Genomic DNA, 107,132 nt, shown 5'->3' with positions numbered 1-107,132 from the left:
TCGAGCTGCGCTCCCGGGGGGAGTCGCTGGCTCGATGGAATTGCGATTGCTCCGCAATTCGACGTTACTGGCTTGCTATTCAGTTTTCAGAGACCAACCGGTTCTGCTCACCCGCCGTCCGGCCATGCCGTCCGTCGAGGTGGGCGCGGCTTCTACAACCGCGCACCAGTCGGCGTCAAGAGGATTCTCACCCTCTTGCGCATCCACTGGAACGACAGAAGACAACGACGCCATTCCCGACCGTCGCAGGACGCGCGACTGCCAACCAGCGGTTGGAAGCCGGCGAACCCTAGCGACGCGGGATCGCGTCGTCAAGGGCGGTGGCCCAGAAAAGCCAGCAGCGACCGAACGGTCGAGCAGACTGGGGTCACCGCGATGTCGGCGGGTTCGACACCCGTCGCGCGAGGGGCCTTCCGCTCGGAAGACCGCTCGAACCACGGGTCGAAATGCCAGGTGCGCTCCCTTCCGGGAGCTGCGGTGACTGGGGCCGTCTCGCCTGGGCGAGACTCGAGGAGCCGAAGCTCCATTCCAGTAGATGCGATTCGATTGGCAAAGATCGGAAGGACGCGCCTTCCAGTTTTCCCCAACGAGCCGGGCCGCCCGTTTCTTCCGTGCTGCCCGCCGCCGAAGTGAGATGGGGTTTACGGGATCGTCGTTCGGTTGTCAACACGGAGATTTCTGCAACCGATCCGATTCTCTGCAACCCCCGGGAATCAGGAGGTTCGTGCGCCGCTCTTCCAGCGCTGCGTCGCCTCTTCCCGCCGCAACGATGCCGCCACCGCGCCGTCACGGGAGCCGCCCAGACCGCGGAGATGGCGGACCAGCGCCGCGAGGTCGGCAGAGGCCCGCTCGAGGCTGTCGTTGACGATCACGTAATCGTAGGACGAGAGGCCCGCGTCGATCTCCGCCCGGGCCGCATCGAGCCGACGGCGGACGATGCCATCCTCGTCGGTGCCACGTGCCCGGAGGCGTCGCTCCAGCTCCTCGAGCGACGGGGGCAGGACGAAGACGGTGGCAGCCTCGGGGTGACGGTGCTTGATCTGCGCCCCGCCCTGCACGTCGATGTCGAAGACGACGATCCGCCCGCCCTCGTTCGCCTCGGCGGCGAAGCGGCGCGGCGTTCCGTAGCGGTTGCCGTGGACCTCGGCCCACTCCAGCAACTCGTCCCGGTCGATCATCCCCTGGAACGCCGCAGGCGTGAGGAAGGAATAATCGATCCCGTCCAGCTCCGCGCCACGGGGCTGCCGGGTCGTCACCGAGACCGAGAAGATCGCGTCCGGCGCGTTGGCGACGAGCCTGCGGGCGAGCGTGGTCTTGCCCGTCCCCGAGGGCGCCGAGAGCACCAGCATGAGTCCATTCGCGTGGGCCAAAGCGTGCACCTATTCGACGTTCTGCACCTGCTCGCGGATGCGCTCGATCTCGGCCTTGAGATCCACGGCGAGCGCTGCGAGCGATGCCCACTGGGATTTCGAGGCGATGGTATTCACCTCGCGATTGAGCTCCTGGACGAGGAAGTCCATCCGCCTGCCCACCGGCTCGGTCGCGTCGAGGAGGAGATGGAACTGCGCCAGGTGGCTGTCGAGGCGGGTGAGTTCCTCCGCGATGTCGGAGCGTTCTGCGAGGAGCGCCACCTCCTGCGCGAGGCGCTGCGGATCGATCTGCAGGCCGCCGGTGAGCTCGGCGACGCGCTGCTGGATCCGCTCGTGCTGCTGGCGGACGGCGAGCGGCGCCTCCGCCGCCACCCGCGCGACGAGGCCGGCGATGGTTTGCAGCCGCGCGGCGAGGTCCTCGCGAAGCGCCCTCCCCTCCTGCTCGCGCATGGCGACGAGGCGATCGAGCGCGTCGTCGAGTGCCTTCGCCAGCGCTTCGCCGGCAGCCTCGAGATCGGGGGTCCGCTCCTCGAGCGAGAGCACACCCTCCGCGCCGATCACGTCGGCGATGGTCACGTCGCCAGCCAGGCCGAGGCGATCGCGCAGCGAGCGGAAGCTCTCCACGTAGCGCGCAGCGAGGGCCTCGTCGATCCGCGGCGCGAGGTCGCCACCGCCGCCCCCGCCGCCGCGTCGCACGGTGAGGTCGACGCCGCCGCGGGCGAGGCGATCCTTCACCCGGCGCACCGCGGCGCTCTCGAGAGCGAGGAGCTCCCGGGGGAGCCGGGACTTCACTTCGCAGAATTTCCCGTTCACCGAGCGAAGCTCGACGGCGAGGTCCTCGTGGCCGGCAGAAGCACGGCCCGATCCGAAACCGGTCATGGAGCGCAGCACGCGGTGGACGCTAGCCGCCGCTCGGCAGGCCGTCAACCGACGAGTGCCGAACAGTTGCCGCCATCGAGGAGCCGGCAGGCGGCGGCCTCGATCTCGGCGAGGAGCGCCTCGTCGGCGGGACGCTGCCCCACCGGCACCGCGGCGAAGTGTGGCAGCTCGTGCCCCCAGCGCTGGTGGTCGCCGACGAGGAAGATGGCGACGGTGGGCGTGCCCGCTGCGACGGCGAGGTGCATCGGGCCGGTGTCGTTGGTGAGGACGAGGGTCCCCTGCCGCAGGAGCGCAGCGAGCTGCCGCAGATCGGTGGGCGGCGCCGCGCAGGCCTCTCCCCCGAGGCGCTCCACCACCTCGGCAGCGAGCCCCTCCTCGCCGGGGCCCCAGAAGACCACCGGCACCAGGTCGAAGCGCGCCGCGAGCCGGGCCGCAGCTGCAGCGTAGGCGGCAGGCGGCCAGCGCCGATCGAGTTTGCGCGCCCCCGGGTTCACGAGGAGGAGCCGCCGCCCCGCGAGGCCCATCGTCTCCACCAGGGCGGCGGCCTCTGCGCGGGAGCCCGGGTCGGCGCCGAGGGGCGTCTCGAGCTGGCGGTCGGTCGCGGCGACGCCGAGGGGCGCGGCGAGGGTGAGCTTCACCGCCACGTCCTGCACCATGCCTGCAGGCTGCGGCACCGCGTGGTCGAAGAAGGCGCGGGCGTCGCCGCGGTCGTGGCCGATGACCACGCGGGCCCCGATCGCCCGGCAGACCAGCGCCGCAGTGAGGCTGAAGGCGTGGTAGTGCCCCGCCTCGATCGCCACGTCGAAGCGCTCGCGGCGCAGGCGCCAGAGCTGCGCCGCGAGGCGCCAGGGCTTCTGGAAGAATTGCTTGCGGGCGAAGGGCTCGAAGCGATCCGCCCAGGGCAGGCCCCGCACCAGCGCCGCCTTGGAGGCAGCGTGCAGGAAGACGATCTCCGCCTCCGGCAGCCCCTGCTTCAGCGCGCGGAGGAGCGGGATGGTGAGCAGCACGTTGCCGACGCGCTCGTCGGTGCGGACCACCAGCACCTTGCGGATGGGGCCGACAGGCCCGCCGCGGGGCTTGCCGAAGACGAGCCGCGCCAGCGCGACCACGAGGGCGCGGCCGAGAACGCGCAGGCTCATCGCGCCTCGGGCAGCGGGCGAGCTTCCTCGACCAGCATCACCGGAAGGTCCTCGCGGATCGGGAAGACCAGCTTGCACGTGTGGCAGACGATCTCGTCGCTGGGCTCGCGGAAGTCGAGCTCGCCCTTGCAGCGGGGACAGGCGAGGATCTGCTTGAGCTCGGGGTGGAGCGTTGCCATGTCGTTCGACTCCTGCGCGCCGGAACGCGCACGTGTTGCCTACGCCTGGTGGGAGGGGCGCACGGGGCCGCTCTCCCAGGCGCGCTCGTACAGTCCGAGAAGGGAGGCGGCTCTGCCGGCGGGAGTATACCGCGCCAGCACGCGGCTGCGCCCTGCAGCGCCGAGGGCTGCGGCGCGGCGCCTGTCGGCGAGGAGCCAGGCGAGCGCCCTGCCCGTATCTTCCGCGTCCCGCGGATCGCAGAGGCGGCCGGTCTCGCCGTCGACCACCGACTCGGCGACCGCACCGAAATCGCCGCCCAGGACGGCACAGCCCGAGGCCATCGCCTCGAGGACCGCGCGGCAGGTGCCGTCGTTGCCCGGCGCGAGCCAGGCCTTCACGTCGAAGGCGCGGTAGGCATCCGCCAGCGCCGCGCCGGTGCGGTAGCCCGCGAAGCGCGTCCGCGCCGCCAGGCCCATCGCGTCGGCGAGGGCCCGCACCTCCGGCTCGCCCTCGCCGCGGCCGACCACGACCAGCCAGGCGTCCGGCACCTCGCGCCGCGCCCTGGCGAAGGCCCGGAGCAGATCGGCATGGAGCCGGTCCGGCTTGATCCGCGAGACGATCCCGACCACGGGCGCACCTTCGGGGATCCCCAGCTCCGCCCGGAGGCCCGACGGCCCCGGCGCGAAGCGCGCCGCGTCGACGCGGCCGGGGAGCTTGTCGATCCGCGCGGGATCGACGCCGTGGTTCCGGACCAGCGCGGCGCCGTGGGCCTCCGACGGCACGGCGAAGCGATCCGTGCCAGCGTAGGCCAGGCTGCGCGCAGCGCCCCGCGCCGCGTTGTGCAGGAGCTCCACCGAGCGGAGGAGGCGGAAGCGGCGCCGATCGAGGCCTGCGGTGGCGAGCAGGGCCACGTGGTGATCGTGGGAGAAGCGCGCGTGGATGGTCTCCCAACGTCCCGCGCGAAGCAGCCCCCGCAGCCGGCGCACGTCGCCTGCGAAGGCGGCGGGCGAGGCGAGCCGACAGAGGTCGAGCGATTCCTCGATCGGCAGGCCGAGGGCCTCGACCCGCCCGCGGAGCGAGCCCGCGCGCCGGCTATCGAAGGCGACCGTCACCTCGTGGCCCGCAGCGCGCAGGGTCGCAGCGTCCTCGAGCATCAGCTCGGCGGGGCCGGTGAATTCTGGCGTCGCGCAGAGGAGGAGCAGGCGCACGGGCTTCTAGGCGCTGCGCTCGAGCTTGCGCAGCGTGTCGGTGGTGGAGTGGTTCTTCGGATCGCCGGCGACGGCGACGCGGCCGCCCCAGGACTCGACCTCCGCCCGCTCCGGGATGGAGTCCGGGGTGTAGTCGGTGCCCTTCACCTGCAGGTGGGGCCGCAGCGTGCGGATCACGCCGAGCGGGCTCTTCTCGTCGAAGAGCACCACGTGATCGACGCAGCCGAGCGCCGCCACCATCTCGGCCCGCTCGGCCTCGGGAACGACGGGCCGGGTCGGGCCCTTGTTGGCGCGGGTGGAGGCGTCGCTGTTCACCGCGACCACCAGCACGTCCGCCATCCCGCGCGCAGCCTCGAGGTAGCGCACGTGGCCCACGTGGAGGAGGTCGAAGACGCCGTTGGCCAGGGCCACGACACGGCCCGCGGCCCGGTGGGCCTCCACCGCCGAACGAATCGTCTCGAGGTCCCCGATCTTCTTCGCCGACGGCGCGCGCTCGGAGGTGTTCATGCCTGCAGCTCCGCGAGGATCTCGTCGGCGTCGATGGTGGCGGTACCCGGCTTGCGCACCACCAGGGCGCCGGCGACGTTGGCGAGGCGGGCCGCCTGGGCGAGGGTCGCGTCTGCAGCGAGGGCCATGGCCAGGGTGGCGATGACCGTATCGCCGGCGCCGGTGACGTCGACCGCCTCCTCCTGCCCGTGCACCGGGATCAGGTCCGGCTCGCGCCCCTGCTCGATCAGGGCCATGCCGCTGCGGCCGCGGGTGGCCAGCACCGCGTGGCAGCCGAGGGCATCCTGCAGCGTCCGGGCAGCGGCGACGCTGCTCGCGGTCTCGCCCACCGGCATCCCGGTGGCTGCCGCCAGCTCGGGCTCGTTGGGCTTGGCCACGTGGACGCCGCGGAACGCCCGGAGGTTGTAACGGCTGTCGACGCAGATCCGTACGCCGTCGGCGGCGAGACGGCGGACCTCCTCGACGACGCCGGGGCAGAGCACGCCGCCGCCGTAATCGGAGACGATGAGCACGTCCGCCTCCCGGGCCGCTGCCCGGAGGGTCTCGACGAGTCCGGCCACCGACGCGGCAGGCAGATCGCCGCCGCGGCTCCGGTCCACGCGGAGCATCTGCTGCCGGGTGGTGTTGATGCCACCGGCGAGGATGCGCGTCTTGGTCTCGGTGGGGCTGCCCGGCACCACGGTGAAGCGGCCGTCGATGCCCGCCTCGGAACAGAGCCGGGCGAGCCCGCCCCCGGCCTCGTCGTCGCCGATGACGCCCAGGGCGATGGTCGTTCCGCCGAGCCTGGCGAGGTTCGCCGCGGCGTTGGCTGCGCCGCCGAGCTTCCGCTCGGTCGACTCGTGCCGCACGATCAGGACCGGCGCCTCGCGCGAGATCCGATCGGTCTGTCCGTAGATGTACTCGTCGACGACCACGTCGCCGACCACCGCGACCCGCCGCCGCGGAAAGCGCCGGACGATGGCCGCGAGATCCTGGATGTCCACCTGGCGCCGCATCGCGCGGACTTGTACGACGCGCTCTGCCCACCGTCAAACAGAAGGGCTGCGAGCACCTGCCTGCCCGCCAGGTCCGCGAGATGCGAAGGCCCGGTCACGCCGGAGGGGCGTGCCGGGCCTTCCGCGATGCGATCCGCGGCGCGTCAGAACTCGGTCGCGCCGATGTTGACCATGAAGCCCCACCGGTCGGAGTCGGTGGTGTTCTCCTGCACGAGCAGCTCGTTGTCGAAGTAGATGTCCCACTGGGCGCGGGCGCCGATCTTCAGCGCATCGGTGATCGGGTAGTCCGCACCTGCAGCCAGCGGCACCGAGCCCATGGTGTCGGACTGGATCTGCGCGTTGAGATCGGGGTTCTTGGCCACCGAGACGCGGGTCAGGCCGATGCCGCCCGAGACGTAGGGCTCGACGTCACCGACCGTCCACGGCGCCACCTGCGCAGCGGTCTGGAACTGGTTCGTGTAGAGATTGAACTCGCTCAGCGGGTCGGGAATGACCGAGTTGACCGCGCCCATGTACTGCACTTCGAGCTCGACCGGCTGCGTGACGTCGAGGTCGAGGCGCAGATCCCAGCCGGGGCCCGGAGCGATGTCCGGTGCAATCTCACCGGTGTAATTCGAGTAGCCGATACCGGCGCTCAGCGACTCCACCGGGATGCCGAGCAGCTCGGGGGCCCCCTCGCTCGCCCGCTCGGACTTCGAAATCTTCACCGCACTCGCAGCAGTGGGCAGCGCCACCAGCGCCGCGGCCACCACGAGAAGGTACTTCCGCATAGCTCCTCCCTTCCTCCGTTGTGGGCCGCTGCCGAGCGACCCCCCTGAGCGATTGGCCCCGCAAAGGACCTACGAGCCTGTCGCCTTCACAACGTTAGGGACGGCTCCGGAAGGGGGAAGGGGTGGGAGTACGGGCGCATCTCCCGTCATTCCCGTCGCTTGCAGCAACGGGAAAAGACGTTCAGCGCGGCAAGCGTGGGAGGGCAACTCGAGGGCTACTCGAGGGCGGCGACCGGGCCGGGGGCCGCCGTCTCCTCGGGCGGGCGGGTCTTCCAGCGCCGGTGGACCCAATACCAGGAGGCCGGCTCCGCCCGCACGTGGCGCTCCAGCTCCCGGTTGAGCTTCGCGGTGAAGGCCGCCACGTCGGCGTCCCGGTCGCCGGTGTGTTCGAAGGGGATCGGCCCCTCCACGGTGACCCGATGCCTCCCGCCGGGGAGGCGGTGCATCAGCGCGAGGAAGACCGGGGCGCCGGTGCGGTGGGCGAAGATCGCCGGCGCCGGGGTGGTGGCGGCGAGCTTGCCGAAGAAGGGGGCGAAGATCGCCCGGCGGGGGATCATGTTCTGGTCGATCATCACCGCGAGGATCTCGCCGGCGCGCAGCACCTTGAGGATGTCGCGGATCGAGCCCGAATCGGCGACCTCGCGCAGGCCGGCGCGGCGGCGCTGGTCGAGCCAGAAGGCGTTGGCGAAGTTCCGCGAGAGCCGCTTGGTGATCGCGGTGACCGGCATGCCCCTCGTGGCGAAGAAGGAGCCGAGGAGCTCGAAATTGCCGAAGTGGGCGGTGGCCACGATGGCGCCCTGCCCCTTCGCGAACTCGGGGGCGAAGCGCTCGAAGCCCTCGACCTCCACCAGCTCGTCGAGGCGCTCGGGGCGCAGATAGGGGGCGCGGAGGAACTCGGCGACGAGCAGGCCGAGGTGGTCGTAGAAGATCCGCAGGGTCCGGGCGCGCCAGCCCGCATCGCGCTCGGGGAAGGCCTGCGCGAGGTTGGCGAGGGCGATGCGACGGCGCACGCCGACGGCGGCGAGGAGCGCGCCGAGCGCCTTGCCCAGCGCGAGGAGCAGCGGGTGCGGCAGCCGCGCCACCAGCCAGCCGAGCAGCCGACCCTGGGAGGCGACCACGCCGAGGACGAAGAGCACCACGGCGAAGAGGGCCCCGACGACGATCCAGCTAGCCACGCCTGCCTCCGACGACACGGTCGAGCGCTGCGGCGAGAAGCGCGCCGCCAGCGACGATCTCGGTCTCCACCTGCACCACCACCAGCCGATCGCCACCGTGCAGGTCGCGCGGCAGCCGCACCGCGTCCTTCTCGGTGCAGCAGACCCGCTCCGCGCCGAGGGCGCGGGCGCTGGCGAGCACCCGCTCCACCTCGGCTCTGGTGAAGGCGTGGTGGTCGGGGAAAAGGGCCTCCTCGATCACGCGGGCGCCCGCGTGCTCGAGGGTGCGGCGGAAGGAATGGGGCCGCGCCACGCCGGCGAGGAGCACGACCGGCTGGCCCTCGAGGAGGGAGAGCGACAGTTCGGTGCGCAGATCCGCCGAGAGCAGGCGGCTCGCGCGGTAGCGGGAGCGAACGGGCGCGCTGCCGACGTGGCGCTCGACGATGCGCGCCGCCGCCTCCACCGTCGCCGGATCGCCCTCGTCGCATTTCGCGATCCAGCCGAGATGGGCGCGGCGGAGCGCCTCCGGCCCCTCGCGCAGCGGGCCCCTGGGGAGGAGCTTGCCGTTGCCGAAAGGCGACGCGCCGTCGAGGACGACGATGTCGAGATCCCGCTGGAGCGCCAGATGCTGGAAGCCGTCGTCGAGGATCGCCACGTCGGCGCGCAGATGCGTGCCCGCGATCGCTGCGAGCTCCGCGCGGTTGGTACCGACCAGGACCTGCGCGCCGGGGCAGCGCCGGGCCACGAGGACGGGCTCGTCACCTGCGTCCTTCGCGTCGAGAAGAAGCCCCTCGCCCCGCGACACGACCCGGGCGCCACGGCCCGTGCCGCCGTAGCCGCGGCTGAGGACCGCCACTTTGAGGCCCCGCTGCTGGAACTCGCGGACCAGGTGGATGGTGACCGGCGTCTTGCCGGCGCCGCCGACCGCGAGGTTGCCCACCGAGATCACCGGGATCGGCGCCTTCGCGCTGCGCAGGACCCCGCGCCGGTAGAGGCCGCGGCGCGTGGCCGCCGCCGCGCCGAAGAGGCCCGCCGCAGGTGCGAGCGGGGCGAGGAGCAGGCGCTGCCAGGCGGGCTCGTCCTGCTCGTGGAGGAGGCGGACGAGGTTCACGGCCGCAGCTCCCTGGCGCCGCGGGCGGCCCGGGCGGCGAGGGGGACGAGCTCGCGGCGCGCAGCGGCAGCGGCCGCATCGCCACCTGCTTCCCTGTCGGCACGCAGGGCGGCGAGGGCCACGGCGGCGACGGGATCGGCCGGGAGATCGACGAGGCAGGCGTGGTGGCCCAGCGGGCAACCGCGCTTGCCGTGGTTGCTGCACGGCGAGCAGGCGAGCGGCAGCGAGAGCGCGGTGCCGGCACCTGCGAGCGGGCCCCAGCGCCTGGCGGAGGTCGGCCCGAAAACCGCCACCACCGGCGTGCCCACCGCCTGCGCGAGATGGCTCGGGGCGGAGTCGCCGGTGACGAGAACGGCGGACCGGGCGAGCACCGCAGCGAGGCCCGCCACGTCGAGGCCCGCGGTATCGCCGATGGGCATCGTCCGCAGCGCGGCGCGCACGCCCTCGAGTTCCCGCAGATCGCCGGGGCCGCCGGCGAGGACGAGGCGCGCGCCCTTCGCCGCCAGCGCGTCACCCACCTCGGCGAAGCGCTCCGGCGCCCAGCGCTTCAAGGCCCAGCGGGCGCCAGGGGCGAGGGCGGCGATCGGCGCGCCGTCGGCACCTGCGAGGAGACGATCCGCCGCAGCGGCGGCTGCAGGCGGCACGACGATCGACGGGCGCAGATCGACGGCGGGCAGCTCGAGGGGCGCGAGGGCCTCGAGATAGAGCGCCGCAGCGGGCCCCCGGTCGAGGACCGGATCGTCGCCGGCGAGGGAGCGCGCCACCTCGACGAGGCCGCTGCGCTTCACGAAGGCGAGCCGGCGGGCGGGCCGCACCAGCGAGAGGAAGGCGGAGGTCCGGGCCTTGTTCTGCAGGTCGATGCCGAACGCGAACGGTCCCGCGGCGCGGACCTCGGCGGCGAAGCGCGAGAGGCCACGCAGGCCCGCGTGCCGTTCCTTCGGCTCCCAGCGCCAGACCCGGTGCAGGTCGGGCAGCCCCTCGAAGAGGGGAGCGAAGGCGCCGCTGGTGACGAAGTGGATCTCCGCTTCGGGCCAGCGGGCCCGCAGCGCCCGGAAGACGGGCGTGGCGAGGACGGTGTCGCCCAGGGCGCTGGTGCGGACCACGAGGATGCGCATCAGGTCCCCACCGCAGCAGCTGGCGCGGTCGAAGAGGCGAGGATCCGGGCCATCTGGTCCACGTTGCGGACGGAGGCGCCGCGGATCGCGCCGACGGCGGAGCGCGCCAGAGCGCCGAGCTCCTCGAGCTTCTCCGGCCTGGCGAGCAGATCGCGGGAGACGCGCAGCAGCTGCTCCGGATCGGCCACCTGGATCCCGCCCCGGCCCACCAGCACCTGCACGCTGTCCTTGAAATTGTCCATGTTGGGCCCGAAGAGGACGGGCCTGCCCTGCCCCGCGGGCTCGAGGATGTTCTGGCCGCCGCGGTTGGTAAAGGAGCCGCCGACGAAGACGAGGGTGCCGAGGCGGTAGGCGGCGCTGAGCTCGCCGATGGTGTCGAGGATCACCACGTCCGCGTCGGGAGCGCCTTTGGAGCGCAGCCCGCAGCTGAAACCCTCGCCCTCCGCCAGCGAGACGATCTTCGCCGCCCGATCGACGTAGCGCGGAGCGATCGCGAGGCGCAGACGCGGGAACTCTTCCCGGAGCTTGCGGAAGACGGGGAGGAGCAGCGCCTCCTCGCCCTCGTGGGTGGAGCCCGCGATGAAGAAGGGCCCGGCCCCGAGCGCGGCGCGCAGCTTCGCCTCGTCGGCCCCGCTGGGGCCCACCAGCCCGTCGAATTTCGTGTTGCCGGTGACGCGGACCCGCTCCGGCGCGGCGCCCAGGGTGAGGGCGCGCTCCGCCTCGTCCTCGTCGCGCATGAGGAAGAGATCGATCTTCGCCAGGGGATCACCGGCGATCCGGAAGAAGCGGCGGTAGCTCTCGAGCTTCGCCGGGGAGAAGCGGCCGTTGGTGATCGCCACCTTCACCCCGCGGCGCCGCGCCGCGTGGATCAGGTTGGGCCAGATCTCGGTGTATTCGAGGACGAGCAGATCCGGATCGATCGAGGCCAGCGCCCGGGCGGTGCTGCCCGGCAGATCCCAGGGGACGTAGGTCACCTCGTCCGCCTCGGGGATCCGCTCCTTCGCCATCTGCCAGCCGGAGTTGGTGAAGGCGCTCATCACCACCACGCAGCCGGGGAAGCGCTTCTTCATCTCGGCGACCATCGGCTTCAGGGCGAGGAGGTCGCCGGCGGAGGAGCCGTGCATCCAGATCCGCGGCCTGCCCCCGGGCGCGGGCCAGCCCGGCGGGTAGAAGCCGAGACGGCGCAGCTGTCCCTGCCGGGTCTTCTTGTGGACCAGGAGGAAAGGCCAGAGGAGGAGGAAGGCGAGCCAGGTCGCCACCACGTAGATCAGCTGCACGGGCCGGTACTTACGTTCGGAATCGTCCAGCCGTCAACGACGGGCGTACGACCAGGCTCTCTCACCCGTCGTATGCGGGGACGCGCATCGCGGAGGAGGCGATCCAGAGGGCACCGTCGCGGAAGGGGAAGCCCGGCTCGTCCACCAGCACCTCCGCCCGCCAGACCCCGGTGCCTGCAGGCAGGCGCAGCTCCGGCCCCCTGCCACGGGCCACCTCCCTGCCGTCCCGGAAGAGCACGAGGGTGATCCCGGGCGCGTCCATCCGCGCGACGACCGATGGCGCGGCGCCTGCCGCCTCGTCCTCGTCGGCTGCAGCCGCCTCGAGGCCGAAGTGGAAGGAGCCCGCCTCGCCGAGGGTCGGCACCGAGCAGAAGTTCCGCCCCGCCCGGATCGCCTCCCGCACCGCGGCCCCGTCCGCCAGCGGGTCCCGGCCCCAGGCGGCCCGGGCCTCCGGCGGGAGGACGAGGTGGAGGCGAAGGGCGCCGAAGGAGGCCTCGTAGGGCGGCAGGCCGTGGGCGTCGACGCCGCAGAGGAGCGCGACCGGGCGGCGCGCGGCGATCTCGTCGTAGCGGGCGAAGGCGTCGGCGGGCCGCTCGATCAGGATCGCGCCGGTCTTCTCGCGGTCGCCCACCAGCGCTGCCAGCGCCAGCGCGAGGCGCCACGGAGCATGGGCCTTCGCCTCGCGGAAGGCCGAGTCGAGGGTGAGCCCCTCGAAGCCGGTGAAACCGTCGGGCGAGGGGTCGCTCCACGGCCGCCGCAGGTTCACCGGGTGGGCGAGGACCGCCTCGCCGCCCCGCGCCGCGATCGCCTCGAGGATCCCTTCCCCCCGCTCCGGCTTCGGCGGCACCTCGGTCGGCCCGATGGCGATGACGTGGCCCGCCTTCGCGGAGATCTCCACCGCCGGCACCACGAGGACCCCGTCGATCACCAGGGGCCGATCCGGCCGGAGCACGTTGTGCTCGGTGAGGACGAGGAAGCGGGCGCCCGCCTCGCGGGCCGCAGCGGCAGCCTCCTCGAGGGTCCCGTGGCCATCGTGGGAGGCCTCGGCGTGGACGTGGAAGAGGCCGGGAATCGCATCGCCTGCCGGCGCCTCCACCGCGCGCTCCGGGGCGATCGCGATCGCAAGCGCCAGCAGCGCGAGGAGGAGGAAGGGAACGCCGACGATCGCCGCGAGGCCCCGCAGGAACCACTTCATGCCGCTGCGCTCCCCGGTGCGATCCCCTGTAGATCGGAGAGCCGCTTGTAGGCGCCGTCTCTGGCGAGGAGCGCCTCGTGCCGCCCCTCCTCCACGATCCGCCCCGCCTCGATCACGCAGATCCGGTCGGCGGTGCGCACCGTGGAGAGCCGGTGGGCGATGACGAGGGCGGTGCGGCCGCGGAGCAGCGTCTCGAGCGCCGCCTGCACCTCCCGCTCGCTCTCGCTGTCCAGGGCGGAGGTGGCCTCGTCGAGGACGAGGATCGGCGCATCGCGCAGGAGCGCCCTGGCGATGGCGAGGCGCTGGCGCTGGCCGCCGGAGAGGGAGCTGCCCCGCTCCCCGATCACCGTGTCGAGGCCGTCCGGCAGCGCCTCGACGAAGTCGAGGGCGTGGGCCGCCCGGAGCGCGGCCCGGAGCCGCGCCTCGTCCACGTCGAGGCCGTAGGCCACGTTGTGGCGCACGGTGTCGTCGAAGAGGAGGACCTCCTGCGGTACCACCGCCACCTGCTCCCGCAGCGAGGCGAGGGTGCCCTCCCGCAGATCCCTGCCGTCGAGGGTGATCCGGCCCGCCTGCGGCTCCGCCACCCTGGCGAGGAGGTTGGCGACGGTGGTCTTGCCGGCGCCCGAGGGACCGACCAGCGCCACCACCTCGCCGCGGCGCAGCTCGAGGTCGAGGCCGTCGAGGATGGTGCGCGCGCCGTGGCGGAAAGTGACCGCCTCGAAGCGGAGCGCCGTCCCGATCGGCCGCAGCGGCGTGGCGCCGGGGGCGTCGGTGATGGCGGGCTCCCGGTCGAGGAGCTCGAAGACCCGCTCCGCCGAGGCGATCCCCTGGAGCAGCGCGCCGCCCACCTTGCCGAGGTTCTTGGCGGGCTGGAGGAGCAGCGCCACGGTGGCGAGGAAGGAGAGGAGCTGCGAGCTGAGGAGCGCGCCCTCCCCCACCTGCCGCAGCGCGAAGGCGAGCGCGATCGCGATGCCGGCGACGGCGAGGAGCTCCATCACCGGGCTGGCGAGGCCGCGGGAGCGCAGGCTCCTGCGCTGCAGGCCGAGCCAGCGACGGTTCTCCTCGTCGAAGCGGCGCAGGGCGTGCGCCTCCATGCCGTAGGCCTGCACCACGCGGATCCCCGCCGCGGTCTCGTGGACCAGCTCGGCGAGGCGGCCCACGCTGCGCTGCCCCTGCCGCGCCACCGTCTTCAGCTTCTTGCCGAGGCGGGCCAGCGGCACCACCGCCAGCGGCAGCACGCCGAAGGCGAGGACGGAGAGGCGCCAATCGAGGGCGAAGCAGAGGGCGAGGAGCGCCGCCACCTGGACGCCGTCGCGCAGGTAGGCGGGGATCGCGGTGTGGAGGCCGTGCTCCACCGCGGTGAGGTCGGCGCCGAAGCGCGAGAGCAGATCGCCGGTGCGCTCGTCCGCCAGATCCTGCGGCGCGAGGCCGACCAGCCTGGCGAAGAGCGCCTCGCGCAGGTCGCGCACCACGTATTGGGCGACCATCCCCATCCACGTGAACTGGAGGAAGTAGGCGATCCCCTTGATCACGCCGAGGCCGATCATCACCGCCGGCACGAGCAGGAGCGCCTCGCCCCTGTCGATGGTGGCGGGATCGAAGCCGGGGACCAGCGCCGCCAGCGGGCCGAGGTTCTCCGCGCTGCCGCTGGTGAGGAAGTGGAGCAGCGGCCCGGTCATCCACGCGTAGCCCGCCGTCGCCGCGGCGAGGACGAGCATGCAGACGAACGCACCGAGGACGTGGAGGCCGTAGCGTCCCGCGTAGGGCGCGAGGAGTCGCGCGGCGCTGGAGCGGCGCCGGGTCATCCCGCCCCTTCTACAGGGGCGACGAGCGCCGCCTCGTTGCCGCCGTCGAAGATCTCGGGGAAGGCGTCGCGCACGCCGCCGAGGACGAATTGCACCGCGATCGCGGCGAGGAGCAGGCCCATCACGCGCTCGAGGATCGCACGGCCGCTGATCCCGAGCCAGCGGTCGACCAGATCGGCGGCGCGGAGGAGCAGGTAGGTGGCCACCGCGGTGACCAGCACGCTGAGGAGCACCGGCACCAGGTAGACCGGCGACTCGGCCCGGGCCGCCAGCACCATCACCGTCGCGATCGCGCCAGGGCCTGCGAGCAGCGGCATCGCCAGGGGGACCACGGCGACGTCCTCCTTGCTCTTCGCCTCGCCGATCTCCTCGCCGGAGGTCCGGGTATCCGACTGCTTGCTCTGCAGCATGTCGAGGGCGGTGAGGAGGAGGAGGATGCCGCCGGCGATCTTGAACGCCGCGAGCGTGACGCCGAGGAGCTGGAAGATGAGGCCGCCGGCGATGGCGAAGGCGCCGACCACGCCGACGAAGATCAGGCAGGCCTTCTTCGCGGTAGCGCGCTTCTTCGCCGGCGAATCCCCCGCCGTCATCGTCACGAAGATGGGCACCAGCCCGATCGGATCGACCACGAAGAAGAGCGCCGAGATGGCAACCACCGTGAAGGAGAGCATCTGGCCGATTGCAACCGCATCCATCGGGCGCCCTCTACACCTCTGCGGCGGCTCGCAGCAAGTGCGGCCTCGCCAGCTCGATCACCTCGTCGGCGGCACGGACGCTGGCGCCGCCGCCGCCGAGTTCGCTCCGCAGGGCGGCGAAGTCCGCGCGCATCGCCGCCTGTGCAGCGGGATCGTCGAGGAGGCGGAGGAGCTGCGCTTCGAGGGCCTCGGCGGTGAAGGCGTCCTGGAGGAACTCCGGGACCACCTCCCTCCCGGCGAGGATGTTGACGATCGAAGCGTGGTCGAGGTCGACCAGCCAATTGACCAGGAACCACGAGCTGGCGGTGGTGCGGTAGACCACCACCATCGGCGTGCCGAGGAGCGCGGTCTCCAGGGTCGCGGTGCCGGAGCAGACCGCCGCGGCGTCGGCTGCGCCCACCGCCACGATGGAGGAATCGCAGAGCTCGATCCGCGCCCGGTGGCCGGCGAGGTGCCCCTCGACGAAGCTGCGCTCGAGGGAAGGCGCCACCGGCAGCACGAAGCGCAGGGCGGGCCGCGCGAGCGCGAGGCGATCGGCGGCGTCGAGGAGCGTGGGCAGCACCCGGTCGATCTCCCCGTGCCGCGATCCGGGCAGGAGCGCCACCACCTGCTCGCCCGCCCCGAGGCCGAGCTGCGCCCTGCACGCGGCGCGATCGGGCGCGCCGGCCAGGATGGGATCCTCGAGGAGCGGGTTGCCGACGAAGGTGGCGGGAACCGCCCGGTTGCGGAACCACGGCTCCTCGAAGGGGTAGATGCAGAGGAGCTTGTCCACCCGCTGCCGCAGCGTGCGGGTGCGCCCCTCGCGCCACGCCCAGGCCATCGGCGCGACGTAGTAGGCCACGGGGATCCCGCGCTCCCGGAGTTTGTCGGCGAGGCGGAGGTTGAAGTCGGGGATGTCGATGAGGATCGCCGCAGCGGGGCGGTTCTCCACCGCCCAGCCGGCGATGCCGCCGAGGACCTCGAGGATGCGCCGCACCTTGGGCAGCACCTCGACGAAGCCCATCACGTTCACCTCGGAGGCGTCGTAGAGGGGCTCGAGCCCGGCGGCCCGCATCTTCGGGCCGCCCATCCCGACGAAGCGGGCGCCGGGGATCCGGCTGGCGAGCTCCGCGATCAGGCGGGCGCCGATCTGATCGCCGGAGGCTTCGCCGGCGACGAGGAGGAAGGTGGGTGCTGCGCGCAAGGTCTCGACTCCTGCCCGGACCGAAGGGCCGCCGGGCGCCGGCGCACCCTACCAGAAATGGCGCCGCGCCCTGCCCGCTCGGCTGCAGGCGGGCCCGGCGGGCGGAACGTGCGTCAGACGAACTTCTTGCCGAGCGCCCCGCGCCTGCCGCCCTCGCCCACGTAGGGATTGCTCGCCCTCTCCTCGCCCAGGGTGGAGGCGAGGCCGTGGCCGGACCAGAAGGTGACGTCGTCGCCGAGGGGAAAGAGCCTGCCCTTGATCGACGCCTCGAGCTGCTCCCACGAGCCGCCGGGGAAGTCGGTGCGCCCCACGCTCCCGGCAAAGAGCGTGTCGCCGGTGAGCAGGATCCTGTCGTCCCGGAGGAAGAGGCAGCAGCCGCCGGGCGTGTGCCCCGGCGTGTGGATCACCTCGATCCGCCGCTTGCCCAGCGGATAGCTCTCGCCGTGCGCGATCCAGCGGTCGACCTTCGGCACCGGCGAGGCCGCCACCCCGAACATCCGCGCCTGCAGGGGCAGCCCCTCGAGCCACTCGCGATCCCCGGGGTGCAGGTAGAAGGGCAGCCCGAGCTTCTGCTGGAAGTGGAAGACCGCCCCCACGTGATCCAGGTGGGCGTGGGTGTTGAGGATGTATTTCGGCGTGAGACCGTGCCGGGCGACGAGGGCCTCGATCGCCTCGGGCTCGTCCCCCGGATCGACGAGCACCGCCTCCTTCGTCTCCGGATCGCCGAGGATGTAGGAGTTCTGGCGGAAGGGCCCCACGGTCACGTGGGCGACGACGAGATCGTTCAATCGCTGCTCCTGCTGGTGCTCGCATCCAGGCGCCCTTCGGCGGGCGCTTCGGGGCGCGAAACGAAGGAAAGCCGCCCCCGCGAGGAAGCGGCCTTCGAGCCGCGAGCGTACCGCGTGGCGGAGGTGGGGCGCTACCTCGAGGGCGCGCCGGAACGCCGCCGACCCACAGCGCCGTGCGGACTCTCGGCCGCGACCACGCGACGCACGAGGGCACGGAACGCGGCAGCTGCCGGGTCGAGGTGTGTGCGCTCGTGCCAGCACATCGTCATCTGCGCCGCGATGACGGGCGCGGGTCCGGCCGCCAGCCGGAGGTCGAGGCGGCGGGCGTGCTTCGCGAGCATCGACGCCGGGAGCGTCGCCACCAGGTCGCTCACGGCAACCACCTCCGCCGCGGCCGCGAAGGAGGGGACCGTGACCACCACCTCACGCGGGATGCCCTCCCTTTCGTAGGCCGCGGCGACGGTGTCGCGGAAGTTCCGCCCGGGTGCCAGTTCCACCCGCACGTGCCGGAGCTCGCCGAGCGCGCGCATCGACAGGCGCCTGCCGATCGCGGGATGCGCTCTGCGGGCGACGAGGACCAGGTGCTCCTCGAGGAGCCCCTCTGCGTGGATCCCCGGGCCACGCGCCCGCATGCCGAGATGCAGGTCAACCTCGGCGGAGGCGAGATCCCCCAGCGACACGAGGGAATCGATCCCCACCACGCGGAGCCTTGCCGCCGGCATCTCCCGCACGAGCGCGCCCGCGATCGCCGGCGCCAAGGCGAGCTGCCCCGCGTCCGCCACCGCGAGCGTAAAAGTGCGACCGCAGGAGGCGGGATCGAAAGGCGCATCGAGGAGCGCGCGCTCCAGATCACGCACGACGCTGGCGAGCACCGGCGCGAGCTCCTGCGCTCTCGGCGAGGGGACGATGCTGCGTCCCTTGCGCGTGACCAGCGGATCGGAGAGCTCGCTGCGCAGGCGGGCGAGGGCGTTGCTTACCGCCGAGGGCGTGACGTGGAGCCTCTGCGCAGCACGGGCCACGCTCCGTTCCTCGAGGACGGTATGGAGCACCAGCAGGCGGTTGAGATCGAGAGACGCTAAGCTCACCAACCGTGATCTTACCCCTCACGGAAGATCACTTCTACGCTGGAACGCGCGGCGGCAGAGTCCGGCTCATGAAAGTGACCGACATCTGGTCGGCGGCGGCTCTGCTGCTCGCCTGCCACAACCCTACCCTCCCAACCCCGGGTGCCCCCGTGTCCAGTGTGCAGAACGAAGTTTCCATCCACAGGACGGAAGTCCTCGACACCTTCCTCGTCCATCGCGAGTACCGTGCAGGCGCGCCGATCGTGTTCCTGCACGGAAACCCAGTGTCCTCTCACGTTTGGCGGAAGGTGATCCCGACGATCGAGACGCCGGCGCGCCTCCTCGCCCCCGACCTCGTCGGGATGGGCGAGTCGGGCAAGCCCGAGAGCGCCTACCGCTTCCAGGATCACGCACGCTATCTCGACGCCTGGTTCGCGGCTCACGATCTACGCGACGTGATTCTGGTCGGCTACGACTGGGGCGCGGTGCTGGCGCTCGATTGGGCAGCACGCAATCCCGACCGGGTGAGGGGCGTGGTCTTCTTCGAGACGTTCCTGCGGCCGCTACGCTGGAGCGAATACCCGCCGAAGGGCGCCGAGCTCTTCCGCGCGCTACGCACCCCGGGGGTCGGCGAGGTGCTCGTGCTGGAGCAGAACGGCTTCCTCGCCCCGTCGCTCCAACACGGCGTGCAGACGCACCTCGCCGAATCCGATCGCGAGCGGTACTACGCCCCGTATCCCGATCCGCCCTCGCGGCGCCCCCTACTGCAGTGGACGCGCGAGCTCCCGATCGACGGGGAGCCCGCCGACGTGGTCGCTGTTCTGGATCGCAACGCGGCCTGGCTCGCGGGATCGCCAGCGATTCCGAAGCTCTTGCTCACCTTCGACGGCGGGCGGCTGAGCAACGCGCCGGACGTGGTCGAGTGGGCGCGAACGACGGTCCCGGCGCTCGACGTGGTCCACCTGGGCGCCGCGGGCCACCATGCGCCGGAGGACGCCCCCGAGGCGATCGCCCGCGCGATCGACGCCTGGCTCGCCCGACGGGTGCGCTGAGCAGGTCTACGGGATCACGGTCGAGGACCCCGCGGCGCTGGCCATCGGGGTCCTCGAAAATGGCGCCGGGCTCAGGCCGAGAAGGACGAACCGCAACCGCAGGTCGACTTGGCCTTGGGGTTGCTGAACTTGAAGCCCGCGCCCTGCAGCGACTCGACGAAGTCGATCACGGTGCCGTCGAGGAAGCGCGCGCTCATCTTGTCGACCGCCACCTTGATGCCGCCCAGGTCGTAGGTCAGGTCTTCGGGCTTGGCCTCGCGGACCAGGTCGAGGTCGTAGTTGAAGCCGGAGCAACCACCGCCGACCACGGCGACGCGCAGGCAATGGCCGTCCAGCTTCTGCTGCTCGATCGCCTCGCGCACCTTGCCGACCGCGCGGTCAGTGAGGGCCACGGGCGTCTCGGGCGTGAACTCGAAGCCGGCAACCGGCGTGGGGGCGCTCTGGGTCTGGGTGTCCATGGATTTCTCCTTGCTCGAGCCCTGCTCGTTGCGTGGCGGGGTGTATAGCCGTGTAGCCGGCGGATTTCCACTCGGGTGACGCAACGTGAGGTACGCCGGCCGCGTACCCACCCGAACAGCCGCAATCCGCTCCCTGTTCCGGCCCGGAATCAGCGTTTGCCCGCCGCCCTGGCAGGGGGCTCCTCGCCCCGCACCGCTGCGAGCACCTCGTCCGCGTGACCCGCCACCTTCACCGGCGACCAGGTCCTCTCGATCACACCCTTCTCGTCGATGAGGAAGGTCGAGCGGATCGTCCCCATCACCTTCTTCCCGTACATCGTCTTCTCGCCGAAGGCGCCGTAGGCCGTGGCCACCGCGCTCTCCTTGTCGGTGAGCAGCGGGAAGGGGAGCTCGTATTTCGCGCGGAACTTCTCGTGGGAGGCGAGGGAGTCCTTCGAGGCCCCGAGGACGACGGCGCCGGCCTTCTGCAGCTCGGCGTCGCGATCGCGGAAATCGCACGACTCCTGGGTGCAGCCGGGGGTCGAGTCCTTCGGGTAGAAATAGAGAACCACCTTGCGGCCGCGGAGATCCTCGAGAGCGATCTCCTTGCCCTCGGTGGAGGGAAGGCGGAAGGAAGGTGCCTTGGTGCCGGGCTGCAGGGCCATGCGCGTGCTCCTCGTCGTTTCGTACAAACGAAGGGCGGCAGGGCCGAGAAGCCGTGCCGCCCTTTCATCCAGCGATCGGCAGGCCGATCAGACGGTCTTCATGCCGGGCTTCCACTCCGCCGGGCAACGCTCGCCGGTCTGGGCGGCCTGGAGGGTGCGGATCACCTCGGCGACCGAGCGACCGACGTTGGGGCTGTTGTACGAGGCGTAGTGGATCGTGCCCTCGGGGTCGATGAGGAAGGTGGCGCGGGTCGAGAAGCCCTTGTCCTCGAGGAGGGCGCCGTACTTCCGGGAGATCTCCTTGGAGAAGTCCGAGATCAGCGGGTAGTTGAGCTGGCCGAGGCCGTTGTTGATCCAGGCCTTGTGCGAGTGCTCGCTGTCCACCGAGGCGCCGAGAACCACCGCGTTGAGGTTCTTGAACTCCTCTTGGCGCTTCGAGAACTCCTGGATCTCCGTCGGGCAGACGAAGGTGAAGTCGAGGGGGTAGAAGAAGAGGACCACCCACTTGCCGCGGTAGTCGCTGAGCGAGACCTTGGTGAAGTCACCGTTGCCGACGACGGCAGTTGCGGAAAAGTCCGGAGCCTTCTGCAGGACCTGAATCATTTCATCCTCCGTGGGTGTGAATCGTCCGTGGCGCTTTCGATCCGAGAGCCCGTCCGTTCGCGACCGGATGCGGCTCGCCCCGAAACGTTTCGGCTCGAAGCACGCAAAAAAATCGCCCATCCCCGCGCGTCTGCCCTTAGGTTGTCGCGGCGCTTCGGCGCAGGGAAGGCGGGTTTTCTAATGGGCGCTAAGAGGGGTGTCAAGGCAAGCAGGAGCGCTGCGGGCGCCAAAAAAGCCCGGAACAGGACAGCCCCCGCCGGCGCCGCCACGGCAGCTTCCGAGCGCACCCGGCCGCTGCGCGAGGACCTGGTCCGCGCCCTGGCCCTCGAGGCCTACGCCGCAATCCGCAACGAGGGGCGCGTGGCCGATCGGGCCCTCGATTTCCTCCTCCGCCGGGAGCGGCGCCTCTACGCGCAGGAGCGCCGCGCCGTCGCCGAGTCGGTCTACGGCATGCTCCGCGCCGAGGGTCGTCTCGACTTCCTGCTCGAGCGCGGCCTGGGCCCGGAGCTCCTCGGCACCCTGGGGCGCTCGGCCCGGCAGGCCCTCTACTACGAGGCGTGGCGGGTGCTCGAGCGCCGGATCCCGCCGGAGCGCGCGCTGGCGGAGGGCGGCCTCTCGCCGGTGCTGCTACCCGGGCTCCTCGCCTGCGCCAACCCCGCGCCCCACCTCGAGACGCTCGCCGCCGATCCGGTGCACCGCCTCGCGGTGGAGGCGGCGCTGCCGCCCTGGATGGCGAAGCTCTTCGTCGACGAGCTCGGCGAGGCGGGGGCGTTCGCCCTCGCCCGTTCGATGAACGAGCGGGCGCCGCTCACCCTGCGGGTCAACCGGCTCAAGACCGATCGCGAGGGGCTCCTGGCTGCCCTCGCCGCCGAGGGCGTGGTGGCACGCCCCACCCGCTTCTCGCCGGACGGCGTGGTGGTCGATTCCCGGCAGAACCTCTTCCAGCTCCAGGCATTCCGGGAGGGGCTCTTCGAGATCCAGGACGAGGGCTCGCAGCTCCTCGCGCAGCTCCTCGATCCGCACCCGGGCTGGACCGTGGTGGATGCCTGCGCCGGCGCCGGCGGCAAGAGCCTCGCCCTCGCCGCGACGATGAAGAACCGAGGCAGGCTGGTGGCCCTCGACACCGAGCCGCAGCGGCTGGAGAAGCTCGCGCCCAGGGCCCGGCGTGCAGGCGTCCACAATTGGGAGGCCCACGTGGTGGAGGCGGCGGCGCTGCAGCCGGCGCTCGCCGAGCGCCTCGGCGGCAGCGCCGACGCGGTGCTGATCGACGCCCCCTGCAGCGGACTCGGCGTCCTGCGGCGCAACCCCGACGCCCGGTTCCGCCTCGACGAGGGTTCGGTGCACCGGTTCGCGGGGATCCAGCGCGATCTGCTCGCCCGTTACGCCGCCCTGGCGAAGCCCGGTGGCAGGATCGTCTATGCCACCTGCAGCGTCGCCCGCGAGGAGGACCAGGAGGTGGTGGAGGCGATTCTCGCCACCCATCCGGAGCTGGAGCTGGTGCCGCCCTCCGAGACCCTGGGCGCCGAGCTCGCCGAGCGGCTCGGCGCCACCCGCTACCTGCGGCTCCTGCCCCACGAGCACGGCACCGACGGCTTCTTCGCCGCCCTGCTTCGCCGCAAGGCTTCCGCCTGAGCGCGTCGCGCCCGGGGTCAGAAGAGCCCGGCGAAGCGCGCGCCGACCAGCGCGAAGAGGACCGCCTCGAGGAGGAGGAGCGGCAGCGCCACCCGCTCCAGGGTCGCCACCCGCTCCTCTCCCCGGACGATCGCCGCCGTCGTCGCATCGAGCGCGTCCGGCCGGTGCCGGGCGAGCTCGCCGAGTAGCGCGCGGTAGCCCGCCAGCTCCGCGGGGAGCATCATCCGGGGCCGTCCCCGCGCGTGCACCTGGGTGACGTGCACGCGCCGCAATGGCGCCCGGCTGGTGACCACCGCGCGGATCTCCTGCCACCGGAACCGGCCGGCGGGGAGACCGAAGAGGGTGAGCGAAACCCCTTTGCCATCACACGAGGCGAAGCTCGGCAAGAGCAGGGGCACCGCTCCGACCACTGCCGCTGCCAGCGCGACCTGGCGCTGGGATTCGTCGGAGAGCGGCAGGAGCAGCAGCAGCGCTGCCGATCCCAGAAAGAAGCCTCCGACGAAGAGGCGGGTTTTTGTCCCAAGCGGGTACCGCACCCGGGGAAGCTGCGCACCACACGCCTGCCCCACAAGCCCCTGCCCCAGGAACGGGACGGGGCCCCGCGGGGCCCCGTCCGATCACCGGCGATGCGGTCGATGCCGGATCAGATCCGGTATTTGTGGAGCTGGTTGGTGTCCTGGTCGGCGATCCAGAGGAAGCCCTCGGAATCGATGGCCACGCCGCCGGGCAGGAAGCCCAGGTCGGTGGAGCGGAGGTGGTCGCCGTTGTCGTTGAACTTCTGGATGCGACCGCCGTTGGCCTCGTCGATCACCCAGATCGCGTCCGAGCTGTCGAGGGCCACGCCACGGGGGAAGGTGAACTCGCCGTTGGCGGTGCCGGCGCAGGTCCCCTGCGCCAGGCAGTCCACCGCGCCGGTGACGAACGCGTTGTGGCCCTTGCCGATCCAGCCGCGGGGGCTGAGGTCGAGGAACTTCTGGACGCGGTGGTTCACCGGGTCGGTGATGTAGAGGATGCCGCGGCCCGCGTCGGCAGCCATCGCGGGCACGTGGCCGTCGCCGACGCCGAAGGCGAAGGCGCCGGCGCTGGTGCCCGGTCCGAAGAGCGCCGGATCCGAGAAGCCCGTGGTCGGCACGCGGTAGATCTTGTCGTCGCCGTTGGCCACCCAGACCCGATCGTCGAGGAAGCCGAGGACCACCGGGCTGCTCCAGGTGGTGCCGCCGCTCAGGTTGGTGCCCAGGGCACCGCTGGCGGCGAAGCGGAAGACCCGGTTGTTGCCGGTGTCGGCGACGAAGAGCTCGCCGTTGCCCGCCACCGCCACCGCGCCGCGGGGGAAGCGGAAGGCGTTGGCGTTGGTGGAGCCGGTGCTCGGGCAGCCGAGGCCCGAGGCGGTGTCCGAGGTGTGGAGGCCCATGGTGGCGCCATCGTTGCCGAGGAAGCCGCCGAAGCTGCCGCTCTCGTCGACGATCTGCACCTGCTGGCCGGTGTACTCGGTGGCGTAGAGCTTGCCGTTCGCCGCGGTGAGGCCGAAGGGGGTGGAGAGGCCCTGGGCGCCGCAGCCGTCGGCGCCGTAGGAGGCGACGAGCTCGGGATCCGAACCGAAGGCGCGGAAGCTGGTCTGCGTCTGCTCGATCGCGCCGCCCTGGCTCGACTGCACCTGGTCGCTCACCGTGACCGTGTAGTTGTAGTTCGGCGTCTGGTTCGAGGTGGTGAGGTGGATCACCCGGTTGTTCGACTGGCTCCGCTCCGCCTTGGTGACACTCAAGGTGCTCGCGCCGGAGGCCACCCGCCAGGCGCGGCGATCGGTGGCGACGCCGCCAGCAACCGGCTGGTCGAAGGTGACCGCGACCTTGTTCACCGCGTAGGCCACCGCGCCGACGAGGTTGATCGGCGCCACCACCTTGAAGGTCGCCGCGTTGGAGGAGCCGCCACCCGGCGGGTCGTTCACCACCTGGAAGCTGATGGTGCGAACGGTCGCGAAGGCGGTGGCGGGGACGTTCACCTGCATCGAGGTGGGCGAGGTGTAGTTGGAGTTCACCTCCTCGCCGTCCATCACCACCCGCGAGTCGAGGAAGAAGCCGGTGCCGGAGAGGGTGAGCAAGGTCGAGCCCGCGCCGCGGGTCACGTGGTCGGGGGCGACGCTGTTAAGCGTGGGAACCGGCTTGGAATCGCTGATGGTGAAGGTGGGGCCGTCGGTGCGGACGTAGCCCGAGCCGTAATCGGAGAACACGAAGATCGGGCCGGTGGTGGCGCCGGCAGGGACGGAGGTGTCGAGACGGGTGCCGTCCGCGGAGACGCCGAAGGCGGTGGAGGCGGTGCCGTTGAACTGCACCTTGTTCTTCGCAGCGGTCGGCGCGAAGCAGCGCCCGTAGACCTTCACGTTGGTGCCGACGTTGCCGGTCGCCGGCTCGAGCCGCTCGATCACCGGCTGCGTGCATTCCTCGGTGCCGCCGGTGCCGCCGGCACCGCCCGCGCCACCCGTGCCGCCGACGCCGCCGGTAGCACCGGATCCGCCGCTGCCACCGGTGCCCCCGGGCTCATCGGTGGAACCGCCACAGGCGGCGAGGGAGATTGCGAGCCCGAGAGCGAGCACGCGAGAAGAGAGCAGAGAGCTTCGCTGCATGGACGTCCCCACGTCCCGCTTCGAGGAACGGGACGCTCGTTGGGCCGGTGGCCGTTTCGGGACCTCGTTTGTACTAGGCCGCGTGAACCGTGGTCAATGGCGGGCGGACCCGTGGTACGTGGATTGGCGCCATGATCCAGCGCTACCTCGACCACGTCCCCCTCGTCCCCGACTCGGCATTCGTCCACCCCAACGCCACGCTCATCGGCGACGTCACCCTCGGTGAACAGGCCTCGGTCTGGCCGGGGGCGAGCCTCCGCGGCGACCACGGGGCGATCCGCATCGGGCCCCGCACCAGCATCCAGGACGGCGCCGTGGCCCACGGCACCGAGCGCCTCTCGGAGGTCCAGGTCGGGGCCCATTGCACCGTCGGCCACAACGCCATCCTCCACGGCTGCAGGGTGGCCGACCACGTGCTGGTGGGGATGGGGGCGATCCTCCTCGACAACTGCGAGATCGGCGAGTGGAGCCTGATCGGCGCCGGGACGCTGGTCACCGCCCGGAAGAAGATTCCCGCAGGGGTGCTCGTCCTCGGCAACCCGGGCAAGGTGATCCGCGACCTCACCGAGGAGGAGCGGCGCTGGATCGACTACTCCTGGCGGACCTACGTCGACTCGATCGAGCGCTACCGGGCGACGCCGCAGGCTTGACCCGCGGCGCCGCCGGAGAATGGAGACGGCGCGAAGGGCTCGAACCTTCCTCCGCCGCGGGGAGCGGCCGGACCTCTGGGCGTTTCGCGGCCCACGGGGACCCCGGTGTCCATCGCCGTCATCCTGGCAAGGTGGCGGCGTGCAGGTGGGTGGGCAAGCGCGCAGGCCCCACCGGGCGGGGCGTCACGGGCGTCACGCGACGCCGACGAGGGCGATGCCGGCCTTCTCGGCCCGGCGCACCGTCTCCTCCTCGTCGAGGAGCAGGGTCCGGCCCGCCTCCACGGCAATCACCACCGCGCCGATCTCCCGGGCCACGTCGATGGTGCCCGGACCGATGCAGGGGACGTCGAAGCGCATGTCCTGCTGGGGCTTGGCGGTCTTCACCACCACGACCCCCTTGCCGGCGAGCTCCCCCGCCCGGCGGAGACAGCGGTCGGTCCCCTCCACCGCCTCGACCGCCACCACCGAGCCCCCCTTCACGCAGACCATCTGGCCCACGTCGAGGGCGCCGAGGGCCCGGGCCACCTGGAGGCCGAGCGCCACGTCCGCGCGCTGCGCCTCGTCGGGGCGCCGCCTGGTGTAGGGGCCCTTCCTGGCGAAGATGTCCGGGCAGAAGCGGGTCGAGTCGATGATCCGGATCCCCTCCGACTCGAACATCCCGGCGACGAAGCGGAGCAGGCCGTCGTCGTTCCAGGAGGTGACCTTTGCCGCGTATTTGAGCGCGAGCAGGTCGGGTCGGAGGCCGCCGAAGACCCGGACCTTGGTGATGCCGCCCGCCATCGCCGCCTCGGCGACGCCGGCGGCGCGGAAGGCCTTCACCATCTTGCCGAACTGGCCGACGTGCACCCAGGTCACCTCGTCGGCGAAGCCCACGATCGCACGTTCGGTCTCGCCCACGTGGGCGCAGGCGATCACGCGGTGGCCAGCGGCCCTCGCGCTCTCGGCGAAGCGGAGCGGAAAGGAACCCGACCCCGCGATCAACCCCACGGGCTGCATCGTCTTCAGCGCGTGACCCCGCGCTCCGATCCCTCGATGAAGCGCAGCATGTGCTCCACGTTCGCGTCGCCGGCGAATTCGGCGCGCACCCGGGTGATCGCCTCGCGGAGCTGGAGCTTCTCGCGGAAGAGGATCCGGTAGGCGTGCTTCACGTTCCGGATCTGCTCCTCGGTGAACCGGTGCCTGCCGAGGCCCACCGTGTTGAGGCCGGCGAGCTCGGCGCGGTGCCCGGCCGCGGTGCAATAGGGCGGCACGTCCATCCCCACGCCGGTCATCCCGGAGATGAAGGCATGCCTGCCGATCCGCACGAATTGGTGCACGCCCGCCTTGCCGCCGAAGATGACGAAATCCTCGACGACGACGTGGCCGGCGAGCATCGAACCGGCGCCGAGGATCACGCCGTTGCCGAGGAGGCAATCGTGGGCCACGTGCGAGTAGACCTGGAGCAGGCAGCGGTTGCCGACCCGGGTCACCCCACCGCCCTCCTCGGTCCCGATGTGGACCGTGGCGAACTCGCGGATCAGGTTCTCGTCGCCGATCTCCAGCGTGGTCGGCTGGCCCCGGTACTTGAGGTCCTGCGGCACCGCACCCAGCGCGGCGAACTGGAAGATCCGGTTCCGCTTGCCGATGGTCGTGTGCCCCTCGATCACGGCGTGGGGGCCCACGGACGTTCCCTCGCCGATCCGCACGTGCGGTCCGATGACGGCGAAGGGACCGATCTCCACGGTCTCGTGGAGCTCGGCGGTATCGGCGACGACGGCGGTGGGATGGATGCGTGCCATGTGTTCTGCGACCTATTTGTTTGCGAGGGTCGCCATCAGCTCCGCCTCGGCGACCTTCTTGCCGTCGACGGTGGCGATGCCCTGGAGCTTCCAGAGCGGCCCCTTGCGCTTGATCACGGTCCCCTCGAGATCGAGGCGATCGCCCGGCTTCACCGGCTGGCGGAAACGCGCGTTGTCGACGCCTGCGAGGTAGATCACCCTGCCGCGCATGTCCACGTCGGAGCTGCCTGCAGCCAGCAGCGCCACGGCCTGCGCGAGCGCCTCGACGATGAGGACGCCGGGCATCACCGGGTGGCCGGGGAAGTGGCCGTTGAAGAACTGCTCGTTCACGGTGACGTTCTTGAACGCCTTGATCCGAACGCCCGGCTCCATCTCGACCACGCGGTCGACCAGCAGGAACGGGTAGCGATGGGGGAGGATCTCCTGGATCTGCTCGATGTTCACGTGCCCCTCCTCTAAGGTCCTGCGCGGCCTCGCGCAGCGGTGGCGCGCCTTCTAGCGGGAAAGCGAGGGCCTGTCGCTACGCAACGCGCCGAAAAACGGCTAGCGCTCGCCCTTCTCCAGCGCCTCGAGCCGCTTCCGCAGCGAGCGGACGTCCTTGAGCAGGTTCGGGAGCTGGCGCACCGCCGCCGATTCCCGAAGCCACGCCTTCGCGTCGGTGGAGGGGCTGCCGCCGATGGCGCTGCCCCCCTCCACGTCGCTGAGCACGAGGGTCCGCGCCGCCATGCGGACGCCGTCGCCGATCTCGATGTGGCCGACCATCCCCGACTGGCCACCGGTCATCACGCCCATGCCGATCTTCGTGGAGCCGGCGATGCCCGTCTGGCCAGCGAAGAGGCACAGGGGCCCGACTTCAGCGTTGTGACCGATCATCACCAGGTCGTCGATCTTGGCGCCCTGCCCCACCGTCGTATCGCCGATGGTGCCGCGGTCGACGCAGGTGTTGGCGCCGATCTCGACGTCGTCGGCGATACGGACCCTTCCGATCTGCGGCACCTTGAAATGCCGGAAATGCTCGGGGTCGAAGGCGAAGCCGAAGCCGTCCGCGCCGATCACCGCGCCGGGCTGCACGATGGTCCGCGCGCCGATCTCGCAGAACTCGCGGACCGTCACGCCCGGGTAGAGGGTGCAGTCGTCGCCGATCACCGCGCCGTCGAGGATGGCGCAGTGGGCGTGGACCGTGGCGCGCGCGCCGATGCGCACGCCCCGGCCGACGTAGGCGAAGGGGAGGATCGTGGCGGTCGGATCGACGGTGGCGCTCGGATCCACCGCGGCGCGCGGATCGATCCCCGCCTCGTAGCGCAAGGGCTGGTGGAAGCGGGTCGAAGCCTTCGCGAAGGCGAGGTAGGCCGGATCCACCACCAGCAGCGCCACGCCTTCGGGCCTCTCGCCCCCGGCATCTTCGCGCCCGACGATGACGGCCGCCGCCTTCGTGGCGAGGTACTTCGACCGGTACTTCTTGTTGGCGAAGAAGCTGACCTGGCCGGGCCCTGCTGCCTCGAGGGTGGCGACGGCGGAGACCTTGCGGTCGCCATCGCCCACCAACGTGGCGCCGAGCTCGGACGCGAGCTGCGCGAGGGAGATCTCCATCGCCTACTTCTTCGAGCTGCTGACCTTGTAGGTCGCGTTGTACTTGCGGACCAGGTCGTTGGTCAGGTCGAGGGACGGCGGCGCGTAGACGATGCCCGACTCGTTGGCCTCGAGCACGTAGGTGAAGCCTTCCTGCTCGGCGATCTGGCTCACCACCTGCTGCATCTTCGCGAAGATCTGCTTGGTGGCCTGCGCCTCCGCCTCGGAGAGCTCCTTCTGGAGCTTGGCGTAGAGCCCCGAGACCCGGACCAGTTCCTTGTCGAGCTCGCCCATCTTCTGGCGCAGGGTCGCCTCGTCCATGGCGAGCCGCTTCTTGTCGAGCTCGTCCTTCTTGGCCTTGAGCGCCTTCTGCTCCTGGTCGAGCTGCTTCTGGCTCTGCTCGAACTGCGACTTGAGCTTCGCCTTGGCGGCCTGGCCCTCGGTGACCTCGTTCAGGGCCCGCTGCAGGTTCACGTAGCCGATCTTGCCATCGGCGGCGAAGGCGGCGCCGGGCAGGAGAAGCGCGAAAGCGGTGAGAAGCGGAACGAAAAGACGGCGCATCGAATCACTCCAGATGTGGGCGGCCGTGGGTTCGGGTGGCCTGCACGTCGATTCGGCGGCGGCCAGCGGACACGTCCCGAAGCCAACCGCCTGCCCTCAGAAGCTGTTCCCGATGGTGAACTCGAAGAGGATCCCCTCGTCCTCGGGCCTGGGCGTGAGGGGAATGCCCCACTCGAAGCGGAGGGGGCCGATGGGCGAGAACCAGCGGAAACCGAAGCCCACCGAGTGGAAGAGGCCGAGGGGCAGATTCCGCTCCACGCCGGCGTCACCGAAGATCGGTTCGTCCACCGGCCAGGTATTGCCCACGTCGTAGAAGAGCACGCCGCGGATGCCGACCGCGTCGAGGAGCGGGACCTCGAGCTCGTTGTTGACGATGAGCTGCTTGGTGCCGCCGGTGTTGAAGCCGATGAGGCTCGACGAGGGATCGGTGACCACGCCGGGCACGTCGAGGGTCGGCGAGATCGAGCGCAGGGTGTAGCCGCGGACCGAGTTGATGCCGCCGAGGAAGTAGCGCTCGGAGATCGGCACGTTGCCAGCGGGGCTGGTGATGTAGCCGACCGTGCCCTGGGTCTTGAAGACGAGGCGCAGCGGCAGCTCGAAATACCAGCGGGAGATACCGGTCCAGCGGGTGAACTCGATCTGCGATCCGAGCCACGAGGGCGCCAGCTCCACCGAGCCCGACTGCATGAAGCCGCGGGAGGGGAAGAGTCGGTTGTTGCGGGTGTCCCAGTTGAGCGAGAGGCGCACCGACGAGGTGACGCCGTCCTCGAAGAGCTGCAGCCCCTGCACCTGCCGCTGGCTCGCCTGCGAGGAGCCGAAGGTCACCCCCACGTCCTCGAGGGTGTAGGTGGCGAAGCCGCGGATCTGGTCGTCCTCGATGAAGGGCAGCGGATGGCCGAAGGTGAGGCTGCCGCCGGTCGAGTCGCGGATGAAGGTGCCGTAGTCGGCTTCGGTGCGGAAGAAGTCGAAGGCGAAGGTCCAGAGCGTGTCGAGGAAGTAGGGCTCGACGAATTGCAGCTGGAGGAGCTGCCGGAGGCTGGAGAGCTGCGCCGAGAGCGAGGCGGACTGGCCCCAGCCGAAGAAATTGCTCTGGCTCACCTGGGCGGTGGCGATGAAATTCTCCACCGAGGAGAAGCCGGCGCCGACCTGGAAGGTCCCGGTGGGCCGTTCCTTCACCTCGACCACACCGACGATGAGGTCGTCGGCGCTGCCGCGGCGGGTGCTGATCTGCACGAGGCCGGTGCGCGGATCCGCCTCGAAGAAGCCGAGGGCCGTGACCCGCTGCTTGGAGCGTTGCAGGGCGGTCCCGCTGAAGAGATCGCCCTCGTAGATCCGCAGCTCCCGGCGGATCACCTTGTCGCGGGTCTTCTCGTTGCCGACGATCTCGATCCGCTCCCAGCGCACCTTCTTGCCCTGCTCGATCTCGAAGGTGAGGTCGACGGTGCGGTCCTCGGCGTTGACCGAGGTGAGGGGCGTGATGTTGACGTAGGCGTAGGCCTCGTCCTGGTAGAGGTTGGTGAGGGCCTGGATGTCCTGCTGGAGCTTGGTGCGGGAGAAGATCTCCCCGGGCTCGGTCCGCATCAGCAGGTCGAGGGCTTCGCGGTCCGCGATCAGGTCGCCGGCGAAGTCGAGGGTGCCGATGGAGAATTGCTCGCCCTCCTCCACCGGGATCGTGATGTAGATGAACTGCTTGTCCGGGGTGAGCGCGACGACCGGCTTGCCGAAGCGGACGTTGATGTAGCCGTTGTCGTAGTAGACGGCCTGCGCCGCCTGCATGTCGCGCTGGAAGATCTCCTCGCGGTAGATCCCCGTGCCGGTGAGGAAGGAGAGGAAGTCGCCTTCCTTGGTGATCATCACCGCCTTGAGCTCGTCGGCGGTGATCTTCTCGTTGCCGAGAAACTGGATCCGCTTGACGACGACCTTGGCGTTCTCGTCGACGACGAAGACGACGTCGACCTCGTTCTCCGGCAGCTCGACGATCCGGTAGTCGACGGTGGCGAGGTAGAAGCCCTTCTCGACGTATTGCTCGAGGAGCTTGCCGACGTTCCGCCGGACGGAAGCGATGTCGAGGATCTGGAAGGGCCGGACGTCGAGCGCCTCCCGGAGGTCGTCGGTGGAGATCTCGTCGTTCCCCTCGATCCGCACCTGGCGGATCGCGGGCCGCTCCTCGACCACGACGGTGAGGACCGTACCTGCCGCGGTCTCGTCGGCGTTGATCTGCACGTCCTCGAAGAAGCCGAGGCCGAAGATGGTGCGGAGGTCCTCGCGGATCTGCGCCCGGTCGATGGTCGCTCCGACCTTGGTCCGCATCGCGTTGCGGACGGCGTCGGGCTCCACGCGGCGGGTGCCCTCGACCCGGATCTCGGCGACCCTGCCGCCTTCCACGTCGGCGGTGCCGGGGAGCTGCGCCGTGGGCGCACCCGTGGCCTGCGCCGCGGCGGCGAGGGGAAGCAGCAACAAGGCCCAGAGGGCGATGGCAAAGGCGCTCAACCGCATGCGAATCCGGGTAAAACGGGCCCGGACCATAGGCGTTCGGGGCTTGCCGTACAAGCGGAATTGATGGAGTTTCCCGCGCCGATGGGCCTTCTCGACTTCCTCCGCTCACGCGTCGCGCAGCGCCGCCCGCGCGCTGCCGGGCTCCTCGCCGGGCTCCGTGCCCGCGTGCCCGGCGGCAGCGCTGCGGGTCTCCTTCCGCCCCCGTCGGAGGCTGCCGCCGAGGCGGAGCGGCGCCTGGGCGATCGCTTCGCCGCCGAGCTCCACGCCTACGGCGCCAGGGAACCTGCAGGCCTCGGTCGCCGGATCGCGGCGCTGCTGGCGGCAGCTGCCCGCAAGCGGCCCGACGAGCTGGAGGAAGCGCTGGGTGGTCTGCAGCCCTGGGAGCTGCCCGCGCTCCTCGAGAGCCTCGAGGCCCGGGGGGATCTCCCCCGCTCCGCCCTCGTTGCCACCGCCCGGCTCCTGGCGGAACGCACCGGCAGCTGGGAGGTGCTCGCCGCTGCCATCGGGCTCGTCGGCCTGGCGCCGGCGCCGGAGGATCTGCCGCTCTTCGAGACGGCGGCCCGCTCCACCGCCCTCGCCGGCGTCTGCGCGATGAGCGCCGAGCCCCTCGGCCCGGAGGTCCTGCTCCGGCTCGCCCGCCGCGCCGAGGGGATCGGGCGGGCGATGGCCCTCGAGCGGCTCGGCCTCGCCACCGCGGACGATCCGCAGGCGTTGGCGCCCCTCGCAGCGGAAGCGCTCCGGCTCGCCGGCACCATCGAGGATCCGGCGGCGCGGGCCTACGCCGCGGTGCCGCTCCTCGAGCTGGCGGACGCTGCGGCGCTGCTCGCCGACGACCCGGCGCTCGCCGATCCCATCGCCGCCTGCCTCGAGGCCGCGGCCCGCGGCGGCTGGAACGGCGGTCCGGGCCCCGGCCTGGGAAGGCTGCCGGGGGCGACGAAGGCGGCGGAGCTGATCCTCGCCGGCGACCTGCCCGAGGAGGTCCGCAGGCGCTGCGCCCGGGCCGTCCTCGCTGCCCATCCGATGCCGGCGGGGCCGGTGCGCAAGGCCGCCCAGACGTTGCTCGACGCTTCGGCCTGAACGCCGGCCTGTCACCGAAATGACATTGTCATGGGACTGACAGTGTGGCCCACGGCTTGCTACCCACACCGGGGGAATTGTCCCACCGGAGAAGCGATGGCCCTGCCTGCAGCCCCCACCCCCGCCGCCAAGCCGCTCCTCGTCCACGGCGCCGATTCGCCGATCGCCGAGCTGGCCCGCGTCTCGCGGCGGATCGCACGCAGCGACGCGACCGTCCTCCTGACCGGCGAGACGGGAACCGGCAAGGAGGTCTTCGCCCGGCTGCTCCACGCGGCGAGCCCGCGGGCCGAAAGGCTGCTCGTGCCGGTCAATTGCGGTGCAATTCCGGAGGCGTTGCTGGAGAGCGAGCTCTTCGGCTACGTGCGGGGCGCCTTCACCGGTGCCTCCTCCCCCCGGCGGGGCAGGATCGCAGCGGCCGAAGGGGGCACGCTCTTTCTCGACGAGATTGGCGAGCTGCCGCTCTCGCTTCAGGTGAAGTTGCTCCGGGTCCTCCAGGAGCGAAGCTACGAGCCGGTGGGAAGCACCGAGCCGGTGGCAGCCGACTTTCGCCTGGTTGCCGCCACCAACCGCGACCTCGCCGCCGAGGTGGAAGCAGGTCGCTTCCGGCAGGACCTCTACTTCCGCCTCCTCGTCTGCCCGATCGAGCTGCCGCCACTCCGTGAGCGCCCGGGCGACGTCGTTCCCCTCTTTTGCCACTTCTGGGGAAAGCGCGGCGAGACACGGCAGGTCGAGGCTTCGGTCTTCACCGCCCTCGAGGGCCACCGGTGGCCCGGCAACATCCGCGAGTTGGAGAACCTCGTGGAACGTCTCTCGGTCTGCGCCGAGGGCGAGACCGTGTGCCTGCACGATCTGCCCGCGTCCCTCCGCGGCGGCGCCATCGAAGTGACGCCGCGCGAGCCCCCCGTCCTGCACGCCGATCCGATTCCCCCGCCTGCTGCCGAGTCCGTCATGCCGCTGGCGCCGCCGGTCGACGATGTGCCCTTCGCGCCAGAGGCCGAGGCGAACGCTCCCTGCGCGAACCAGGACCGCGAGGCGCTCGAAGAGCGCACGCCGGCGCTCTCCCTTCCCACCCTTCCCGTGAACCTGCCCCAGCTCCTCCGGGAGATGGAGGACCGCCTCATCGTGGCGGCCCTGGCGCAGTCCGGCGGAAACAAACGAGCCGCGGCGGATCTACTCGGATTGCAGCGGACCACGCTGGTGGAGAAGCTCCGCCGCAGGCAGGTTTCACCGTCAGCACCTTGACGCCCCAGAGGGCCGCTGCCGCCTTCTCGACCCGGTCTGGACGGCACGTCGGCTGCAGGACAGAGGGGCGTGTCCACCCGCCCGCTCCTCCTCCACCTCCTCATCGCGCTCGCTCTTCCCGCGAACGTCGCGGTTGCCGCGCCCGCGCCCCCCGGGCTGCTCGCTGCCGCAGGCGTGGAGTACGTGGCGTTGCCCGCCGGCCGTGCCCCAACCCTCGAGGTCGACGCGCTCGGCGCCCGCCTCGTCCTCCGGGGCGCCCGCGGCCTGCGCGCCGACGCGCTCGGTCCCACCTGCCCGAGGCTCGAGGAGCGGGCGGATGCGATCGTCCTCCACTGCGTGAGCCGCCGCATCGCGGCGAACCTGCGCCCCGGCGCCCTCGAGATCCACAGGCTGCGCGGCCTCCCCTGGCGCGCGGGCCCGGACGGCCCGCCGCTCCTCGCGCCGGAGGCAGGCGCGGCCGAAGCACGGGCGGCGGCAGTGCGGCGCGGCGACCTCGCGCTCGCCGACGGGGACTGGGCCACCGCCCTCGCGGCCTGGAAGGAGGCTGCCGGCACCGGAAACTGGGGACGGCTGGCTACCGCCCGGATCTGCGAGGTCACCGGGAGCTGCTTCGGGACGACGCAGGAAAGGGCGATCTTCGACGGCGTCGGCCTCCCCCGGCTGCTGCGGATCGACCTGGACCTCCGCGCCGCAAGGGCGCGGGCCTTCCACGGTGACCTCGGTGGTGCACTCCAGCGTCTCGGGCCGGGCAGCGGCGCCGCGTGCGCCCATGCACCTCTTCTCTGCAGGCGCATCGTGCTCGAGGGGCTGCGCAGCGACGATCCGGTGGTTCGAGCCGACGCCCTCGCCGCCTTCGCCGACCTCGACGACGAGGCCGGAAAGCCGCTCGCAGCAGCCCTCGCGCGCGCTGCCGCGGAGGTGGCAGCGGAGACGGGCGCGCCCGCCTTCGGCGCCAGGTCCCTGTCGGCCACGGTGGAAGAGGCGGAGGCCGACGAACTGCCAGCGCACCTCCTCCGTGCCGCCGAGCTATTCCTCGAGGCGGACGACCTGGTGCGCGCCGAAGTCATCCTCGCCTTCGCCAGGCGGCGGCTGCCACCTGCCCTGCTCGCGTCCGCGTCCTGGCGCGCCGTCGAACGGGGCCTGGAGCCGGCGGCAGCAGCGCCGCCGCTGCCGCCGGCTCCCTCTGCGCCGACGGAACGATCCTCGGCGATCGCCGACGATCTCGACGCGGCGCGGACGGCGGCGTCACGAGCACGCGGCGAGGCACGCGCTTCGCAAGGCGAAGGCTCCCCGGAAACGATGACGTCGCGGGAGACCGCCGCAGGGCGACAGCAGGAGGGAGCACCGTGAAACTCTTCGACCCGACGCTCGCACAGCTCGAGAGCGCCCTCGACGTACGCATGATCCGGCACAACGTGCTGGCGGGAAACCTCGCCAACGCCGACACGCCCGGCTACGTGGCGCAGGACCTCGACTTCGCCCGGGCGATGGCAGCGGCAGTGGCGTCTCCCGCGTCCGCACCGCTGCCATCGGAGGGCCACATCCCGCTGGCAACCGCGGGAGGCGGTACGGTCGAGAGCGCTGCCGTGCTGGCGGCCGGCGGATCTCCTGGCCACGACGGCAATTCCGTCGACACCGACCGCACCCTCGCCGCCCTCGCGGAGAATGGCCTGCAGTACGGGGCAGCAGCCAAGACCGCAGCCCGCAAGCTGGCCATCCTCCGCTACGTCGCCTCGGACGGCGCAGCCTGATCGGACGAACGATGAACTTCTTCACTGCCCTGCAGATCAGCGCTTCCGGCCTTTCGGCGCAGCGCACCCGCGTCGACCTCGCCACCTCCAACCTGGCGAACGCCCAGTCCACCCGCGGCCCCGACGGCACGCCCTACCGCAGGCTGGATCCCGTCCTCGAGGCGGTCCCCTTCGAGAGCCAGCTCGATGCGGCAGGCGCCGGCGCAGCCGGCGTGCAGGTGGCGTCGGTGGTGGCGGATCCCGGTCCCGGCAGGAAGGTCTTCCAGCCGGGCCACCCCGACGCGAATGCCGACGGTTTCGTGACGCTTCCCGACGTCGACCCCATTCACGAGGTCGTCAATCTCATGTCGGCATCGCGTTCCTACGAAGCGAACGCCACGGCGGTCGAGACGCTCAAGACGATGGCGCAGCGCGCGCTGGAGATCGTGAGGTAGCCATGGGACCGATCGGACCAATCGAACCGGGAAGCGCCGTCGCGGTCGCCCGGCCCACGGAGGGGGGCGCCGGTTTCGGCAACGAGCTGGCGCAGGCCCTCTCGTCGCTCGATGCATCGCAGCGGCAGGCGGACACCGCAGCCGCGGCCCTCGCCGCCGGGGGTGGCAACCTCCACGAGACCGCACTCGCCCTCGAGAAGGCGGACATCGCCATGCGCGTCGCCGTCAAGGCGCGCAACAAGGTGGTCGAGGCGTACCAGGAAGTCATGCGGATGAGCCTGTAACGAAAGCATGGAAGCCCTCCTTCGCCAGCTGCGGGCGCTGCCCGCCCGCCTCCGGACGCTCCCCGGTCCCACCCGTCTCCTGCTCCTCGGCGCCCTCGGCCTCGCCGCAGCAGTGGCGATCGGCGTTGCCGTCGCGCAGAGCGGCGGCGACGACTTCCGCTATGCCTTCACCAACCTCGCGCCGGAGGACGGCGCCGAGGTGACGGCGCAGCTCCAGGCAGCGGGGATCCCGTTTCGACTGGAGGCAGACGGCACCGCCCTCTCGGTTCCCGCGGCAAAGGTCTACGACGTCCGGCTGCTCCTCGCCGCAGCGGGGCTTCCCCGGGGCGGCGGCGTCGGCTTCGAGCTCTTCGACCGGGGCGACCTCGGGATCTCCGAGTTCACCCAGCGGGTGAACTTGCGCCGGGCGATCGAGGGGGAGCTGGCGCGCACCATCGGAAGCCTCGCCGCCGTGCGTTCGGCCCGCGTGCACCTGACCCTCGCCGAGCGCGGCCTCTACCGCGACGAGGATCGGGCCGCGACGGCGTCGGTGGTCCTCAACCTCCGCGCCGGGCGCATCCTCGGGGAGCGGGAGATCGCCGGCGTGCAGCATCTGGTCGCCGCCGCGGTCCCCGGACTACTCGCCGCCAACGTCACGGTCGTCGACGGGACGGGACTGGTGCTCTCCGCGGCGGACGACGCCGCAGCGGTGGTCTCGAGCGGCCAGCGCCGCCTCGAGCAGGAGCTCGAGAGCCGCGTGGTCGGGCTCCTCGAGCCTGCCGTCGGCGCCGGCGCAGTGGTCGCCCGGGTCAACGTGACGATGGACAGCAGCGAGGTGAACACCCGCCGCGTCGTCTACGACCCCGACACCGCGACCCTGCGCAGCGAGCGCCGGACGGTGCAGCGCCGTGACGCAGGGAGCAGGGACGGGGGCGGCGTAGCCGGCGCCGCGGCGAACGATCCCCTGGCAGCGGCGGCGACGGTCGCGAGCGGCCAGCGGAGCAGCTCCGACTCGGAAGACGAAATCCGGAACTTCGAGATCAGCCAGACGACCACCCAGACCGTCGCGAAGGGCCCGCGGCTCGAGCGGCTCTCCCTGGCGATCCTCGTCGACGGCGCCGACGGCGCCCCCCGCTCCGACGCCGAGCTGGCGCGCCTGGGCGAGCTGGCGAAGCGGGCGGTGGGTTTCGACGCGGCCCGGGGCGACGACTTCGAGATCAGCAGCGTGGTCTTCGGCAGGTCGGCGGATGCGGTCGACGAGGCGGCGCCTGCAGTGGCGGCGGCCTCGCCGCTTCCGCCCTGGGCCTGGGGGGCTGGAGCTGCGGCGCTGCTCGCCCTGCCCATGCTCACCGTTCTCGCCCTGCGCGGACGCCGCCAGGCCCAGCCGGCGCAGCCGGTGCTCCGCACGGGCGCGACCGTCGCGGAGATCGAAGGGGAGCAGGCGCAGGGCCTCGAAGCCCCGCGACGCCCCGCCCTCGCCGACCCCGAGGCTGCGGTGCGGGAGCGGGCCCGCGAACTCGCCAGCCGCGACCCGGCGCGCGCCGCGTATCTGATCCGGGCCTGGCTCGCCGCCGATGCAGCGCCAGAGGGAGAGAAGAATGGCTGATCCCCTTGCAGCAGGCGCCGGCGCGCGCCGCGCCGCTTCGGTCCTCCTCGGTCTCGGCCCCGAGGTGGCGAGCGAGGTCTTCCAGCTCCTCGGCGAAGCCGACGTCCGCGAGCTGGCCCGGGGGGCGCGCGATCTCCGGCGTGCGCCGAACGGCGAGCAGAGCGGCGCGCTGCGCACCTTCGTCGAGTTGATGGAGGGCCCGAGCGGCGAGGCGCTGGCAGGCGACGAGCTGCTTCGGGACTTCGCCGCCCGGGCGCTTGGGCCGGAGCGCGCCCGCCGTGCCTTCGAGCCGGGGGCCGTGCCCCGGGAGCCGGAGGAGGTGCTGGGCCCCATCGTCCACGCCGACCCCGAGGCGCTGGCCATGGTCCTCGCCCGTGAGCAGCCGCAGACCGTCGCGCTCGTGCTATCCGCGATCGATGCGGAGCGCGCCGTGGCCGTGATGGAGCACGTGCCGCAGGAGCGCCGCGGCGAGATCGTGCGGCGCATGGCGGTGGTGGAATCGGTGGCGCCCGAACTGCTGCGCGAGGTGGGACGCGCTCTCGCCTCCGAGCTGCAGGCGATCGTCGCCGGCGGGATGCGCAAGGTGGATGGCAAGGCCGCAGCGCTCGAGATCCTGCGCCGCACCTCCGCCGATCGGCAGGCCGAGGTGGTCGCGGCAATCGAGGAGAGCGATCCGGCGCTTGCAGCGGATCTTCGAACCCGCCTCTTTACCTTCGAGGATCTCTCCAGCCTGGGCGATCGCGACATCCAGCAGCTGCTCAAGGAGATCGACGCGGGCAGGCTCGCCGTCGCGCTCAAGGGGGCCACCACGGAGCTTCGGGAGAAGGTGCTGCGGAATATGTCGAGTCGGGCCGCGGAGGCGGTCCGGGAGGACCTCGAGGCGATGGGGCCGGTTCGCGTCGCGCTGGTCGAGGCGGCCCAGGCCGAGCTGGTCGCAGCGGCCCTCGAGCTCGCCGGCACCGGCCGCATCACCCTCGTTTCCCCAGCGGACAAGCTGATCTAGGAGCCGCGTCGTGTCGCATGCCGCCGTTCGAAACCAGCTCCGCCCTCCCGGCTTCCTCCGCGGCGTCTCGCCTCGTTCCGCGCAGACCCCGCCCTTCCTCGCCGAGGAGGAGGAGGCGGAGGCGGAGGCAGCGCTCTCGGTGCCCGCACCAGCTCCTGCGCCGCCAGCGGAGCCCGTGGCTCCGCCTCCTGCGCCCCCGGCGCCCCCGGATCCGCCGGCAGAGCTGATCGCCCGCTACGAGGCGGCGATCGCCGCGCTTCGCCAGCAGGGCGATTGGCTTGCGGCGCAGGCACGGTCCGACGCCCTGGAGATCGGCTTCCAGGTAGCGCGCCGCGTGCTCGAGCGCGAGCTCGCCACCAGTCCCGAGCCTCTCTTCGCCCTGATCCGTTCCGCCATCCGGCGCGCTGGTGAGAGCCGCTCCCTGACCCTGCGCCTCCACCCCACGGATCTCGCGGCGGTCGAAGCAGCCGGCACGCAGGCGGGCCTGTCGGTGGCGCAGCTGCGCCTCGAGCCAGACTCGTCGCTGCAGCGAGGCGATTGCGTCGTCGACACCGGCGTCGCCCAGGTCGACGGCAGGCTCTCCACCCGCCTCGCGGAGTTGCGGCGCAGCGCGGAGCAGGCCCTCCTCGAGGAGGAGGGATGAGCCTCCTGGATCTCGGACGGCTCGCGCAGGCCCTCGCGGAGACGGAGCCCCTTCCCGTCGAGGGCAAGGTACGCCGCGCCACGGGGCTCCTCATCGAGGCCTCGCTGCCCCGGGTCGCGGTGGGAACCGCCTGCGAGATCCGGACGGAGGGGAGAACGGTGGCTGCAGAGGTGGTCGGCTTCGCCGGCGGCACGGCGCTGCTCATGCCCCTGGGGGCCATGCAGGGGATCTGCGAGGGCTGCGCCGTGGTGCCGCGCAGCAGGGCCGCCGACCTCCCGGTGGGCGATGGGCTGCTGGGGCGGGTCGTCGATGCGGCGATGCGGCCGCTGGACGGGGGCCCGGTGCCGCTTCTCCGCGCGCGCGTCCCGATCCACGCGGCGCCTCCAGCGGCGATGGAGCGCCGGCGCATCGCAGCCCCGCTGCCCACCGGCGTCCGCGCCATCGACGGGCTCCTCACCCTCGGCGAGGGACAGCGGATGGGGATCCTCGCCGGAGCCGGCGTAGGCAAGAGCGTGCTCCTCGGCATGCTCGCCCGCAGCAGCGCCGCCGACGTGATCGTGGTGGGTCTGGTCGGCGAGCGCGGGCGCGAGGTGCGCGAGTTCGTGGAGCGCGATCTCGGCGCCGAGGGCCTCGCCCGGGCGGTGGTCGTGGTGGCCACCAGCGACGAGGCGCCCCTCGTCCGCGTCCGCGCCGCCATGTCCGCCACTGCGGTGGCGGAGCATTTCCGCAGCAGGGGCAGGAAGGTGCTGCTCCTCCTGGACTCCCTCACCCGCGTGGCGATGGCGCAGCGGGAGATCGGCCTTGCGGCAGGTGAGCCACCCACCACGAAGGGCTATCCGCCCTCGGTCTTCGCGCTGCTGCCGGCAATCCTCGAGCGCGCCGGGAACGACCGCGGCACGGGTAGCATCACCGGTCTCTACACCGTCCTCGCGGAGGGTGACGATCTCGCCGACCCCGTGGTCGATGCTGCGCGTTCCATCCTCGACGGGCACCTGGCGCTCTCCCGCAAGCTCGCGGGCGCAGGCCATTTCCCCGCGATCGATCCGCTGGCCAGCGTGAGCCGGGTGATGAGCGACGTGGTCCCCGCGCCCCACCTCGCTGCGGCGGCTGCGGCCCGGCGGATCCTCGCAAACCATGCGGAAGCCGCCGACCTGATCGACGTGGGGGCATACGTGGCGGGCTCCAATGCAGCGGTGGACCGGGCGATCGAGCGGATCGGGCCGTTGCGGGCCTTTCTGCGCCAGGCGCCCGACGAGGCGACACCGCCTGCGCAGGCGCTGGCGCAACTCGCTCGCGTGGTGGAGGGCGATCGTGCTTGAGGCGATCCTCCTGGCGTCGGTTCTGCTGCAGCCTGTCGTTGGCCTGGCGGCCCCCCCCGCTTCGCCGGTGGCACCCAGCCCGCCCACCGCCCCCGTGACGCCCGAGCCAGCGGTTGCGCCGCCAGGGCCCGGGGCTGCGTCGCCGAGGTCCGAGGTGCAGGCACCGCCGGCGACGCCAGCAGGCGAGCCGAGCCTGCGCGACGAGCTGCGCGCCGCGACGCGCCGGCAAGATGAGGCGCGGAAGGCGCTGCAGCGGGAGCGGGCCGCCCTTGCCTCGGAGCGGGTGCGCCTCCAGAAGCTCGCAACGGAGATCGAAACCGCTCGCAAGGCACTTCGCGAGGAGACCGCCCGTCTCGAGGCGCGCCTGCAGGCGGGCCAGCAGGAAACGCGCCCGGCAACCGCGCCAGCCAGCAGCGGCGAGCCGCCCCCGGAGGAGCGGATCGAGCTTCTGGCCCGAGCGGTCCGGGGCATGCGCGCCGAGCAGGCGGCGCTGGTGCTGGCACGCCTGGAGAGCGCGCTTGCGGTGCGGGTCCTCGCCAGGATGCGACCGGCGGACGCCGGTGGCGTGCTCGGACGGATGGAACCTGCGCAGGCGGCACAACTGCTCGCCGCGCTGGCGCAGCTGCCGGTGCCGGTGCCGGCGGCGGAGGTTTCGAAGTGAAGATCGTGCAGGCCAGGTTGCCGTGCCTCGCCGCGTTGGTGGCCGATCGCCCGGGATGCGCGCCCTTCGCCGTCGAGGAGGCCGCCACGCCGGCACGCCTCGAGACCGCCGGCGTAGCGCCCGCCGCGTCGCGTCCCCGCAGCGGCGCTCGGGAATGCGAGGCGCCCGAGGCGCCCGCCTTCCCCCCGTTCGCCATGGCGGCAGGCGCCGTGGTGCAGGTCGTGCCCGCGGCCATCGAGGCCATCGTTGCAGGCTCGCCCCAGCCGGCGCAGGTGCGCGCCCCGCAGCCTCCAGCAGCGCCGCTTCCCGCAACCGTCCAGCGCCACGTCGGCGCGCGACTCGAGAGGATGGCCCGGGCGCTCGACGTGCCGCCCCCACGACAGTCCCACGAGTCCGTCGTCGCCCCGCCACCACCAGAGGAACCGGCCCCCCCGGCCGTGGAGGAGCGGGCGCCGGCGCTCGATCTCCGTCTCGCCGCCGCCCCCACCGCTTCCGAGCCCGCAGCCCCGCAGCAGGTGCGCTTCACCGCACCTCTCCCGCCGCCGCAGCAGCCCGAAGGATCCGGCCTCCTCGTCCTGGGCGAAGCCGGCACCCGTCTCCACCTCGATACCGGTGAGAGCGGCGCGCTCTCGGTGCGGATCGAGGTGCGCGACGGCGCCGCCGATCTCCGCGCAGCCGGTCCCGCGGCGCACCTCCTCGCCACCCACAGCGGCGACCTCCGCGTGGCCCTCGCCGCCGAAGGCCTCCGGCTCGGTACCCTCGAGACGGGGAGCGATCCCCGATCCGGATCGGGCTCCGGCGGTGGCGCCGCCCCGCAGCACGAGCGCGACCCGCCGTCGAGCGGCGAGGGTCCCCTCCACCGCGAGCCACCCGCTCCTCCGCCACCATCCTCCTCCCCAGCGCGGCACGGCCGCCTCCACGTGAAGGCCTGAAACGATGAACGCCAGCGCGATCGGCGCCAGCTCCACCGGCGGCGCCGCCGAGTCGAAGAACAGCCTGGGCAAGGACGAGTTCGTGAAGCTGCTGGTGACGCAGCTGAGCAACCAGGATCCGACCGCCCCGATGGACAGCAAGGATTTCGTGGCCCAGCTGGCGCAGTTCGCCAACGTCGAGCTCCTCCAGGGGGTAGAGGGACGCCTCGACGCACTCCTCGTCGCGCAGGCCGCCAACAACCAGACCGCGGCGGCAGGCCTCGTCGGCAGGGAGGTGCTCTACCGCACAGACGAGATCCAGCTCGGCGAGAGCGGCGCCACCGTGGTGGCGAACCTCGACGCACCAGCTGCCAGCGTCACCGTAACGATCCAGGACGAAGCAGGAAACACCGTGCGTACCCTGCGCCTCGGCGCAGCAGCCGAAGGTCCGCTCGACGTCGCCTGGGACGGCAGGGACGACGGCGGCACGCTTCTGCCGCCCGGGTCCTACGGGGTGAAGATCGTCGCCGCCGACACGGATGGCGCCAGCGTCCCCGTGGAGCAGCACGCCAGGGGTGTCGCCCACGGCGTCTCCTTCGAGAACGGCTTCCCCGAACTGCTGATCGGAACGACCCGCATCAAGCTCTCCGAAATCGTCGAATTGCACACCGCCTGATCTGGAAGGATTCGCAGATGATCTCCTCGCTCTACACCGGCGTCACCGGCCTGGCCGCGAACAGTCTCGAGCTCGGCGTGATCGGCGACAACATCGCCAACGCCAACACCATCGGTTTCAAGGGAGGCCGCGTCGCATTCGAGGAGGCCCTCGCCCAGAGCATGATCGGGGGCGTCGGCACCGGCCTCGGCGTCAAGCTCCAGGCGGTACAGCGCATCCTCAGCCAGGGCGCGCTTCTCACCACCGGCCTGGCCACCGACCTCGCCCTCCAGGGCCCGGGCTTCTTCGTGGTGAGCGGCAGCCACGCGGGCCGCGAGGGCTCGTTCTTCACCCGCGCCGGCCAGTTCACCATCGACGCCGACGGCTACCTCGTGAACCTCGAAGGGCTGCGGGTGCAGGGCTACGCCGCCGACGGCGCCGGCACGGTGGGCGGCGGCCTCGGCGACCTGGCGGTCGGCGACGTCTCCTCCCCGCCGCGCGCCACCGAATCGATCACCCTGCGGGCCAACCTGCACGCGGACGCGGAGCTGGTCGGTCCCTGGGACGTGGCACAGGCAGGCGCCACCTCCAACTTCAGCACCAGCGTGACCGCCTACGACTCTCTCGGCCGCGCCCACCAGCTCGAAGTCTACTTCCGCAAGAACGGCGCCGGCGACTGGGAGTGGCATGCGGTGACCGACGGCGGCGGGCTGGATGGCGGCACCGCCGGCACGCCCACCGAGGTCGCCTCGGGCACCCTCACCTTCGACAGCGACGGCGCCCTCACCGCCTCCACCCAGCAGTCCAGCTTCTCGCCGTTGGGTGCGAGCGGCCCGCAGGCGCTCCAATTCGACTTCGGCAGCCCCGGCTCCACCGAGGGCGTCACCCAGTTCGCTGGCGCCTCCGCGGTGAGCTTCCTCAGCCAGGACGGTTACGCTGCCGGCGAGCTCACCGGCGTGAGCATCGACCGCGAGGGCCGGGTGGTCGGCGCCTTCACCAACGGCCAGAGCCGCGTTCTCGGCCAGGTGGCGGTGGCCAACTTCGAAGCGCCCGACCAGCTCGAGCGCCTCGGGGGCAACCTCCTCGGCCTCCTACCGCTGGCGGGCCAGCCCACCATCGGCGCGCCCGGCTCCGGCGGCAGGGCAACCATCGCCGCCGGCGCGCTGGAGCAGTCGAACGTCGACCTCGCCACCGAGTTCGTGCGGATGATCACCGCCCAGCGCGGCTTCCAGGCCAATTCGAAGACGATCACCACGGCCGATCAGCTCCTCTCGGACCTGATCCAGCTCAAGCGGTGAGGCGGCCCCTTAAGACTTCGACGCTCCGTGCCGAGGAGTGGCGGAGATGATCCTCGTCACCAGGCTGGACGGCCGCGAGATCGCCGTGAACAGCGATCTCGTCGCCACGGTCGAGCGGACCCCCGACACGATGCTGACGCTCTCGAACGGCGGGCGCATCCTGGTGCGCGAGGCCCTCGAAGAAGTGGTCGAGCGGGTGGTGGCGTTTCGGCGGCGGATCGCTGCAGCGCAGCGGGAAGGGTAGGCGACGATGGACATCACCACGGTGGCAGGCCTCGTGATCGCGGTCGTGGCGATCCTCGCGGGTCAGGCGCTCGAAGGCGGCCACGTCGGTTCGATCCTCCAGATCACCGCGGCGATCATCGTCTTCGGCGGCACGCTGGGCGCCGTGATGGTCGCCACCCCGAAGGCCGACTTCGTCCGCGGCATGAAGATGGCGAAGCTCGCCTTCACCGAACCGAAGCAGGACGTCGGCAGGCTCCTCCAGGAGCTGGTGGAGCTCGCAGGCGTCGCCCGCCGGGACGGCGTCCTCGCCCTGGAGGCGAAGCTCGGCGGGATCTCCGACTCGTTCCTGCGCAAGGCGGTCCAATTCCTCGTGGACGGCGTCGACCCCGAGGTGGCGCGCGACGCGCTCGAATCGGAGATCGACGCGGGCTACGAGGAGGGCGTCGCCGGCGCCAAGGTCTACGAATCGGCGGGCGGTTACGCGCCCACGGTGGGCATCCTCGGCGCGGTGCTCGGCCTCATCCACGTCATGGAGAACCTCTCCGATCCCTCCAAGCTCGGAGGCGGCATCGCGGTGGCCTTCGTGGCGACGGTCTATGGCGTGGGCGCCTCGAACCTTCTCTTCCTGCCCATGGCCAACAAGCTCAAGCGCAAGCTCGCGCTGGAGCGGGACCGGAAGCTGCTCGTCACCGAGGGCGTGCTCGCGATCCAGGACGGCCTCAACCCCCGCGTCCTCGAGGAGCGGCTCCGGGCACAGGCGGGCTCCCACGCGCCAGCGCCTTCCCCAGCAGCCGCAGCGTAGCGGGCGATCGGAGATCCCTTGGGCCGCAGGAAGAAGCACCACCACGAGGAGCACGAGAACCACGAGCGCTGGCTCGTCTCCTACGCCGACTTCATCACCCTGCTCTTCGCCTTCTTCGTCGTCATGTACGCGGTGAGCAGCGTCGACAACCAGCGCCTGGTGCAGGTCTCGAACGCAATCCGCTTCGCCATGCATTTCGAAGGCACCGGCGGCATCGACAAGCTGCCCATCTTCCAGGGACCACCCACCGGCGGCTCGATGGGCGTCACCGGCACCGGCAGCGGCGGTCTCACCGGTGTCGAGAAGGCCCGGGCCCAGAAGCTCCGGGCGAAGCTCGAGAAGGAGCTGCGACCCGTGCTCCGGGACCAGGACGGCGCCGCCGTCCTCCTCGACGCCGAGGGCCGGCGCCTGACGGTGCGCCTCTCCGCCGCGCGCTTCTTCGAGTCGGGCGAGGCCCTGCTCCATCCCGCAGCGATGGCGGTCCTCGACGCGCTCGCCGCGGAGCTGGCGCCCACCGGCCTGCCGATCCGGGTGGAGGGCCATACCGACGATCGCCCCACCGGCGGCGGCAGGTTCCGCAACAACTGGGATCTCTCCGCAGCGCGGGCATCGACGGTGGTGACCTATCTCGAGGCGGCCCACGGGGTCCCGGGGGCGCGCCTCGCCGCCGTGGGCCATGGGGCGAGCCGGCCGGTCGCCACCAACGAGAGCGAGGGCGGCCGGGATGCCAACCGTCGCGTCGACCTCGTGCTCGAGCTCACACCCGGAAGCGCCCTCGAGGCCCTCGCCCCCTGAGAGTTTGTGAAACAAACTCTCAGGGGGCGAGGGCGAAGCGATCGCAAGAAGGAGCGTTTCTCGCGCGAAGCGCGAGGGAAGAAAGCGGGCCGGCGCTTGCCGGACCGATTTCTTCACAGGCTCTGAGCCGTCGTCAGACCCCTGACGAACCTGCCAGCGGCCTGACGATCCCGGTCTGCTTCTGCCGGGGCAGCGGGCAGGCACGTCCCTTGCTCACGGACGCGACCAACACGGGAGCGTCACGTGAACAAGCTCGTCCCCCTTCTTCTCGGCCTCAACACCCTGCTCCTCGCCGGCGTGCTCGCGACGTTGTTCCTCCGCCAGGGCGGAGTCGGCAGCGACGTGGCGGAGAAGGCGCCGCAGGAGTCCGCCGACGCGGCGGCGCAGGCCCCTGTCGCTCCGGCGCTGGGTCCCATCGTCCGTCTGCCGGATTTCGTGGTGCACCTGCGCAACCCCGAGGTGGATCGCTACGCCCGCCTCACCCTCGAGCTGGAGCTCGCCGGCGAGAAGGAGCGCGAGACCGTCACCACCTACATGCCGAAGCTGCGGGACGCGCTCCTCGCCTGGCTCGCCGATCGCACGCTCGAGGAGATGCGCGGCAGCGAGGGCATGGAGCGGATGAAGGAAGCGATGCTTCGCGAGTTGGAGACGGTGCTCCCCGGCAGGCCCGTCCGCGCCGTCTACATCGCCGACTTCGTGGTGCAGTAGCCATGGCGGTGCTCGAGGCCGAGGAGCTCGATGCGCTGATGAGCGCGATCAGCGACGGAAGGGTCGCGCCGCAGCCCCCGGTTCCCCAGCAGGCGCGGGTCTCTCCGTGGGATCTCACCAGCCGCGACCGGATCATCCGTGGGCAGATGCCCACCCTCGACTCGATCGACGAGCGCGTCGCCTCCCTCTTCGGCGCCGGGCTCTCGGGGCGGACCCGCCTCGACCTCACGGTGACGAGCGCCCCGGCCTCGATGCTCAAGCTCGGCGACGTACAGATCCTCCTCGCCCCACCGGCGATCACCGCCGTCTTCTCGCTGCAGGGTGGCCAGGGCAAGGCCCTCGCCGTCCTCGAGGCGGGGCTCGCCGACGCCCTGCTCGCTGCGGCGCTGGGCGATCGCAAGCCGCGGCAGCAGCCGCAGGCAGCGAGTCGCGAGCTGACGCCGGTGGATCGCGTGGTCCTGCAGCGGCTCCTCGGCCTCCTCGCAGAAGCGATGAACCAGGCGTGGGCTGCGGTCCTGCCCCTGCAGGTGGAGGTGGTCCGGGTGGACAGCGATCCGCGCCTCTCCCTCCCCGGCCCCGCCAACGAGGTGGCGATCCTCGCCCCCTTCGAGATCGCCGGCCCGATCTCCGGCAGAATCCAGTTGGTGATCCCCTGGGCAGCGGTGGAGCCGGCGAAGAAGCTCCTCGCCGCCCCGCCGGGCCTCGGTCCGGGAACGAACCTGCGTTTCGCCGGCGCCCTCGCCGAGGAACTGCAGGCGGTGCGGGTCCAGCTCAGCGCCCGCCTCGGCGCCACGGAGGTGACGTTGGCGCGGCTCCTCGAGCTCCAGGTCGGCGATGTCCTCGTACTCTCCGGCGAGGAGAACCGCCCCTTGCCGGTGCTGGTGGAGGGCCGGGAAAAGCTGGTGGGCATGCCGCTCGTGAGCGGCGGAAATCTGGCGGTTCGGCTGGCGCAAGGCGTGCAGGCGATGCCCGGCGATCGCATCGCGCCGAGCGAAGCTGCGACGGAGAGAGCATGAACGAGAACGAGCGGCGAGATCTCCCACCGATGAGCCAGAAGCTCGATCTCCTCCTCGATGTGCCGCTGCAGATCGCAGTGGAGCTCGGCCGCTCGCGGATGACGATCCAGGATCTGCTCGGCCTGGGCCCCGGCGCCGTGATCGAGCTCGACAAGGTCGCCGGGGAGCCCCTCGACATCCTCGTCAACGATCGGCTCGTCGCCAGAGGCGAAGCGGTGGTCGTCGGCGAGAAGTTCGGCGTGCGGATCACGGACATCGCCAGCCCCGCCGAGCGGCTGGCCCGGCTGCGCTGAAGATGGGAACCCTCCTCACCAACGTGCTCGTCGCCGGCGCACCCCCGCCCATCGGAGAAGAGGCGGCGCTTGCCACCGCGGCCTTCCCCGAATTCGGCGCCGTCGCGCTGCCGGCGATCGTCCTTCTCGTGCTCGCCGGCGTGGCACTGCTCCTCGCGAGGCGCCGCGGCGCGCCGGGCCGTCTCGTCCAGGTGGTCGAAACGGCTTCCCTCGGTCCGAAGCGCAGCGTCGTGGTCTGCAGGATCGGCGAGGAGCTCCTCGTGCTCGGGAGCAGCGAAGCGGGGATCCAGCTCCTCGCCACGAGGCCGGCGCCGCCACGGCAGGAGGCGGCGCCGGAACTGGAGCAGAGCCAGGCGGGGGCCCTCGCCAGGCTGGGACTCGCCCGCAAGCCCGGGTTCGACGAGCTCCTCGCAACGAGCGCGGAGGACGAGGAGCTGCGCCGCAAGGTCGCCGCCGGCAGGGCCAGGAGCCCGCGATGAGCGCGGCGCTCCTCGCTGCAGCCGCGGAACCGGCGCTGCAGCTCACGGTGGACGGCGGCGGCTCCACCGCCGTCAAGCTCTTCCTCCTCCTCACGCTTCTCTCCTTCGCCGCGGCGATCCTCGTCTCTCTCACCTCCTTCACCCGGATCGTAATCGTCCTCTCCTTCCTCCGGCAGGCACTCGGCACGCCGCAGCTCCCGCCGAACCAGGTCCTGATCGGACTCGCCCTCGCCCTGTCCGCGTTCGTGATGGCGCCCACCGCCACCCGTGTCTACGAGGCCGGGCTCGGGCCCTACCTCGCCGACGCGATGGACGCCGGCACCGCCTTCGAACGCGCCTCGGTTCCGCTGCGCGAATTCCTCCTGCGCCACACCCGCGAGAACGACCTGCGGCTCTTCTACGAGATTGCGGGAGCCGAGCGTCCGGCCCGCGGGGAGGAGATCCCCCTCACGGTGGCGGTTCCCGCCTTCATGGTCTCGGAGCTCACGACGGCCTTTCGCATGGGCCTCCTCGTCTACGTGCCCCTGCTCCTCGTCGACCTGATCGTCGCGGCCATCCTCATGTCGCTCGGGATGATGATGGTGCCGCCCAACCTGATCTCCCTTCCGGTGAAGCTCGGCATCTTCCTCCTCGCGGACGGCTGGCACCTCGTCGTCTCGTCGCTCGTCCGGAGTTTCACGTGACGCCCGAGCTCGCCGGCGGGCTGCTCCGCGAGGGGCTGCAGATCGCACTTCTGGTCGGCGGCCCGATCTTCGCCGCGCTCCTGGTGGCTGGCCTCCTCGTCGGTGTCTTCCAGGCAGCGACGCAGATCAACGATCCCGCCGTCGGCTTTCTCCCGCGCCTCGCTGCTGGAGCAGGGATCTGCTGGTTCCTGGGGAGCTGGATGGCGGAGCGGCTCGCCGCCCACTTCGCCGAGGCGGTCGCGCGGATGGCGGGGCCCTTCTGATGCAGGACGTGCTGGGAGCGCCCCTTCTCTACGGCTTCGGCCTCGTGCTCTTCCGGAGCGCGGGGCTGATCGCCGCGGTGCCGGTCCTCGGTGCGGGGACCATCCCCGTCACCGTCCGGATGGCCCTCGCGCTAGTCGCTGCAGCTGCGGCTTTCGCCGGCGCGGGGATGCCGGCGGTCGCACTCCCGGATCATCTGGTTGCCATCGCCGGCGCCGCGATCGCCGAGACCGTGGTTGGCCTCGCTGCGGGCCTCGCCGCGCGGCTGGTGCTCGAGGCCGCGCAGGCTGCGGGACAGGTGGCGGGGCTCTCGGTGGGTCTGGGCTACGGCGCCCTCGTCGACCCGGTGGGCGGCGCCTCCACCACCGCCCTCGGCCAGCTCTTCGCCATGGGCGCGCTCGCCTTCGCCGTCGCGCTGGGTCTCCACCGCGAGGCCTTCGCCTGGCTCACCCGCTCTGCAATCGCCTTTCCGCCGGGCAGCAGCATCGACGTCCGATCCCTCGCTGGCGCGGTGGTGGTGCACGGTCTCGCCGGCACCGCACTGGCCGTGCGCCTCGCCTTCCCCATACTCGCCGCGGTGACCTGTGGCCACCTGGCCCTGGGGCTCCTCGGCAGGATCGCGCCGCAGCTCAACCTGGCGAGCATCGGCTTCTCCATCGCCATCTTCGCCGGCGGCGCCGCGCTCTACCTCGTCCTGCCCGCAGCTGCCGATGCGGCGGCGCGGGCCGCGCTCGTGGCGATCCGGAGCGGCTGAACGATGGCCGACGAAGAGAAGGACGACAAGACCGAGCAGGCCTCGCAACGCAGGCTCGAGCAAGCGGCAGAGAAGGGGCAGATCCCGATCGGCAGGGATGCCTCCGCCGTCGCCGCTCTGGCGGCTGGATGCGGCGCCCTGCTCCTCTTCGCCCCGGCGCTGCTCGACGAGTTGGGTGCGCTGGTGGCCGCCGGTGCCACCGGGCTCGCCGGGACATCCCCGTCGGCGCTGTTGCCTCTCGTCGTGGCGCCCGTCACCACCGCCGCCTCGATCTGCGCCACGGTGGCGCTCGCTGCCGTCGGTGCCGGCGCGCTGCAGACCCGCGGCAGGTTCTGGCTCCACCTCGCCCTCCCCGATCCGGAACGGCTCTGGCAGGGCTCCAGGCTCACCCGCCTCGTCTCGCGCGAGGTGCTCGCCGACCTCGGCCTCGCCGGCGTCAAGGTGCTGGCGGTAGGAGGAGCTGCCTGGTTCGCGCTGCGCGACGATTTCCTGACGCTGCCACGGCTGCTGCATCTGGCGCCACGGGAGCTGCTCGGCGCGACCTTCGCGCCGCTGGTGCGCGCGCTTCCCTGGCTGGCGGTGGCGTTGGTCGCAGCAGCGGGCCTGGACCTTGCAGTGGCACGGCAACGCTTCGCAGCCAGGATGCGTATGACCCGGGACGAGCTCAAGCGAGAGCACAAGGAAGACGAGGGCGATCCGCTCCTCCGCTCGCAGCGCCGGCGCCGCCACCGCGAGATGGCGAAGGCGCGCGTCGTGGTGGAGGTACCGCAGGCGGACGCGCTGCTCGTCAATCCGACCCACGTGGCGGTGGCGATCCGCTACCGGCGTGGCAGCGATCGCGCGCCGCGGGTGGTGGCAAAGGGCAAGGGGCAACTGGCGGAGATCATGCGAGACATCGCCCGCGCCAACGGGGTGGCGATCGTGGAGGACGTGCCGCTCGCCCGGCTCCTCTACCGCCGGGTCAAGGTCGGCAAGGAGATCCCCGAGGAGACCTACAAGGCCGTCGCCGCGATTCTCGCCTTCGTCTACCGACTGCGCAGGGGAGCAGCCTGATGGCCGCCACGGCGCAGGGCGCCAGGGGGACGGGCGAGACGCTCGCGGCCATGGCCGTGCTGGCGGTGCTGGCCATCCTGATCCTGCCGGTACCGGCGGCGGCCCTCGACGGCCTGCTCGCCTTCAACGTGGGCATCTCGGTGATGATGCTGCTCGTGGCCCTGGGGATCCGGCAGCCCCTGGACTTCTCCGTCTTCCCGTCGCTGCTGCTGATCAGCACCCTCTTCCGCCTCGGGCTCAACGTCGCCACGACCCGGCTGATCCTGCTCGATGGAGGCAAGGGCGCAGGGGCCGCCGGCGGGGTGATCGAGGCCTTCGGCAGGTTCGTCGTGGGCGGCAGCCTGGTGGTGGGGCTGGTGATCTTCCTGATCCTCCTCGTGGTCAACTTCGTGGTGATCACCAAGGGGTCGGGACGCGTCTCGGAAGTGGCGGCCCGCTTCACCCTCGACGCCATGCCCGGCAAGCAGATGGCGATCGACGCCGATCTGGCAGCCGGGATCATCGACGACCGCGAGGCACGGACCCGCCGCACCAGGCTCGAACAGGAGTCCGAGTTCTTCGGCGCCATGGATGGTGCCAGCAAATTCGTCCGCGGCGACGCCATCGCCGGCCTCTTCATCACGGTGATCAACGTGATCGGCGGCCTGCTCACCGGTCTCTTCCGCGACGGCCTCTCCCTGGCCAGCGCGGTAGAGACCTACACCCTGCTCACGGTGGGCGACGGGCTCGTCTCCCAGATGCCGGCGCTCCTCGTCTCCACCGCTGCCGGCATCGTGGTCACCAGAGCCGACGGCGACGACCTCGGCACCCAGGTCGGCAGCCAGGTCCTCGGCAACCCGCGCGTCCTCCACTCCACCGCCGCGGTGCTCGGCGCGCTGGCGCTGCTGCCGGGCCTGCCCTTCCTCGCCTTCGGCTCGCTGGCTGCCGGCGCCCTCGTCCTCGCCCGCCGCGCCAGGGCGCGAGCCGATGCGGGGCAGGCGCGCCCCTCGAAGCAGGAGGGGCCGCCGCCGGGCGATCGGATCCAGGACCTCCTGGCGGTCGACGCCCTCGAGCTGCAGGTGGGCTACGGCCTCCTCGCGTCGATCGACGTGGAGAAGGGCGGCGAGCTTCCGGGCAGGATCACCGCCCTGCGGCGCAAGCTCGCCGAGGAGCTCGGGGTGGTCTTCCCTTCGATCCACCTCCGGGACGATCTGCGCCTCGACGCCAACGAGTACCGCGTGCTGCTCCGGGGCCTGGAGATCGGCGCGGGCAAGGCGTGGCCCGACCGGCTCATGGCCCTCGACCCGCGGGGCGGCACCCCATCGATCGAGGGGATCGCCGGTCGGGAACCTGCCTTCGGCCTGCCCGCGATCTGGATCCGCGCCGGCGATCGCCCCCGGGCGGAGACGATGGGCCTGACCCTCGTCGACGTCCCCTCGGTGGTGACGACCCACCTCGGCGAGCTCCTCCGCCGCCATGCCCACGAGCTCGTGGGAAGGCAGGAGGTGCAGGAGATGCTCGGCGCCTGCGCCAGGGAGGCACCGAAGCTGGTGGAGGACGTCGTGCCCGGCACCGTCACCCTCGGAGAGGTGGTGCGGGTGATCCGCTCGCTGGTGCGCGAGGGTCTGTCGGTCCGGGACATGCGCACGATCCTCGAGGCGATCGCCGACGCTGCACCCCGCAGCAAGGACAACGCCTGGATGGTCGAACAGGTGCGGCGCAGGCTCGCGCGCCAGATCACCAGCAGGCTCCGCGACGAGGCAGGGAAGGTGCGCGCCCTCACCCTCGACCGCACCACCGAGGATCTCCTCCGGGCATCCCTCGGCAACGCCGACGGCGAGGCGGCCCTCGCACCCGACGTCGCCACCGCGCGCAAGCTCATCGAGGCCCTGGAATCCAACGCGGCGACTCTCGCCGCCGCAGGCAGGACGCCGGTGCTCCTCGCGCCACCCGATCTCCGCCGGCCCCTCTTCGACTTCGTTTCCCGCTTCGTCCCCGACATGCAGGTGATCAGCGCCCGTGAGCTGCTCGCGGGCACCGCGGTCGAGCCTGCAGGGCAGATCCAGCTACCCGGCAGGAGCGCCGCTTGAGGACCGACATGGCTCCCTCTCCAACCCTTCGCACCTTCCGTGCGGCGGATACCCGCGCCGCTCTCGCAGCGGTGAAGGCGGCCCTCGGGCCGGATGCCGTCATCGTCTCCACCCGCTCGATTCCGCGCACGCTGCTCCGCGGTCCCGAGATCGAGGTGACCGCCGCCCTCGAGGCCCCGCCGGCGCCGCCGCCAGCGGCGACGGGCACTGCGCGCGAACCGGAGCCGCGGGCGGCGCTCCTCGCCCCGTCCTTCGCCGGCGAGATGGCAGCGATGCGCGAGGCCCTCGCCGAGGCGCGGCGGGAGCTGCGACGGGTGAGCCGGGAGAGCCGCATCCAGCAGGCGCTGCGCTTCGACGCCGCCGCAGCCGCCGTGCACGAGTCGCTGCTCGATGCAGGTGTCGAGGAGGCGCTGGCGGAGGAGCTCGTCCGCCAGTCGCTCGCCGCCGGGCATGCTGGTGCAGAGGAGTTGCGGACGGCGGTCCGCGAGCTGCTCCGGCGCCGCATCTCCGCCACCAGGGCCCCCTGGCTGCGTCACGGCGCGAAGGTCCTGGCCTTCGTCGGCCCGACCGGCGTCGGCAAGACCACCAGCCTGGCCAAGATCGCGGCAAGGGCGGTCCTCGAGTCCCGGCTGCGGGTGGCGCTGATCACCGTCGACACCTACCGCGTCGGCGCCAGCGACCAGCTCGCGCGTTACGGGGAGATCCTCGGGGCGCCGACCTGGATCGCCCGCGACCGCGAGGAGCTCGTCCACGCGGTGGCCCGAGCGGCCGGCGCCGATCTCGTCCTCGTCGACACCGCGGGTCGTTCGACCCACGAGGCGGTGGCGCAGCAGGCGGAGTCGATTCGCAGCGTCCCCGGCGTGCAGATGCATCTGGTGGTCAGCGCCGCTGCGGGGGCGCGGGAGCTGGCTGCGGTTGCCGAGCGGTACCGCAGGCTGGAGCCCGAGCGGATCATCGTCTCGAAGGTGGACGAGGCCGCGGCGCCCGGCGGCGTGCTCTCGGCGCTGGTGCGGATCGATCGCCCGGTCTCTTGCGTCGCCAACGGCCAGCGCGTGCCGGAGGATCTGCGCGCGGTGGACGAGCTCGATCTGGTCGACCTGGTGATGGGAAGCGCGGAGCGCGAACGCGTTCGGGCAGGTGCGAGGTGAGTGAAATGGATCCGAGAGAAGAGATACAGAGCCTGCTGGGCGGCGAGCCGCTGCGGGTCATCGCCGTCACCTCCGGCAAGGGGGGCGTGGGCAAGAGCACCATCTCGACCAACCTCGCGGTGCTGGTGGCCAGGGCCGGCTCGCGGGTGCTCCTCGTCGACGCGGACCTCGGCCTCGCCAACGCCGACATCCTCCTCGGGATCCGGCCGCGCCACCACCTGGGGGACGTACTGCGCCTCGAGGTGCCGGTTCGCGACGTCCTCGCCGAGGGCCCGCACGGGATCCGCGTGCTCTCCGCAGGATCCGGCCTGCAGCACCTCACCCAGCTCGCCGAATTGGAGAAGCTCCGTCTCCTCGGGGCCCTCGACGAGCTCGAGGAGGAGTTCGATTTCGTGATCGTCGACTCCCCGGCAGGCATCGGCGACAATGTGCTCTTCTTCGTGGGTGCCGCGCAGGAGGCACTGCTGGTGGTGAGCCCCGAGCCCACTTCGCTCACCGACGCCTACGCCGCGGTGAAGGCGCTCTCGCAATCGGCGGGCGTCCGCCACTTCGACGTGCTGGTCAATCCGGCGGCGAGCGAGGCGCAGGCCCGGGAGGTCTTCGGCAAGCTCGAAGGAATCACCCGGCGCTTCCTCGAGGCGCAGCTCTCCTACGCCGGCCATCTCCCCCGGGACGAGAACGTCCACCGCGCGGTGATGAGCCAGCGGCCCGTGGTCGACGCCTACCCGCTCTCCCCGGTGAGCCGCGCGCTGGAAGGGGTCGTCGCGAACCTCCTGCGCAGGCCGCCTCCGACGCGGCTGGACGGCGGGCTGAAGTTCCTCTGGCACAGGCTGATGCTCGAGTCGGCGGCACGGGCGCGGGCATGACGCCGCTCGGGGGATTCGCGCGCAGGGGCCACGCGCTCTACGCGCAGGCGAGCCGTCTCGATGAGGCGCAGCTCGTCGAGCGCCATGCTGCGCTCCTCGACCGGATGGCGCGGCGCCTCTGCTTCCGCGCCGCGATGCACCATGCCTTCGACGATCTCTGGTCGGCTGGCGCGCTGGGCCTCCTCGATGCAGCGCGCCGCTTCGACGCTGCACGGGACGTCCGCTTCGAAACCTTCGCCGAGCACCGAGTCCGGGGCGCGATGCTCGACGAACTGCGCCGGCTCGACCACCTGCCCCGCAGGCTGCGGGCCGATCTCGACCGGCTGCAGGCGGCGCGCAGGGAGTTGGCGGAAAAGCTGGGCAGAGAGCCCGACGAGGCGGAGCTCGCAGCGGCGCTCGACCTGCCGGTGGAGGAGGTCGGCGAGCTCGCCGCGCTGCTCCAGCCGGTGGTGCCGATCGACGAGGCGACGGTGCCGCCGAGCCCTGCGCCGCTGCAGGAGGAGCTCCTCGATCGGGCGCGGCTGCAGGGCCGCCTCGCCCAGGCGATCGCCGCGCTACCGGAGCGGCAGCAGCTCGTCGTCTCGCTCCGCTACGTAGAGGGTCTCTCCAACAAGGAGGTCGCGCAGGTCCTCGGGGTGAGCGAGCCACGGGTCTGCCAGATCCACGGCGAAGCGACGAAGCGCCTCCGGGCGGCGCTCGCGGAGGATCGGTGACGCGATCCGGCGCGCGCGTGAGCCCACTGCATTCGAGCGCCGCAGCATCTCAGCGGCGCAGGAAGGAGAAGCGGAGCGCGGCGAGCTCGTCCTGCGCCTTGCGCTCCCGGCGCGCGGCCTCCATGAGCGCAGCCGCGTGCCGGCTCTCCACCGCACGCCGCAGACTTTCCGCTGCGCGATGGGCGGCGGCGAGGGTTGCCCGCGCCCCCTCGACCCGTGCTTCGGCAGCTGCGAGCTCCACCTCGAGCCGCTCCAGGGTGGCGCGGTGGCGCAGCCGCTCGGCGCCGTGCAGCTCCCAGAACGCTGCTGCCGCGTCGCCGGGAGGTCGCGCCTCCGCCTCCAGGAACGCAGCGATCCGGGCTCGTACCGCCTCCGCGCCACGCAGTTCCGACGCCACGGCCAGCTTCGCCTCCTCCTCCGTCCGCTCCCGCAGCCGCAGCAGCGGATCGAATCGCGTTCGCATCGTCGCCTCCTCCCGCCAGACGATGCATGGGACGGGCCTGCGCGGGCGCCACGAATCTGGCGCTTTCGCGCTGGCAAGCCGCTTGCTGTCCGAATCACGAGGAGGATGACGGATGGGTGACGGGATCTACGTAGGTATGAGCGGCGCGGCGGCGCAGGCCCGCGCCCTCGACGCCATCGCCGACAATCTCGCCAACGTGGAGACGCCCGGATTCAAGGCGACACGCCCGGCGTTTGCCTCCTTCCTGCCCGCTGGCGGCGACGGCACCCGGGTTTCCGCTGCTGCAGTCGCCGCCGGCGTCGACCGCGCCCCCGGCGCCGTGACACGAACGGGCGCTCCGCTCGATCTCCTCCCGGAGAGCGACGCATTTCTGGCGGTGCGCCTGCCCGACGGCGCCACCGGCTACACCCGGGATGGCAGGGTCTCCGTCGATGCGCTGGGACGGCTCCAGGCTGCGGGACATCCGCTGCTCTCGAGCGAGGGGGAGCCGATCACGGTTCCGGCAGGCGAGGTGCCGCGCGTCGAGGAGAGCGGCAGGGTCCTCGCCGGCGCCGTCGAGGTGGCCCGGCTCGGCCTCTTCCACCTCGACGGGCCGGCGGGTCGGCGCGGGCCGGCGCTCTTCACCGCGGGCCCCGGGGCGACCACGCGGGCCAGCGAGGCGGGGGTCCGAGTCGGCGAGCTGGAGCTCGGCAACGCCAGTGCCATGGAGAGCGCGGTGGCCCTCATCGAGGCCCACCGCTCGTTCGATCACGCGATGCAGGCGATCCAGACCTACCGGAAGCTCGACGAACGTGCCGTCGAGATCGGCCGGGTCCGCTGAAGGAGGACGAAATGCTGCGCTCGCTCTACACCGCCGCAACCGGCATGGAGGCGCAGGAGCTCAAGATGGACGTGGTGTCCAACAACCTGGCCAACGCGAGCACCACGGGCTTCAAGCGCGTCCGCGCCGAGTTCGAAGATCTCCTGTCGGAGACGCTCCGGGCGCCACAGGCACCAGCCCCCGAGGGCGGAAGCGCGCCGGCGCCGCTGCAGGTCGGCCTCGGCGTGCGGACCGGCGCCACCACCCGCGACTTCGGACAGGGTGACCTCATCGCCACCGGCAACTCCCTCGATGTGGCCATCGAGGGCGCCGGTTTCTTCCGCGTGGTCCGCCCCGACGGTGAGCTGGCCTATTCCCGCGCTGGCAACTTTCGCGTCGATGCGGCGGGCCGCCTCGTCACCCAGCGCGGCGAGTTGGTGGAGCCGGGGATCGATTTCCCGCCCGACGTGGTGGAGATCACCATCCAGGCCGACGGCGCGATCCTCGCCCGCTCGGCTTCCGCAACAGCTGCCGCAGAGGTCGGGACGCTGGAGCTCTCCACCTTCGTCAACCCCGGTGGCCTCCTCGCCCTGGGGGGCAACCTCTTCGCAGCGAGCGAGGCGAGCGGCGAGGCGATCCACCTGCGTCCCGGGGAGCAGGGCGCGGGGATGCTGGCACAGGGCCACCTGGAGGGCGCGAACGTGAAGGCGGTGGAGGAGATGATCGACCTCATCGCCACGCAGCGCGCCTACGAGCTCAACTCCAAGGTGATCCAGACCGCGGATCAGATGCTGCAGCGGCTTACCTCGCTGCGATGATCATGCCCTTCCTCGCCCCACTCCTCCTCGCCGCGGCAGCGGCCGTTCCGGCGCCGGTCGCGCGTGCCCTCGAGGCGGCGCTCGCCGTGCCGCGGGCACGCGTGGTGGTGGAGCGCTACGCCCCCGGTTCGCCTGGCGGATGCACCGCCACGCGGGCGGAGGCTGGCGCGGCGATCCGCGGTTCGGGCCGTGTCGCGGTACGGCTCTTCGGTGCCGGATGCAGCGGCTGGGCGTGGGCGAACGTCCGCGTCTTCGCCGCCGCGTGGGTGGTGGACGAGCCCCTCTCCGCCGGCGAGCGGCTCGCGGGGAAGGTGCGCCGGGAGGAGCGGGAGGTCCGCGCGGGAAACGAGCCTCTCGCCTCGTTCCCCGCGAATGCGGTCGCGGCACGGTCGCTCCCGACGGGCCGCGTCCTCGAAGCGCGCCACGTCCGCTCCCGCGGTAGCCTCCCCGGGACCAGCGTGCGGGTGGTGCTGCGCACCGGCGCGATCGAGGTCGAGAGCCCGGCGCGGATCGTCCCCTGCCCCGGCACCGCCCCCTGCGCGCTCCTGCCCGGCGGGAAGCGGGTCACGGGGCGCATCGACGGCGATCGGCTCGTCGTGGAGGATCGATGAGGCGGCTGCTCGTGCTCCCGTGGCTCCTCGCCGGATGCGGCGCCGGCCACATCGCACCCTACGAACCGAAGCAGCGCACCTACGCGCTCCCCGTGGCGGAGGTGCGCGCGGAACGGGATGCCACGCCGGGCAGCCTCTGGCGCGAGAACCGGCCGGTGTCGAACCTCTTCGCCGATCCCCGGGCGCTGCGCGTCAACGACCTGGTGGTGATCCGGATCGAGGAGATCGCCGACGCCCAGCGCAGCGCCGAAACCGACCTCGTCCGCTCGTCCGAGGCGCAGGCGAACATCGCCTCCTTCCTCGGAGCCCTCGAGAAGTTGCAGCAGGGCTCCGACTTCCGGGCGGCACTGGCGGGCAGCTCCGCCGCCACCTTCCGCGGCAACGGATCCACCGGGAGGAGCGAGCGGCTCACCGCCACCGTCCCGGCGATCGTGCGGACCGTTCTGCCCAACGGAAACCTGTTCGTCGAGGGGCACCGCGTCGTCCTCGTCAACAACGAGGAACAGCACTTCTACATCTCCGGCGTGATCCGCCCCATCGACATCGATCAGGAGAACGGCATCAAGAGCACCATGGTCGCCGACGCCGAGATCGAGTTCACCGGCAGGGGCGTCCTCACCGACAACCAGCGCCAGGGGTGGTTCTCCCGCTGGCTCGGCTGGATCTGGCCCTTCTGATGAAACACGTCCTTCCCCTCCTCGCCTTGCTCGCGATGCTGCTCGGCGCCTTCGACGCCGGCGCGGCGACCGCCCGGATCAAGGACCTCACCTCGCTGCAGGGCGTCCGCGGGAACGAGCTCTTCGGGTACGGCCTCGTGGTCGGCCTCGCCGGATCCGGCGACACCGAGCGGGTCTTCTTCACGTCGCAATCGGTGAGCAGCATGCTCGGGCGCCTCGGCATCCGCATCGATCCCGCCGACGTGCGATCCCGCAACGTGGCGGCGGTGATGGTCACCGCGCGCCTTCCTCCCTTCGCGAGGCCCGGCACCCGGATCGACGTGACCGTGAGCTCCATCGGAAACGCGCGCTCCCTCGCTGGCGGGGTGTTGCTGGTGACGCCGCTCACCGGCCCCGACGGCCAGACCTACGGCCTGGCACAGGGGCCCGTGCAGGTGGGCGGCTACGAGGCGTCGGCGGCGGGGTCGAGCCTGCGCAAGAACCACCCGACCGCGGGCCGCGTCCCATCCGGTGGCACGGTGGAGCGGGCGGTGGTCCACGACCTCGCGGACGGTCCCCTCGTCTTCCAGCTCGCCGATCCGGATTTCGCCACCGCGAGCCGCATCGCGGGCGCCATCGGCGGCGTGGTCGGTCCCGAGGCGGCACGGGCGCTCGACCCGGCTGCGGTCGAGGTCGTGGTTCCCGATGCCAGGCGAGGGGATCTGGTGGCCCTCGTCGCCGAGCTCGAAGCACTCGAGGTGGTGGCGGACGAGCGCGCGCGCGTGGCGATCAGCGAGCGAACCGGCACCGTGGTTGCCGGGCGGAACGTGCGGATCCGGCCGGTGGTGATCTCCCACGGCGGGCTGCGGGTCTCCATCGGGTCGACCCCCGTCATCTCCCAGCCCGCGCCCTTCTCCGACGGCGGCCGCACGGTGCGCGACCGGATGGCCGCCATCGAGGCGGAGGAATTGGGGATCGGCGTGCAGGCGCTCCCGGCAGCGAGCAACGTGGACGAGCTGGTGCAGGCGCTCGGCCTCCTCGGCGTCGGGCCTCGGGACCTCATCGCCATCCTCCAGGCGATGAAGGCGGCTGGCGCCCTCGACGCCGAGATCGAGGTGCTCTGATGCTGCTCGGCGCACCCACCATCCGCGACGGCGACGACGCGGCCCGGGCCTTCGAGGCGCTGCTCCTGCGGCAGATGCTCCAGTCCAGCGGCGCCTTCCGGCCCGCTGGTGCCGGTGCCGGAGCCTCGCTCCACACCGATCTCTTCGTCGACGCCCTGGCGCAGGCGCTGGCGGAAGCCGGCGGGATGGGCCTCGCGCCCGACCTGAACGAAAAGCCGGCAAGGCCACCGGCGCCGGAACCGGTCGTGCTCCTCGATGGCGCAGGCGTACTGACCAGCGGCTTCGGCGCCCGCCGCGATCCGATCCACGGCGGCGCCGGCGACCACCGCGGGATCGACCTCGCCGCTGCGCCGGGCACGCCGGTCCTCGCTGCGGCTGGTGGCGTGGTGCGCCGGGCGGGGGAGCGCGGCGGCTACGGGCTCGCAGTGGAGATCGATCATGGAGCCGGTCTCACAACCCTCTACGCCCATGCCTCCGAGCTCCTCGTGGTGGAGGGGGCGGTGGTGGAGCGCGGGCAGGCCATCGCCCGGGTGGGCGAGACGGGCCGGGCCACCGGCGCCCACCTCCACTTCGAGGTCCGCGAAGGGGATCGCCCGGTCGATCCGGCGCGAGCCCTTAAGGCTTACGGGATCCGTGCCGATAGCGACGCGAGAGGGGAAGAATGAGCGATACCAGGGAAATCGGCGGCCCCGCCGCGGTGGCCTCCACCGGGTCGATCCGCCGCGCGACCGATCGGGCGGCCGCGCAGGGTACCCGCCGAGCCGAGCGGGCTGCCGAGACGGACCGTGTCACCACCGAGGCGAGCGCCGAGCTCGAGGCGGCGGTGGCGCGGGCCCGCGACGAGGCCGCAGGGGCGCGGGCGGCGCAGCTGGCCGAGATCGAAGCGGCGGTGCGCAAGGGAACCTACCGTCCCGACCCGGCCCGCATCGCCGAGCGAATCCTCGAGGATGCCGAGCTGATCGCCAGGCTCCACGCGATGCTCGACAGATGAACGCCCCGGCGATTGCAGGCGAGCTCCTCGGGCTCCTGCAGCGGGCGGCGGAGGATGCGGCGCGTCTCACGCCCGCCCTGCGGCGCCTCGAGGCGCCGGCGCTCCTCGACTGGGTAGCCGAGCGGGAAGCGGTCCGCGAACGCGCCCGCGTTCTGGAGCGGCAGCTCCGGGCCACGCTCGACGACGGCCCGCGTCCGGAGGCGATCGCGGCGCAGCTCGCCGCCATTCGCAGGGAGGCGGCGCGGCTCCGCTTCGTCGACGCGGAGAACGCCGCCCTCGCAGCCCGCACCTTGCGGTGCGTGCGCGGCTACGCGCATGCCCTCGCGCCCACACCGGAAGCCTACGACCGGCGCGGCCTCGCCCGCGGAGCCCCCTGACCATGTCCAATCTCCTGGCGCTCCTCTCCCAGGCGAGCAGCAGCCTCGGCGCCCACCAGACCGCCGTGGCCACCGCCGGCCACAACCTCCAGAACGCCGGCGTCGCCGGCTACACGAGGCAGCGCGCGACGCTCGCCGCGGTGGTACCGGCGCAGCTCCTCGGAAACCACTGGGTCGGCAGGGGCGTGCTCGTGCAGGCCATCGGCAGGGTGCGCGACTCGTTCCTCGAATCGCAGATCCCGCAGGCCCTCGCCGGCGAGGCCCACGCCAGGGCCGAGACGGAGGCGCTGCAGGCGGTCCGTGCCCTCGACCCCGCCCTGCCCGGCGGCCTCTCGGACGCCCTGTCCGGCTTCTACGGCGCCCTTCGCGGCCTCGCCGATCGCCCCTCCGATCCGATCCTCCGGCGCGTGGCGGTCGACGCTGCCGACTCCCTCGCTGCGAGCTTCCGCACCGCAGCCGCGTCGCTCGAGGCGGCGCGCGCCGGCCTCGACGCGAGGCTCGCCGCCGGGCTCGCCCCCATCGAGGCCGCAGCAGCGCAGCTCGCCGATCTGAACCGGCAGATCCGCCAGGCGAACGCTGCCGGTGGCACGCCCAACGACCTCCTGGACGCGCGACAGCGGCTGCAGGACGAGCTCGTCGCCGCCACCGGGGCCACCCCCATCCTCGACGCCGGCGGCGACGTCCACCTCGTCCTTCCCGGCGGCAAGGCGCTGGTGAGCGGCGCCACCGCGGCACGGCTCTCCGTGGAGCCGGATCCGGCCAACGGTGGCCTGCTTCGGGTACTGGTCCATCCGCACGGCGGCGGCACACCGGTCGTTGCAGGTGCGCTCGGTGGCACCCTCGGCGGGAGCCTGGCAGCGCGGGACGGCGCCCTGGCCCAGGCAGGCGCGGCGATCGATCGCCTCGCCTTCGACCTGGCCGGTGCCCTCAACGCGGTCCATGCGGGCGGCAGCGGCACCGACGGCTCCACCGGCAGGGAGCTCTTCGTGGTGGGGACCGACGTGGACGGGGCCGCGGCCCGGCTCACCCTCGACCCGGCGATCGCCACGAACCCGGCGCTTCTCGCCACCGCAGCCGTCGGGGGCGCTGCCGGCGACGGCGCCAACCTGCTCGCCCTGATCGCCACCGAGCGCAGCGCCGATCCGGTGGGAACACTGGGCTCGATCACCGCGGCCTTCGGCGCCGCCACCGCGCGGGCGGCGTCCGCTGCGGCCCACGAGGCGGCGCTGCTCGACCACCTCGGGACGATGCGCGAATCGGTGTCGGGGGTCTCGGTGGACGAGGAGCTGATCGAGCTCTCGCGGGCGCAGCGAGCCTACGAGGCTGTCGGCAAGGTCATCCAGACCACGGACGAGATGCTCGATACCCTGATGCAGCTCAAGTAGGAGATGGCGTGCGGATCACCGATCGCATGATCTATGACGGCGCGCAGCGCTCGACCCTCCAGGCGCGCGCGCGCGCCGACCGGGCGGCGCTGGTTGCGGGCACGGGCCTGCAGGTGGTGCATCCCGGCGACGCGCCGACTGCGATGGGGGCGGTGGTCGCCGGCCGTGCGGCGCAGGCGCGCTTCGAGTCGATCCGGGGCTCGGTCGAGTCGACCCGGGCGCAGCTCGAGCAGGCGGACGCTGCGCTGGGCAGCGTCGCCACGATGGTGCGCCGAGCCGAGCAGCTCGCGGTGCAGCTCGCCAACGGAACCTGGGGCGCCACGGAGCGCGCCGCCGCGGCTGCGGAGGTGGACTCCCTCGCGCGCGGCATCACCGCAGCGCTCAACGCGGAGCACGCCGGGCGCTTCCTCTTCGGCGGCACCGCCGACACGCAGCCCCCCTGGGCCGCTGACGGCACCTGGCACGGCACCGCCGGCAGCCGCCAGGTGGAGGTGGCCCCCGGCGTCTTCGAGGACGTGACCCTGCGGCCGGACGTGGCGATCGGCGGCGCCGGCGGCGGGTCCGATCTCTTCGCCTCCCTCCGGGCGCTGGCGGCCGCGCTCGCAGCCGACGATCCGGCAGCGGTGGCGCAGCAGATCGACGTTCTCGGCGCCGCGCAGGATCAGATCGCGGCGGAGCGTGCCCGGATCGGCGGCTCGGCCGGCGTCCTGGAGGCCGCTGCAGCCGCGTCGCTGGAGGCCCGGGACGCTGCGCAGGCCGAGGTGGCGCGGCTCACGGAGGCGGACGTCGTCGCCGCCGCCAGCGAGCTCGCCCTCTCCCAGCGCGCCCTGGAGGCAGCCCTCGCCGCTGCGTCCGAGAGCTTCCGGCTCACCCTCCTCGACAGGCTCTGATGCTGGCGTCGAGCCCCACTGCGCGGTCCGACCGCCGATGGATCGCGCTCCTGCGTGCCCGGACCCGCCGGGTGCTTCACGCACTGGGGTCGCGCGACCGGCACGCCCTGCGGCTCCTGCCGCCGCTGCTTCACTGCAGCTTCCGCCACCCGGGCCTCTCCGATCCCGCTCCGGGCATCGCCGGCCTCCGCTCGGGCAGGCGCTGGGGCGAAGCCGCACGGCGTTTCGGCCTGCCCTCGCCCCACACCGCCCAGCTCGGCAAGCGGCTGGTGCAGGCGGTATGGCTGGTTCCCGCCTCGGACGGACTCGAAGTGCGGGTCGTCCACTCTCCCAACGCGATCGCCAGCGAGCGCCGCCATCTCGAGCGCCGGCTCGCCGTGGCGGCAGGTCTGCTCGCGCACCAGCGGCTCCGGTTGCGGCTCTGCGACGGCATCGACGGAGCGGTGCTGCTCTTCGGTGGCCTCCTCGCCGGCGAGGCGGTCCAGCCGGACGGGCCGGCGATCGCCCCGGCGATGCTGGCCGAGCGGGCACCGACCTCCCTCGCAGCGTTCCTCCTCTCGCTGGTGCGCAGGGCCGACCCCTTGCGCGTGTTCCTCGCCTGGACCGCGGCGCTCCCGGCATTCTGGCTCGCGGATGCCGAGCTCTTCGCGGCGCTCTGGGCTCGCTTCGACGACGTCGCGGCGGAGTTGCCACTCGAGGCCGCTGCCGTCGGAGGAAGCTCTTCTTCGACCCGCCGCTTCGCCACCAGGCTCCTCCCCGCGAAGCCGCGGGGGGCGGTCGAGGTGGGCCGCGCGCTTTGTTTCGCCGTCGCCCGGCAACGCCACCGGCTCATCCCGGCGCTCGTCGGCGAGCTGCGAAACGACATGCTCGTAACCGGCATGCCGGCGGCGCTGCTGCCGGCCCTGCAGCGGGAGATCGCCGCCGCGGGCGCAGGTGTGCTCGGTGCCCGGCGCCCGGGCGGCGGCCGCGCGATGCTTCGCCACCTGGCGCTCTGTGCGCGCGTGGGCCTGATTCCAGAGCAGGATCCATTCTGGTTGCAGGTGGCGCGCAGGCTGGGGCACGCAGGGAGCGACGCGGCGATCGCCACGATCGGCAGTATCGAAGAGGCGGGGCCGCCCTTCGATCCCCTCAACCGCGGCCCTGGCGCGAAGCTCTGCCTCGCGCCAGGGCGAGTGGTGCGGATGGAGCGCGGGCGCTCGGGCACCCCGCGGCATCTCCCGGCGCCGGAGCTCCTCGCGGCGCTGCTCCGCGCCGCAGCTGCCGGAACGCCCTGCGATCTGCTCGGCGACGGCCCTGCCGCTGCCCCACTGGTGGGCCGGCTCGATCGCCTCCTCAGGCGCTGCCGGGAGGCGCGCCATCCCCTCGCGCTGGAGGCGGGTGGCGCGGTGCTCCTCCTGCGGGAGGGCGCGCTGCGACGCTTCTCCCGGGAGCGCTTCTTGTCGCGTCCCAGGGCGTGCGCCGTGGACGACGAGGCGCCGCTCCTCGCCGCGGTTTCCGCCGCGAGCGCACACCATGCCGTCGAATGCACCGTCGTCGCGGCACAGGGTGGGGAAACGGCCTGGGTCATCTACGGGAGCGAGGGCAGGCGCTTCGGCGAGAAGGTACGCGTCGCCCGCCTCGAAGCGCACCTGCAGGAGAGCCGAGCGCTCCTCGAGGGCGCTGCGGCGCTGCTGGTGCGCCACGCCGGCGCAAGGCTGCCCCTGCTGCCGGCGGACGCCGCAACGGCCACGGTACCGCTGGCGCTCGGCGGCGATTTGCGGGACGGACTCTGGCTCGAGATCCTCGGCGAGCGCTTCGGCGCAGGTGCCCGCTGGCGCTGGGAGGCGGCGGCGAGCGCCATCGCCGCCGCCTGGCCGGTGGGCACGACGGCGCCGCTCCGCTTCCTGCGGGTGGCCGTGCGGGTCGGCGGAAGGCAGGCGGCTCCCCTCGAGCGCCTCTACGCGCGCTCGGTCGCCTCGAGGCGCCTCTGGATCCACCTGCACCGGATCCTCGGGCCTTAACGCCAGCGGCCGACGTGCCGAAGAACGGAGGAGCGGCAACGCTTCCACCGCTTCAGGAGACCACCATGACGATGTCCATCCGCACCAACGTCGGTTCGCTCAATGCGCAGCGGAACCTCTTCGGCACGCAGAACGAGCTGAGTAGCACCCTCTCCAAGCTCTCCTCCGGTTACCGCATCACCAAGGCCGGCGACGACGCCGCGGGCCTCGCCATCTCCGAGACGCTGCGCTCGCAGATCAGCGGTCTCAACCAGGCCGCCCGCAACGCCAACGATGCCATTTCGATGATCCAGACCGCGGAAGGAGCGATGCAGGAGGTCCACACGATGTTGCAGCGGATGAGCCAGCTCTCCGTGCAGGCGGCGAACGGCACGCTCTCCAACTCCAACCGCCAGAACATCGACACCGAGCTGACGGAGCTGACCGCCGAGATCAACGCGATCGCCCAGCGCTCGACCTTCAACGGCATCGAGCTGCTGAACGGCGAGGATCGCACTTTCCAGATCGGCGCGACGTCGACCGACACGCTCACCGTGGAGTTCGCCGAGCTCGACATCGGCGCAGCGGCCGAGTTCGCCGATTTGAACACGGCCCTCACGGGATTCACTACCGCCGCCGCGGCGACGGACGAGGCGGCGGCGATCACGGCAGCCGGTACGCTGCTCGACGAGGTCAACAACGCGATCGACCTCATCAGCGCCCACCGCGCCAAGCTCGGCGCGAGCCAGAACCGCCTCGAGCACACCATCGCCAACCTCAACGTCACCGCCGAGAACCTCTCGGCCTCCGAGTCGCGGATCCGTGACGCCGACGTCGCCGAGGAGACCGCCGCCATGAGCCGCGCGCAGATCCTCATGCAGGCCGGCGTCTCCGTGCTCGCCCAGGCCAACCAGATGCCGCAGGTCGCCCTGAAGCTCCTCGGCTGATCCCTCCCGATCGCCCGCGCGGCGCCCTCCTCCGGACGGCGCCGCGCCCCCTACGAAAGAACGCACGCATGGCCATCTTCACCGGCGGGCTCGCCTCCGGCATCGACTCCGGGCTGATCATCGACCAGCTCGTCGCCCTCCGCTCGAAGTCGATCACGCAGATCAAGCAGCGCCAGGCTGCGTTCTCGGCCCGTGTCTCCGCTTTCGGCACCCTCGCATCGAAGCTCTCCGGACTGGGCGACGCCGCCGCGGCCCTGGCGAACGAGGGCGTCGGCGCCGTGAAGACAGCGGGCACCCATGCGGCATTCTCCGTGGAGGCCTCGGCCGGGGCCGAAGCAGGCCGCTACGCCGTTGTGGTCGAGCAACTCGCCACCGCAGCCCGCCTCCGCTCCGCCGCCCACGGCTCAGCGGCGGCTCCCATCACGGCGGGCACGCTGCAGCTGCAGGTGCGCGGCGAATCCTTCGACGTCGAGATCGTGGAGGGCGCCACCCTCGCCGACGTCGCCCGCGCCATCACGGCCAGCGGCGCGCCGGTCGGCGCCGTCATCCTGAACGACGGCACGCGCTCCCATCTCTCCCTGACCAACCGCGAGACCGGCCATCCGATCGGCACCGCGCCGGACGACGCGCTGGTGATCACCCAGACGCTCACCGGCAGCACCGGGTCGCCGCTCTTCGCCATCGATCCCGCCAATCCCTCGGCTCCTGCCGTCTTCCGGGCCAGCGCAGCGAATGCGCGCCTGCAGATCGACGGTCTGGCCATCGAGCGCACCAGCAACACCATCGACGACGTGATCCCCGGCGCCACCCTCGCGCTGCTTCGCCCGAGCGCGCAGGAAGCGGGCGTCGCCCTGTCGGAGGATCTCGTGCTCGTCGCGGATCTGGAGGGGTCCCGCAGCCGGATCGACACCTTCGTCGACGCCTACAACGCCCTGGTGCAGAGCCTGCGGAAGCTCAATGCGCCGGCGGACGGCTCGGTGGGACTGCTCACCGGGGACGGCACCGCCCGCGGCCTGCAGTCCGAGCTGGAAGCGATGCTCTCCCAGGTGGCGGGCAGCGGCGCCCTCCGGACCCTGGCCGACCTCGGGATCGAGCTGCAGCGGGACGGCACCCTGCAGCTCGACGCCGCCACCTTCGAGCAGGCGCTCGCATCCCATTCGCATGGTGCCGACACCCTCTTCTCCTCCTCGGGACCCGGGATCGGCGGGGCCGTCGAAGCCCTCGTCGATCGTTACACCGACCCCGAGGTCGGCATCCTCACCACGCGCCAGGATGGTCTGGACGAGACGGTGAAGCGCCTGGCCGAGGACATCGAGCGCCAGAACGATTCCCTCGAGATCTTCCGCCAGACCCTCATCCGCCAGTTCACCGCCCTGGAGCGGACCGTCTCCAGGTTCAACGCCATCGGCGCCTTCCTCGACCAGCAGGAAGCGGCGCGGGAGCAGAAGTAGAATGAACGCCGTCCGCCGCTACACCCAGACCCAGGCCGAGACCGCCTCGCCCGAGCGCACCATGGTTCTGCTCTTCGAGGCGGCCCTCCGCGACATCCGGCTCGGAAGTGTATCGCTCGAAGCGGGCAAGCGGAGCGAGGCCGCCGCCCTCTTCGGAAAGGCCTCCGAGATCGTGATGGCCCTCCACGGGGCTCTCGATCACCCGCAGGCACCGGAGCTCTGCGGCCAGCTCGCCGGCCTCTACGTATTCGTCGCGACCAGGCTGGTCCGCGCCAGCGCCGCAGCCGACCTCCTCGCAGCCCGGGATGCGGAGCGGACCCTCACGCCCATCGTCGAAGCCTTCCGAACCGCGGTGGCGGCGCAGCAGGCCGCCCCTTGATCGATCGTGCGCTCGCAGCGATCGAGAGGTCCCTGGCGGAAGGGGCCATCGAAGAGGCCGAGGTGCTGGCCGCCGCCCTGGCGGACCGCTGCGCCGCCCTGGCGGCCGAGGGGGCCCGCCTCGACGACGCCACCCGCGCCGCAGCCCGTGCCGCCCTGGGGCGCTGCGCGGCAGCAGCGCTGGCGCAGCGCGACGCGATCGGCCCCGCGCTCGCCGAGGTGGCGAGCACCCGACGTGCGCTCGGCGCCTACGCGCGCTGACAGCCGTGACGAGGTGAGGTCAGAGCCCCTCGACCACCCTGCCGTCCGCCATGTGGACGCAGCGCGGGAGCTCGCGGGCGAGGACCTCGTTGTGGGTCACCACCAGGGCGCTGATCCCCAGCTCGCGATTGAGCTCGAGGAGGAGCTCGTGGATCGCGTGGCCGGTCTTGGGATCGAGGTTGCCGGTGGGCTCGTCCGCCAGCAGCACCCGCGGCATGGTGGAGAGCGCCCGGGCGAGGGCGACGCGCTGCTGCTCGCCGCCGGAGAGCTCGCTCGGCTTGTGGTCGAGCCGGTGGGAGAGCCCCACCCGCTCCAGCACCCAGAGCGCCGCGTCGCGGGCCTCGGACCTCGGCACCCGCCGCACCAGCAGCGGCATCATCACGTTCTCCAGGGCGGAGAACTCCGGCAGCAGGTAATGCGACTGGAAGACGAAGCCCAGGGTGCTGTTGCGGAAGTCCGCGAGGTGGAGCTCGCTGCGGGCGAAGAGATCCTCGCCCCGGTAGAGCACCGTTCCTTCGGAGGGGACGTCGAGGGTGCCGAGGACGTGGAGCAGCGTGCTCTTGCCGGCGCCCGACTTGCCCACGAGCCCCACCACCTCGCCCTCGTGGAGGGTGAAGTCGACGCCGCGGAGGACGTGGATCGTTCCCTTGCCCTCGAGCCAGTAGTCCTTGGCGATCCCCTTCGCCTCGAGGAGGGGCCTGCCTTCAGTCATTGCGCAGACCCTCCACCGGCGGGAGCCGGGACGCGAAGAGCGCCGGGAAGATGGTGGCCAGGTAGGCGAGCACCACCGCCGCCACGGCGACGAGCGCGAACTGCGTCGCGTCGAGGCGCACCGGCAGGTTGGGGATGTAGTAGACCTCGGGGTCGAGCGGGATCGGGAAGATGGCGATGGCGCCGCAGAGGAGCAGCCCCAGCGCCAGCCCCAGCACCGTCCCGATCGAGCCGATGGCCAGCCCCTCGAGCACGAAGATCTTCATCACCGACGAGTCGCGGGCGCCCATCGACTTGAGGATCGAGATCTCCTTGCCCTTCTCCAGCACCAGCATCACCAGGGTGGAGAGGATGTTGAAGCAGGCGACGAGGATGATGAAGGCGAGGATCACCGCCATCACGATCTTCTCCAGCTTGAGGGCGGAGAAGAGGTTCTTGTTCATCTCGCCCCAATCCTTCACGCGGAAGGGATAGCCCTCGAGCTTCGAGAGCACGGTGCGGGAGATCCGGCGGGCGTCGTCGATGTCGGCGACCTTCATCTCGAGGCCCGTGATCCCCTTCCCCATCTTGAAGAAGGACTGCGCCCGGTCGAGGGCGATGTAGACGAACTTCGAGTCGTACTCGTACATCCCCGAGTAGAAGACGCCCGCCACCCGGAACTGCATGCTCTTGGGCTGCGGCCCCATCGGCCCGAGCTCGCCGGCGATGGGCGAGACCACGGTGACGGTGTCGCCGACGAAGACGCGCAGCTGCCGCGCCAGCTCCCGCCCGATCACGATGCCGGGGAGCTGGTTGGCCTCCCGGCCCTGCTCCTGCGCCAGCTCCTGCTGCTTGCCGGAGGCTGCGAGCCGCTCGAGTTCCTGCTGGAGATCGTCGGCGGTCGCCCCTGCCTCCCCGGCTGCTGCGGGGGCCTTGAACTGCGGCGTGGTCGGGATCTTCTCCGGGGTGGCGAGCCACTGGAGCTCGCCCTCGCGAATCTCGTTGGGCAGCTCGGTGACCTCGCCCACGGTGGCGGGGTCGATCCCCTTGATCAGCGCGCCGGCGAGGTTGGACTCGGTGGAGACCATCACCTCGTTGAGCACGAAGGGGGTGACGCCCTTGACGCCCTCGGTCTCCCGGACGGTCTTCGCGGTGCGCTGCCACTCGTCGAAGGCGCCGTATTTGAGGACGATGGCGTGGGCGTTGGTGCCGAGGATCTTGGCCTTCAAGTCCTGCTCGAAGCCGCTCATCACGCTCATCACCACACAGAGCGCCATCACACCCACCGCCACGCCGCCGATGGAGAGCACGGTCATGATCAGCGTGGGCGAGCGCTTCTGCCTGCGGAGGAGCAGGTAGATCGCGACGACGCCCGGGAAGATCCCCAGGGTGAGGAGCGAGAGGCCGACGAGGAGGGAGCGGGAGAGGCGCAGGTGGCTCTTCGCCACGAAGGCCTCGTACCCGAAGGAGAGGTCGAGGGCGGTGCCCGCCCCCAGCATGTAGCCGACGGTGGCGGCGATGCCGGAGACGAGGAGGATCCCGCCGGCGACGAAGAGGGGCGCGAACCAGATCGCCCCCTCGGGGATGACGGCGAAGACCGTGGCGCCTGCAGCAGGCGAGGCGAGGAGGCCGTAGCCCACGCCCAGCGCCACCAGGGCGCCGGCGAAGAGCTCCCAGAAGCCGACCCGCTTCGAGAGGGCCGCAGCGGCCCAGCCTGCTGCACCGGCGGCGAGCACGCCGGAGACCACCGCGAGGATCTCCGCGGTCTCCATGCGCATGCCGAGGCGGTTGCCGAGCAGGGCGCGGACGACGCCCAGGGCGAAGAGGGCGACGAGATCGAGGACGATCGCTGCAGCGAGCGCCTTCCAGGAGAACGCCTGAGCGTTGCGGGGCGCACGGCCTGCCGCTGCGAGGGCAACGCTTAGCGACGGCTTGCCCGGCGCTGCGCCGGGTGTCTCGCTGGAACCTGTGGTGGGCTGCAAGCTGCGTACTCCCTGGGCGATGCCCCGTTTACGTGCGGGGCTTGAGCAGCGGGAAGAGGATCACGTCGCGGATCGAGGCCGCGTCGGTGAGGAGCATGGCGAGGCGATCGATGCCGATGCCCTCCCCTGCGGTCGGGGGCATGCCGTGCTCGAGGGCGGCGATGTAGTCGGCGTCGAAGTCCATCGTCTCCTGGGCGCCCCGGCTCTTCGCCTCCAGCTGCTTCTCGAATCGCTCCTGCTGGTCGATCGGGTCGTTCAACTCCGAGAAGGCGTTCGCGATTTCCCTGCCTGCACAGTAGAGCTCGAAGCGGTCGGTATAGGCCGGATTCTGCTCGTTCTTGCGGGCGAGCGGGCTGATCACGGTGGGGAATTGGGTGATGAAGGTGGGATGAACGAGCTTGTGCTCGGCATGCTCCTCGAAGAGCGCGCCGACGAGCGAGCCCACGTCCATCAGGTCGATCTCCTTGCGCTCGGCGTCGGTGCCCTTGAAGGTCTCGAGGAGCACGCGCTTGAGCTTCTCCGGATCGTGGAGATCGGCCTCCTGCAGCCTGCCCTCGGTGGACTCGAGCACCGCGTCGGCCATCGAGATCCGCCGCCAGCCCTTGCCGAAGTCGATCTCGTGGCCCTGGTAGGTGATCTTCGTGGTGCCGCAGATCTCCTCGGCGGCGCCGGCGATCATCTCCTCGGTCATGTCCATCAGCTCGTCGTACGTGGCGTGCGCCATGTAGAACTCGAGCATGGTGAACTCGGGGTTGTGCCTGGTCGAGAGCCCCTCGTTCCGGAAGTTCCGGTTGATCTCGTAGACCCGCTCGAAGCCGCCGACCACCAGCCGCTTGAGATAGAGCTCCGGCGCGATGCGCATGTAGAGGTCGATGTCGAGGGCGTTGTGGTGGGTGGTGAAGGGCTTCGCCGCTGCACCCGAGACGAGCGGGTGCATCATCGGCGTCTCGACCTCCATGAAGTCCCTGCCGTCGAGGAAGCGGCGGATGTACTGCACCAGCTTCGAGCGCTTGCGGAAGACCTCGCGGGTCTGCGGGTCGGTGGCGAGATCGAGGTAGCGCTGGCGGTAGCGGGCCTCCACGTCCTCGAGGCCGTGCCACTTCTCGGGAAGCGGGCGGAGCGACTTGGTGAGGATGGTCCACTCGCCGGCGACGATGGTGATCTCACCGGTCCTGGTCCTCGTCGCGGTGCCGGAAGCGGCGGCGATGTCGCCCATGTCGAGGAGCTTGAGCAGCCCGTAGCCGTCGTCGCCGAGCTTGTCCTTGCGGAGCTGGACCTGGATGTCGCCGGTGCGATCGCGCAGGACGACGAAGGCCATCTTGCCGAAGGTCCGGACCATCATCACCCGGCCGGCCACCGACCAGGTGGTGGTGTCCTGCTCGATGGTCTCGGTGGGCTGGTCGCCGAAATGGGCCTTCACCCCACCTGCGGTGTGGGGCACCTCGCGGCCGTTGCCCCAGGGGTTGATCCCGCGCTCGCGCAGCTCGTCCGCCTTCTTGAGGCGGAGGGCGCGCTGTGCATCAAGGGACGACGAGCCTGCGGGGGTCTCGTTCTCTGCCATCCGATCTTCTCCTTCGCGGCAGCGGCACAGAGCAGCGAAAGCCCCGTCACCTCGCGGACTTGGAACGAAAGAAGCGGCGCACACTAGTGGGCGGCACAGGTGCCGTCAAGGCGACTGAGGGTGGTGCTTGCCCGGGTGGAACGCGGTTGCTAAGCGGTGGGACTCCACCAGGCCCGGAGGCCATCGTGCGTCGCTTCGCCCCGCTCCTCCTACTCGCCCTCGCCGCCTGCCCGAGGCCCACGCCGCAGGCGCCGGAGCTGGTGGATTGCGCCCTCGCCGGCAGGCCGGAGCTGGGGAAGATCGAACCGCTCGATTGCGCCGCGGTGCTGGACCGGCGCTTCCCCGCGCCCGCCGCTGCGGCTGCGGGGAGCGATCGGCCGGCGAACTTCGACCCGCTCCTCGAGCTGGCACGGACCGAGCTGGTGGAGATCACCCAGGGCGCAGCCGACCGGTGCGAGCGGCGCAACCGCTGCGAGCTCGACGACGCCTCCTTCCGCGCAGCGCTGGCGGACCTGGAGGCGCAGGCTGCGGAGCGCCGCGGGCTGGTGGAGGCGATCGGTGCCGGCGGCCCGGCGCGGGAAGGAGCGCGGCGGCGCCTCGCCAGGGTGCTGGGCGCTGCCTGGATGCAGCCGGAGCGCATGGTGCCGTCCTGTCCCGCGGATCTGCCGCAGGCCTGCCCCGACGGCACCTGCGCACCGGAGGCGGCGAGCTGCTGCGGGGACGGCACCCATTGCGCTGGCGGCGTCTGCTGCGGGACGGGCTGCTGCGGCGAGGGCGAGATCTGCAACGCGGACGGCGTCTGCGAGGCATCTCCTGCGTGTGGCGGGTCGTATCCCCAGGCCTGTCCCGACGGGAGCTGCGCGCCGGCGGGCGCCGACTGCTGCGGCGAGGGGCGCTTCTGCAGGACCGGCACCTGCTGCGGCGACGGAAATTGCTGCACCGCCTTCGAGGCCTGCGTCGCCGGGCGCTGCGTGCCCGGCGCCCAGGCGGCGTGCAGCGATCCCGGCAGGCCGATCCCCTGCCCCGACGGCGCCTGCGCGCCGATCGGCGGCAGCTGCTGCGGCGGCGGCAGGATCTGCGAGAGCGGCACCTGCTGTGGCGAGAGCGCCTGCTGCGTCTCCGGCGAGGTCTGCGAGGAGGGGCGCTGCGTCGGGCCTTCTCGGGCCAACCCCGACTGCGGCGGCGCCTGGCCGGTGACCTGCGCGGACGGCAGCTGCGCCCCTGCAGGCGCCGCCTGCTGCGGCGAGGGGCGCTTCTGCGCCCCGCGCTCCTCGTGCTGCGGCGATGGCTGCTGCCTGCAGGGCGAGATCTGCGTCGAGGGCGCCTGCGTCGGGGCTTAGATCGAGAGGAAGAGGAGCACGACCAGGGCGGCGAGGGCCGCCACGAGCACCAACGGCACCGCGACGCCTGCGGGGAAGACCGGCAGGACCAGCTCCCGGATCCGGGAGAGGCGGCGGCGCCGCTCCGTCCTGGTGCGCGCGAGGACCCTGCGGCCGAAGGCGGCGGGGAGCCGGTGGCGCGGCAGCTCCCGGACCAGCGCGACCGCCTCCGCGAAGCCCGCGTACTCGGCGCGGCAGGGGCCGCATTGCGCGAGGTGGGCCTCGAAGGCAGCCTCCTGCGCTGCGGGCAGCGACGCGTCGACGTAGGGCGAGAAGAGCTCGATCACTTCCTGGTGCGTGTTCACGGTGCCTTTTCCTCCGCCGGTGCAGCGAGGCTCCGCGCCAGCGCGAGGCGGGCGCGGTGCAAGCGCGACTTCACGGTTCCCTCGGGCTGCTCGAGGACCTCGGCGATCTCCTCGTAGCTCAGCCCCTCGATCTCCCGGAGCACCACCACCAGCCGCTGCTCCTCCGGGAGCGCGGCGATCGCGGCCTGGACCCGCTCGTCGGTCCGCCGCCGCTCGAGGGTGCGGTCGGGCCGCTCGGGCCCCTCCGCCGCCGCAGGATCGTCGGCGTCCTCGAGGGGCACCTGCCGGGACGCCCCCCGGCGGCCGAGGTATTTGATCCGGTTGAGGCAGTGGTTCTTCGCGATCCGGAAGAGCCAGGTGGAGACGCGGCTCTCGCCGCGGAACCGCGGCAGCGCCCGGTGGAAGGCGAGGAAGACCTCCTGGGTCACGTCCTCCGCCTCCGCCTTGTCGCCGAGCATGCGCACCAGCAGATCGTAGACCCGGTCCTGGTGGAGCCGGAGCAGCGCCGCGAAGGCGCGCTCGTCGCCGCGCCGCGCCCGGGCGAGCAAGACGTCCGCCCCCTCCCCTGCGGTGGCGCCGGGTGGGGCCGCGATCGGCATCACCACCGCTCCGTCGGATTCCGCCATCGGTCCTCCTCGGCTGCAGGGCCTTCACCCTATCGGACAACGGGCGGGCGCCGAAGGTTCCGCCTCGATCGGCCCCCCGGCGAGACGAAACCTGTTAGCTTGCGCGCCGCCATGACTCCCCAGACCGAACAGCAGCAGCCCCGCAAGTACAAATGGCCCGAGATCACCGGCGGCATGGTCGTCGGCTTCGTCGTCGGCCTCGCCCTCGCCTCGATGATCGCCGGCTTCGTCGCCTGGGTGGCGCTCAACCTCCGCCAGAAGGAATTGGCGGCGGAGTACGGCCTCGCCCAGGCGGTGATCGTCACCGAGCCGATCGCCGCCGGCGAGCCGCTCTCGCCGGAGAAGCTCGCGCAGCGCCCGCTGCCGCAGCTGGTGGTCACCCCGAACGCCGTCGATCCGCAGGAGGTCGATTCGCTCTTCGGCAAGGGCCCCACCATCCGCTTCGAGAAGGGCGACGTGCTCCTCCGCTCCGCCTTCGGTCTGGCGCCCCGCGCCACCGCGCCGCCTGAGCCCGCCAAGGAGTAGCCGCGGCGAATCTCCCACAGCACGCGTCATCCGCTTGCACCCATCGCCCCTTGACCTCCGGGGCCGACTCGCAAGAGGGTGCGCGCGTCCATTCCACGGGAGTCCGGATGTCCTCGATTCTGCCGCCTGCACGTGCGACGCGCGTGCTCCTCTCCACCGCTCTGCTCTTCACCGCCTGCGCAGGCGAAATGGGCGACACCGGCAACACCGGTGACGCCGGCCCCGCGGGCCCCGCCGGTTCCATCGGCCCCGTGGGTCCCGCCGGCGTGAACGGCCGCAACGCCCTCACCCGCACGGCGGAGGAGCCCGCCGGCGCCAACTGCCCCGCCGGTGGGACGCTGCTCGTCTCCGGCCTCGACGGGGACGGCGACGGCTTCCTCGCCGACGGCGAGATCGACGGATCCACGCGCCGCTACGTCTGCAACGGCGTCGAGGGCCCGCAGGGCGCCACCGGCGCCGCAGGGCTCCACGCCCTCTTCCGCAACACGCCGGAGGCGCCGGGCGAGGGCTGCCCCACCGGCGGCGTGCGAATCGAGGCGGGCCTCGACCTCGACGCCAGCGGCCTCCTCGACGACGTGGAGATCGACGAGAGCCTCACCCGCCTCGTCTGCAACGGCGCCGTCGGCCCCCAGGGGATCCAGGGCCCGGTCGGCCCGCAGGGCGAGGCCGGTCCGCAGGGCGCCCAGGGCCCCCGCGGCGACATCGGCCCGCAGGGGCCGCAGGGCGAGCAGGGCCTCACCGGCCCGATCGGACCGCAGGGCCTCCAGGGTGACACCGGCCCGCAGGGGCCGCAGGGCGTGCAGGGCGCCATCGGTCCGCAGGGCGACGTCGGCCCGGTGGGGCCGCAGGGCCCGCAGGGCGAGGCCGGCTCCCCGGGCCTGTCCGGCTCCCAGCGCATCTATGGCGACGGCTCCGCGGGCTCCCTCTCCCTCGCCCTCGGCCAGACGCTCGACCTCACCACCACCGCCGCCTACGCCTCCCTCCCCGCCGGCGCGAATCTGCAGTTCACCTCCATCACCATCGCGGGCAACCTGATCGTCCCCTCCGGCACCGTGATCCGCGCCACCGGCGAAATCACCGTGACGGGCACCATCACCGTTGCGCCAGGCGCCGTCGCCACGCCCGGCGGCTCCGCACCGCAGGGCGTCGCCAGGGGCGGCGCCGGCCTCCACCACGGCGGCATCGGCCTCGCTGCCCCCCCGGCAGCGACCCTCCCCGTCGGACAGCTCCCCGGCGCCGGCGCCGGCGCACGCCCCACCAACGGCGCTGGCGGCGAGGGCGGCGGCACCGTCGCCCTCCTCGCCGGCGGCGACCTGCGGATCATGGCCGGCGCCATCGTCAACGCGAACGGCGCCAATGGCACCGGCGCCGTGGACGTCATCGGCACCGGCGGCGGCGCCGGCGGCGTGATCACCCTCCTCGGCAAGACCGGCCTCACCATCGGCGGCACCGTCCGCGCCAACGGCGGCAACGGCGCCAGCCCCTCCACCAGCGGCGGCAACGGCGAGGGCGCCGGCGGCGGCGGTGGCGGCGGTATCGTCCAGCTCCTCTCGTCGCTCTCCCCCACGGTCACCGGCACCGTGCAGGCCCTCGGCGGCGCTGCGGGAGCGAACGCCGTCGGGGGCACCTTCACCAACGTGGGCAACGGCGGCGGCGCCTGCGGCGGCAACGGCGGGCTCGGCGGCGGCCAGGTCACCTTCGGCGGCCCCCTCGTCGCCCCCACCGCCGGCGGCGCCGGCCACGTCATCACCCGGGTGGCGCCGGAGCCCGAGCTCCTGCTCCTCCCCTGATCGCTCCGCCGAACGGCAGAAGCAGAAAAGGCCCGCCCCGGCAGCAGCCGGTGGCGGGCCTTCTCGTTCCGGCGCGAGGCGCCGAGCTACTCCGGCAGCGCCTTGCTCGGGTTCTTCTTCCCGAGCAGATAGGCCTCGAGGAAGGCCTGCAGCTCGCCGTCGAGGACCTTGTCCACCTGCCCCGTCTCCTCGCCGGTGCGGATGTCCTTCACCAGCCGGTAGGGAGCGAGCACGTACGAGCGGATCTGGTTGCCCCAGCCGATGTCGCTCTTGGTCTCCTCGAGCGCCTGCTTCTCGGCGTTGCGCTTCTTCTCCTCGAGCTCGTAGAGACGCGCCCGGAGGATCTTCCAGGCGATGTCCTTGTTCTTGTGCTGGGAGCGCTCGTTCTGCACCGCCACCACGATGCCGGTGGGCTCGTGGGTGAGGCGCACCGCCGACGAGGTCTTGTTCACCTTCTGCCCGCCGGCGCCGGAGGCCCGGTAGTAGTCGGTGCGGACGTCGGCAGGGTTGATGTCGATCTCGATGTCCTCCTCGATGTCCGGGTAGACGAAGACCGAGGTGAACGAGGTCTGCCGCCTTGCCGCCGCGTCGAAGGGCGAGATCCGAACGAGGCGATGCACACCCGCCTCCGCCTTGAGGAAGCCGTAGGCGTATTCGCCGCGCACGAGGATCGAGCAGGACTTGAGCCCCGCCTCTTCGCCCTCGGTGTAGTCGGCGATCTCCACCTCCCAGCCCCGGCGCTCGCAATAGCGCGTGTACATGCGCAGGAGCATCGAGGCCCAGTCCATCGACTCGGTGCCGCCGGCGCCGGAGTTGATCTCGATGATGGCGTCCGCGCGATCGTTCTGCCCGGAGAGCATGCGGCGGAACTCGAGGCCGCGGACCCCTTCTTCGAGGGCGTCCAAGGAGGCTGCCGCCTCGGTCCTCGTCTCCTCGTCGTCCGCCTCCTCGGCGAGCTCGAGGAGCGCCTGCGCATCCTCCAGCCCGTTCCACTCCTTGTCCCACGCCTTCACCACGTCCTCGCAGCGGGACTTCTCCTTGGTGAGGGCCTGCGCCTGCTTCTGGTCGTTCCAGAAGTCGGGCTGCACGGACAACTGCTCGATCTCGTCGACGCGGCGGCGCTGGGGCTCTACGTCAAAGCCCCCTCCGGAGCGATTCGAGCCGCGTCTTCAGGTCTTCGATTCGCCCGCGGATATCGTCAGCCATCTCGAAACTTCTCCTGGGGTCGGTTGGATGTAGAGGAACACGAAGCGCCCCGCCCTTCCTGCCCGCTGCAGGAAAGGAGCGGAGCGCCCCTCATACCGAGAATCGCCTCAACGCGCGAGCAGGCTCTTCTCCATCTCCGGGTCGTCGAGGGCCACGTGCTCCTCCACCACCGGAAAATCCTCGCCGGCGGGCCTTGCCTCTGCGGCCTGCGCGGAGAGGTAGTAGGCGAGGGCCTCGCGGATGAGCGCGCTCACCGGTCGCCCCGCGTCGTCGGCAGCCTGCTCCACCGCCTCGGCGAGCTCCGGGGCCACCCGGGCCGCCACCACCCGCGCCTGCGCCATCGCCGACTCGAGCCGTTCCAACGCTGCGGACGGACGGGCGAGCCGGTAGTCGCCGCCCTCGATCATCGACTTGATCCTGCCGGCGAGCTCGTCGCGGGTGAACCACTTCTCGTCGAGCCAAACGGCCTCTGCGTCGTAATCGATCTCGAACTGGCTGCTCATGGCTTCCTCCGACGGGGCGGCCGCCCCTCCCCTTCTACCCGGCTCTTCTTCTCGCGAGAAGGCCCGACGCCGCTGGCGTCGTCGAGCATGCCGGGGACCCCCAGCAGCTCCGCCTCCCTGCGGGCCATCACCCGCGCCGCCCGCTCCGACTTCTCGTGGTCGTAGCCGAGCAGATGCAGCAGACCGTGGGCGAGATACCGCGACAGTTCGAAGGCGAGGCTCCTGCCGTCCTCGACGGCGCGGCGCCTGGCGGTGTCGAGGGAGATGGCGACATCCCCGACGAAGAGCGGCACGCCGGGGATCGAGGGGAGATCCCCTGCAGGGAAGGAGAGCACGTCGGTGGCCTTGTCCTTCCCCCGGAACTGCCTGTTGAGCTTGCGGATCCGCGGATCCGTGGTGAGCAGGATCGAGACCTCGGCGCCCTGCATCCCGAGCTTGTCGAGATACTCGTGGGCCCTGGCGCGGACCACGCGGGCGGCGTAGCCGCCTTCGGGGTGCTCGAGGTTGAGGTGGACGGTGGCCAAGGGGCGCTATCCCTTCTTCTGCAGATCGGCGAAGAGGTCGGTGGAGAAATACCGCTCCATCCGATCGCAGAGCACGGTGGCTACGTTGTGCCCCGGTCCGAGCTCGAGCGCCAACTTCCTGGCCGCGGCGTAGTTCAACCCGCTCGAGGGCCCCACCGGGAAACCGCGCTTGCAGAGCTCCCGGGCAGCGGAGACCGCCTCCCAATCGCTCACCCGGATCGGCTCCTCGAGGCCGATCTTCTCCGCGTCGAGGATCGCCGAGAGGCCGTCGACCACCCCGGGGATGCCGCCGCAGATCTCGGGCTGCCCCTCGAAGCAGACGCCTTTCTCCGGCTTCGCGGCGGCGATCCGCGTGGGGTGGCCCGCCTCGCGCAGGGCGGAGGCGATCCCCATCAGCGTGCCGCCGGTGCCGACGCCGGCGACGAAACCGTGGATGGTGCCGTCCACCTGCGCGAGGAGCTCGGGGCCGGTGGCGCGCTGGTGGGCGATGGCGTTCAAGGGGTTCTCGAACTGCCGGGGCAGGTAGATGTGCGGATCCTTCGCCGCCATCGCCCGGGTCTCCTCGATCGAGCCGAGGACCCCGCGCTCGGGATCGGTGAGGATCACCTCGCCGCCGTAGCGCCGGATGATGAGGAGTCGCTCGCCGCTGACGCCCCGGGGCATCACGGCCACGAACTTCACGCCGACCATGGCGCAGGCCGCAGCGAAGGCGATCGAGGTGGAGCCGCTCGAGGCCTCGACCACCACCGAATCCGGCCCCAGCGCGCCGCTCGCCACGGCGTGGGAGAGGACGAAGGTCGCCACGCGGTCCTTGGTCGAGCCCGAGGGACACAGGTATTCGAGCTTGAGCCAGATCGTGCAGCCGCTGTCGGCGTCGGCGATCGGCACGGTGGGGGTGTTGGAGGCGATGCGGGAGAGCCAGGGCTTGAGGTTTCGCTGCGACATGGGGCGCAACTCTGCCCTCTCGCACGCGCCCGGGCAACCGACCGGAAGTACGCCTACCGCGCGACCTTGTTCGCCGAGGTGCCGGCGCCAGCTTCGAGCTGCGCCTGCGGCCCCTTCGCCGCGGCCGGGTAGTCGGGCCGCGAGTGGTAGATGCCGCCCAGCGTCCTGCAGAAGCTCCGGGCGATGGCCGAGAGATCCTTGAGCGTGAGGTCGCATTCGTCGAGCTGGCCGTCGGAGAAGATCCCGTTGATCAGCTTCTGGACCAGGGCCTCGAGCTTCTCCGGCGAGGGATCCGGCATCGCCCGCGACGCCGCCTCCACCGCGTCGGCCATCATGATCAGCGCCGTCTCCCGCGACTGCGGCTTGGGGCCCGCGTAGCGGAAAAGGTCGGGGTCCACCTGCGGGCCGCCGGCCTCCCGGGCCTTGAGCGCCTTGTGGAAGAAGTAGCCGACGAGGCGGGTGCCGTGGTGCTCGGGGATCCCGTCGGCCACCTGCTTCGGCAGGTTGTACTTCCGGGCGATCTCGAGCCCCCGCTGCACGTGCTCGATGATCAGCCGCGCCGACTCCTCCGGCGGCAGATCGTCGTGCCGGTTGCTGCCCTTCTGGTTCTCGCCGAAATAGAGCGGGTTCCGGCCCTTTCCGAGGTCGTGGTAGTAGGCGCAGACCTTGGCCAGGAGCGGATTGGCGCCGATCGCTTCGGCGGCCCCCTCCACCAGCGTCCCGACGATGATCGAGTGGTGGTAGGTCCCGGGCGCCTGGACGATCAGCTCCTTGAGCGCCGGATGGTTGAGGTTGGCGAGCTCGAGCAGCCGCAGGTCGGTGGTGTAGCGGAAGAGCCCCTCCACCAGCGGCAGGAGCGACATCACCAGCACCGGCGCGAAGATGGCGCCGCCGATCAGCGCCGCCACCGCGTCGATCACCACGTCCCAGGAGGCGATCCTGCCGCTGAAGAGCGCGAAGCAGAGCACCGCGCAGGCCTGGGCGAGGCCGGCGAAGAGGCCTGCCCGGAAGACGCCGGCACGATCCCGCGCCCGGGGGATCCGCGCGGCGCCGGCGATGCAGCCCACGAGCGTGAAGGACGCCGCGGGGAGCGAGTTGCCGGCGAGGACGCCTGCCAGCGCCGAGAGCCCCACCGCGAAGAGCAACGTCGCCTCGGCGCCCACTACGAAGCGCACCAGCATCGCCGCTGCGGCGAAGGGCATCACGTAGGTCCACGCCTCCACCGGGATCTCGGGCGTGCGCTCGCGGAGCACGTCCGCCACGGCGATCCAGAGATCGGCGAGGAAGAGCGTGGCCACCAGCACCGAGGCGAGGAGGAGCAGATCCTTCCTGCCGAGGCGCAGGCGCGAGAGCCCCGCGCCGAAGGCGGCGAGCACCACCACGACCAGGGAAGCGAAGAGCGCGCCGCCGATGCGGATCTGGGCGACGTCGCCGCTCTGCGCCTGGGCGCGCATCCCCCGGAAGATCACGAGGTGGCGCTCCTCGATCCGCTCGCCGTCGCCGATGACCTTCTCGCCCTTCTTCAGCTGGATCACCACCGGCTTCACCGCAGCGGCGGCATCCTCGCGCCGCTCCCTGGTGAGGTCGGGGTCGTGCTTCAAGTTCACCCGGATCTCGCGCCGGGCGAGGTTGGCCACGGCGCGCCGCACCTCCGGCGAGATGCCGGCGAGCTCCTTCGCCTCGGCGTCGATGCCGTCGCGGACCCGGGAGAGATCCCGGATCCCGGAGACGTCGGAGAGGACCTCCTCCGCGATCCGGCCCCCGCCGCTGCGGCGGAGGATGGCGATGCCACGGTCGCGGTGCTGGGAGAGCTCCTCGCGATCCCCCACCACCATCTCGCGCATCGCGCCGGCGACCAGCTCGGTCACCGCCTCCTGCGTCTCGGCGGAGAAGCCGGCCTTCGCCAGCACCTCGAATTCGGCGTCCTCGAGCCGGGCCCCCAGGGCCCGCTCGATCTCGCCGCGGGCGCCTGCCAGGGCAGCGGGGTCCGCGGCCAGCTGCCGGGCCAGGGAGAAGCCGGCGCCGATCCGCTCCAGCGCGCCAGCGAGCCCGGCTGCGTCGTGTTCGTAGACCGCCCGCACCGCGGCGACCGCCTCCTCGCGCTTGCGCCGGGTGGTCTCCTCGTCGGGGATGTCGTAGTCGCGGTTGGCCTTCAGGGTGCCGCTGGCTACGCTGCCGAGGTCGGCGTCCTCGTAGGGCACGCGCTGCGCGAAGAGCCCCGGCGCCAGGGCGACGGAGGCTGCTGCTGCAAGGGCGAGGAGGAGGAGCACCCCGACCACGCGATCGGTGAGCTGCCCGAGGCGGTCGCGCAGGGCGCCGGCTGGCTTGGGAGCCTGGGTCATGGTGGGTGGCGTTCCATCGGGGCCGGATCGTCGCAGGGACGACCGGCCCCGTCAACGCAGTGCATCGTTCACGGGATGTGAATCACTCGGCGGCTGACGCCGCCTCCTCGCCGTCGCGAGCGCGCTCCCGCTCCTTGCGGGCCCAGGCGTCGGCCGCCTTCCGTGCCGCCTTGCGGGCGTCGGAGGCCTCGTAGGCGAGGACCACCTGCTGCACCAGCGGGTGGCGGACGACGTCCACCTCGGTGAAGCGGCAGAAGGCGATCCCCTCCACGTCGGTGAGGACCTCCGAGGCGTCTGCCAGCCCGGAGGTGCGGCCCGAGGGAAGATCGACCTGGGTGATGTCGCCGGTGATCACCGCCTTCGAGCCGAAGCCGAGGCGGGTGAGGAACATCTTCATCTGCTCCGGCGTGGTGTTCTGCGCCTCGTCGAGGATGACGAAGGAGTCGTTCAGGGTGCGGCCGCGCATGAAGGCGAGCGGCGCGACCTCGACGGTCCCCTTCTCGATCAGGCCGGCGGCCTTCTCGAGATCCATCATGTCGTTGAGCGCGTCGTAGAGCGGACGCAGGTAGGGGTTCACCTTCTCGGCGATGTCGCCGGGAAGGAAGCCCAGCCGCTCGCCCGCCTCCACCGCGGGACGGCAGAGCACGATGCGCTTCACCTTGCGCTCGGCGAGGGCCGCCACCGCCATCGCCATCGCCAGGTAGGTCTTGCCGGTGCCGGCGGGACCGATGCCGAAGGTGATGTCGTGGCTGCGGATCGCATCGATGTAGCGCTTCTGGCCGAGCCCCTTGGGTGCGACCACGCGGTTGCGGCTCGAGATGTAGACCGTGTCGAGGAAGATCTCCTTGAGGGAGACGTCCTTGCGGGCGGAGAGGACCTTGGCGGCCTGCTCCACGTCCTCGGGGTAGAGGGGGTAGCCCGCGCGCAGGAGCCCGTAGAGCTCACGCAGCACCCGCTCGGCGAGCTGGGCCTGGGGCTCGTCGCCGACCACGGTGAAGGTGGTCCCGCGGTTGCTGATGCGGGCGCCGGTGCGGCGCTCGAGCAGTTTCAGATGCTCGTTGTGGGCGCCGGCAAGGGTCTGGACCAGGGCGGTGTCGTCGAGTTCGACGCGATAGGTGGCTTCGGCCAAGAGACTCCTCGGTGCAAACAGGAAAAGCGAGAACCTGGATCCGGCAGGTTCCCTTCCCCACCGCGGCCCGCTTCACCCCGCAAGCTTCCGACTCGCCCACCGCCGGCGCAAGGCCGTTTTCTGCGCGCTACTCGAAAGGCGGCAGCAGGACGAAGGCATCGTCCGCCGTGCGCCGGTAGTGGTAGCGCTCGTGCCACGGGTAGCGGAGGTCGCGCTCGGCGAGGAGCTCGGCCTCGAGCAGCTCGTCGAGCGCCTCGGGGTAGTGGCCCGCCTCGAGGCGGTAGACCTCGAGCGCCCCGCTGATCCGCGCGAGCTGCGCGTGGCCGACGAGGCGCTGGGCCGCCGTCTCCTCCACCCGGATCCCGCCGGGCCCCCCTGCGGCCTCGTCGGCGCGGACCAGGTGCACGATGCCGGTGAGGAGGCCGAGCATCGCCACCGAGACCGCCACGCGGAGCGCGAAGCTCGCGCCCTGCTCCGCCAGGGCCCGCACCATGCCGGCGCCGGGCTGCTCGTCCCCTTCGTCCCGCGGCGGCGCGATCGCGCGCAGGTAGCCGGCGCCCACCAGGTTGAAGAGCGCCTTGCAGGTCTCGAATTCGCCGAGCCGCGAGAGCTCGACCAGGCGCTCGACCGTGCGGCCGGTCTGCACCAGCTCGAAGACCCGCCGCTCGTTGGGACCGAGCTCCACCGCGGCGCCGGGGGCCGCCGGCGCGTCGCCGCCGAAGCTCGCCTCGAAGGCAGCGTCGAAGCCCTCGTCGTCCGCGGGCTGCTCCGCTTCTGCCTGCGACCAGTCCTTGAGGCGCTCGAAGGTCATCCGGCGGGAGCCGATCTTCTTCCGGATCAGCGGCCACTCGTCGACCATGCGGAAGCCTTCCATGAGGATGGCCTCCCCGCGGATCGGGTGGATCGTGCCGCGCTCCCAGGCGACCTCGCCCGCCTCGAATTCGTAGGTGCCGCTCTTCCAGGTGAAGAGCCGGTAGAGGGTCTCGGTGGCCTGCAGCTGGGCCATCTCCCGGAGTTCGTCGCGGCCCACGGTCCCCCTGGCGACGAGCACGTCGCCCAGCCGCTTCAGGGTCCGGCGCTGTTCCTCGAGGGCGTCCTCGAGCTCGCGCTCGGTGATCAGGCCCGCGCGCACCAGGCGGAAGCCGAGGAGGTGGGTCTCCTTGCCCGCGACCTGCTCGGCGCGGATCACGTTGCCCTGGTCGAAGCAGACGTGGACCTCCTCCTCCTTGTTCTGGAGACGGAGGACGCCGGTCTTGGTCTGCTGCGCGATGAGCTGGAGGATCTCCGCGACGCCGAAATCCTTGAGCGTGCCCTTGAGCGCCATCAGCGGCCTCCGCGCGCGTCGCGCCAGGCGAGGAGGAAGATCGAGCCGATCGGCGGGAGGAGCAGCGCCACCTTCCAGACGGCGGGCCAGCCCTCGTAGACCGGCTGCACCACGCCGGCGGGGAAGGCAGCGAGGAAGACGAGGAACCAGCCGAGGAGCAGGAAGACCATGCCGCGGCCGATCCTGCCGGAGAGGAAGGGACCTGCGAGGACGAGGGCCCCCGCCCGGAACCAGAGGCTGCGGCGGGATTGGTGCGCCTTCGCCGCGCGCTCCTTCGCCTCGCGGGCTGCGGCCTCGACCGCGGCCCGCTTGCCGAAGACGTGGACGCACTGGCCGCAGAGGTTTCCGCCTGCGGACTCCGGATCGCAGGAGGAGCAGACCGCCCTGCCGCAGCGGGAGCAGCCGCTCGCCGGTCGGATCCGCTGGGCGAGGAAGCCGGTCCAGACGACGAGCAGGAGCGCGAAGCCCCCGCCGGAGAAGGGCGCCGCAGCGCCGGGGATCGGCCCGAGGATCGCGGCGGTGAGCTGCCGCTCGAGCCGACGTGGCTCCTCGCTGCGCGCCGCCACCTTCGCCAGGTCCTCGTCGGGCAGGGGCACGTCGACCACGTACTGGTTCGCCGGCGCGCTGCCGTTCTCGGAGACCGCGTATTTCTCCACCAGGCGCCGATCGAGCTCGATCGCCCGGGTCCGGGCCGCCTGGCCGAGGGTGAAGTCGACGCGGTCGTAGTGGACCCGGGAGAGGCTGAAGTAGGCGGCGGCGATGCCGGGGTCGAGGTCGATCGCCCGGGTGTAGAGCTCCTCCGCTCCTTCCGCGTCGCCTCGGAGGAAGCGGATGTTGCCGAGGTTGATCAGCGCCGCAGGCCAGCGGGGCCTGCTCTCCAGCGCCCGCTCGTAGAGCGCCTGCGCCTCCTCGAGCTGGCCGAGGCGCTTGAGGCTCCGGGCCACCACGAAGATCGTCTCGGGATCGGCTCCGGGCTCGCGGGCGACGGCGGCCAGGCCGCGGAGCGAGCTGAAGTCGCCGGCGCGTTCCACCGCGTAGAGCGACGCGGCGCGGGTGTCGTCCCAGGCGAGGCGCGCTGCCAGGAAGCCGGCACCGGCGGGCAGGAGCGCGGCGAGGGCGAGCCAGAGGCCGAGGGCGATGCGCTCGGCGCGATCGAGGTAGAGCCAGATCGCAGCGAGCACCAGGGCCGCCACCACCAGCGGGCCGAACCCCAGGGCGATCGGCAGCGCGAGCGCGAGCAGAGCGAGGAGGCCGGTCTGCAGCCGCGAGATCCGCCGCGGGAAGAGGTGGTGGAAGTCGTGGAGGAAGCTGCGGCAGTGGGCCACCGCGAGGAAGAGGAGCGCGATGGCGCCGGCGAGGAGCAGCGCTGCGCCGAGGGCAGCGAGCAGGTCAACCACGAGGAGGCGCACGTGCCGCGGATCGCCCAGGCCCGCGGCCACGCAATCCGCGGCGATCCCGAGGATCGTGCCGAAGGCCGTCGGGTCCGCGGCGAGCTGGGTGCGGAGGAGCTGCAGATGGGTCAGAGGCAGCGAGGGGGCGAGGGCCACCGCGAGGCGCGCGCGATCGAGGGCTGCAGCAGGCGCGGAGGCCTCCAGCTTGCGGCTCTCGCGCACCGTGGCTGCGGCGAAGGCGTGGACCTCGCGGACGTCGAGCTCGACGAGGAGCCGGCGCAGCTTCGCCTCCGCCTCCGCCGCGGTGGCGGCGTCCTGCCGGAGGATCGCCTCACGGCGCGTGCGCCAGACCGCCTGCAGATCGGCGGGACCGTGCAGCGGGGGCACGATCGCACGCTCCGGTGCAGGGGCCTGTGCCGCGGGACGCTCTTCGTCGGCAGCGGGGGCCGGCGCGCCGACAGCCCCGCCAGCCTCCTCCACCAGCTGCTGCTCGAAGGCCTTCGCCCGCTCCTTCGCCGCGGAGTCGAACCACTCGTCGCCCCAGGCCTCCTCGCTCGGCTCCGCGACACCGGTAGCCTCCGCCGCCACGGGAAGGGCGGGCGTCTCCGCCACCGCCGCAGCCGCGAACAGGACCAACCAGGCTGCTGCCAGATGCGCGATGGGGCGCATGCTTCGCAAGACGACCTCTCCCCCGACTGCAGCAAGGGCTGCGATCCGGCGCATCGTAGCACGCCCGTGCGGGTTGCAAGTTCCGGGCGGTGACGCCGCGCCGGGAAGCTGCTATGGCCGCCGGCGATTCGGACCGGAGGTGTGTGGTGGAGAAGGAACTCGAGCAGACCCGGCGGCGCAGCGCCGAGGAGATCACGCGCCTCGTCGGGATCATGGCCAGGCTCCGGGCCCCCGGCGGCTGTCCGTGGGACCGGGAGCAGACCTTCGATTCGCTCAAGCCCTACCTGGTGGAGGAGGCCTACGAGGTCCTCGACGCGATGGAGGGCGACTCCAGCCGCGACCACTGCGAGGAGCTGGGCGACCTGCTCTTCCAGGTGATCTTCCACGCGGAGATCGCCAGGGAGAACGGCGACTGGGACTTCGCCGACGTGACCAGGGCCATCTCCGACAAGATCGAATACCGCCACCCCCACGTCTTCGGTGACGTCACGATCACCGACGCCGACGAGGTGAGCCGCAACTGGGTGAAGCTCAAGGCCGCGGAGAAGGCACGGAAGAAGGGCCAGCGGGTCTCGGTGATCGAGGGGGTCCCGCGCCACGCGCCGGGCCTCCTGCGCGCCGAGCGGATCACCGAGAAGGCCTCGCGGATCGGCTTCGACTGGCCGGAATTGGCTGGCGTCCGGGCCAAGGTGGACGAGGAGCTGGCGGAGCTGGACGAGGCCCTCGCCTCCGGCGATCCGAAGGCGATCGAGCACGAGCTCGGCGACGTGCTCTTCGCCCTGGCGAACCTGGCGCGCCACGCCCGCACCCCGGCGGAGGACGCGCTCCGGCTGGCGGTCGGCCGTTTCGAGCGGCGTTTCCTCTGGGTCGAGGAACGCCTCCACGAGCAGGGCTTCGGCGCGGGGCAGGTGGCGCCGCTGGAGCTGATGGACCGGCTCTGGGAGGAGGCCAAGGCCCTCGAGAAGCAGGGGGAGCTCGGCTGATTGACTGATCCATCGGTTGCCCACAGAAGCTGTGGATTGGCGGTGGGCAGGGGGACGTTTGCGCCCGGTCTTTCGGGCATTTTTCGCGCAGGCCCCCACCCTGCTGCATCTTGCAGCAGGGCGGAAGATCGGAAGATCGCGGGGGTTTCTGCTTTCGCTGGCGCCTTTTCCCACAACAGCCCCGCAGTGAATCCCCGAAACGAGGGAGGAGGCGGGCGCCCGGTGGAGAAGGTGTGCCGTACCGGCGACGTTCGGGCATTGACACCGACGTCCCGCGCCTGCTACAAGGCGCCGCTTTCCAAGGGGAAATGAGACGTGGCCAATACCAAGTCTGCAGTGAAGCGCATGCGCCAGTCGGCCGAGCGCAACGTTCGCAACAACGCGATCCGCTCGACCGTGAAGACGGCGATGAAGAAGGTCCGCGAGGCCGCCGCCAGCGGCGACTCCGCCACCGCGACCGCGCTCCTCGCCAAGGCGACCAAGACCATCGACCAGGCTGCCGCCAAGGGCATCATCAAGGGCCGTGGCGCGAGCCGGAAGGTCAGCCGTCTGGCCAAGGCCGTCAACGCCTCCAGCGCCCAGGCGTAATTTCCGACGCCTCCCGGCGTCGAACGCGAAATAGCGGGACGGCCTTGCGGCTGTACCCGCTATTCGTGTTCCTGCCCGGCCCGGCCAGGCGCCTCCCCTACTCTGCCGCCACCACCGCGCAGAGCTCGACGCTCGCGCTCTCCATCAGCCGCCCGGCGAGCCGGCGGAGCGCCTGCCTGCGCGAGGCCTCGATGCCGAGCAGATCGGCGGCGGGCAGGTAGTCCTCCCCCCCGGCGATCTCGCGAACGCAGAGGAGCTGCCCCTGCCGCAGCAGCTCCACGCGCAGCCTCGCTTCGAGGCGGTAGAGCCCCGTGTCGCGCCCGTCGGGCCCGGTGGCAGCGGGACGGGAGGCGGTGGAGAGGACGGTCCCCTCGAGGCGCGCAGGCGCCGAGGGACCGCCGGCGTGGCCCGACCGGGCCAGCGCCTCCGCCATCGCCTCGGCGAAGATCGCGCCGGCCTCCGCGTCGGTGGATCGGTTCGCGAAGACCGGCACGTGGACCTGGCCGACGCCGTCGGGGAGGCCGGGGCCACCGACGGCGAAACGATAGCCGCAGCCGGCGAGCGCGGCAGCGAGGGCCACCGCGCCCAGGAGCCCGCGCCTCACCCGCTCACCACGAAGTTGCAGAGGCGGCCCTTCACGAAGACGAACTTTCGCAGCTGCTTGCCCGCCAGGTGCGGCAGCACCTTCTCGTCGGCCTCCGCCGCCGCCTTCACCTCGTCCTCGCCCGCGTCGATCGCCACCTCGACCTCGCCGCGGAGCTTGCCGTTCACCTGCACGGCGTACTTCACGGTGTCGTCGACGGTGAGCGCCGGATCGTAGTGGGGCCAGCGCTGCGCCTGCAGCGAGGCGGTGGCGCCGTAGGCCTCGGCGATCTCGTCGGCGAGGTGCGGCGCGATCGGCGAGAGCATCGCCGCGAGCAGGCGCACCGCCTCCGCCATCGCCGCCTTCTCGGCGTCGGTCTGCACGTCGATGGGGCCGATGAAGTTGGCGAGCTCCATCGCCCGGGCGATCGCGGTGTTGAAGGAGACGCGCTCGATGTCCTCGGTGACGCGCTTGAGCGCCTTGTGGGCGGCGCGCCGGATCTCGAGCGCCCTCCCCTCGAAGGGCCCGTCGTATTGCACCCCGGCGTGCCGGTGGTTGCCGGCGGCGATCCGCCAGACGCGGTGGAGGAAGCGGGCGCAGCCCTCCACCTGCTCGTCGGACCAGTCGATGTCCTTGTCCGGCGGGCCGGCGAAGGAGACGAAGGTCCGCGCCGCGTCGGCTCCGTGCCGCTCGATGATCGAGGCGGGGGTGACGACGTTGCCCCAGCGCTTCGACATCTTCCTGCCGTCGGGGCCGTTGACGATGCCCTGGGTGATCAGGCGGCGGACCGGCTCCTCCATCGGCGTCAGGCCCAGCTCGTTCATGAGCATGGTCCAGAAGCGGAAGTAGAGCAGGTGCATCGTGGAGTGCTCGGGACCACCCACGTAGACGTCCACCGGCAGCCAGCGGTCGGCCATCTCCCGGGAGAAGGGGAGCTGGTCGTTCTGCGGATCGACGTAGCGGGCGTAGTACCAGGTGGAGTCGACGAAGGTGTCCATCGTCTCCGCCTCCCGGCGCGCCGGACCGCCGCAGGTCGGGCAGGTGGTGTTGATGAACGCAGGCACCTTCGCCAGCGGCGGCTCGCCCTTGCCGGTGAGCACCTCGGCGACGTCGATGTCGGGCATGCGCACCGGCAGCTGGTCGTAGGGGACGGGGATCCCCTCCTCGTTCGGATCGCACTGCAGGCAGTAGACGATCGGGATCGGCGTGCCCCAGTAGCGCTGTCGGGAGATGCCCCAGTCGCGCTGCCGGTAGGTGACGGTGGGGCCGCCGAAGCCGCCCTCCTTCGCCTTCGCGCCGATCGCCTTGCGGGCCTGCGCCGAGGTCATCCCGTCGAAGCCGTCGCTCCCCTCGAGGAGGCCGTCCTCGGTGAAGGCCTCGGTGGGATCGGCGGGGAGCCGGTCGGCGCCCACCGGCTGGATCACCTGGCGGATCGGCAGGCCGTATTTCCTGGCGAACTCGAAGTCCCGCTGATCGTGGGCGGGCACGCTCATCACCGCGCCGGTGCCGTAGTCGGAGACCACGAAGTTGGCAGCCCAGATCGGCAGCTCCGCGCCGGTGAAGGGATGGATCGCCCTGGCGCCGGTGTCGACGCCTTCCTTCTCGAGTTCCTCCTCGCGCCCCTTCGCCGCGGCCTTGCGGGCCTGCTCGGTCGCGAAGGCGCGCACGCCCTCCTTGCGGTCCTCGGGTACGATGCGCTCGAGGAGCGGATGATCGGGGGCGACCACGACGTAGGTGCAGCCGAAGATGGTGTCCGAGCGGGTGGTGAAGACGGTAATCTTCTCGTCGGCGCCGGCGACGCCGAAGACCAGCTCGGTCCCCTCGCTCTTGCCGATCCAGTTGCGCTGCTTCTTCACCACCTCGTCCGGCCACTCGTTCAGCGTGTCGAGGTTCTGCAGCAGCCGCTCGGAGTAGTGGGTGATCCGGAAGGCCCACTCCGGCATCTTGCGGATCACCACCGGATCGCCGGAGCGCTCGCAGAGGCCGTCCTTCACCTGCTCGTTGGCGATCACCGTGTTGCAGCCCGGGCACCAGTTGACCGAGGCGTGGCGCTTGTAGACCAGCCCCATCTCCCGGAACTTGAGGAAGAACCACTGGTTCCACCGGTAGTACTCGGGGTGCGAGGTGTTGATCTCGCGGGACCAGTCGTAGCTGAAGCCGATCCGCTTCATCTCCGCCTTGAAGGAGGCGACGTTCTCCTTGGTGCGGTCGGCGGGGTGGCGCTTGTCCTTGATCGCCGCGTTCTCCGCAGGCAGGCCGAGGGCGTCCCAGCCCATCGGGTGGAGCACGTCGAAGCCGTGCATCCGGGCGAAGCGGGCGATCACGTCGCCGATGAGGTAGTTGCGGACGTGGCCCATGTGCATGGCGCCCGACGGGTAGGGGAACATCTCGAGCACGAACTTCTTCGGAAGGTCGCCGCGCTGCCCTGCGGCGAAGAGGTTCTCCCGCTCCCAGCGGTCCTGCCATTTCGGCTCGATTGCCCTGGGCTCGTAGCGCTCCTGCATGACGGTATGGCTCCTGTCGGCCCCGCGCGCGCGGCGCTTCGGGGCTCTCTCGATGCGATGCCCGCGCACGGCCGCAACCGGCCGCGCAAATCGGGCGGACTCTAGCAAAATCGGTGTGGGTCGGTGGCCGCTTCTCCGGCCTTCCGGCGGGTCCCGCGCCCGGGGCCCTGCTGCCCTACGCGGTACGCAGGCAGCCGAGAAGTCGCCTCCACTCCTGCTGCACGGGGCGGCGGGAGGAGGCGTTCGTCACGGCTGCTGCAGGGGTCGGGTTCATGGATGGATCATAGGTGCCTGCGATCGATCCTGTCGAGGCCCCGCGCGCAGGACGAATCCGGACGCCCCGGTCGTTCTCGGGGCAATCCGGCACCGGCCACAGCCAGTCCTTGCCATCGCCGGCTGCCGCCCCTAGCATCCGCCGCCAAATTTCGGAGGAATTTCCGCATGAGCACGCTGCCGCGCGCATGGATCAACGAGATCGGAAAGTACGAGGGCCAGGAGGTCGAGCTCCGGGGCTGGCTCGACAACCGCCGCTCCTCCGGCAAGCTGCACTTCCTGCAGGTCCGCGACGGCACGGGCGTCATCCAGTGCGTCGTCTTCAAGGGCGACGTCTCGCCCGAGGTCTTCGCCGAGACCAACCACCTGCCGCAGGAGTCGGCGATCAAGGTGCGGGGCACGGTGAAGAAGGACGACCGCGCGCCCATCGGCTACGAGCTCGGGGTGAAGGACGTCGAGGTGGTCCAGAAGGCCGCCCCCGACTACCCGCTCGGCCACAAGGAGCACGGCGTCGCCTTCCTCATGGATCAGCGCCACCTCTGGCTGCGCTCCAACCGCCAGCGCGTGGTGATGGCGGTGCGCCACACCATCGTGAAGGCGATCCGCGACTACTTCGACGGCAAGGGCTTCCGGCTCGTCGACTCGCCGATCTTCACGCCCAACGCCTGCGAGGGCACCTCGACGCTCTTCGAGGTCCCCTACTTCGACATGGGCAAGGCCTACCTCACCCAGTCCGGCCAGCTCTACGCCGAGGCCTCGGCGATGGCCTACGGCAAGGTCTACACCTTCGGCCCGACCTTCCGCGCCGAGAAGTCCAAGACCCGCCGCCACCTCACCGAGTTCTGGATGGTGGAGCCCGAGGTCGCCTTCATGGACCTCGAGGAGGACATGGATCTCGCCGAGGACTTCATCTGCTTCATCGCCCAGCGGGTCCTCGAGAACCACGCGAAGGAGCTGCAGACGATCCTCGAGCGGGACATCGCCAAGCTCGAGACGATCAAGAAGCCCTTCCCCCGCATCACCTACGACGAGGCGGTGAAGGTGCTGCAGGCGGCGGGCAACCCGATCCAGTGGGGCGACGATTTCGGCGGCGACGAGGAGACGATCCTCGCCTCGGCCTACGACCGCCCGGTGATGGTCCACCGCTACCCGGCGGAGCTGAAGGCCTTCTACTTCAAGCACGATCCGCAGAACCCGCGGGTGGCGCTGGGCATGGACGTGCTCGCTCCCGAGGGCTACGGCGAGATCATCGGCGGCGGCCAGCGCGAGGAGAGCTACGAGACGCTGGTCGAGCGGATCAAGGCGCACAAGCTGCCCCTCGAGGCCTTCGACTGGTACCTCGACCTGCGCAAGTGGGGCTCGGTGCCGCACGCCGGCTTCGGCCTCGGCCTCGAGCGCACGGTGGCCTGGATGTGCGGCCTCCACCACGTCCGCGAGACCATCCCCTACCCGCGGATGATGGAGCGGCTGACCCCGTAGCCCGCAGCGCCGCGCACGCAAGGACGGCCGCCCCGGCCCCCCCGGTGGCGGCCGTTTCGCGTCCGGCCGCCTGTCGGGAATCGCTCCGTGTTCCGAGGAGTTGGGCCGGTCGCCTTCCCCATGGAAACCACCTCCGCCAGCCCCGGCTCCCTCGCGTGGGAGGAGCGCCCGACCCGCGCGATCGTCCGCCTCTCGGCGCCGGTCGTCGTCTCGATGCTCTCCTACAGCGCGATGACGCTGGTCGACACGCTCTTCGTCGGCCGCCTCGGCGCAGCTGCGCTGGCTGGCGTGGGGCTCGGCAGCTTGATCGCCTTCGGGCTCGCCTGCTTCTCGATCGGCCTGCTCCGCAGCATCAAGATCCTCGTCTCGCAGGCAGCCGGCGCAGGCCGGCGCGAGGCGGCCCCCGACGTCCTCGGCGCAGGCCTCGTGCTCGCGCTCGTCCTCGGGCTGCTCACCGCGGTGTTCGGCGTCCTCGTCGCGCCGCTCGCAGCCAGCCTCGCGGGCGGCGGCGCCGCCGGCAGCGCGGCCTCCTCCTACCTCGTCGTTCGCGTGCTCGGCACGCCCCTCGTCCTCGCCTACACCGCCCTGCGCGAGACCCGCTACGGCCTGGGGGATTCGCGCTCGCCGATGGTGGCCTCGCTGGCGGCCAACGTCGCCAACGTCGGCCTCGACGCCCTCTTCCTCCTCGTCCTCGACCTGGGCGTCGTCGGCGCCGCGCTGGCGACCAACGTCGCCTGCCTGATCGAGGCCGGGCTCATCGCCCTCTCCCAGCGGAAGGACGGCTTCCGCTTCGGCGCGGTGCGCCGCTACCTGCGCCCGCTCTTCTCCCTCGGCCTTCCCGCCGGCCTGCAATTTCTGCTCGAGGTGGGATCCTTCACCCTGCTCGGCGCGATGATCGCGCGCATGGGCGAGATGCAGATGGCGGCCCACCAGATCGCGGTGCAGGTCCTCCACTTCGTCTTCCTGCCGGCCTTCGCCATCGCCGAGGGCGCGTCGGTCCTCGCCGGCCAGGCGATCGGCGCCGGACGGCGCCACCTGGTCGTGCCGGTGGCGGTTCGCGCCTTCGGCGTGGCAGGGAGCTACGCCGTGATCTGTGGCGCGATCTTCCTCGCTGGCGGGCGCTGGATCCTCTCGCTTTTCAGCGCCGACGGGGCGCTGCTCGCCGTCGCCTTCCAGCTCCTCGCGGTGGGCGCGGTGATGCAGGTCTTCGACGCGGCGAACATCGTCGCCCGCGGCGTGCTGCGCGGGACCAGCGACGTCCGGATCCCGGCGCTCGCCGGCATCCTCACCGCCTGGCTCGCCACCCCGCCCCTCGCGTGGTTCTTCGGCATCCACCTCGGCCTGGGTGCGGTGGGCGGCTGGATCGGCCTCTGCGTCGAGATCCTGGCGGGCGCGCTCTTCTTCTGGGGCCGACTCTGGCTGCGCCACCGTGCCCCGGCGCCGCAGCTGGTGCCGGCGCCTGCAGCTTAGGCCGGCACCGGGAGCGAGAGGGTGAAGGCCGTCGCCTCGCCTGGCGTGCTGGCCACGTGCGCCGTGCCACCGAGGCGCAGCACCGCGGTCTGCACCACGTCGAGCCCGACGCCCCGGCCCGAACGCCCACCCTGCCCCGCGGTGCTGACGCCGGGGAAGAAGACGAGCTGGAGCAGCGCCTCGTGGTCCATCGCGGCGACACGTTCGACGCCGAGAAGCGTCCGGGCCGCTGCGGCCACCCGCGTCGCGTCGATCCCCGCGCCGTCGTCGGCGAGGCGGACGACGAGGCGCCCCTCCGCCTCGCGGAACGAGAGCCGGATCGTCCCGATCGTCGGCTTGCCGAGGCGCAGCCTTTCGCCCGGCGCCTCGATGCCGTGGTCGATGGCGTTGCGCACGAGGTGGAGCAGCGGCTCCGCCAGCGCCTCCGCCGTGGCCACGTCGATCTCGACCCCGGCGCCCTCCGCCCGGAAGGCGACCTGCCTGCCCCAGGCGGTGGCGACGGCGGCGATCCGCTGCTCCACCTGCGCGGCGAGGTCCGCAGCGGGGACGTGGCCGATGCGCCAGGTCTCCCGATGGAGGTGGCGGATGGCTGCCAGCAGCGCAGGATCGGGATCGGGCGGAAGCTGCGCTTCCACCGCGCGGACCGAGGCCTCCAGCGAGCGCAGCGCCGCGAGGGAGACGCGGACCCGTTGCTCCTGCCCTTCCTCCGGGTCGCCCGCCACCGCCGCAGGCGCCGAGCGTGGCGCGCGGGCCACCGGCTCGATCCGCAGGGGCAGCCCGGCGAGGATCCCGCCGAGCGCGGCTGCGTCGTGGGAGGTCGCCACCACCAGCTCGAAGGAGATCTCCGCCTCGGTGCTGGCAGGGAGCGTGGCGATGAGCTCGCCGCTGGTGGAGACGCGGCGCTGGATCTCCTCGAGCCCCGTGTCGAAGTCGTCGAGCCCGAAGCCCGCGGTCACCCGGTGGACGAGCCGTCCCAGCCGCAGGCTCTCCCGCAGGCGCGCCTTCTCGTAGTCGGTGAGGGCTTCGGCGACGACCGGCGGCAGCTCCAGGGAGTCGATCGCGTCGCCCCCCTCCTCCACCGCTGCTTCGGCGAGCAGCGTCCGGAGCCTCGTGCAGAGGCGCGCGGCTTCCGCCCCGTCGGGCCCGTCGAGAAGGAGCACGCAGCGCTCGACGGCGTCGAGGAGCGCGGCGCGCAAACCGGGAACGAGCCTCGCCCTGCAGTGGCGCAGCTCGTCGAAGACGTCCTCGATCGCATGGGCGACGCGGCTCGCGTCTTGCGCGCCGAGCAATCCGGCGACGCCCTTGAGCGAGTGGGCGGTTCGGAAGAGGCCGTTGACCGCCTGCCCCTGCGCCTCCTCGCCGGCGAGCAGCGCCCGCGAGAGCGCCGCAGCCAGCGCGCGGGCCTCCGCCTGGATCTCGCTGGTGCGTGCGGACGGCGTGGTCATCGGTGCCGCACGCTAGCACACATCGCGGCGCGCCTTCTTCAGGCCCGGAGCGAAACGCCGGGGAAGGTCTCCGCCGCCACGGCGAGGGCCCGGTCGGCTGCCCGCTCGTCGCCGTGGAGGAGCACCACCTGCTCGAGCCCCGCGTCCCGCGCCGCCTCGGTGAGCGCCCGGGCCAGCACGTTCACGGGCACGTCGCCCCAGGCTGGCAGCGCCAGGGCGATCCGCATGCCGCCGGCACGGGCCACCGCATCCAGTGCTTCGTGGAGCCACGCGCCCGGACGGCCCTTCACCACGCTGGCGGAAGGCCCCACCCCGAAGAGGAAGATCCGCCCAGCGGGAAGCCTGCCGCCGCTCACGGTGAGGAGCGCGTCGCCGGCCCTGCCGGCGAAATGCTCCGCCTTCACCTGCCGGGTGAGCGCGCCGCAGAGCCGCCAGTCGACCAGCCCGGCGAGTCCCCGCAGCGGCCGCTCGTCCTCGGCCACGAAGGCGACGAGATCGGGGACGCCCAGGCCGTCGAGCCCGTCGAGCGAGAGCGGTGCGGTGCCGAGCTGCAGGCCTTTCTTCACGGGGCGGGCCTTTCCTTCGCCTGGGGCGCTACAGCTTGCCGTGCGCGCGGGCGAGCTTGTCGAGCAGGCCGTTGACGAACGAGGGGGAGTTCTCCCCGCCGAAGGTGCGCGCCACCTCGACCGCCTCGTTGATCACCACGCGGGCCGGGGTCTCGGTGTGGAGGAGCTCGTAGAGCCCGAGGCGGAGGACGTTGCGGTCCACGCGCGCCATGCGCTCGAGGCGCCAATTCTCGCTCTGCGCCTGGATCGCGTCGTCGAGCTCGCTCCGGTGGACGACCACGCCGCGGACCAGCTTCTCCGCGAAGTCGCGGGCGCCTGCTCCCGTCTCCTCGTCGAGGGAGGCCCAGAAATGCTCGAGCCCCAGCCCCACGTCGTCGGGGGTGGCGTTCTCGAGAGAGAAGAGCGCCTGCACCGCGCGCTCGCGACCGGTGTGCCGCTGCTGCGTCGCCATCTACTCCTCCTGCCCGATGGCGCGGAAGAGCGACACCTGCTCGATCGCGGCGAGGGCGGCCTCGGCGCCCTTGTTGCCAGCCTTGGTGCCGGCGCGCTCGATCGCCTGCTCGACGTTGTCGGTGGTGAGCACGCCGAACGCGACGGCGCAGTCGGCCTGCATCGAGACCTGGCCGATCCCCTTGGCGCACTCGCCGGCGACGTACTCGAAATGCGGCGTGCCGCCTCGGATCACCGCGCCGAGCGCGATCACCGCGTCGTACCTGCCCGACATCGCCACGCGCTTCACCACCGGCGGGAGCTCGAAGGTGCCGGAGCAGCGATAGACGTGGATCTGCGCCTCGTCGGCGCCGTGGCGGCGGAGGGTGTCGACGGCGCCCTCGAGGAGGCGCTCGGTGATGAAGGCGTTGAACCGCGCGACGCAGATGGCCACCCGCATTCCGGTCGCCACCAGCTTTCCTTCGTAGCTCCGCATCACTTCGTTCCCTTCGTCTTCGTCTTCGCCTTCGCCTTGCCGGCCCGGGCGACCTTCGCGGCGGCGCGCGTCCCGCCGGCTGCCTTGCCGGTGCGCTGCGTCGCAGCACCGCTACCACGCTTTGCACCCCGGCGCGCCTCCGCAGGTGCGCCGTCGACGTCGATGCCCACCCTGCCGACCACCTCGAGGCCGTAGCCCTCGAGGCCCACCAGCCGCTTCGGCGTGTTGGTGAGGAGCTCGAGCTTGCGGATCCCGAGATCGGAGAGGATCTGGGCGCCGAGGCCGTAGTCGCGGAAGGAGCCGGTGCTCTTGCCGTCGTCGACCTCCACCGGCGCCATGCGCGCGCACTTGAGCACGCTGGCGCCGCCCTTGCCCTGCTGCTGCAGGTAGACGAGCACGCCGCGCTCCGCCTCGGCGATCTGCTTCAGCGCCTGCCGCAGCTGCGCGCCGCAGGTGCAGGCGCTCGATCCGAAGAGGTCGCCGACGGCGCAGGAGCCGTGCACGCGAACCAGCACCGGATCGAGGCCGCGCACGTCGCCGCGGACGAGCGCCACGTGGGTGCGGGGATCTTCGGGGAGCTGGTAGGCGATGCCACGGAAGGCGCCGACGTCCCGGATCTCCACGGTCTCCTCGCCGACCCGCCGCACCAGCCGCTCGCGCTCGAGGCGGTAGCGGATGAGATCGGCGATGGAGCAGATCACCAGGCCGTGCTTCTCCGCGAACCTCTCGAGGTCCGGCATCCGGGCCATGGTGCCGTCGTCGTTCATGATCTCGCAGATCACGCCGGCGGGCTTGAGCCCGGCGAGCCGGGAGAGATCGACCGAGCCCTCGGTCTGCCCGGTGCGGGTGAGCACGCCGCCGTTGCGGGCGCGCAAGGGGAAGATGTGCCCCGGCCGGACCAGGTCCTCGGGGCGCGCGTCGTCGGCGACGGCGGTGAGGATGGTGTGGGCGCGATCGTGGGCGGAGATGCCGGTGGTCACGCCGCGGGCCGCCTCGATCGAGACGGTGAAACCCGTCTGGAAGGGCGACTCGTTGGAGGCGACCATCATCGGCAGGTTGAGCCGCTTGATCGCCTCCTCCTCGAGGGTGAGGCAGATCAGGCCGCGGCCCTCGCGGGCCATGAAGTTCACCGCCTCCGGCGTGACCTTCTCGGCGGCCATGCAGAGGTCGCCCTCGTTCTCGCGATCCTCGTCGTCGACGAGGATGATCATCTTGCCCGCGCGGATCTCGGCGATCGCCCGTTCCACCTTCTCGACGTAGGAGAGGGCCTTCTTGCCTCGGGTGCTCACATGGCCTCCAGCGGGCCCGGCAGCCGGACGCCCGGCGCGCCGTGCGCGCGATGTGGACTTGGGTGGCTCGCGTCTCGGATGCTCACGCGAAACCGTGCTCTTTCAGGAAGGCTTCGTCGATCCGTCCCCCGCCGGCGCCGCCGCGGCGCGTGAGGAGACGGGCGACGTACTTTCCGATCACGTCCCCCTCGAGATTGACCTGCGCCCCCACACTCTTCCCAGCTAGCGCCGTCGCCGACTGCGTCTCCGGGATGAGCATGACCGAGAAGCGGTCGCCGCGGATCTCGTTCACCGTGAGCGAGACGCCGTCGATGGCGACCGATCCCTTCTCGATGAGCCAGGGCTCCACCGCCTCCGGCGCCTCGAACCAGAGGGTGAGGAAGTCGCCGGCCGGCGTCTTCTCCACGATGCGACCGACCCCGTCGACGTGGCCGAGGACGAGGTGCCCCCCCAGCCTGTCGCCCAACGCCAGCGCGCGCTCGAGGTTGATGCGGGTCCCGACCTTCCAGCTGCCGAGCGAGCTCCGCGAGAGGGTCTCGGGCGAGACCTCCACCGTGAACTGCCCGGGGGCCTGGTCGACGACGGAGAGGCAGCAGCCATCGCAGGCGATCGACTCGCCGTGGGCGAGCTTCCCCGCAGGCAGCTTCGAAGTCCGCACGGTGAGGCGGGTACGGGCGGCGCCCTGCTCGAGGGCGGCGACCTCGCCGATGTCCTGGATCAACCCGGTGAACATGCGCGCCTCCTCTACTCCAGCGCCGGCTTGCGACGCCTGCTCGCCCGGCGAGCGGGCGCCGCTTCCCTGGCGCTGGCGCCGATCTGCCTGGTGGAACCGCCAGCGGCCTGCTTCTCGTCCGCCTTCTCGACGCTCGTCCGGACCGTCCGTTTCGCGGGGTGCCGCTCGACGGGCCGGGCCTCGACCACGAGATCGCCACCGAGCTCGCTCACCTGGACGAAGCGGAAACCCGGCGCGTCGGCGACCCGCGCCACCGCCGGCTCGTCGGTCCACGCGGGGCCGCCGCCGAAGACCTTCGGGCCGTAGTGGAGGAGCAGCCGATCGCAGAAGCCGGCGGCGAGGAAGGCGCCGAAGATCCGCGCCCCCCCTTCCACCAGCACGTGCACGATGCCGAGGGTCGCGAGGCGGGCGAGCAGATCGCCCAGATCGATGCGGCCGTTGACGCCCCGGCACTCGACGATCTCGGCGCCTGCTGCACGCAGCGCCGCCGCCTCCGCCTCCGGCGCCGGGCTCACGCAGGCGACCAGGGTCTTCGCAACGGACGCACCGTGGAAGAGCCGCGCCCGGGGCGAGACCTCGAGGCGGGAGGAGAGAACCACGCGCAGGGGATCCCTGCCGCCCGGCACCCGGGCGGTGAGGCGCGGATCGTCCGCTGCCACGGTGCCGGCGCCGACGATCACCGCGTCGACCTCGTCGCGGAGCGCGTGGACGAGGCCGCGGGCCCTCTCGCCGGTGATCCACTGGGAGTCGCCGGTGCGGGTGGCGATGCGGCCGTCCAGGGTGCTGGCCACCTTGAGGGTGACGAAGGGCCTGCCGCTGGTGATGAACTGCGCCCACGCCTCGATCAGCGTGTCGCATTCGTCGCGCAGCAGCCCCACCTCGACGGCGAGCCCAGCCCGGCGCATCCGGCGGATGCCGCGCCCGGAGACGATCGGGTTGGGATCGGGAGAGCCCACGAAGACCCGGGCGATCCCCGCTTCGATCACCGCAGGGGCACAGGGCCCGGTGCGGCCGACGTGGTTGCACGGCTCGAGGGTCACGTAGAGATCGGCGCCGCGTGCCTTCTCGCCGGCGCGCTCCAGGGCGACCACCTCGGCGTGCCTCCCGCCCGCGCGCTCGTGGTGGCCGACGGCGACGATCTCGCCGTCGCGCACCACCACCGCCCCGACCGGCGGGTTCGGGCTGGTGCGACCGAGCCCCTTGCGCGCCTCGTCGAGGGCGCGCTGCATGAAACGCTCGTGGTTCACGCCTTCAGCGCCTTGCGCTCCGCCTGGAGCCGCGAGAGCTCGTTCATGAACTCGGTGACGTCGTGGAATTCGCGGTAGACCGAGGCGAAGCGCACGTAGGCCACGTCGTCGATGGGCTGGAGGCGCTCCATCACCATCTCGCCGATGGTGGTGGAGGGGACCTCCTTCTCGCCGGACTCCTGGAGCCGGCGCTCGACCTCGGTGACCAGCTGGTCGACGTTCTCCGCGCTCACCGGACGCTTCACGCAGGCCCGCTGCAGGCCTGCCAGCAGCTTCTGCCGATCGAAGGGCTCACGCCTGCCGTCCTTCTTGACGACGAGCGGCGTGACCTCCTCGACCCGCTCGTAGGTGGTGAAGCGGCGATCGCAGCCGACGCATTCGCGCCGGCGGCGGATCGCGCCACCATCCTGCGAGAGGCGGGAGTCGATGACCTTGTCCTCGAGCTCCCCGCAGAAGGGACACTTCACGGCAGACCGTAGAGGGGGAAGCGCTTCGAGAGCTGGAAGACCCGCTCGCGGATCCTGCCGAGGTGGGCGTCGTCTTCCGGCTTGTCGAGGGCCTCGCCGATGAGGCTGGCGACCTCCGCCATGTCGGCGACGCCCATGCCGCGGGTGGTGAGGGCCGGGGTGCCGACACGGATCCCCGAGGTGACCATCGGCTTCTCCGGGTCGTTGGGGATCATGTTCTTGTTCACGGTGATGCCGGCCTTGCCGAGGGCCTCTTCGGCGACCTTGCCGGTGGTCTTCTTCGGCCGCAGGTCGACGAGCATCAGGTGGTTGTCGGTGCCGCCGGAGACGAGGCGCAGGCCCGCGTCCACCAGCCCCTTCGCCAGCGCCAGGGCGTTGGCGACGATGTTCTGCTGGTAGGTCTTGAAGTCCGGCTGGAGCGCCTCGAGGAAGGCCACCGCCTTGCCCGCGATCACGTGCTCGAGCGGGCCGCCCTGCAGGCCGGGGAAGATCTGCGAGTTGAGCGCCTTCGCGTACTCCTCCTTGCAGAGGATGAGGCCGCCACGGGGACCGCGCAGGGTCTTGTGGGTGGTCGAGGTGACGAACTCGGCGAGGGGCACCGGCGAGGGGTGGAGGCCGGTGGCGACGAGGCCCGCGATGTGGGCGATGTCGCAGACGAGCTTGGCGCCGCAGCTGTCGGCGGCCTTGCGGAAGCGGCCGAAGTCGATGGTGCGCGGGTAGGCGGAGCCGCCCACCACGATGATCTTCGGCTGGTGCTCCGCGGCGAGGCGGTCCACCGCGTCGTAGTCGATCGTCTCGTTCTCGTTCAGCCCGTAGGGAACGATGTCGAAGAGCTTGCCCGAGAAGTTGACCTTCGAGCCGTGGGTCAGGTGCCCGCCGGAGTTGAGGTCGAGGGCGAGGATCTTGTCGCCGGGTCTTGCCACCGCGAAGTAGGCGGCCATGTTCGCGCCGGAGCCGGAGTGCGGCTGCACGTTGGCGTGGTCTGCGCCGAAGAGCTGCTTCGCCCGGTCGATGGCGAGCTGCTCGACCTGGTCGACCACCTCGCAACCGCCGTAGTAGCGCTTGCCGGGGTAGCCTTCCGCGTATTTGTTGGTGAGCACCGAGCCCACCGCGTCGAGGACCGCCTGCGAGACGAAATTCTCGGAGGCGATGAGCTCGAGCCCCTCGGCCTGGCGGTGCGCCTCCTTGCGGATGAGCGCGAAGATGGCCTCGTCGACCTCGGAGAGCGGACGATCGTGCAGCGTCGGCATGGCAGGCTACCTCGCAGGCCGACTAGCGCGAATTCTCGGCTTCGGCGTCGGCGATTTTCTGGACGCGGCGCATGTGGCGCCCGCCCTCGAACTGGGTGTCGTAGAAGGCCTCGGCGATGGCGACACCGAGGCCAAGACCGACCACGCGCTCGCCGAGGCAGAGCACGTTGGCGTCGTTGTGCTGGCGGGTGGCGCGGGCCTCGAACTCGGTGTGGCAGAGCGCGGCGCGCACGCCGCGGTATTTGTTGGCCACGATCGACATGCCGATGCCGGTGCCGCAGACGAGCAGACCGAAGGCCGCGTCGCCGGACCCGACCCGGCGGGAGACCTCCGACGCGAAGTCGGGGTAGTCGACCGAGTCGTTGCCGTGGGTGCCGAAATCCTCGATGGCGAAGCCACGCTTCTCGAGCATGGCGGCGACGGCCTTCTTGAGCTCGGTGCCCGCGTGATCGCAGGCGATGGCGACCTTCTTCTGCGTGCTCACGGATCAGTCCTTGAAGCGGCGCATCGCGAGCACCACGTTGGTGCCGCCGAAGCCGAAGGAGTTGGAGATCGCCGCGTCGACCCGGATCTCGCGGGCCTGGTTGGGCACGTAGTCGAGGTCGCAGTCCGGATCGGGCGTGGTGTAGTTCATGGTCGGGGGCAGCACGCCGCGGCTGATCGCCAGGGCGCTGATCACCGCCTCGATGCCGCCTGCGGCGCCGAGGGTGTGGCCCGTCATCGACTTGGTCGAGGAGACGGCCATCTTGTAGGCGTGCGCGCCGAAGACCTTCTTGATCGCCGCCGTCTCGTTGGCGTCGTTCAGGGGGGTCGAGGTGCCGTGGGCGTTGACGTAGCCCACCTCTTCCGGCCGCAGCTTCGCGTCGCGGAGGGCGAGCTCGATGCACCGCGGCGCGCCGTCCGGCGCAGGGGCGGTGATGTGGCTGGCGTCGGCGTTGTTCCCGTAGCCGACCAGCTCGCAGATGATGTTGGCGCCGCGCTTCTTCGCGTGCTCGAGCTCCTCGATCACGAAGACGCCTGCGCCCTCGCCCTGCACGAAGCCGTCGCGGTCCTTGTCGAAGGGACGCGAGGCGGTCTGGGGCGAGTCGTTGCGGGTGGACATCGCCCGCATCGCGTTGAAGCCGCCGATGCCCAGGGGCGTGATCGCCGCCTCGGCGCCGCCGCAGAGCGCGACGTCGGCCTCGCCGCGCTGGATCGTCCGCATCGCCTCGCCGATGGCGTGGGCGCCGGTGGCGCAGGCGGAGACGGGCGACCAGGAGGGACCGCGGGCGCCCCAGCGGATCGAGACGTGACCGGGCAGCAGGTTCACGATCATCATCGGGATGAAGAAGGGCGACAGACGGCGCGGGCCCTTGGCGAGCAACGTCTTGTGCTCCTCCTCGAGGGTGCCCAGGCCACCGATGCCGGAGCCGAGGATGGTGGCGACGCGGCTCGACTCCTCGCCCTCGAAGGGCTTGTCGAAGCCGGCCATCTCCATGGCCATCGACGAGGCCGCCATGCCGAACTGGACGAAGCGGTCCATCCGGCGGGCTTCCTTCTTGTCGATGAAGGTCTCGGGCACGAACCCCTTCACCTCGCCAGCGATCTGGGAGGCGTAGTCGGTCGGGTCGAAGAGCGTGATCCGGTCGATGCCGCTCTTGCCGGCCAGGAGGTTCTGCCAGGTCTGCTCCACCCCGATCCCCACCGCGGTGACCAGACCCATACCGGTGACGACGACGCGACGCTGCATGCTTGCCATCCCTTCAGGCAGGGGCCCACCACCGATGGCGGACCCGATGATGCTGAACCAAGGGCTGGGCCGGGATCATCCAACCACCGGCCACGAGCCCCTGCCCTGTGGCGTGCCAGGCCGTTTTCGACCTGCCACCAGCGAGCTTCCTACTTCTTGTGCTCGTTGATGTACTTGATGGCGTCGCCGACGGTCTTGATGTTCTCGGCCTCCTCGTCGGGGATCTCGACCTCGAACTCCTCCTCCATCGCCATCACCAGCTCGACGATGTCGAGGGAGTCGGCGCCGAGGTCCTCGACGAAGTTCGACTCGGGCTTGATCTCGTCTTCGCCCACGCCGAGCTGCTCGGCGATGATGTTCTTGACCTTGGCCTCG

Annotated in this window: 111 protein-coding genes and 1 tRNA gene; 54 read left to right on the top strand and 58 right to left on the bottom strand. The window is 71.7% G+C overall.

The features are described from left to right. Positions 1–713 precede the first annotated feature (713 nt). The 18 genes from gmk to ACESMR_RS22895 form a co-directional block, all read right to left on the bottom strand. Positions 714–1,349 carry a guanylate kinase gene (gmk, locus tag ACESMR_RS22980; protein WP_373049477.1) on the bottom strand — a complete coding sequence of 212 codons (636 nt, stop codon included), beginning with the start codon at positions 1,347–1,349 and terminating at the stop codon, positions 714–716. A 30-nt stretch (positions 1,350–1,379) separates the two neighbouring features. Then, complete coding sequence (locus ACESMR_RS22975) at positions 1,380–2,261, bottom strand: YicC/YloC family endoribonuclease (protein ID WP_373049476.1); 882 nt, start codon at positions 2,259–2,261, stop codon at positions 1,380–1,382. A 32-nt stretch (positions 2,262–2,293) separates the two neighbouring features. Then, positions 2,294–3,388: a glycosyltransferase family 9 protein gene (locus tag ACESMR_RS22970; RefSeq protein WP_373049475.1), complete on the bottom strand. Its 1,095-nt coding sequence runs from the start codon at positions 3,386–3,388 to the stop codon at positions 2,294–2,296. Then, positions 3,385–3,567, bottom strand: a complete 183-nt coding sequence (locus ACESMR_RS22965) for a Trm112 family protein (RefSeq protein ID WP_373049474.1) — start codon at positions 3,565–3,567, stop codon at positions 3,385–3,387. The genes ACESMR_RS22970 and ACESMR_RS22965 overlap by 4 nt, the downstream gene beginning before the upstream one ends. Before the next feature lie 39 nt (positions 3,568–3,606). Continuing rightward, a complete protein-coding gene (locus ACESMR_RS22960; RefSeq protein WP_373049473.1) occupies positions 3,607–4,755 on the bottom strand; it encodes a glycosyltransferase family 4 protein in 1,149 nt (382 codons plus the stop codon). 6 nt (positions 4,756–4,761) lie between these two features. Continuing rightward, entirely contained in the window at positions 4,762–5,262 is a 501-nt protein-coding gene (locus ACESMR_RS22955) for an adenylyltransferase/cytidyltransferase family protein (protein WP_373049472.1), read from the bottom strand. Continuing rightward, positions 5,259–6,257, bottom strand: coding sequence for a bifunctional heptose 7-phosphate kinase/heptose 1-phosphate adenyltransferase (locus tag ACESMR_RS22950; protein ID WP_373049471.1), 999 nt, complete (start codon positions 6,255–6,257; stop codon positions 5,259–5,261). The genes ACESMR_RS22955 and ACESMR_RS22950 overlap by 4 nt, the downstream gene beginning before the upstream one ends. A gap of 143 nt (positions 6,258–6,400) precedes the next feature. After that, the gene (locus ACESMR_RS22945) at positions 6,401–7,027 is read right to left on the bottom strand and encodes an outer membrane beta-barrel protein (protein WP_373049470.1); all 627 of its coding nucleotides are present in this window, start codon (positions 7,025–7,027) and stop codon (positions 6,401–6,403) included. 215 nt (positions 7,028–7,242) lie between these two features. Beyond that, positions 7,243–8,202, bottom strand: coding sequence for a lysophospholipid acyltransferase family protein (locus ACESMR_RS22940; RefSeq protein ID WP_373049469.1), 960 nt, complete (start codon positions 8,200–8,202; stop codon positions 7,243–7,245). Continuing rightward, on the bottom strand, positions 8,195–9,292 hold the full coding sequence (gene lpxK / locus ACESMR_RS22935) for a tetraacyldisaccharide 4'-kinase (protein WP_373049468.1): 1,098 nt from the start codon (positions 9,290–9,292) through the stop codon (positions 8,195–8,197). Before lpxK ends, ACESMR_RS22940 begins: the two co-directional genes overlap by 8 nt. After that, the gene (locus ACESMR_RS22930; RefSeq protein WP_373049467.1) at positions 9,289–10,407 is read right to left on the bottom strand and encodes a glycosyltransferase family 9 protein; all 1,119 of its coding nucleotides are present in this window, start codon (positions 10,405–10,407) and stop codon (positions 9,289–9,291) included. The genes lpxK and ACESMR_RS22930 overlap by 4 nt, the downstream gene beginning before the upstream one ends. Continuing rightward, complete coding sequence (locus ACESMR_RS22925; RefSeq protein ID WP_373049466.1) at positions 10,407–11,684, bottom strand: 3-deoxy-D-manno-octulosonic acid transferase; 1,278 nt, start codon at positions 11,682–11,684, stop codon at positions 10,407–10,409. The genes ACESMR_RS22930 and ACESMR_RS22925 overlap by 1 nt, the downstream gene beginning before the upstream one ends. 61 nt (positions 11,685–11,745) lie before the next feature. Further along, positions 11,746–12,879, bottom strand: coding sequence for a PHP domain-containing protein (locus ACESMR_RS22920; protein WP_373049465.1), 1,134 nt, complete (start codon positions 12,877–12,879; stop codon positions 11,746–11,748). Beyond that, positions 12,876–14,684 (bottom strand): ABC transporter ATP-binding protein, encoded by a 1,809-nt coding sequence (locus ACESMR_RS22915; protein WP_373049464.1) that lies wholly within the window; start codon positions 14,682–14,684, stop codon positions 12,876–12,878. The genes ACESMR_RS22920 and ACESMR_RS22915 overlap by 4 nt, the downstream gene beginning before the upstream one ends. Further along, positions 14,681–15,379, bottom strand: a complete 699-nt coding sequence (locus tag ACESMR_RS22910; protein WP_373049463.1) for a MarC family protein — start codon at positions 15,377–15,379, stop codon at positions 14,681–14,683. Before ACESMR_RS22910 ends, ACESMR_RS22915 begins: the two co-directional genes overlap by 4 nt. Before the next feature lie 10 nt (positions 15,380–15,389). Then, on the bottom strand, positions 15,390–16,562 hold the full coding sequence (gene lpxB, locus ACESMR_RS22905) for a lipid-A-disaccharide synthase (protein WP_373049462.1): 1,173 nt from the start codon (positions 16,560–16,562) through the stop codon (positions 15,390–15,392). A 113-nt stretch (positions 16,563–16,675) separates the two neighbouring features. Next, positions 16,676–17,350: an MBL fold metallo-hydrolase gene (locus ACESMR_RS22900; RefSeq protein ID WP_373049461.1), complete on the bottom strand. Its 675-nt coding sequence runs from the start codon at positions 17,348–17,350 to the stop codon at positions 16,676–16,678. Positions 17,351–17,481: 131 nt separating this feature from the next. Continuing rightward, the gene (locus ACESMR_RS22895; protein ID WP_373049460.1) at positions 17,482–18,435 is read right to left on the bottom strand and encodes a LysR family transcriptional regulator; all 954 of its coding nucleotides are present in this window, start codon (positions 18,433–18,435) and stop codon (positions 17,482–17,484) included. A 68-nt stretch (positions 18,436–18,503) separates the two neighbouring features. Between ACESMR_RS22895 and ACESMR_RS22890 the strand changes: the two genes are divergently transcribed. Continuing rightward, the gene (locus ACESMR_RS22890) at positions 18,504–19,466 is read left to right on the top strand and encodes a haloalkane dehalogenase (RefSeq protein ID WP_373049459.1); all 963 of its coding nucleotides are present in this window, start codon (positions 18,504–18,506) and stop codon (positions 19,464–19,466) included. A 71-nt stretch (positions 19,467–19,537) separates the two neighbouring features. Here the strand turns inward: ACESMR_RS22890 and ACESMR_RS22885 are convergent, their stop codons facing one another. The 3 genes from ACESMR_RS22885 to ACESMR_RS22875 all read right to left on the bottom strand — a co-directional run bounded on the left by ACESMR_RS22885 (position 19,538) and on the right by ACESMR_RS22875 (position 21,171). Continuing rightward, entirely contained in the window at positions 19,538–19,924 is a 387-nt protein-coding gene (locus ACESMR_RS22885; protein WP_373049458.1) for a HesB/IscA family protein, read from the bottom strand. Between the two features lie 149 nt (positions 19,925–20,073). Continuing rightward, a complete protein-coding gene (gene bcp / locus ACESMR_RS22880; protein WP_373049457.1) occupies positions 20,074–20,568 on the bottom strand; it encodes a thioredoxin-dependent thiol peroxidase in 495 nt (164 codons plus the stop codon). 87 nt (positions 20,569–20,655) lie between these two features. Further along, positions 20,656–21,171 carry a peroxiredoxin gene (locus ACESMR_RS22875; RefSeq protein ID WP_373049456.1) on the bottom strand — a complete coding sequence of 172 codons (516 nt, stop codon included), beginning with the start codon at positions 21,169–21,171 and terminating at the stop codon, positions 20,656–20,658. Positions 21,172–21,531: 360 nt separating this feature from the next. Here ACESMR_RS22875 and ACESMR_RS22870 point away from each other — a divergent pair, with 360 nt between their 5' ends. Then, a complete protein-coding gene (locus tag ACESMR_RS22870; RefSeq protein ID WP_373049455.1) occupies positions 21,532–22,803 on the top strand; it encodes an RsmB/NOP family class I SAM-dependent RNA methyltransferase in 1,272 nt (423 codons plus the stop codon). A 17-nt stretch (positions 22,804–22,820) separates the two neighbouring features. Here the strand turns inward: ACESMR_RS22870 and ACESMR_RS22865 are convergent, their stop codons facing one another. Continuing rightward, positions 22,821–23,339 carry a hypothetical protein gene (locus ACESMR_RS22865; protein WP_373049454.1) on the bottom strand — a complete coding sequence of 173 codons (519 nt, stop codon included), beginning with the start codon at positions 23,337–23,339 and terminating at the stop codon, positions 22,821–22,823. Positions 23,340–23,446: 107 nt separating this feature from the next. Further along, positions 23,447–25,423, bottom strand: coding sequence for an IPT/TIG domain-containing protein (locus ACESMR_RS22860; RefSeq protein ID WP_373049453.1), 1,977 nt, complete (start codon positions 25,421–25,423; stop codon positions 23,447–23,449). A 131-nt stretch (positions 25,424–25,554) separates the two neighbouring features. Between ACESMR_RS22860 and ACESMR_RS22855 the strand changes: the two genes are divergently transcribed. Then, positions 25,555–26,073, top strand: a complete 519-nt coding sequence (locus tag ACESMR_RS22855) for a gamma carbonic anhydrase family protein (RefSeq protein WP_373049452.1) — start codon at positions 25,555–25,557, stop codon at positions 26,071–26,073. A 20-nt stretch (positions 26,074–26,093) separates the two neighbouring features. On the opposite strand, the gene ACESMR_RS22850 is transcribed toward ACESMR_RS22855, so the two are convergent. The 7 genes from ACESMR_RS22850 to bamA form a co-directional block, all read right to left on the bottom strand. Then, positions 26,094–26,193 (bottom strand) — tRNA-Gly (locus tag ACESMR_RS22850). A gap of 72 nt (positions 26,194–26,265) precedes the next feature. Further along, positions 26,266–27,069: an LpxI family protein gene (locus ACESMR_RS22845; RefSeq protein WP_373049451.1), complete on the bottom strand. Its 804-nt coding sequence runs from the start codon at positions 27,067–27,069 to the stop codon at positions 26,266–26,268. 5 nt (positions 27,070–27,074) lie between these two features. Continuing rightward, entirely contained in the window at positions 27,075–27,851 is a 777-nt protein-coding gene (gene lpxA / locus ACESMR_RS22840) for an acyl-ACP--UDP-N-acetylglucosamine O-acyltransferase (protein WP_373049450.1), read from the bottom strand. 12 nt (positions 27,852–27,863) lie between these two features. Further along, complete coding sequence (fabZ, locus tag ACESMR_RS22835) at positions 27,864–28,295, bottom strand: 3-hydroxyacyl-ACP dehydratase FabZ (RefSeq protein WP_373049449.1); 432 nt, start codon at positions 28,293–28,295, stop codon at positions 27,864–27,866. A 99-nt stretch (positions 28,296–28,394) separates the two neighbouring features. Continuing rightward, the gene (lpxD, locus tag ACESMR_RS22830) at positions 28,395–29,441 is read right to left on the bottom strand and encodes a UDP-3-O-(3-hydroxymyristoyl)glucosamine N-acyltransferase (RefSeq protein WP_373049448.1); all 1,047 of its coding nucleotides are present in this window, start codon (positions 29,439–29,441) and stop codon (positions 28,395–28,397) included. A 3-nt stretch (positions 29,442–29,444) separates the two neighbouring features. Further along, on the bottom strand, positions 29,445–29,981 hold the full coding sequence (locus tag ACESMR_RS22825) for an OmpH family outer membrane protein (RefSeq protein ID WP_373049447.1): 537 nt from the start codon (positions 29,979–29,981) through the stop codon (positions 29,445–29,447). Between the two features lie 96 nt (positions 29,982–30,077). Further along, entirely contained in the window at positions 30,078–32,477 is a 2,400-nt protein-coding gene (bamA, locus tag ACESMR_RS22820; protein ID WP_373049446.1) for an outer membrane protein assembly factor BamA, read from the bottom strand. A 63-nt stretch (positions 32,478–32,540) separates the two neighbouring features. Between bamA and ACESMR_RS22815 the strand changes: the two genes are divergently transcribed. The 29 genes from ACESMR_RS22815 (at position 32,541) to ACESMR_RS22675 (ending at position 57,205) form a co-directional block, all read left to right on the top strand. Further along, complete coding sequence (locus tag ACESMR_RS22815) at positions 32,541–33,554, top strand: hypothetical protein (protein WP_373049445.1); 1,014 nt, start codon at positions 32,541–32,543, stop codon at positions 33,552–33,554. 96 nt (positions 33,555–33,650) lie between these two features. Next, a complete protein-coding gene (locus ACESMR_RS22810) occupies positions 33,651–34,796 on the top strand; it encodes a sigma-54 interaction domain-containing protein (RefSeq protein ID WP_373049444.1) in 1,146 nt (381 codons plus the stop codon). Between the two features lie 69 nt (positions 34,797–34,865). Next, entirely contained in the window at positions 34,866–36,146 is a 1,281-nt protein-coding gene (locus tag ACESMR_RS22805; protein WP_373049443.1) for a hypothetical protein, read from the top strand. Beyond that, positions 36,143–36,547 carry a flagellar basal body rod protein FlgB gene (flgB, locus tag ACESMR_RS22800; RefSeq protein WP_373049442.1) on the top strand — a complete coding sequence of 135 codons (405 nt, stop codon included), beginning with the start codon at positions 36,143–36,145 and terminating at the stop codon, positions 36,545–36,547. The genes ACESMR_RS22805 and flgB overlap by 4 nt, the downstream gene beginning before the upstream one ends. Before the next feature lie 11 nt (positions 36,548–36,558). Beyond that, positions 36,559–36,981: a flagellar basal body rod protein FlgC gene (flgC, locus tag ACESMR_RS22795; RefSeq protein ID WP_373049441.1), complete on the top strand. Its 423-nt coding sequence runs from the start codon at positions 36,559–36,561 to the stop codon at positions 36,979–36,981. Between the two features lie 2 nt (positions 36,982–36,983). Further along, entirely contained in the window at positions 36,984–37,265 is a 282-nt protein-coding gene (fliE, locus tag ACESMR_RS22790; protein WP_373049440.1) for a flagellar hook-basal body complex protein FliE, read from the top strand. Positions 37,266–37,272: 7 nt separating this feature from the next. Further along, positions 37,273–38,850: a flagellar basal-body MS-ring/collar protein FliF gene (fliF, locus tag ACESMR_RS22785; RefSeq protein WP_373049439.1), complete on the top strand. Its 1,578-nt coding sequence runs from the start codon at positions 37,273–37,275 to the stop codon at positions 38,848–38,850. Then, positions 38,843–39,853 carry a flagellar motor switch protein FliG gene (locus ACESMR_RS22780; RefSeq protein ID WP_373049438.1) on the top strand — a complete coding sequence of 337 codons (1,011 nt, stop codon included), beginning with the start codon at positions 38,843–38,845 and terminating at the stop codon, positions 39,851–39,853. Before fliF ends, ACESMR_RS22780 begins: the two co-directional genes overlap by 8 nt. 10 nt (positions 39,854–39,863) lie before the next feature. Then, on the top strand, positions 39,864–40,496 hold the full coding sequence (locus ACESMR_RS22775; protein WP_373049437.1) for a FliH/SctL family protein: 633 nt from the start codon (positions 39,864–39,866) through the stop codon (positions 40,494–40,496). Continuing rightward, positions 40,493–41,815, top strand: a complete 1,323-nt coding sequence (locus tag ACESMR_RS22770; RefSeq protein ID WP_373049436.1) for a FliI/YscN family ATPase — start codon at positions 40,493–40,495, stop codon at positions 41,813–41,815. The genes ACESMR_RS22775 and ACESMR_RS22770 overlap by 4 nt, the downstream gene beginning before the upstream one ends. Before the next feature lie 154 nt (positions 41,816–41,969). After that, positions 41,970–42,476 carry a hypothetical protein gene (locus ACESMR_RS22765; protein WP_373049435.1) on the top strand — a complete coding sequence of 169 codons (507 nt, stop codon included), beginning with the start codon at positions 41,970–41,972 and terminating at the stop codon, positions 42,474–42,476. Then, the gene (locus tag ACESMR_RS22760) at positions 42,473–43,408 is read left to right on the top strand and encodes a hypothetical protein (protein WP_373049434.1); all 936 of its coding nucleotides are present in this window, start codon (positions 42,473–42,475) and stop codon (positions 43,406–43,408) included. Before ACESMR_RS22765 ends, ACESMR_RS22760 begins: the two co-directional genes overlap by 4 nt. Positions 43,409–43,412: 4 nt before the next feature. Further along, positions 43,413–44,063 carry a flagellar hook assembly protein FlgD gene (locus tag ACESMR_RS22755; RefSeq protein WP_373049433.1) on the top strand — a complete coding sequence of 217 codons (651 nt, stop codon included), beginning with the start codon at positions 43,413–43,415 and terminating at the stop codon, positions 44,061–44,063. Between the two features lie 17 nt (positions 44,064–44,080). Then, positions 44,081–45,340, top strand: a complete 1,260-nt coding sequence (locus ACESMR_RS22750) for a flagellar hook protein FlgE (protein WP_373049432.1) — start codon at positions 44,081–44,083, stop codon at positions 45,338–45,340. Between the two features lie 46 nt (positions 45,341–45,386). Further along, positions 45,387–45,584, top strand: a complete 198-nt coding sequence (locus ACESMR_RS22745) for a flagellar FlbD family protein (RefSeq protein WP_373049431.1) — start codon at positions 45,387–45,389, stop codon at positions 45,582–45,584. 6 nt (positions 45,585–45,590) lie between these two features. Next, a complete protein-coding gene (locus ACESMR_RS22740; RefSeq protein ID WP_373049430.1) occupies positions 45,591–46,367 on the top strand; it encodes a flagellar motor protein in 777 nt (258 codons plus the stop codon). 18 nt (positions 46,368–46,385) lie between these two features. Further along, positions 46,386–47,162, top strand: coding sequence for a flagellar motor protein MotB (locus ACESMR_RS22735; RefSeq protein WP_373049429.1), 777 nt, complete (start codon positions 46,386–46,388; stop codon positions 47,160–47,162). Between the two features lie 243 nt (positions 47,163–47,405). After that, the gene (fliL, locus tag ACESMR_RS22730) at positions 47,406–47,870 is read left to right on the top strand and encodes a flagellar basal body-associated protein FliL (protein ID WP_373049428.1); all 465 of its coding nucleotides are present in this window, start codon (positions 47,406–47,408) and stop codon (positions 47,868–47,870) included. Positions 47,871–47,872: 2 nt separating this feature from the next. Then, complete coding sequence (locus tag ACESMR_RS22725) at positions 47,873–48,886, top strand: flagellar motor switch protein FliM (protein WP_373049427.1); 1,014 nt, start codon at positions 47,873–47,875, stop codon at positions 48,884–48,886. Next, positions 48,883–49,179: a flagellar motor switch protein FliN gene (gene fliN, locus ACESMR_RS22720; RefSeq protein WP_373049426.1), complete on the top strand. Its 297-nt coding sequence runs from the start codon at positions 48,883–48,885 to the stop codon at positions 49,177–49,179. The genes ACESMR_RS22725 and fliN overlap by 4 nt, the downstream gene beginning before the upstream one ends. A 2-nt stretch (positions 49,180–49,181) precedes the next feature. After that, entirely contained in the window at positions 49,182–49,658 is a 477-nt protein-coding gene (locus ACESMR_RS22715; RefSeq protein WP_373049425.1) for a flagellar biosynthetic protein FliO, read from the top strand. Beyond that, the gene (gene fliP / locus ACESMR_RS22710; protein WP_373049424.1) at positions 49,655–50,341 is read left to right on the top strand and encodes a flagellar type III secretion system pore protein FliP; all 687 of its coding nucleotides are present in this window, start codon (positions 49,655–49,657) and stop codon (positions 50,339–50,341) included. Before ACESMR_RS22715 ends, fliP begins: the two co-directional genes overlap by 4 nt. Further along, positions 50,338–50,604, top strand: coding sequence for a flagellar biosynthetic protein FliQ (locus ACESMR_RS22705; RefSeq protein ID WP_373049423.1), 267 nt, complete (start codon positions 50,338–50,340; stop codon positions 50,602–50,604). The genes fliP and ACESMR_RS22705 overlap by 4 nt, the downstream gene beginning before the upstream one ends. Continuing rightward, positions 50,604–51,356, top strand: coding sequence for a flagellar biosynthetic protein FliR (locus ACESMR_RS22700; RefSeq protein WP_373049422.1), 753 nt, complete (start codon positions 50,604–50,606; stop codon positions 51,354–51,356). Before ACESMR_RS22705 ends, ACESMR_RS22700 begins: the two co-directional genes overlap by 1 nt. Before the next feature lie 3 nt (positions 51,357–51,359). Further along, on the top strand, positions 51,360–52,409 hold the full coding sequence (locus tag ACESMR_RS22695; protein ID WP_373049421.1) for a flagellar biosynthesis protein FlhB: 1,050 nt from the start codon (positions 51,360–51,362) through the stop codon (positions 52,407–52,409). After that, positions 52,409–54,478, top strand: a complete 2,070-nt coding sequence (gene flhA / locus ACESMR_RS22690; RefSeq protein WP_373049420.1) for a flagellar biosynthesis protein FlhA — start codon at positions 52,409–52,411, stop codon at positions 54,476–54,478. Before ACESMR_RS22695 ends, flhA begins: the two co-directional genes overlap by 1 nt. Before the next feature lie 8 nt (positions 54,479–54,486). Beyond that, a complete protein-coding gene (flhF, locus tag ACESMR_RS22685) occupies positions 54,487–55,626 on the top strand; it encodes a flagellar biosynthesis protein FlhF (protein ID WP_373049419.1) in 1,140 nt (379 codons plus the stop codon). Between the two features lie 5 nt (positions 55,627–55,631). Further along, positions 55,632–56,492 (top strand): MinD/ParA family protein, encoded by an 861-nt coding sequence (locus tag ACESMR_RS22680; RefSeq protein WP_373049418.1) that lies wholly within the window; start codon positions 55,632–55,634, stop codon positions 56,490–56,492. Further along, positions 56,489–57,205, top strand: coding sequence for a sigma-70 family RNA polymerase sigma factor (locus ACESMR_RS22675; protein WP_373049417.1), 717 nt, complete (start codon positions 56,489–56,491; stop codon positions 57,203–57,205). The genes ACESMR_RS22680 and ACESMR_RS22675 overlap by 4 nt, the downstream gene beginning before the upstream one ends. Positions 57,206–57,254: 49 nt before the next feature. Here ACESMR_RS22675 and ACESMR_RS22670 read toward each other — a convergent pair whose 3' ends face one another. Beyond that, on the bottom strand, positions 57,255–57,668 hold the full coding sequence (locus ACESMR_RS22670) for a hypothetical protein (RefSeq protein ID WP_373049416.1): 414 nt from the start codon (positions 57,666–57,668) through the stop codon (positions 57,255–57,257). A gap of 112 nt (positions 57,669–57,780) precedes the next feature. Here ACESMR_RS22670 and ACESMR_RS22665 point away from each other — a divergent pair, with 112 nt between their 5' ends. The 15 genes from ACESMR_RS22665 (at position 57,781) to ACESMR_RS22595 (ending at position 70,335) form a co-directional block, all read left to right on the top strand. Further along, positions 57,781–58,488, top strand: a complete 708-nt coding sequence (locus ACESMR_RS22665) for a flagellar hook basal-body protein (RefSeq protein WP_373049415.1) — start codon at positions 57,781–57,783, stop codon at positions 58,486–58,488. An 11-nt stretch (positions 58,489–58,499) separates the two neighbouring features. After that, positions 58,500–59,285, top strand: a complete 786-nt coding sequence (flgG, locus tag ACESMR_RS22660; protein WP_373049414.1) for a flagellar basal-body rod protein FlgG — start codon at positions 58,500–58,502, stop codon at positions 59,283–59,285. Beyond that, positions 59,282–59,896, top strand: a complete 615-nt coding sequence (locus ACESMR_RS22655) for a hypothetical protein (protein WP_373049413.1) — start codon at positions 59,282–59,284, stop codon at positions 59,894–59,896. The genes flgG and ACESMR_RS22655 overlap by 4 nt, the downstream gene beginning before the upstream one ends. Next, a complete protein-coding gene (locus ACESMR_RS22650; RefSeq protein WP_373049412.1) occupies positions 59,893–60,573 on the top strand; it encodes a flagellar basal body L-ring protein FlgH in 681 nt (226 codons plus the stop codon). Before ACESMR_RS22655 ends, ACESMR_RS22650 begins: the two co-directional genes overlap by 4 nt. Beyond that, positions 60,573–61,676 (top strand): flagellar basal body P-ring protein FlgI, encoded by a 1,104-nt coding sequence (locus ACESMR_RS22645; protein ID WP_373049411.1) that lies wholly within the window; start codon positions 60,573–60,575, stop codon positions 61,674–61,676. The genes ACESMR_RS22650 and ACESMR_RS22645 overlap by 1 nt, the downstream gene beginning before the upstream one ends. After that, entirely contained in the window at positions 61,676–62,341 is a 666-nt protein-coding gene (locus ACESMR_RS22640; protein ID WP_373049410.1) for a M23 family metallopeptidase, read from the top strand. The genes ACESMR_RS22645 and ACESMR_RS22640 overlap by 1 nt, the downstream gene beginning before the upstream one ends. Then, on the top strand, positions 62,338–62,667 hold the full coding sequence (locus ACESMR_RS22635; protein ID WP_373049409.1) for a flagellar biosynthesis anti-sigma factor FlgM: 330 nt from the start codon (positions 62,338–62,340) through the stop codon (positions 62,665–62,667). Before ACESMR_RS22640 ends, ACESMR_RS22635 begins: the two co-directional genes overlap by 4 nt. After that, positions 62,664–63,044 (top strand): hypothetical protein, encoded by a 381-nt coding sequence (locus ACESMR_RS22630; protein ID WP_373049408.1) that lies wholly within the window; start codon positions 62,664–62,666, stop codon positions 63,042–63,044. The genes ACESMR_RS22635 and ACESMR_RS22630 overlap by 4 nt, the downstream gene beginning before the upstream one ends. A gap of 2 nt (positions 63,045–63,046) precedes the next feature. After that, the gene (flgK, locus tag ACESMR_RS22625; RefSeq protein WP_373049407.1) at positions 63,047–64,429 is read left to right on the top strand and encodes a flagellar hook-associated protein FlgK; all 1,383 of its coding nucleotides are present in this window, start codon (positions 63,047–63,049) and stop codon (positions 64,427–64,429) included. Between the two features lie 8 nt (positions 64,430–64,437). Continuing rightward, positions 64,438–65,319: a flagellar biosynthesis protein FlgL gene (locus ACESMR_RS22620; protein ID WP_373049406.1), complete on the top strand. Its 882-nt coding sequence runs from the start codon at positions 64,438–64,440 to the stop codon at positions 65,317–65,319. A gap of 71 nt (positions 65,320–65,390) precedes the next feature. Next, a complete protein-coding gene (locus ACESMR_RS22615) occupies positions 65,391–67,319 on the top strand; it encodes a hypothetical protein (RefSeq protein WP_373049405.1) in 1,929 nt (642 codons plus the stop codon). Between the two features lie 65 nt (positions 67,320–67,384). Beyond that, a complete protein-coding gene (locus tag ACESMR_RS22610; RefSeq protein ID WP_373049404.1) occupies positions 67,385–68,245 on the top strand; it encodes a flagellin in 861 nt (286 codons plus the stop codon). 68 nt (positions 68,246–68,313) lie between these two features. Continuing rightward, the gene (gene fliD / locus ACESMR_RS22605; RefSeq protein WP_373049403.1) at positions 68,314–69,696 is read left to right on the top strand and encodes a flagellar filament capping protein FliD; all 1,383 of its coding nucleotides are present in this window, start codon (positions 68,314–68,316) and stop codon (positions 69,694–69,696) included. Position 69,697: 1 nt separating this feature from the next. After that, a complete protein-coding gene (gene fliS / locus ACESMR_RS22600; protein WP_373049402.1) occupies positions 69,698–70,075 on the top strand; it encodes a flagellar export chaperone FliS in 378 nt (125 codons plus the stop codon). Further along, positions 70,072–70,335, top strand: a complete 264-nt coding sequence (locus tag ACESMR_RS22595) for a hypothetical protein (RefSeq protein WP_373049401.1) — start codon at positions 70,072–70,074, stop codon at positions 70,333–70,335. The genes fliS and ACESMR_RS22595 overlap by 4 nt, the downstream gene beginning before the upstream one ends. 19 nt (positions 70,336–70,354) lie before the next feature. Here the strand turns inward: ACESMR_RS22595 and ACESMR_RS22590 are convergent, their stop codons facing one another. From ACESMR_RS22590 to lysS, 3 genes are read right to left on the bottom strand one after another with little or no spacing between them, the layout of a single operon-like run. Further along, positions 70,355–71,047 carry an ABC transporter ATP-binding protein gene (locus ACESMR_RS22590; protein WP_373049400.1) on the bottom strand — a complete coding sequence of 231 codons (693 nt, stop codon included), beginning with the start codon at positions 71,045–71,047 and terminating at the stop codon, positions 70,355–70,357. After that, positions 71,040–73,007 (bottom strand): FtsX-like permease family protein, encoded by a 1,968-nt coding sequence (locus ACESMR_RS22585; protein WP_373049399.1) that lies wholly within the window; start codon positions 73,005–73,007, stop codon positions 71,040–71,042. Before ACESMR_RS22585 ends, ACESMR_RS22590 begins: the two co-directional genes overlap by 8 nt. A gap of 28 nt (positions 73,008–73,035) precedes the next feature. Next, positions 73,036–74,568, bottom strand: a complete 1,533-nt coding sequence (gene lysS, locus ACESMR_RS22580; RefSeq protein ID WP_373049398.1) for a lysine--tRNA ligase — start codon at positions 74,566–74,568, stop codon at positions 73,036–73,038. Positions 74,569–74,753: 185 nt separating this feature from the next. Here lysS and ACESMR_RS22575 point away from each other — a divergent pair, with 185 nt between their 5' ends. Further along, positions 74,754–75,908 carry a hypothetical protein gene (locus ACESMR_RS22575; RefSeq protein WP_373049397.1) on the top strand — a complete coding sequence of 385 codons (1,155 nt, stop codon included), beginning with the start codon at positions 74,754–74,756 and terminating at the stop codon, positions 75,906–75,908. Here ACESMR_RS22575 and ACESMR_RS22570 read toward each other — a convergent pair. Together ACESMR_RS22570 and ACESMR_RS22565 are read right to left on the bottom strand one after the other, a co-directional pair. Beyond that, positions 75,905–76,252 carry an anti-sigma factor family protein gene (locus ACESMR_RS22570; RefSeq protein WP_373049396.1) on the bottom strand — a complete coding sequence of 116 codons (348 nt, stop codon included), beginning with the start codon at positions 76,250–76,252 and terminating at the stop codon, positions 75,905–75,907. The two genes, ACESMR_RS22575 and ACESMR_RS22570, sit on opposite strands and share 4 nt — an antisense overlap. Further along, on the bottom strand, positions 76,249–76,878 hold the full coding sequence (locus tag ACESMR_RS22565; RefSeq protein ID WP_373049395.1) for a sigma-70 family RNA polymerase sigma factor: 630 nt from the start codon (positions 76,876–76,878) through the stop codon (positions 76,249–76,251). Before ACESMR_RS22565 ends, ACESMR_RS22570 begins: the two co-directional genes overlap by 4 nt. Positions 76,879–76,989: 111 nt before the next feature. Here ACESMR_RS22565 and ACESMR_RS22560 point away from each other — a divergent pair, with 111 nt between their 5' ends. Beyond that, entirely contained in the window at positions 76,990–77,403 is a 414-nt protein-coding gene (locus ACESMR_RS22560) for a hypothetical protein (RefSeq protein WP_373049394.1), read from the top strand. A 107-nt stretch (positions 77,404–77,510) separates the two neighbouring features. Beyond that, positions 77,511–79,193: a collagen-like protein gene (locus ACESMR_RS22555; protein ID WP_373049393.1), complete on the top strand. Its 1,683-nt coding sequence runs from the start codon at positions 77,511–77,513 to the stop codon at positions 79,191–79,193. A gap of 86 nt (positions 79,194–79,279) precedes the next feature. Here the strand turns inward: ACESMR_RS22555 and prfB are convergent. From prfB to ACESMR_RS22515, 8 genes are all read right to left on the bottom strand, one after another. Beyond that, positions 79,280–80,399 (bottom strand): peptide chain release factor 2 gene (prfB, locus tag ACESMR_RS22550; RefSeq protein WP_373049392.1). Its coding sequence is split into 2 segments (ribosomal slippage): positions 79,280–80,338 and positions 80,340–80,399, totalling 1,119 coding nucleotides; the frame shifts between segments, so codons are not numbered across the junction. Between the two features lie 107 nt (positions 80,400–80,506). After that, positions 80,507–80,902, bottom strand: coding sequence for a ribbon-helix-helix protein, CopG family (locus ACESMR_RS22545; RefSeq protein ID WP_373049391.1), 396 nt, complete (start codon positions 80,900–80,902; stop codon positions 80,507–80,509). Further along, positions 80,899–81,426, bottom strand: coding sequence for an rRNA maturation RNase YbeY (gene ybeY / locus ACESMR_RS22540; RefSeq protein ID WP_373049390.1), 528 nt, complete (start codon positions 81,424–81,426; stop codon positions 80,899–80,901). Before ybeY ends, ACESMR_RS22545 begins: the two co-directional genes overlap by 4 nt. Positions 81,427–81,432: 6 nt before the next feature. Beyond that, positions 81,433–82,371, bottom strand: a complete 939-nt coding sequence (locus tag ACESMR_RS22535; protein ID WP_373049389.1) for a PLP-dependent cysteine synthase family protein — start codon at positions 82,369–82,371, stop codon at positions 81,433–81,435. Between the two features lie 53 nt (positions 82,372–82,424). Further along, a complete protein-coding gene (locus ACESMR_RS22530; RefSeq protein WP_373049388.1) occupies positions 82,425–84,713 on the bottom strand; it encodes an HD family phosphohydrolase in 2,289 nt (762 codons plus the stop codon). An 82-nt stretch (positions 84,714–84,795) separates the two neighbouring features. Continuing rightward, entirely contained in the window at positions 84,796–85,842 is a 1,047-nt protein-coding gene (locus tag ACESMR_RS22525) for a PhoH family protein (protein ID WP_373049387.1), read from the bottom strand. Positions 85,843–85,969: 127 nt separating this feature from the next. Further along, the gene (locus ACESMR_RS22520) at positions 85,970–87,166 is read right to left on the bottom strand and encodes a DUF4388 domain-containing protein (RefSeq protein ID WP_373049386.1); all 1,197 of its coding nucleotides are present in this window, start codon (positions 87,164–87,166) and stop codon (positions 85,970–85,972) included. Further along, the gene (locus ACESMR_RS22515; RefSeq protein ID WP_373049385.1) at positions 87,166–89,193 is read right to left on the bottom strand and encodes a tetratricopeptide repeat protein; all 2,028 of its coding nucleotides are present in this window, start codon (positions 89,191–89,193) and stop codon (positions 87,166–87,168) included. Before ACESMR_RS22515 ends, ACESMR_RS22520 begins: the two co-directional genes overlap by 1 nt. A 179-nt stretch (positions 89,194–89,372) precedes the next feature. On the opposite strand from ACESMR_RS22515, the gene mazG reads away from it, so the two are divergent. After that, complete coding sequence (gene mazG, locus ACESMR_RS22510; RefSeq protein WP_373049384.1) at positions 89,373–90,209, top strand: nucleoside triphosphate pyrophosphohydrolase; 837 nt, start codon at positions 89,373–89,375, stop codon at positions 90,207–90,209. Positions 90,210–90,524: 315 nt separating this feature from the next. Beyond that, a complete protein-coding gene (gene rpsT, locus ACESMR_RS22505) occupies positions 90,525–90,797 on the top strand; it encodes a 30S ribosomal protein S20 (protein WP_373049383.1) in 273 nt (90 codons plus the stop codon). 97 nt (positions 90,798–90,894) lie between these two features. Here the strand turns inward: rpsT and lptE are convergent, their stop codons facing one another. After that, the gene (gene lptE, locus ACESMR_RS22500) at positions 90,895–91,401 is read right to left on the bottom strand and encodes an LPS assembly lipoprotein LptE (RefSeq protein WP_373049382.1); all 507 of its coding nucleotides are present in this window, start codon (positions 91,399–91,401) and stop codon (positions 90,895–90,897) included. Then, positions 91,398–93,884, bottom strand: a complete 2,487-nt coding sequence (leuS, locus tag ACESMR_RS22495) for a leucine--tRNA ligase (protein WP_373049381.1) — start codon at positions 93,882–93,884, stop codon at positions 91,398–91,400. Before leuS ends, lptE begins: the two co-directional genes overlap by 4 nt. 441 nt (positions 93,885–94,325) lie before the next feature. Between leuS and asnS the strand changes: the two genes are divergently transcribed. Both asnS and ACESMR_RS22485 read left to right on the top strand, forming a co-directional pair. Further along, a complete protein-coding gene (asnS, locus tag ACESMR_RS22490; protein ID WP_373049380.1) occupies positions 94,326–95,636 on the top strand; it encodes an asparagine--tRNA ligase in 1,311 nt (436 codons plus the stop codon). Between the two features lie 120 nt (positions 95,637–95,756). Beyond that, positions 95,757–97,106, top strand: a complete 1,350-nt coding sequence (locus tag ACESMR_RS22485) for an MATE family efflux transporter (RefSeq protein WP_373049379.1) — start codon at positions 95,757–95,759, stop codon at positions 97,104–97,106. Here ACESMR_RS22485 and ACESMR_RS22480 read toward each other — a convergent pair. The 12 genes from ACESMR_RS22480 to acpP form a co-directional block, all read right to left on the bottom strand. Beyond that, a complete protein-coding gene (locus tag ACESMR_RS22480; protein ID WP_373049378.1) occupies positions 97,103–98,551 on the bottom strand; it encodes an ATP-binding protein in 1,449 nt (482 codons plus the stop codon). The genes ACESMR_RS22485 and ACESMR_RS22480 overlap by 4 nt on opposite strands. Before the next feature lie 38 nt (positions 98,552–98,589). Then, positions 98,590–99,117, bottom strand: a complete 528-nt coding sequence (locus tag ACESMR_RS22475) for a M17 family peptidase N-terminal domain-containing protein (protein WP_373049377.1) — start codon at positions 99,115–99,117, stop codon at positions 98,590–98,592. A gap of 28 nt (positions 99,118–99,145) precedes the next feature. Beyond that, positions 99,146–99,568 (bottom strand): transcription antitermination factor NusB, encoded by a 423-nt coding sequence (nusB, locus tag ACESMR_RS22470; protein ID WP_373049376.1) that lies wholly within the window; start codon positions 99,566–99,568, stop codon positions 99,146–99,148. Continuing rightward, on the bottom strand, positions 99,569–100,042 hold the full coding sequence (ribE, locus tag ACESMR_RS22465) for a 6,7-dimethyl-8-ribityllumazine synthase (RefSeq protein ID WP_373049375.1): 474 nt from the start codon (positions 100,040–100,042) through the stop codon (positions 99,569–99,571). Continuing rightward, a complete protein-coding gene (ribB, locus tag ACESMR_RS22460) occupies positions 100,042–101,331 on the bottom strand; it encodes a 3,4-dihydroxy-2-butanone-4-phosphate synthase (RefSeq protein WP_373049374.1) in 1,290 nt (429 codons plus the stop codon). Before ribB ends, ribE begins: the two co-directional genes overlap by 1 nt. An 82-nt stretch (positions 101,332–101,413) precedes the next feature. Next, positions 101,414–102,064, bottom strand: a complete 651-nt coding sequence (locus ACESMR_RS22455; RefSeq protein ID WP_373049373.1) for a riboflavin synthase — start codon at positions 102,062–102,064, stop codon at positions 101,414–101,416. Positions 102,065–102,075: 11 nt separating this feature from the next. Next, positions 102,076–103,311 (bottom strand): bifunctional diaminohydroxyphosphoribosylaminopyrimidine deaminase/5-amino-6-(5-phosphoribosylamino)uracil reductase RibD, encoded by a 1,236-nt coding sequence (ribD, locus tag ACESMR_RS22450; RefSeq protein ID WP_373049372.1) that lies wholly within the window; start codon positions 103,309–103,311, stop codon positions 102,076–102,078. Beyond that, complete coding sequence (nrdR, locus tag ACESMR_RS22445) at positions 103,308–103,778, bottom strand: transcriptional regulator NrdR (protein ID WP_373049371.1); 471 nt, start codon at positions 103,776–103,778, stop codon at positions 103,308–103,310. Before nrdR ends, ribD begins: the two co-directional genes overlap by 4 nt. Then, on the bottom strand, positions 103,775–105,028 hold the full coding sequence (glyA, locus tag ACESMR_RS22440) for a serine hydroxymethyltransferase (RefSeq protein ID WP_373049370.1): 1,254 nt from the start codon (positions 105,026–105,028) through the stop codon (positions 103,775–103,777). The genes nrdR and glyA overlap by 4 nt, the downstream gene beginning before the upstream one ends. Before the next feature lie 22 nt (positions 105,029–105,050). Next, positions 105,051–105,512 (bottom strand): ribose 5-phosphate isomerase B, encoded by a 462-nt coding sequence (gene rpiB, locus ACESMR_RS22435; protein WP_373049369.1) that lies wholly within the window; start codon positions 105,510–105,512, stop codon positions 105,051–105,053. A gap of 3 nt (positions 105,513–105,515) precedes the next feature. Beyond that, positions 105,516–106,757, bottom strand: coding sequence for a beta-ketoacyl-ACP synthase II (fabF, locus tag ACESMR_RS22430; RefSeq protein WP_373049368.1), 1,242 nt, complete (start codon positions 106,755–106,757; stop codon positions 105,516–105,518). A 149-nt stretch (positions 106,758–106,906) separates the two neighbouring features. Further along, positions 106,907–107,132: acyl carrier protein (gene acpP / locus ACESMR_RS22425; protein ID WP_373049367.1), on the bottom strand; the 226-nt coding region annotated here is incomplete at its 5' end.

It is taken from the genome of Vulgatibacter sp., assembly GCF_041687135.1.
Lineage (GTDB): Bacteria > Myxococcota > Myxococcia > Myxococcales > Vulgatibacteraceae > JAWLCN01.
Note: the sequence above shows the minus strand (reverse complement) of the source record. Positions and strands in the feature narration are given on the sequence as shown.

Bases quoted from the DNA above. Each gene is read 5' to 3' on its own strand.
- fliP (WP_373049424.1), top strand. From the start codon at position 49,655: ATGAGCGCGGCGCTCCTCGCTGCAGCCGCGGAACCGGCGCTGCAGCTC.
- ACESMR_RS22955 (WP_373049472.1), bottom strand. From the start codon at position 5,262: ATGAACACCTCCGAGCGCGCGCCGTCGGCGAAGAAGATCGGGGACCTC.
- ribE (WP_373049375.1), bottom strand. From the start codon at position 100,042: ATGCGGAGCTACGAAGGAAAGCTGGTGGCGACCGGAATGCGGGTGGCC.
- ACESMR_RS22650 (WP_373049412.1), top strand. From the start codon at position 59,893: ATGAGGCGGCTGCTCGTGCTCCCGTGGCTCCTCGCCGGATGCGGCGCC.
- ACESMR_RS22590 (WP_373049400.1), bottom strand. From the start codon at position 71,047: ATGACTGAAGGCAGGCCCCTCCTCGAGGCGAAGGGGATCGCCAAGGAC.
- flgG (WP_373049414.1), top strand. From the start codon at position 58,500: ATGCTGCGCTCGCTCTACACCGCCGCAACCGGCATGGAGGCGCAGGAG.
- ACESMR_RS22640 (WP_373049410.1), top strand. From the start codon at position 61,676: ATGCTGCTCGGCGCACCCACCATCCGCGACGGCGACGACGCGGCCCGG.
- nusB (WP_373049376.1), bottom strand. From the start codon at position 99,568: ATGGCGACGCAGCAGCGGCACACCGGTCGCGAGCGCGCGGTGCAGGCG.
- ACESMR_RS22695 (WP_373049421.1), top strand. From the start codon at position 51,360: ATGGCCGACGAAGAGAAGGACGACAAGACCGAGCAGGCCTCGCAACGC.
- ACESMR_RS22885 (WP_373049458.1), bottom strand. From the start codon at position 19,924: ATGGACACCCAGACCCAGAGCGCCCCCACGCCGGTTGCCGGCTTCGAG.
- ACESMR_RS22810 (WP_373049444.1), top strand. From the start codon at position 33,651: ATGGCCCTGCCTGCAGCCCCCACCCCCGCCGCCAAGCCGCTCCTCGTC.
- ACESMR_RS22455 (WP_373049373.1), bottom strand. From the start codon at position 102,064: ATGTTCACCGGGTTGATCCAGGACATCGGCGAGGTCGCCGCCCTCGAG.
- ACESMR_RS22665 (WP_373049415.1), top strand. From the start codon at position 57,781: ATGGGTGACGGGATCTACGTAGGTATGAGCGGCGCGGCGGCGCAGGCC.
- ACESMR_RS22860 (WP_373049453.1), bottom strand. From the start codon at position 25,423: ATGCAGCGAAGCTCTCTGCTCTCTTCTCGCGTGCTCGCTCTCGGGCTC.
- ACESMR_RS22815 (WP_373049445.1), top strand. From the start codon at position 32,541: ATGGAGTTTCCCGCGCCGATGGGCCTTCTCGACTTCCTCCGCTCACGC.
- ACESMR_RS22915 (WP_373049464.1), bottom strand. From the start codon at position 14,684: ATGACCCGGCGCCGCTCCAGCGCCGCGCGACTCCTCGCGCCCTACGCG.
- bcp (WP_373049457.1), bottom strand. From the start codon at position 20,568: ATGGCCCTGCAGCCCGGCACCAAGGCACCTTCCTTCCGCCTTCCCTCC.
- ACESMR_RS22780 (WP_373049438.1), top strand. From the start codon at position 38,843: ATGGCTGATCCCCTTGCAGCAGGCGCCGGCGCGCGCCGCGCCGCTTCG.
- asnS (WP_373049380.1), top strand. From the start codon at position 94,326: ATGAGCACGCTGCCGCGCGCATGGATCAACGAGATCGGAAAGTACGAG.
- ACESMR_RS22670 (WP_373049416.1), bottom strand. From the start codon at position 57,668: ATGCGAACGCGATTCGATCCGCTGCTGCGGCTGCGGGAGCGGACGGAG.
- ACESMR_RS22545 (WP_373049391.1), bottom strand. From the start codon at position 80,902: ATGAGCAGCCAGTTCGAGATCGATTACGACGCAGAGGCCGTTTGGCTC.
- fliD (WP_373049403.1), top strand. From the start codon at position 68,314: ATGGCCATCTTCACCGGCGGGCTCGCCTCCGGCATCGACTCCGGGCTG.
- bamA (WP_373049446.1), bottom strand. From the start codon at position 32,477: ATGCGGTTGAGCGCCTTTGCCATCGCCCTCTGGGCCTTGTTGCTGCTT.
- glyA (WP_373049370.1), bottom strand. From the start codon at position 105,028: ATGCCGACGCTGCACGATCGTCCGCTCTCCGAGGTCGACGAGGCCATC.
- flgC (WP_373049441.1), top strand. From the start codon at position 36,559: ATGAACTTCTTCACTGCCCTGCAGATCAGCGCTTCCGGCCTTTCGGCG.
- lpxA (WP_373049450.1), bottom strand. From the start codon at position 27,851: ATGGCACGCATCCATCCCACCGCCGTCGTCGCCGATACCGCCGAGCTC.
- ACESMR_RS22825 (WP_373049447.1), bottom strand. From the start codon at position 29,981: ATGCGCCGTCTTTTCGTTCCGCTTCTCACCGCTTTCGCGCTTCTCCTG.
- ACESMR_RS22910 (WP_373049463.1), bottom strand. From the start codon at position 15,379: ATGGATGCGGTTGCAATCGGCCAGATGCTCTCCTTCACGGTGGTTGCC.
- ACESMR_RS22485 (WP_373049379.1), top strand. From the start codon at position 95,757: ATGGAAACCACCTCCGCCAGCCCCGGCTCCCTCGCGTGGGAGGAGCGC.
- fliN (WP_373049426.1), top strand. From the start codon at position 48,883: ATGAACGAGAACGAGCGGCGAGATCTCCCACCGATGAGCCAGAAGCTC.
- ACESMR_RS22945 (WP_373049470.1), bottom strand. From the start codon at position 7,027: ATGCGGAAGTACCTTCTCGTGGTGGCCGCGGCGCTGGTGGCGCTGCCC.
- fliE (WP_373049440.1), top strand. From the start codon at position 36,984: ATGGGACCGATCGGACCAATCGAACCGGGAAGCGCCGTCGCGGTCGCC.
- ACESMR_RS22715 (WP_373049425.1), top strand. From the start codon at position 49,182: ATGGGAACCCTCCTCACCAACGTGCTCGTCGCCGGCGCACCCCCGCCC.
- leuS (WP_373049381.1), bottom strand. From the start codon at position 93,884: ATGCAGGAGCGCTACGAGCCCAGGGCAATCGAGCCGAAATGGCAGGAC.
- ACESMR_RS22920 (WP_373049465.1), bottom strand. From the start codon at position 12,879: ATGAAGTGGTTCCTGCGGGGCCTCGCGGCGATCGTCGGCGTTCCCTTC.
- lpxD (WP_373049448.1), bottom strand. From the start codon at position 29,441: ATGGAGATCTCCCTCGCGCAGCTCGCGTCCGAGCTCGGCGCCACGTTG.
- ACESMR_RS22655 (WP_373049413.1), top strand. From the start codon at position 59,282: ATGATCATGCCCTTCCTCGCCCCACTCCTCCTCGCCGCGGCAGCGGCC.
- ACESMR_RS22855 (WP_373049452.1), top strand. From the start codon at position 25,555: ATGATCCAGCGCTACCTCGACCACGTCCCCCTCGTCCCCGACTCGGCA.
- ACESMR_RS22725 (WP_373049427.1), top strand. From the start codon at position 47,873: ATGGCGGTGCTCGAGGCCGAGGAGCTCGATGCGCTGATGAGCGCGATC.
- fabF (WP_373049368.1), bottom strand. From the start codon at position 106,757: ATGCAGCGTCGCGTCGTCGTCACCGGTATGGGTCTGGTCACCGCGGTG.
- ACESMR_RS22535 (WP_373049389.1), bottom strand. From the start codon at position 82,371: ATGTCGCAGCGAAACCTCAAGCCCTGGCTCTCCCGCATCGCCTCCAAC.
- ACESMR_RS22555 (WP_373049393.1), top strand. From the start codon at position 77,511: ATGTCCTCGATTCTGCCGCCTGCACGTGCGACGCGCGTGCTCCTCTCC.
- ACESMR_RS22755 (WP_373049433.1), top strand. From the start codon at position 43,413: ATGAACGCCAGCGCGATCGGCGCCAGCTCCACCGGCGGCGCCGCCGAG.
- fliS (WP_373049402.1), top strand. From the start codon at position 69,698: ATGAACGCCGTCCGCCGCTACACCCAGACCCAGGCCGAGACCGCCTCG.
- lysS (WP_373049398.1), bottom strand. From the start codon at position 74,568: ATGGCAGAGAACGAGACCCCCGCAGGCTCGTCGTCCCTTGATGCACAG.
- ACESMR_RS22740 (WP_373049430.1), top strand. From the start codon at position 45,591: ATGGACATCACCACGGTGGCAGGCCTCGTGATCGCGGTCGTGGCGATC.
- ACESMR_RS22645 (WP_373049411.1), top strand. From the start codon at position 60,573: ATGAAACACGTCCTTCCCCTCCTCGCCTTGCTCGCGATGCTGCTCGGC.
- flhA (WP_373049420.1), top strand. From the start codon at position 52,409: ATGGCCGCCACGGCGCAGGGCGCCAGGGGGACGGGCGAGACGCTCGCG.
- ACESMR_RS22610 (WP_373049404.1), top strand. From the start codon at position 67,385: ATGACGATGTCCATCCGCACCAACGTCGGTTCGCTCAATGCGCAGCGG.
- ACESMR_RS22480 (WP_373049378.1), bottom strand. From the start codon at position 98,551: ATGACCACGCCGTCCGCACGCACCAGCGAGATCCAGGCGGAGGCCCGC.
- ACESMR_RS22520 (WP_373049386.1), bottom strand. From the start codon at position 87,166: ATGGCGCTCAAGGGCACGCTCAAGGATTTCGGCGTCGCGGAGATCCTC.
- flgK (WP_373049407.1), top strand. From the start codon at position 63,047: ATGTCCAATCTCCTGGCGCTCCTCTCCCAGGCGAGCAGCAGCCTCGGC.
- ACESMR_RS22560 (WP_373049394.1), top strand. From the start codon at position 76,990: ATGACTCCCCAGACCGAACAGCAGCAGCCCCGCAAGTACAAATGGCCC.
- ACESMR_RS22745 (WP_373049431.1), top strand. From the start codon at position 45,387: ATGATCCTCGTCACCAGGCTGGACGGCCGCGAGATCGCCGTGAACAGC.
- ACESMR_RS22845 (WP_373049451.1), bottom strand. From the start codon at position 27,069: ATGCAGCCCGTGGGGTTGATCGCGGGGTCGGGTTCCTTTCCGCTCCGC.
- ACESMR_RS22700 (WP_373049422.1), top strand. From the start codon at position 50,604: ATGCAGGACGTGCTGGGAGCGCCCCTTCTCTACGGCTTCGGCCTCGTG.
- ACESMR_RS22965 (WP_373049474.1), bottom strand. From the start codon at position 3,567: ATGGCAACGCTCCACCCCGAGCTCAAGCAGATCCTCGCCTGTCCCCGC.
- ACESMR_RS22630 (WP_373049408.1), top strand. From the start codon at position 62,664: ATGAACGCCCCGGCGATTGCAGGCGAGCTCCTCGGGCTCCTGCAGCGG.
- ACESMR_RS22675 (WP_373049417.1), top strand. From the start codon at position 56,489: ATGACGCCGCTCGGGGGATTCGCGCGCAGGGGCCACGCGCTCTACGCG.
- ACESMR_RS22770 (WP_373049436.1), top strand. From the start codon at position 40,493: ATGAGCCTCCTGGATCTCGGACGGCTCGCGCAGGCCCTCGCGGAGACG.
- gmk (WP_373049477.1), bottom strand. From the start codon at position 1,349: ATGCTGGTGCTCTCGGCGCCCTCGGGGACGGGCAAGACCACGCTCGCC.
- ACESMR_RS22565 (WP_373049395.1), bottom strand. From the start codon at position 76,878: ATGGCGGAATCCGACGGAGCGGTGGTGATGCCGATCGCGGCCCCACCC.
- ACESMR_RS22750 (WP_373049432.1), top strand. From the start codon at position 44,081: ATGATCTCCTCGCTCTACACCGGCGTCACCGGCCTGGCCGCGAACAGT.
- ACESMR_RS22875 (WP_373049456.1), bottom strand. From the start codon at position 21,171: ATGATTCAGGTCCTGCAGAAGGCTCCGGACTTTTCCGCAACTGCCGTC.
- ACESMR_RS22930 (WP_373049467.1), bottom strand. From the start codon at position 10,407: ATGCGCATCCTCGTGGTCCGCACCAGCGCCCTGGGCGACACCGTCCTC.
- ACESMR_RS22970 (WP_373049475.1), bottom strand. From the start codon at position 3,388: ATGAGCCTGCGCGTTCTCGGCCGCGCCCTCGTGGTCGCGCTGGCGCGG.
- ACESMR_RS22680 (WP_373049418.1), top strand. From the start codon at position 55,632: ATGGATCCGAGAGAAGAGATACAGAGCCTGCTGGGCGGCGAGCCGCTG.
- flhF (WP_373049419.1), top strand. From the start codon at position 54,487: ATGGCTCCCTCTCCAACCCTTCGCACCTTCCGTGCGGCGGATACCCGC.
- fliF (WP_373049439.1), top strand. From the start codon at position 37,273: ATGGAAGCCCTCCTTCGCCAGCTGCGGGCGCTGCCCGCCCGCCTCCGG.
- ACESMR_RS22530 (WP_373049388.1), bottom strand. From the start codon at position 84,713: ATGACCCAGGCTCCCAAGCCAGCCGGCGCCCTGCGCGACCGCCTCGGG.
- ACESMR_RS22950 (WP_373049471.1), bottom strand. From the start codon at position 6,257: ATGCGGCGCCAGGTGGACATCCAGGATCTCGCGGCCATCGTCCGGCGC.
- ACESMR_RS22890 (WP_373049459.1), top strand. From the start codon at position 18,504: ATGAAAGTGACCGACATCTGGTCGGCGGCGGCTCTGCTGCTCGCCTGC.
- ACESMR_RS22635 (WP_373049409.1), top strand. From the start codon at position 62,338: ATGAGCGATACCAGGGAAATCGGCGGCCCCGCCGCGGTGGCCTCCACC.